At 55.7% G+C, this 111233-nt stretch carries 125 protein-coding genes and 1 rRNA gene (1 of these 126 running past the window's edge); 36 read left to right on the plus strand and 90 right to left on the minus strand.

Annotated features, from left to right (window positions below; all coding sequences use genetic code 11):
* A 16S ribosomal RNA gene (locus ACMWJS_RS15800) occupies positions 1–1133 on the minus strand; the annotation flags it as partial.
* Between the two features lie 471 nt (positions 1134–1604).
* On the opposite strand from ACMWJS_RS15800, the gene ACMWJS_RS15805 reads away from it, so the two are divergent.
* Positions 1605–2159 (plus strand): gamma carbonic anhydrase family protein, encoded by a 555-nt coding sequence (locus ACMWJS_RS15805; protein WP_262790820.1) that lies wholly within the window; start codon positions 1605–1607, stop codon positions 2157–2159.
* Here the strand turns inward: ACMWJS_RS15805 and ACMWJS_RS15810 are convergent.
* Genes ACMWJS_RS15810 through dprA form a run of 6 tightly spaced genes read right to left on the minus strand, consistent with a single transcriptional unit; the run spans position 2135 to position 5918 of the window.
* On the minus strand, positions 2135–2383 hold the full coding sequence (locus tag ACMWJS_RS15810; protein ID WP_023345007.1) for a DUF1488 domain-containing protein: 249 nt from the start codon (positions 2381–2383) through the stop codon (positions 2135–2137). The two genes, ACMWJS_RS15805 and ACMWJS_RS15810, sit on opposite strands and share 25 nt — an antisense overlap.
* The gene (aroE, locus tag ACMWJS_RS15815) at positions 2380–3198 is read right to left on the minus strand and encodes a shikimate dehydrogenase (protein WP_262805745.1); all 819 of its coding nucleotides are present in this window, start codon (positions 3196–3198) and stop codon (positions 2380–2382) included. The genes ACMWJS_RS15810 and aroE overlap by 4 nt, the downstream gene beginning before the upstream one ends.
* 4 nt (positions 3199–3202) lie before the next feature.
* Positions 3203–3775, minus strand: a complete 573-nt coding sequence (gene tsaC, locus ACMWJS_RS15820; RefSeq protein WP_008503475.1) for an L-threonylcarbamoyladenylate synthase type 1 TsaC — start codon at positions 3773–3775, stop codon at positions 3203–3205.
* Positions 3768–4322, minus strand: a complete 555-nt coding sequence (locus ACMWJS_RS15825) for a type I DNA topoisomerase (RefSeq protein ID WP_045909528.1) — start codon at positions 4320–4322, stop codon at positions 3768–3770. The genes tsaC and ACMWJS_RS15825 overlap by 8 nt, the downstream gene beginning before the upstream one ends.
* 26 nt (positions 4323–4348) lie before the next feature.
* Complete coding sequence (smg, locus tag ACMWJS_RS15830) at positions 4349–4822, minus strand: DUF494 family protein Smg (RefSeq protein WP_008503477.1); 474 nt, start codon at positions 4820–4822, stop codon at positions 4349–4351.
* Positions 4794–5918: a DNA-protecting protein DprA gene (dprA, locus tag ACMWJS_RS15835; RefSeq protein WP_414747293.1), complete on the minus strand. Its 1125-nt coding sequence runs from the start codon at positions 5916–5918 to the stop codon at positions 4794–4796. The genes smg and dprA overlap by 29 nt, the downstream gene beginning before the upstream one ends.
* Positions 5919–6045: 127 nt before the next feature.
* Between dprA and def the strand changes: the two genes are divergently transcribed.
* From def to mscL, 5 genes are all read left to right on the plus strand, one after another.
* The gene (def, locus tag ACMWJS_RS15840) at positions 6046–6555 is read left to right on the plus strand and encodes a peptide deformylase (protein ID WP_008503479.1); all 510 of its coding nucleotides are present in this window, start codon (positions 6046–6048) and stop codon (positions 6553–6555) included.
* A 25-nt stretch (positions 6556–6580) separates the two neighbouring features.
* On the plus strand, positions 6581–7528 hold the full coding sequence (gene fmt / locus ACMWJS_RS15845; RefSeq protein WP_262781615.1) for a methionyl-tRNA formyltransferase: 948 nt from the start codon (positions 6581–6583) through the stop codon (positions 7526–7528).
* Between the two features lie 52 nt (positions 7529–7580).
* Positions 7581–8867, plus strand: coding sequence for a 16S rRNA (cytosine(967)-C(5))-methyltransferase RsmB (gene rsmB, locus ACMWJS_RS15850; RefSeq protein ID WP_334763521.1), 1287 nt, complete (start codon positions 7581–7583; stop codon positions 8865–8867).
* A gap of 22 nt (positions 8868–8889) precedes the next feature.
* Complete coding sequence (trkA, locus tag ACMWJS_RS15855; protein WP_025759209.1) at positions 8890–10266, plus strand: Trk system potassium transporter TrkA; 1377 nt, start codon at positions 8890–8892, stop codon at positions 10264–10266.
* Between the two features lie 147 nt (positions 10267–10413).
* The gene (gene mscL / locus ACMWJS_RS15860; RefSeq protein WP_025759210.1) at positions 10414–10824 is read left to right on the plus strand and encodes a large-conductance mechanosensitive channel protein MscL; all 411 of its coding nucleotides are present in this window, start codon (positions 10414–10416) and stop codon (positions 10822–10824) included.
* Here mscL and ACMWJS_RS15865 read toward each other — a convergent pair.
* From ACMWJS_RS15865 to rpsJ, 31 genes are all read right to left on the minus strand, one after another.
* Positions 10798–11040 (minus strand): alternative ribosome-rescue factor A, encoded by a 243-nt coding sequence (locus ACMWJS_RS15865; RefSeq protein WP_045909530.1) that lies wholly within the window; start codon positions 11038–11040, stop codon positions 10798–10800. The two genes, mscL and ACMWJS_RS15865, sit on opposite strands and share 27 nt — an antisense overlap.
* Positions 11041–11097: 57 nt before the next feature.
* Positions 11098–11523 carry a Zn(2+)-responsive transcriptional regulator gene (gene zntR, locus ACMWJS_RS15870; protein WP_021242972.1) on the minus strand — a complete coding sequence of 142 codons (426 nt, stop codon included), beginning with the start codon at positions 11521–11523 and terminating at the stop codon, positions 11098–11100.
* Positions 11524–11525: 2 nt separating this feature from the next.
* Positions 11526–11894, minus strand: a complete 369-nt coding sequence (locus ACMWJS_RS15875) for a DUF1992 domain-containing protein (protein ID WP_045909532.1) — start codon at positions 11892–11894, stop codon at positions 11526–11528.
* A 107-nt stretch (positions 11895–12001) separates the two neighbouring features.
* Positions 12002–12385: a 50S ribosomal protein L17 gene (rplQ, locus tag ACMWJS_RS15880; RefSeq protein ID WP_001216368.1), complete on the minus strand. Its 384-nt coding sequence runs from the start codon at positions 12383–12385 to the stop codon at positions 12002–12004.
* 40 nt (positions 12386–12425) lie between these two features.
* Positions 12426–13415, minus strand: coding sequence for a DNA-directed RNA polymerase subunit alpha (locus ACMWJS_RS15885; protein WP_002919219.1), 990 nt, complete (start codon positions 13413–13415; stop codon positions 12426–12428).
* A gap of 25 nt (positions 13416–13440) precedes the next feature.
* Positions 13441–14061 carry a 30S ribosomal protein S4 gene (gene rpsD / locus ACMWJS_RS15890; RefSeq protein WP_004868345.1) on the minus strand — a complete coding sequence of 207 codons (621 nt, stop codon included), beginning with the start codon at positions 14059–14061 and terminating at the stop codon, positions 13441–13443.
* 33 nt (positions 14062–14094) lie between these two features.
* The gene (rpsK, locus tag ACMWJS_RS15895; RefSeq protein ID WP_003863312.1) at positions 14095–14484 is read right to left on the minus strand and encodes a 30S ribosomal protein S11; all 390 of its coding nucleotides are present in this window, start codon (positions 14482–14484) and stop codon (positions 14095–14097) included.
* A gap of 16 nt (positions 14485–14500) precedes the next feature.
* Complete coding sequence (gene rpsM / locus ACMWJS_RS15900) at positions 14501–14857, minus strand: 30S ribosomal protein S13 (RefSeq protein WP_003863308.1); 357 nt, start codon at positions 14855–14857, stop codon at positions 14501–14503.
* Positions 14858–15003: 146 nt separating this feature from the next.
* Positions 15004–15120, minus strand: a complete 117-nt coding sequence (gene rpmJ, locus ACMWJS_RS15905) for a 50S ribosomal protein L36 (RefSeq protein ID WP_000868187.1) — start codon at positions 15118–15120, stop codon at positions 15004–15006.
* A 31-nt stretch (positions 15121–15151) separates the two neighbouring features.
* Positions 15152–16483, minus strand: coding sequence for a preprotein translocase subunit SecY (gene secY, locus ACMWJS_RS15910; protein WP_003863305.1), 1332 nt, complete (start codon positions 16481–16483; stop codon positions 15152–15154).
* 7 nt (positions 16484–16490) lie between these two features.
* Positions 16491–16925: a 50S ribosomal protein L15 gene (rplO, locus tag ACMWJS_RS15915; protein ID WP_003863304.1), complete on the minus strand. Its 435-nt coding sequence runs from the start codon at positions 16923–16925 to the stop codon at positions 16491–16493.
* 3 nt (positions 16926–16928) lie between these two features.
* Positions 16929–17108: a 50S ribosomal protein L30 gene (rpmD, locus tag ACMWJS_RS15920; protein WP_003863301.1), complete on the minus strand. Its 180-nt coding sequence runs from the start codon at positions 17106–17108 to the stop codon at positions 16929–16931.
* Between the two features lie 6 nt (positions 17109–17114).
* The gene (rpsE, locus tag ACMWJS_RS15925; RefSeq protein WP_003863299.1) at positions 17115–17615 is read right to left on the minus strand and encodes a 30S ribosomal protein S5; all 501 of its coding nucleotides are present in this window, start codon (positions 17613–17615) and stop codon (positions 17115–17117) included.
* A gap of 14 nt (positions 17616–17629) precedes the next feature.
* Positions 17630–17983 (minus strand): 50S ribosomal protein L18, encoded by a 354-nt coding sequence (gene rplR, locus ACMWJS_RS15930; RefSeq protein WP_003863297.1) that lies wholly within the window; start codon positions 17981–17983, stop codon positions 17630–17632.
* A 9-nt stretch (positions 17984–17992) separates the two neighbouring features.
* Positions 17993–18526, minus strand: coding sequence for a 50S ribosomal protein L6 (gene rplF, locus ACMWJS_RS15935; RefSeq protein ID WP_003863296.1), 534 nt, complete (start codon positions 18524–18526; stop codon positions 17993–17995).
* Positions 18527–18538: 12 nt separating this feature from the next.
* Positions 18539–18931: a 30S ribosomal protein S8 gene (gene rpsH / locus ACMWJS_RS15940; RefSeq protein ID WP_006178918.1), complete on the minus strand. Its 393-nt coding sequence runs from the start codon at positions 18929–18931 to the stop codon at positions 18539–18541.
* Between the two features lie 30 nt (positions 18932–18961).
* Positions 18962–19267, minus strand: a complete 306-nt coding sequence (gene rpsN / locus ACMWJS_RS15945) for a 30S ribosomal protein S14 (protein WP_003863291.1) — start codon at positions 19265–19267, stop codon at positions 18962–18964.
* Between the two features lie 14 nt (positions 19268–19281).
* Positions 19282–19821, minus strand: coding sequence for a 50S ribosomal protein L5 (gene rplE, locus ACMWJS_RS15950; RefSeq protein ID WP_001096202.1), 540 nt, complete (start codon positions 19819–19821; stop codon positions 19282–19284).
* A 14-nt stretch (positions 19822–19835) separates the two neighbouring features.
* Positions 19836–20150, minus strand: coding sequence for a 50S ribosomal protein L24 (gene rplX / locus ACMWJS_RS15955; RefSeq protein ID WP_003863287.1), 315 nt, complete (start codon positions 20148–20150; stop codon positions 19836–19838).
* Positions 20151–20160: 10 nt separating this feature from the next.
* Positions 20161–20532, minus strand: coding sequence for a 50S ribosomal protein L14 (gene rplN, locus ACMWJS_RS15960; RefSeq protein ID WP_002919748.1), 372 nt, complete (start codon positions 20530–20532; stop codon positions 20161–20163).
* Between the two features lie 166 nt (positions 20533–20698).
* Positions 20699–20953: a 30S ribosomal protein S17 gene (gene rpsQ / locus ACMWJS_RS15965; RefSeq protein ID WP_008503489.1), complete on the minus strand. Its 255-nt coding sequence runs from the start codon at positions 20951–20953 to the stop codon at positions 20699–20701.
* On the minus strand, positions 20953–21144 hold the full coding sequence (gene rpmC, locus ACMWJS_RS15970) for a 50S ribosomal protein L29 (protein ID WP_003863282.1): 192 nt from the start codon (positions 21142–21144) through the stop codon (positions 20953–20955). The genes rpsQ and rpmC overlap by 1 nt, the downstream gene beginning before the upstream one ends.
* Entirely contained in the window at positions 21144–21554 is a 411-nt protein-coding gene (gene rplP / locus ACMWJS_RS15975; RefSeq protein WP_002919759.1) for a 50S ribosomal protein L16, read from the minus strand. The genes rpmC and rplP overlap by 1 nt, the downstream gene beginning before the upstream one ends.
* A gap of 12 nt (positions 21555–21566) precedes the next feature.
* The gene (gene rpsC / locus ACMWJS_RS15980; RefSeq protein WP_000529945.1) at positions 21567–22268 is read right to left on the minus strand and encodes a 30S ribosomal protein S3; all 702 of its coding nucleotides are present in this window, start codon (positions 22266–22268) and stop codon (positions 21567–21569) included.
* A gap of 17 nt (positions 22269–22285) precedes the next feature.
* Entirely contained in the window at positions 22286–22618 is a 333-nt protein-coding gene (gene rplV / locus ACMWJS_RS15985) for a 50S ribosomal protein L22 (RefSeq protein ID WP_002919773.1), read from the minus strand.
* A 14-nt stretch (positions 22619–22632) separates the two neighbouring features.
* The gene (gene rpsS, locus ACMWJS_RS15990; protein WP_001138117.1) at positions 22633–22911 is read right to left on the minus strand and encodes a 30S ribosomal protein S19; all 279 of its coding nucleotides are present in this window, start codon (positions 22909–22911) and stop codon (positions 22633–22635) included.
* 16 nt (positions 22912–22927) lie between these two features.
* Positions 22928–23749 (minus strand): 50S ribosomal protein L2, encoded by an 822-nt coding sequence (gene rplB / locus ACMWJS_RS15995; protein ID WP_008457150.1) that lies wholly within the window; start codon positions 23747–23749, stop codon positions 22928–22930.
* Positions 23750–23766: 17 nt separating this feature from the next.
* Complete coding sequence (gene rplW / locus ACMWJS_RS16000) at positions 23767–24069, minus strand: 50S ribosomal protein L23 (RefSeq protein WP_000617546.1); 303 nt, start codon at positions 24067–24069, stop codon at positions 23767–23769.
* Positions 24066–24671: a 50S ribosomal protein L4 gene (gene rplD / locus ACMWJS_RS16005; RefSeq protein WP_000424395.1), complete on the minus strand. Its 606-nt coding sequence runs from the start codon at positions 24669–24671 to the stop codon at positions 24066–24068. The genes rplW and rplD overlap by 4 nt, the downstream gene beginning before the upstream one ends.
* Before the next feature lie 10 nt (positions 24672–24681).
* Positions 24682–25311, minus strand: coding sequence for a 50S ribosomal protein L3 (rplC, locus tag ACMWJS_RS16010; RefSeq protein WP_003863274.1), 630 nt, complete (start codon positions 25309–25311; stop codon positions 24682–24684).
* 32 nt (positions 25312–25343) lie between these two features.
* Positions 25344–25655, minus strand: coding sequence for a 30S ribosomal protein S10 (gene rpsJ / locus ACMWJS_RS16015; protein WP_001181005.1), 312 nt, complete (start codon positions 25653–25655; stop codon positions 25344–25346).
* A gap of 380 nt (positions 25656–26035) precedes the next feature.
* On the opposite strand from rpsJ, the gene ACMWJS_RS16020 reads away from it, so the two are divergent.
* Positions 26036–26509 (plus strand): prepilin peptidase, encoded by a 474-nt coding sequence (locus ACMWJS_RS16020; RefSeq protein ID WP_196353012.1) that lies wholly within the window; start codon positions 26036–26038, stop codon positions 26507–26509.
* On the opposite strand, the gene bfr is transcribed toward ACMWJS_RS16020, so the two are convergent.
* The 11 genes from bfr to fkpA form a co-directional block, all read right to left on the minus strand.
* Positions 26493–26969 carry a bacterioferritin gene (gene bfr / locus ACMWJS_RS16025; RefSeq protein WP_008503492.1) on the minus strand — a complete coding sequence of 159 codons (477 nt, stop codon included), beginning with the start codon at positions 26967–26969 and terminating at the stop codon, positions 26493–26495. The genes ACMWJS_RS16020 and bfr overlap by 17 nt on opposite strands.
* Positions 26970–27041: 72 nt before the next feature.
* Positions 27042–27236 (minus strand): bacterioferritin-associated ferredoxin, encoded by a 195-nt coding sequence (gene bfd / locus ACMWJS_RS16030; RefSeq protein WP_196353013.1) that lies wholly within the window; start codon positions 27234–27236, stop codon positions 27042–27044.
* Between the two features lie 179 nt (positions 27237–27415).
* Positions 27416–28600 (minus strand): elongation factor Tu, encoded by a 1185-nt coding sequence (tuf, locus tag ACMWJS_RS16035; protein WP_014068448.1) that lies wholly within the window; start codon positions 28598–28600, stop codon positions 27416–27418.
* A 69-nt stretch (positions 28601–28669) separates the two neighbouring features.
* Entirely contained in the window at positions 28670–30784 is a 2115-nt protein-coding gene (fusA, locus tag ACMWJS_RS16040; protein WP_008503004.1) for an elongation factor G, read from the minus strand.
* A 96-nt stretch (positions 30785–30880) separates the two neighbouring features.
* The gene (rpsG, locus tag ACMWJS_RS16045) at positions 30881–31351 is read right to left on the minus strand and encodes a 30S ribosomal protein S7 (protein ID WP_004106370.1); all 471 of its coding nucleotides are present in this window, start codon (positions 31349–31351) and stop codon (positions 30881–30883) included.
* A 96-nt stretch (positions 31352–31447) separates the two neighbouring features.
* Positions 31448–31822, minus strand: coding sequence for a 30S ribosomal protein S12 (rpsL, locus tag ACMWJS_RS16050; protein WP_000246815.1), 375 nt, complete (start codon positions 31820–31822; stop codon positions 31448–31450).
* A gap of 124 nt (positions 31823–31946) precedes the next feature.
* On the minus strand, positions 31947–32234 hold the full coding sequence (gene tusB / locus ACMWJS_RS16055) for a sulfurtransferase complex subunit TusB (protein ID WP_045909310.1): 288 nt from the start codon (positions 32232–32234) through the stop codon (positions 31947–31949).
* Positions 32235–32241: 7 nt separating this feature from the next.
* Positions 32242–32601 (minus strand): sulfurtransferase complex subunit TusC, encoded by a 360-nt coding sequence (tusC, locus tag ACMWJS_RS16060; protein ID WP_414747294.1) that lies wholly within the window; start codon positions 32599–32601, stop codon positions 32242–32244.
* A complete protein-coding gene (gene tusD, locus ACMWJS_RS16065; protein ID WP_023294706.1) occupies positions 32601–32987 on the minus strand; it encodes a sulfurtransferase complex subunit TusD in 387 nt (128 codons plus the stop codon). Before tusD ends, tusC begins: the two co-directional genes overlap by 1 nt.
* Positions 32987–33709, minus strand: coding sequence for a transcriptional regulator (locus ACMWJS_RS16070; protein ID WP_045330517.1), 723 nt, complete (start codon positions 33707–33709; stop codon positions 32987–32989). The genes tusD and ACMWJS_RS16070 overlap by 1 nt, the downstream gene beginning before the upstream one ends.
* 166 nt (positions 33710–33875) lie before the next feature.
* Positions 33876–34694, minus strand: a complete 819-nt coding sequence (gene fkpA, locus ACMWJS_RS16075; RefSeq protein ID WP_008503008.1) for an FKBP-type peptidyl-prolyl cis-trans isomerase — start codon at positions 34692–34694, stop codon at positions 33876–33878.
* A 238-nt stretch (positions 34695–34932) separates the two neighbouring features.
* On the opposite strand from fkpA, the gene ACMWJS_RS16080 reads away from it, so the two are divergent.
* Positions 34933–35151, plus strand: coding sequence for a protein SlyX (locus ACMWJS_RS16080; protein ID WP_008503009.1), 219 nt, complete (start codon positions 34933–34935; stop codon positions 35149–35151).
* 52 nt (positions 35152–35203) lie between these two features.
* Here the strand turns inward: ACMWJS_RS16080 and slyD are convergent, their stop codons facing one another.
* From slyD to kefG, 4 genes are all read right to left on the minus strand, one after another.
* Positions 35204–35794, minus strand: coding sequence for a peptidylprolyl isomerase (slyD, locus tag ACMWJS_RS16085; protein WP_008503010.1), 591 nt, complete (start codon positions 35792–35794; stop codon positions 35204–35206).
* 94 nt (positions 35795–35888) lie between these two features.
* On the minus strand, positions 35889–36089 hold the full coding sequence (locus tag ACMWJS_RS16090) for a YheV family putative zinc ribbon protein (protein WP_010436300.1): 201 nt from the start codon (positions 36087–36089) through the stop codon (positions 35889–35891).
* A gap of 13 nt (positions 36090–36102) precedes the next feature.
* Positions 36103–37908: a glutathione-regulated potassium-efflux system protein KefB gene (gene kefB / locus ACMWJS_RS16095; RefSeq protein WP_262823591.1), complete on the minus strand. Its 1806-nt coding sequence runs from the start codon at positions 37906–37908 to the stop codon at positions 36103–36105.
* A complete protein-coding gene (kefG, locus tag ACMWJS_RS16100) occupies positions 37908–38462 on the minus strand; it encodes a glutathione-regulated potassium-efflux system ancillary protein KefG (protein ID WP_021242220.1) in 555 nt (184 codons plus the stop codon). Before kefG ends, kefB begins: the two co-directional genes overlap by 1 nt.
* A gap of 135 nt (positions 38463–38597) precedes the next feature.
* Here kefG and ACMWJS_RS16105 point away from each other — a divergent pair, with 135 nt between their 5' ends.
* Positions 38598–40502: an ABC transporter ATP-binding protein gene (locus ACMWJS_RS16105; RefSeq protein ID WP_136195929.1), complete on the plus strand. Its 1905-nt coding sequence runs from the start codon at positions 38598–38600 to the stop codon at positions 40500–40502.
* Between the two features lie 15 nt (positions 40503–40517).
* Positions 40518–41450: a LysR family transcriptional regulator gene (locus ACMWJS_RS16110; RefSeq protein ID WP_045909314.1), complete on the plus strand. Its 933-nt coding sequence runs from the start codon at positions 40518–40520 to the stop codon at positions 41448–41450.
* A gap of 93 nt (positions 41451–41543) precedes the next feature.
* On the opposite strand, the gene mdcH is transcribed toward ACMWJS_RS16110, so the two are convergent.
* The 8 genes from mdcH to mdcA all read right to left on the minus strand — a co-directional run bounded on the left by mdcH (position 41544) and on the right by mdcA (position 48589).
* A complete protein-coding gene (gene mdcH, locus ACMWJS_RS16115) occupies positions 41544–42440 on the minus strand; it encodes a malonate decarboxylase subunit epsilon (protein WP_414747295.1) in 897 nt (298 codons plus the stop codon).
* Positions 42440–43057: a malonate decarboxylase holo-ACP synthase gene (locus ACMWJS_RS16120; RefSeq protein ID WP_414747296.1), complete on the minus strand. Its 618-nt coding sequence runs from the start codon at positions 43055–43057 to the stop codon at positions 42440–42442. The genes mdcH and ACMWJS_RS16120 overlap by 1 nt, the downstream gene beginning before the upstream one ends.
* 2 nt (positions 43058–43059) lie before the next feature.
* The gene (locus ACMWJS_RS16125) at positions 43060–44019 is read right to left on the minus strand and encodes an AEC family transporter (RefSeq protein WP_021242215.1); all 960 of its coding nucleotides are present in this window, start codon (positions 44017–44019) and stop codon (positions 43060–43062) included.
* A 122-nt stretch (positions 44020–44141) separates the two neighbouring features.
* A complete protein-coding gene (gene mdcE, locus ACMWJS_RS16130; protein ID WP_414747329.1) occupies positions 44142–44942 on the minus strand; it encodes a biotin-independent malonate decarboxylase subunit gamma in 801 nt (266 codons plus the stop codon).
* Positions 44942–45775 carry a biotin-independent malonate decarboxylase subunit beta gene (locus ACMWJS_RS16135; RefSeq protein WP_021242213.1) on the minus strand — a complete coding sequence of 278 codons (834 nt, stop codon included), beginning with the start codon at positions 45773–45775 and terminating at the stop codon, positions 44942–44944. Before ACMWJS_RS16135 ends, mdcE begins: the two co-directional genes overlap by 1 nt.
* The gene (mdcC, locus tag ACMWJS_RS16140) at positions 45768–46067 is read right to left on the minus strand and encodes a malonate decarboxylase acyl carrier protein (RefSeq protein ID WP_023294711.1); all 300 of its coding nucleotides are present in this window, start codon (positions 46065–46067) and stop codon (positions 45768–45770) included. The genes ACMWJS_RS16135 and mdcC overlap by 8 nt, the downstream gene beginning before the upstream one ends.
* A gap of 9 nt (positions 46068–46076) precedes the next feature.
* Positions 46077–46934 carry a triphosphoribosyl-dephospho-CoA synthase gene (locus ACMWJS_RS16145; protein WP_414747297.1) on the minus strand — a complete coding sequence of 286 codons (858 nt, stop codon included), beginning with the start codon at positions 46932–46934 and terminating at the stop codon, positions 46077–46079.
* A complete protein-coding gene (gene mdcA, locus ACMWJS_RS16150) occupies positions 46934–48589 on the minus strand; it encodes a malonate decarboxylase subunit alpha (protein ID WP_039024078.1) in 1656 nt (551 codons plus the stop codon). The genes ACMWJS_RS16145 and mdcA overlap by 1 nt, the downstream gene beginning before the upstream one ends.
* 228 nt (positions 48590–48817) lie before the next feature.
* Here mdcA and ACMWJS_RS16155 point away from each other — a divergent pair, with 228 nt between their 5' ends.
* From ACMWJS_RS16155 to ACMWJS_RS16165, 3 genes are read left to right on the plus strand one after another with little or no spacing between them, the layout of a single operon-like run.
* Positions 48818–49840 carry a hydrolase gene (locus ACMWJS_RS16155; protein WP_048027667.1) on the plus strand — a complete coding sequence of 341 codons (1023 nt, stop codon included), beginning with the start codon at positions 48818–48820 and terminating at the stop codon, positions 49838–49840.
* A complete protein-coding gene (locus tag ACMWJS_RS16160; RefSeq protein WP_008503016.1) occupies positions 49837–50055 on the plus strand; it encodes a YheU family protein in 219 nt (72 codons plus the stop codon). The genes ACMWJS_RS16155 and ACMWJS_RS16160 overlap by 4 nt, the downstream gene beginning before the upstream one ends.
* A 30-nt stretch (positions 50056–50085) precedes the next feature.
* Positions 50086–50955: a phosphoribulokinase gene (locus ACMWJS_RS16165; protein ID WP_008503017.1), complete on the plus strand. Its 870-nt coding sequence runs from the start codon at positions 50086–50088 to the stop codon at positions 50953–50955.
* A gap of 86 nt (positions 50956–51041) precedes the next feature.
* Here ACMWJS_RS16165 and ACMWJS_RS16170 read toward each other — a convergent pair whose 3' ends face one another.
* Positions 51042–51446 (minus strand): OsmC family protein, encoded by a 405-nt coding sequence (locus ACMWJS_RS16170; protein ID WP_414747298.1) that lies wholly within the window; start codon positions 51444–51446, stop codon positions 51042–51044.
* Between the two features lie 311 nt (positions 51447–51757).
* Here ACMWJS_RS16170 and crp point away from each other — a divergent pair, with 311 nt between their 5' ends.
* Both crp and ACMWJS_RS16180 read left to right on the plus strand, forming a co-directional pair.
* A complete protein-coding gene (gene crp / locus ACMWJS_RS16175; protein ID WP_000242758.1) occupies positions 51758–52390 on the plus strand; it encodes a cAMP-activated global transcriptional regulator CRP in 633 nt (210 codons plus the stop codon).
* Between the two features lie 57 nt (positions 52391–52447).
* Positions 52448–54535, plus strand: coding sequence for a YccS/YhfK family putative transporter (locus ACMWJS_RS16180; protein WP_045909322.1), 2088 nt, complete (start codon positions 52448–52450; stop codon positions 54533–54535).
* Here ACMWJS_RS16180 and argD read toward each other — a convergent pair.
* The 4 genes from argD to ppiA all read right to left on the minus strand — a co-directional run bounded on the left by argD (position 54532) and on the right by ppiA (position 57699).
* Entirely contained in the window at positions 54532–55755 is a 1224-nt protein-coding gene (gene argD, locus ACMWJS_RS16185; RefSeq protein WP_414747299.1) for a bifunctional acetylornithine/succinyldiaminopimelate transaminase, read from the minus strand. The two genes, ACMWJS_RS16180 and argD, sit on opposite strands and share 4 nt — an antisense overlap.
* An 86-nt stretch (positions 55756–55841) precedes the next feature.
* On the minus strand, positions 55842–56405 hold the full coding sequence (gene pabA, locus ACMWJS_RS16190; RefSeq protein WP_048226386.1) for an aminodeoxychorismate synthase component 2: 564 nt from the start codon (positions 56403–56405) through the stop codon (positions 55842–55844).
* A gap of 30 nt (positions 56406–56435) precedes the next feature.
* Positions 56436–57020: a putative adenosine monophosphate-protein transferase Fic gene (locus ACMWJS_RS16195; RefSeq protein ID WP_048027677.1), complete on the minus strand. Its 585-nt coding sequence runs from the start codon at positions 57018–57020 to the stop codon at positions 56436–56438.
* A 106-nt stretch (positions 57021–57126) separates the two neighbouring features.
* Complete coding sequence (ppiA, locus tag ACMWJS_RS16200) at positions 57127–57699, minus strand: peptidylprolyl isomerase A (RefSeq protein ID WP_014885514.1); 573 nt, start codon at positions 57697–57699, stop codon at positions 57127–57129.
* Positions 57700–57977: 278 nt separating this feature from the next.
* On the opposite strand from ppiA, the gene tsgA reads away from it, so the two are divergent.
* Positions 57978–59162 carry an MFS transporter TsgA gene (gene tsgA / locus ACMWJS_RS16205; protein WP_414747300.1) on the plus strand — a complete coding sequence of 395 codons (1185 nt, stop codon included), beginning with the start codon at positions 57978–57980 and terminating at the stop codon, positions 59160–59162.
* An 18-nt stretch (positions 59163–59180) separates the two neighbouring features.
* Here the strand turns inward: tsgA and ACMWJS_RS16210 are convergent, their stop codons facing one another.
* Complete coding sequence (locus tag ACMWJS_RS16210; protein ID WP_414747301.1) at positions 59181–60482, minus strand: cytosine deaminase; 1302 nt, start codon at positions 60480–60482, stop codon at positions 59181–59183.
* 239 nt (positions 60483–60721) lie between these two features.
* Here ACMWJS_RS16210 and nirB point away from each other — a divergent pair, with 239 nt between their 5' ends.
* From nirB to ACMWJS_RS16230, 4 genes are all read left to right on the plus strand, one after another.
* A complete protein-coding gene (gene nirB, locus ACMWJS_RS16215; protein WP_048027679.1) occupies positions 60722–63265 on the plus strand; it encodes a nitrite reductase large subunit NirB in 2544 nt (847 codons plus the stop codon).
* Positions 63262–63588: a nitrite reductase small subunit NirD gene (gene nirD / locus ACMWJS_RS16220; protein WP_008503027.1), complete on the plus strand. Its 327-nt coding sequence runs from the start codon at positions 63262–63264 to the stop codon at positions 63586–63588. Before nirB ends, nirD begins: the two co-directional genes overlap by 4 nt.
* Positions 63589–63722: 134 nt before the next feature.
* Entirely contained in the window at positions 63723–65096 is a 1374-nt protein-coding gene (gene cysG / locus ACMWJS_RS16225) for a siroheme synthase CysG (protein WP_414747302.1), read from the plus strand.
* Positions 65097–65233: 137 nt separating this feature from the next.
* Complete coding sequence (locus ACMWJS_RS16230; RefSeq protein ID WP_008503029.1) at positions 65234–65404, plus strand: YhfL family protein; 171 nt, start codon at positions 65234–65236, stop codon at positions 65402–65404.
* 144 nt (positions 65405–65548) lie between these two features.
* Here ACMWJS_RS16230 and trpS read toward each other — a convergent pair whose 3' ends face one another.
* From trpS to pilM, 12 genes are all read right to left on the minus strand, one after another.
* Positions 65549–66553: a tryptophan--tRNA ligase gene (gene trpS / locus ACMWJS_RS16235; RefSeq protein WP_024907925.1), complete on the minus strand. Its 1005-nt coding sequence runs from the start codon at positions 66551–66553 to the stop codon at positions 65549–65551.
* Positions 66546–67307, minus strand: coding sequence for a phosphoglycolate phosphatase (gene gph, locus ACMWJS_RS16240; RefSeq protein WP_414747303.1), 762 nt, complete (start codon positions 67305–67307; stop codon positions 66546–66548). Before gph ends, trpS begins: the two co-directional genes overlap by 8 nt.
* Positions 67300–67977 carry a ribulose-phosphate 3-epimerase gene (gene rpe / locus ACMWJS_RS16245; protein WP_008503032.1) on the minus strand — a complete coding sequence of 226 codons (678 nt, stop codon included), beginning with the start codon at positions 67975–67977 and terminating at the stop codon, positions 67300–67302. The genes gph and rpe overlap by 8 nt, the downstream gene beginning before the upstream one ends.
* Before the next feature lie 41 nt (positions 67978–68018).
* Positions 68019–68831, minus strand: a complete 813-nt coding sequence (gene dam, locus ACMWJS_RS16250) for an adenine-specific DNA-methyltransferase (RefSeq protein WP_045909331.1) — start codon at positions 68829–68831, stop codon at positions 68019–68021.
* A gap of 67 nt (positions 68832–68898) precedes the next feature.
* Positions 68899–70200, minus strand: a complete 1302-nt coding sequence (gene damX, locus ACMWJS_RS16255) for a cell division protein DamX (RefSeq protein WP_414747304.1) — start codon at positions 70198–70200, stop codon at positions 68899–68901.
* Positions 70201–70292: 92 nt separating this feature from the next.
* Positions 70293–71381 carry a 3-dehydroquinate synthase gene (gene aroB / locus ACMWJS_RS16260; protein ID WP_414747305.1) on the minus strand — a complete coding sequence of 363 codons (1089 nt, stop codon included), beginning with the start codon at positions 71379–71381 and terminating at the stop codon, positions 70293–70295.
* Between the two features lie 57 nt (positions 71382–71438).
* The gene (gene aroK / locus ACMWJS_RS16265) at positions 71439–71960 is read right to left on the minus strand and encodes a shikimate kinase AroK (RefSeq protein ID WP_003861630.1); all 522 of its coding nucleotides are present in this window, start codon (positions 71958–71960) and stop codon (positions 71439–71441) included.
* A gap of 286 nt (positions 71961–72246) precedes the next feature.
* Positions 72247–73485 (minus strand): DNA uptake porin HofQ, encoded by a 1239-nt coding sequence (gene hofQ / locus ACMWJS_RS16270; RefSeq protein WP_126534876.1) that lies wholly within the window; start codon positions 73483–73485, stop codon positions 72247–72249.
* A complete protein-coding gene (locus ACMWJS_RS16275) occupies positions 73397–73801 on the minus strand; it encodes a HofP DNA utilization family protein (protein WP_414747306.1) in 405 nt (134 codons plus the stop codon). The genes hofQ and ACMWJS_RS16275 overlap by 89 nt, the downstream gene beginning before the upstream one ends.
* Positions 73791–74246, minus strand: coding sequence for a HofO (locus tag ACMWJS_RS16280; protein ID WP_414747307.1), 456 nt, complete (start codon positions 74244–74246; stop codon positions 73791–73793). The genes ACMWJS_RS16275 and ACMWJS_RS16280 overlap by 11 nt, the downstream gene beginning before the upstream one ends.
* Before the next feature lie 3 nt (positions 74247–74249).
* Positions 74250–74744, minus strand: a complete 495-nt coding sequence (locus tag ACMWJS_RS16285; protein WP_262790591.1) for a PilN domain-containing protein — start codon at positions 74742–74744, stop codon at positions 74250–74252.
* Positions 74741–75517, minus strand: coding sequence for a pilus assembly protein PilM (pilM, locus tag ACMWJS_RS16290; RefSeq protein WP_414747308.1), 777 nt, complete (start codon positions 75515–75517; stop codon positions 74741–74743). Before pilM ends, ACMWJS_RS16285 begins: the two co-directional genes overlap by 4 nt.
* 120 nt (positions 75518–75637) lie before the next feature.
* Here pilM and mrcA point away from each other — a divergent pair, with 120 nt between their 5' ends.
* On the plus strand, positions 75638–78190 hold the full coding sequence (mrcA, locus tag ACMWJS_RS16295) for a peptidoglycan glycosyltransferase/peptidoglycan DD-transpeptidase MrcA (protein WP_196365617.1): 2553 nt from the start codon (positions 75638–75640) through the stop codon (positions 78188–78190).
* Positions 78191–78270: 80 nt separating this feature from the next.
* Here mrcA and nudE read toward each other — a convergent pair whose 3' ends face one another.
* Complete coding sequence (nudE, locus tag ACMWJS_RS16300) at positions 78271–78831, minus strand: ADP compounds hydrolase NudE (protein WP_008503041.1); 561 nt, start codon at positions 78829–78831, stop codon at positions 78271–78273.
* Positions 78832–79155: 324 nt separating this feature from the next.
* On the opposite strand from nudE, the gene ACMWJS_RS16305 reads away from it, so the two are divergent.
* From ACMWJS_RS16305 to pckA, 5 genes are all read left to right on the plus strand, one after another.
* Positions 79156–81291, plus strand: a complete 2136-nt coding sequence (locus ACMWJS_RS16305) for an intracellular growth attenuator family protein (protein WP_045909339.1) — start codon at positions 79156–79158, stop codon at positions 81289–81291.
* Between the two features lie 66 nt (positions 81292–81357).
* Positions 81358–82041, plus strand: a complete 684-nt coding sequence (gene yrfG / locus ACMWJS_RS16310) for a GMP/IMP nucleotidase (protein WP_048027692.1) — start codon at positions 81358–81360, stop codon at positions 82039–82041.
* A complete protein-coding gene (gene hslR / locus ACMWJS_RS16315; protein ID WP_414747309.1) occupies positions 82038–82439 on the plus strand; it encodes a ribosome-associated heat shock protein Hsp15 in 402 nt (133 codons plus the stop codon). Before yrfG ends, hslR begins: the two co-directional genes overlap by 4 nt.
* Before the next feature lie 24 nt (positions 82440–82463).
* Positions 82464–83342, plus strand: a complete 879-nt coding sequence (gene hslO, locus ACMWJS_RS16320; RefSeq protein WP_023309492.1) for an Hsp33 family molecular chaperone HslO — start codon at positions 82464–82466, stop codon at positions 83340–83342.
* 360 nt (positions 83343–83702) lie between these two features.
* Entirely contained in the window at positions 83703–85322 is a 1620-nt protein-coding gene (gene pckA / locus ACMWJS_RS16325) for a phosphoenolpyruvate carboxykinase (ATP) (protein ID WP_021242192.1), read from the plus strand.
* A gap of 66 nt (positions 85323–85388) precedes the next feature.
* Here pckA and envZ read toward each other — a convergent pair whose 3' ends face one another.
* A complete protein-coding gene (gene envZ, locus ACMWJS_RS16330; RefSeq protein ID WP_008503047.1) occupies positions 85389–86735 on the minus strand; it encodes a two-component system sensor histidine kinase EnvZ in 1347 nt (448 codons plus the stop codon).
* Positions 86732–87451, minus strand: coding sequence for a two-component system response regulator OmpR (gene ompR / locus ACMWJS_RS16335; RefSeq protein WP_001157751.1), 720 nt, complete (start codon positions 87449–87451; stop codon positions 86732–86734). Before ompR ends, envZ begins: the two co-directional genes overlap by 4 nt.
* Positions 87452–87679: 228 nt before the next feature.
* Here ompR and greB point away from each other — a divergent pair, with 228 nt between their 5' ends.
* The 5 genes from greB to feoC all read left to right on the plus strand — a co-directional run bounded on the left by greB (position 87680) and on the right by feoC (position 93717).
* Positions 87680–88153 carry a transcription elongation factor GreB gene (gene greB, locus ACMWJS_RS16340; RefSeq protein ID WP_008503048.1) on the plus strand — a complete coding sequence of 158 codons (474 nt, stop codon included), beginning with the start codon at positions 87680–87682 and terminating at the stop codon, positions 88151–88153.
* An 88-nt stretch (positions 88154–88241) separates the two neighbouring features.
* Positions 88242–90572, plus strand: a complete 2331-nt coding sequence (locus ACMWJS_RS16345; RefSeq protein WP_414747310.1) for a Tex family protein — start codon at positions 88242–88244, stop codon at positions 90570–90572.
* 319 nt (positions 90573–90891) lie between these two features.
* Positions 90892–91119: a ferrous iron transporter A gene (feoA, locus tag ACMWJS_RS16350; protein ID WP_008503050.1), complete on the plus strand. Its 228-nt coding sequence runs from the start codon at positions 90892–90894 to the stop codon at positions 91117–91119.
* Between the two features lie 30 nt (positions 91120–91149).
* Positions 91150–93468, plus strand: coding sequence for a Fe(2+) transporter permease subunit FeoB (gene feoB, locus ACMWJS_RS16355; RefSeq protein WP_414747311.1), 2319 nt, complete (start codon positions 91150–91152; stop codon positions 93466–93468).
* Positions 93469–93480: 12 nt separating this feature from the next.
* Positions 93481–93717 carry a [Fe-S]-dependent transcriptional repressor FeoC gene (gene feoC / locus ACMWJS_RS16360; protein WP_023309498.1) on the plus strand — a complete coding sequence of 79 codons (237 nt, stop codon included), beginning with the start codon at positions 93481–93483 and terminating at the stop codon, positions 93715–93717.
* A 33-nt stretch (positions 93718–93750) separates the two neighbouring features.
* On the opposite strand, the gene ACMWJS_RS16365 is transcribed toward feoC, so the two are convergent.
* Positions 93751–94020, minus strand: a complete 270-nt coding sequence (locus ACMWJS_RS16365) for a YdgH/BhsA/McbA-like domain containing protein (RefSeq protein ID WP_048226350.1) — start codon at positions 94018–94020, stop codon at positions 93751–93753.
* 111 nt (positions 94021–94131) lie between these two features.
* The gene (gene bioH, locus ACMWJS_RS16370; protein ID WP_111967804.1) at positions 94132–94905 is read right to left on the minus strand and encodes a pimeloyl-ACP methyl ester esterase BioH; all 774 of its coding nucleotides are present in this window, start codon (positions 94903–94905) and stop codon (positions 94132–94134) included.
* Between the two features lie 36 nt (positions 94906–94941).
* Here bioH and gntX point away from each other — a divergent pair, with 36 nt between their 5' ends.
* The 3 genes from gntX (at position 94942) to gntT (ending at position 97895) form a co-directional block, all read left to right on the plus strand.
* A complete protein-coding gene (gene gntX / locus ACMWJS_RS16375; protein WP_262802597.1) occupies positions 94942–95625 on the plus strand; it encodes a DNA utilization protein GntX in 684 nt (227 codons plus the stop codon).
* Between the two features lie 61 nt (positions 95626–95686).
* A complete protein-coding gene (gene nfuA / locus ACMWJS_RS16380; protein ID WP_008503055.1) occupies positions 95687–96262 on the plus strand; it encodes a Fe-S biogenesis protein NfuA in 576 nt (191 codons plus the stop codon).
* A gap of 316 nt (positions 96263–96578) precedes the next feature.
* Positions 96579–97895 (plus strand): gluconate transporter, encoded by a 1317-nt coding sequence (gene gntT / locus ACMWJS_RS16385; RefSeq protein ID WP_262810909.1) that lies wholly within the window; start codon positions 96579–96581, stop codon positions 97893–97895.
* Positions 97896–97983: 88 nt separating this feature from the next.
* On the opposite strand, the gene malQ is transcribed toward gntT, so the two are convergent.
* Together malQ and malP are read right to left on the minus strand one after the other, a co-directional pair.
* Positions 97984–100062: a 4-alpha-glucanotransferase gene (gene malQ / locus ACMWJS_RS16390; RefSeq protein WP_414747312.1), complete on the minus strand. Its 2079-nt coding sequence runs from the start codon at positions 100060–100062 to the stop codon at positions 97984–97986.
* A 9-nt stretch (positions 100063–100071) separates the two neighbouring features.
* A complete protein-coding gene (malP, locus tag ACMWJS_RS16395; RefSeq protein ID WP_414747313.1) occupies positions 100072–102465 on the minus strand; it encodes a maltodextrin phosphorylase in 2394 nt (797 codons plus the stop codon).
* 585 nt (positions 102466–103050) lie between these two features.
* Between malP and malT the strand changes: the two genes are divergently transcribed.
* Entirely contained in the window at positions 103051–105756 is a 2706-nt protein-coding gene (gene malT, locus ACMWJS_RS16400; RefSeq protein WP_045909015.1) for an HTH-type transcriptional regulator MalT, read from the plus strand.
* An 81-nt stretch (positions 105757–105837) separates the two neighbouring features.
* Here the strand turns inward: malT and ACMWJS_RS16405 are convergent, their stop codons facing one another.
* Genes ACMWJS_RS16405 through glpE form a run of 3 tightly spaced genes read right to left on the minus strand, consistent with a single transcriptional unit; the run spans position 105838 to position 107823 of the window.
* The gene (locus ACMWJS_RS16405) at positions 105838–106596 is read right to left on the minus strand and encodes a DeoR/GlpR family transcriptional regulator (RefSeq protein WP_008503060.1); all 759 of its coding nucleotides are present in this window, start codon (positions 106594–106596) and stop codon (positions 105838–105840) included.
* Between the two features lie 16 nt (positions 106597–106612).
* Positions 106613–107443, minus strand: coding sequence for a rhomboid family intramembrane serine protease GlpG (glpG, locus tag ACMWJS_RS16410; RefSeq protein ID WP_028015659.1), 831 nt, complete (start codon positions 107441–107443; stop codon positions 106613–106615).
* A 47-nt stretch (positions 107444–107490) separates the two neighbouring features.
* Positions 107491–107823, minus strand: coding sequence for a thiosulfate sulfurtransferase GlpE (glpE, locus tag ACMWJS_RS16415; RefSeq protein ID WP_008503062.1), 333 nt, complete (start codon positions 107821–107823; stop codon positions 107491–107493).
* Positions 107824–108011: 188 nt separating this feature from the next.
* Between glpE and glpD the strand changes: the two genes are divergently transcribed.
* Positions 108012–109520, plus strand: coding sequence for a glycerol-3-phosphate dehydrogenase (glpD, locus tag ACMWJS_RS16420; protein ID WP_234085105.1), 1509 nt, complete (start codon positions 108012–108014; stop codon positions 109518–109520).
* Positions 109521–109608: 88 nt separating this feature from the next.
* On the opposite strand, the gene glgP is transcribed toward glpD, so the two are convergent.
* Positions 109609–111233: the 3' portion of a glycogen phosphorylase gene (gene glgP / locus ACMWJS_RS16425; RefSeq protein WP_025910282.1), read on the minus strand. The gene runs 823 nt beyond the window's last position; 1625 of the gene's 2448 nt are visible here — the last part of the coding sequence; the start codon falls outside the window, past its right edge; its stop codon occupies positions 109609–109611.

Raw genomic sequence — 111233 nt, forward strand, 5'->3', positions numbered from 1 at the left:
ACCGCTGGCAACAAAGGATAAGGGTTGCGCTCGTTGCGGGACTTAACCCAACATTTCACAACACGAGCTGACGACAGCCATGCAGCACCTGTCTCAGAGTTCCCGAAGGCACCAATCCATCTCTGGAAAGTTCTCTGGATGTCAAGAGTAGGTAAGGTTCTTCGCGTTGCATCGAATTAAACCACATGCTCCACCGCTTGTGCGGGCCCCCGTCAATTCATTTGAGTTTTAACCTTGCGGCCGTACTCCCCAGGCGGTCGACTTAACGCGTTAGCTCCGGAAGCCACGCCTCAAGGGCACAACCTCCAAGTCGACATCGTTTACGGCGTGGACTACCAGGGTATCTAATCCTGTTTGCTCCCCACGCTTTCGCACCTGAGCGTCAGTCTTTGTCCAGGGGGCCGCCTTCGCCACCGGTATTCCTCCAGATCTCTACGCATTTCACCGCTACACCTGGAATTCTACCCCCCTCTACAAGACTCTAGCCTGCCAGTTTCGAATGCAGTTCCCAGGTTGAGCCCGGGGATTTCACATCCGACTTGACAGACCGCCTGCGTGCGCTTTACGCCCAGTAATTCCGATTAACGCTTGCACCCTCCGTATTACCGCGGCTGCTGGCACGGAGTTAGCCGGTGCTTCTTCTGCGGGTAACGTCAATTGCTGAGGTTATTAACCTCAACACCTTCCTCCCCGCTGAAAGTACTTTACAACCCGAAGGCCTTCTTCATACACGCGGCATGGCTGCATCAGGCTTGCGCCCATTGTGCAATATTCCCCACTGCTGCCTCCCGTAGGAGTCTGGACCGTGTCTCAGTTCCAGTGTGGCTGGTCATCCTCTCAGACCAGCTAGGGATCGTCGCCTAGGTGAGCCATTACCCCACCTACTAGCTAATCCCATCTGGGCACATCTGATGGCAAGAGGCCCGAAGGTCCCCCTCTTTGGTCTTGCGACGTTATGCGGTATTAGCTACCGTTTCCAGTAGTTATCCCCCTCCATCAGGCAGTTTCCCAGACATTACTCACCCGTCCGCCGCTCGTCACCCGGGAGCAAGCTCCCTGTGTTACCGCTCGACTTGCATGTGTTAGGCCTGCCGCCAGCGTTCAATCTGAGCCATGATCAAACTCTTCAATTTAAGTTTGATGCTCGTGAATTAAACTTCGTAATGAATTACGCATGTTCACTCAGAGACTTGGTATTCATTTATTGTCCGAAGACATTAAGAATCCATGTCACTTTGAGTGCCCACACAGATTGTCTGATAAATTGTTAAAGAGCAGTGCAACGCGGCTTTCGCTCACCGTTGCGAGGTGGCGTATATTACGCTTTCCTCTTTCAGAGTCAACCCGTTATTTCAGGATTTTTTCTCTTCAACCGAACCGCTTGTTGTGTGAAGTGATTCACATCCGCCGTGTCGATGGAGGCGCATTATAGGGGTCCCAATTTTTAGCACAAGTATTTTTTAGATCTTTTTTTCCGACTGCTGATTTTCCGCGCTTTTCGCTGAAATCCCGCCCGATCTGCTTAAATATTGACGTATTTTGCCTTGCCTCGATCCATTAATACGATCAAAGTCTTCTTATAGCGCTCATTCTTAGAGGTAGATATGCCAGCAGTATTACGCCCTTATAAAGATCTGTTCCCCCAAAAAGGCGATCGCGTGATGATCGATGCCAGCAGCGTGGTCGTTGGTGATGTGCGAATGGCCGAGGATGTCAGCATCTGGCCGCTCGTCGCCATCAGGGGAGATGTTAACTATGTGTCGATTGGTGCACGTACCAACATTCAGGACGGTAGCGTTCTGCATGTCACGCACAAATCCTCCTATAACCCCGAGGGTAATCCCCTCATCATTGGAGAGGATGTTACCGTCGGCCATAAAGTGATGCTCCACGGCTGCACGATCGGAAATCGCGTCCTTGTTGGCATGGGGTCGATTTTGCTGGATGGCGTCATAGTAGAAGATGACGTAATGATTGGTGCCGGTAGCCTGGTCCCGCAGAACAAACGGCTGGAGAGCGGTTATCTCTATCTGGGAAGTCCGGTAAAACAGATCCGCCCCCTTAAGGAGGCAGAGATCGAAGGATTAAAATACTCGGCGAACAACTACGTAAAATGGAAGAATGACTATCTGGATCAGGATAACCAAACCCAGCCCTGATCGTCTTCCTGCTGTTCGCGGATTAAATCGCTGGCTTCCTCTTCCAGATCCCAGCGATTTTCGCAAAATACCGCTAGCGGGTCTGTGCCGCCAAAACGATGCAACAGCGTTTCTCCATGGATGGCACAGGTAAGTTGCATGCCCTGCACCAGCACCGGAAAACAGACCGCTTGTTTATGCTCATCCCAGCTCTCTCTGTCCGGGAAATGAATAGCCTGATTCACGCCGAAAGCTCCTGCTTTAGCTTTTCAATGACCGGCTCGACCGCAGGCAACACGCCGTGCCAGAGCAGCACCGCATGCGCAGCCTGCCCCACCAGCATTCCCAGCCCATCGGCTAACTGTTTCGCGCCGTGTTGTTCACACCAGTTCAGGAAAGGCGTCTTCCCTTTCTGATAGAACATGTCATAGAAGTACATATGCGCACTGACCAGCGAAGCGGGGATCGCCGGGATCTCACCGTTGATGCCGCTGGATGTGGCATTAATGACAAGATCGAACTCACGTTCGGCAAGATCGTCAAGCGCTACCGCGCTCACGCTGCCGGTATGCGCAAACAACGCCGCCAGCGCTTCTGCCCGGGAAAAGGTTCTGTTCGTGATGGTCACCGAACAGTCCAGTGAAAGCAGAGGCAACAAAACGCCCCGCGATGCGCCACCCGCGCCAATCAGCAGGATTCGGAATCCGGGCTTGATAAAGGAGAGTCTTTCCAGATCGCTGAGTAAACCAATCCCGTCGGTGTTGTCCCCCAGAAGGCGTCCATCCTCAAGCCGTTTTAGGGTATTGACTGCACCAGCAAGTGAAGCGCGTTCGGTCAGCTCATCCGCACGTTCGAAGGCTTCTTCTTTAAACGGGACCGTCACATTCGCACCTTTGCCCCCCGCGGCGAAAAAGGCCTCAAGCGTAGGGATAAAAGCTTCCACTGGCGCCAGTACGCGACCATAAGGGTGATCTATCTGCAGCTGCTCCGCGAACTGCTGATGGATCAACGGTGACTTGCTGTGTGCAATGGGATTACCAAAAACAGCATAGGTTTCCATGAGATTACCCCTGGCGAAAACGTTCGCCGGTCAAAGCGTCGCGAATTTCAGATGGATTCAGGCGCCCTCCCGTTTCACCGACAGCGACAGGGAAGTCATTCCCGAACTGCGCCAGCACTTCTTCGGTTGTCCGACATGGCGGCTGCCCGGTCAGGTTGGCGCTGGTTGAGACCAGTGGTTTACCAAATGCCAGGCACAGCTCCACCACCAGCGGATGGTCAGTGACCCGAACGGCAAGGGAATCAAAGCGTCCGGTTAACCAGCGCGGTGTTGTCGGCTGCGCCGGGAAAACAAAGGTGACCGGTCCAGGCCACGCGGAGAAGATTGTCTCGCGCTGTGCTGGGGTTAGCATAGAGTCATCAATATAGGGCTTAAGCTGCTCGTAATTCGCAGCGATCAAAATCAGTCCTTTCTCGACGGGTCTTTGTTTCAGGGTAAGCAGACGGCTCACAGCCGTCTCGCTGTCAGGATCGCAACCGACCCCAAAAACAGCTTCAGTTGGATAGGCGATGACTTCTTCATTTTTCAGTACGTCCACTGCATGGGCAATGGAGCCTGATGGCAGGTTATTATTCACTATATTGATCCGCCGTTACCGGCTTTCCACATTGTTTACTGGCGCAGAAGCGTTTCATGCCTTGCGCGGTTTTCTTCTCTATCAGTAGCGGATAATTGCAATGAGGGCAGATTCCCGCTACCGGCTTAAAATTGATAACGAACTGGCAGTCAGGGTAGCGATCGCACGAATGGAAGGTCTTACCATAACGGGAACGGCGCTGTACCAGCTGACCGCGCTGACACTGAGGGCAGGCAATTGCCGTTTCATCAGGCTTATCAATTTGTTCCGTATGTTCACATTCCGGGTAGCGGCTACATCCAATAAACATGCCGAAACGCCCCTGGCGTAGCGCGAGTTCGCCACCGCAGAGAGGGCACAGCTGACCCTCCAGAATTTTAACGATATGTCCATCCGCCTGGCTTTTCAGAGGACGAACATAATCACATTCCGGATAGTGAGAACAACCGAGAAACGGGCCGTGTTTCCCGGACCGAATAACAAGTTCAGCCCCGCACTGCGGGCAGGGCTCGTTTTTGTGCACCGTGAACAGTGCTGATTTGGCCATAACAACTCTTGGTGCTGCACATTGAATTAGTGCAGCATACCTTCATTCACTTCAAAGAGTAATTCTTCCATTTGCTGATAGGCATTTTCACAGCCCGGGATATTAAACAGAACCATCAGGATCACCCACTTGAGATCTTCCAGTTCAAATTCTGCCGTATCCAGCGCCATGACGCGCTCTATCACCATTTCTCTCGTTTCGAGGTTTAGCACCTGAATCTGCTCAAGGAATAAAATGAATCCCCGGCAGCTGGCGTCCAGCCGTTCACACTCTTCAGCGGTATAAATGCGTACAGACAATGGGTCAGAAGCAAGCTGCATCGGTTCGGCAAGGCCTTCCTGATAATCAGCCAGTTTTTCCAGCCACATCAACGCATTGTAGATATCTTCCCGCTCAAATCCCGCATCGGTAAGATCCTGTGTCAACTTGTCCTGATCCACTCGCATTTCTGCTTCGTTATGGATGTAAGTCTCAAACAAATACATCAGTACGTCGAACATGGCATGCCCTCCTTAATCGGACATAGCCGCCGGGTACAGCTGCGATCCACCCTGCTAACTCCAGTTCGAGTAGCTGTGCTACCGTTACTGGCACAGGTTGGCCGGCACGTTCAGCGACAACGTCAACAGGTGTTACCTCATCTCCTACGTTAGCCAGGAGCTTGGGAAATGGCAATGCCACCTTTCCCTGATCTGATGAATATTGTCGCTTTTCGGGATCTTCCTGCAGCCATTGCAGCCCATATTGCAAATTTTCAAGAATGTCCCCGACTTCCGTTACTGGTATTGCCCCCTGCTTAATCAGCCAGTGCGGTCCCTCGCATCCGGGATTACCTATCGGGCCTGGCAAGGCGAAGACTTCTCGCCCCTGTTCGAGCGCGCACCGTGCCGTGACCAGCGAACCGCTTCGCCGCGCGGCTTCGACCACCAGCACGCCTTTGCTAAGGCCGCTGATGATGCGATTACGACGCGGAAAGTTTGCCGGTCGGGGCTGCGCGGAAAGCGGAAACTCAGACACTATCGCGCCGTCAGACTCAATAAGCCGCATCGCCAATGCCTGATGCCGGCGTGGGTAAATGCTAAAAAGACCGTTCCCCAGCACCGCGACACTTCGTCCTTTTACTGACAGCGCCGCGCTGTGGGCAACGCCGTCAATACCACAGGCCAGCCCGCTGGTAATCGTGAAACCACTATGTGAAAGTTGTTCGCACAGGATTTTCCCCCATCGCTCGCCGTACCATGACGGCGCACGACTCCCTACCACCGCCAGCTGAACGGTATTAAGCGTCTCAGGGTTACCTTTTATGAATAAAGCCCCGGGATAGTCAGGGATCGTGCGGAGTAGAGGGGGATAAAGGGAATGATTGGCCGTTAATAAATGATGTCCCGGCTGCTCAAGCCATATCAGGCTACGTTCCAGCTCACTCTCATCGAACGCAACGAACCGTTCAGCCTGCTTTGCTGTCAGTCCAGCATTTCTTAAGACAAGCGTATCGATGCCTTCCTGCCTCTGCAGCCGTGCAGCCGCTTCCACCATGACATCACCACACAGAGAACCTGTGTGCATGAGCCGTAGCCAAATCTCGGTAGACGTCATCCTTTCCCCTGCCATAAGCGCTCTCCGCAATCATTGCGATTGGTCACTGATGCTGTCAATCGAAGGGGGATTTGTCTAGAATAGAGGGAGTATTCTTATCAACTCCTGAACACGACTCTGGAAATTTATGGCAGTTTTGCAAGTGTTACATATTCCGGACGAGCGCCTTCGCATCGTCGCTGAACCGGTCAAAGAAGTGAATGCAGAAATCCAGCGTATCGTTGATGATATGTTCGATACCATGTACGCCGAAGAAGGCATTGGCCTGGCGGCGACGCAGGTGGACATTCACAAGCGTATTATCGTGATTGATGTTTCGGAAAATCGCGATGGCCGCCTGGTGCTGATCAACCCGGAGCTGCTCGAAAAGAGTGGCGAAACCGGTATTGAGGAAGGCTGTCTGTCTATTCCTGAACAGCGTGCGTTAGTGCCGCGTGCCGAAAAAGTGAAAATTCGCGCCCTGGATCGTGACGGTAATCCGTTCGAACTGGAGGCAGACGACCTGCTGGCAATTTGTATTCAGCATGAGATGGATCACCTGGTCGGTAAACTGTTTATCGATTATCTCTCGCCGCTGAAACAGCAGCGTATTCGTCAGAAAGTAGAGAAACTGGATCGTTTGCGTTCTCGCGCATAACGTCCCCCCGGATACAAGGATCATCGTGTCTAAAACACTACGTATTATCTTCGCGGGAACCCCTGATTTTGCAGCGCGTCATCTTGACGCGCTGTTATCGTCTGGTCACCAGGTTATTGGCGTCTTTACCCAACCGGACCGTCCTGCTGGTCGCGGCAAAAAACTGATGCCGAGCCCGGTCAAAGTGCTGGCAGAAGAGCATGGGCTTCCCGTTTTTCAGCCCGCATCGCTGCGCCCGCAGGAAAATCAGCAGCTGGTTGCTGACCTGAATGCCGACGTAATGGTGGTGGTGGCTTACGGTTTAATTCTGCCAAAAGCCGTGCTTGATATGCCGCGCCTGGGTTGTATCAACGTGCATGGGTCTCTGCTCCCACGCTGGCGTGGTGCAGCTCCTATCCAGCGCGCGCTGTGGGCGGGTGATGCCGAAACGGGCGTGACCATCATGAAGATGGACGTAGGTTTAGACACCGGCGACATGCTGTATAAACTGGCCTGCCCCATTACGCCAGACGATACCAGCGCCACGCTGTATGACAAACTGGCAGACCTTGGCCCACAAGGTCTTATCGAGACGCTTCAGCAGCTTGCTGACAATACGGCAAAACCGGAAGTTCAGGATGACGCGCTGGTAACCTACGCCGAAAAGCTGAGCAAAGAAGAAGCGCGTATCGACTGGTCCCTGTCCGCCGCTCAACTTGAACGCTGCATTCGCGCTTTTAATCCGTGGCCAATGAGCTGGATGGAAATTGATGAGCAGCCAGTAAAAGTCTGGAAGGCCTCCGTCATTAGCGGTGCGACGACGGCGGAACCCGGTACGATTATTGATGCCAGCAAGAACGGCATCCAGGTGGCGACCGCGCAAGGGATTTTGAATCTTGAATCGCTCCAACCGGCCGGTAAGAAAGCCATGAGCGCTCAGGATCTGTTAAATTCCCGTCGTGAATGGTTTATCCCGGGCAATCGCCTTGCCTGAGCAAATTTATTCTTAAGGCCCGGTGTTTCCGGGCATTTTTATTTTTACGGTTATGAAAAAACAAAATCTACGCAGTATGGCGGCCCAGGCCGTCGAGCAGGTTATCGAGCAGGGCCAGTCATTGAGTAACGTCCTGCCACCCCTGCAGCAAAAAGTTTCTGATAAAGATAAAGCCCTGCTTCAGGAGCTCTGCTTTGGCGTCCTGCGCACACTCTCTCAGCTTGAGTGGCTGATTAATAAGCTGATGTCCCGCCCAATGACGGGCAAGCAGCGCACCGTACATTATTTGATTATGGTGGGTTTTTATCAGCTTCTTCATACCCGCATCCCACCTCACGCCGCGCTGGCAGAGACGGTGGAAGGTGCCGTTGCGATTAAACGTCCTCAGTTGAAAGGGCTGATCAACGGCGTATTGCGCCAGTTCCAGCGACAGCAGGATGAGCTTCTGGCTGAATTTGCCCAAAACGAAGCGCGCTTCCTGCATCCGGACTGGCTGTTGAAGCGCCTGAAAAAAGCTTATCCGCAGCAGTGGCAGGACATTGCCGATGCCAACAACCAGCGTCCGCCAATGTGGTTACGCGTGAATCGTAATCACCACACCCGTGACGCATGGCTGGCATTACTCGAAGAAGCTGGAATGAGCGGTTTCACCCATGACGCATACCCTGATGCCGTGCGCTTAGCATCGCCTGCACCGGTACATGCATTACCCGGCTTTGAAGAGGGTTGGGTAACGGTACAGGATGCTTCTGCTCAGGGTTGCATGACCTGGCTTGAACCCCAAAACGGTGAGCAGATCCTCGATCTCTGCGCCGCACCAGGGGGCAAAACAACGCATATTCTTGAAGTGGCTCCGCAGGCCAGCGTGATGGCGGTGGACGTTGATGAGCAGCGTCTTTCACGCGTCTATGACAACCTCAAGCGCCTGGGCATGAAGGCGCAGGTTAAGCAAGGCGATGGACGCAAACCCGCAGAATGGTGTGGTGAAACACAATTCGATCGCATTTTGCTGGATGCCCCCTGCTCTGCAACCGGCGTGATTCGTCGTCATCCGGATATCAAGTGGCTGCGCCGCGATCGTGATATTAACGAACTTGCCCAGCTGCAATCCGACATCCTCGACGCCATCTGGCCGCATCTCAAGCCCGGCGGCACGCTGGTGTATGCGACCTGCTCGGTACTTCCTGAAGAAAACAGTCAGCAAATCGCGGCCTTCCTTAAACGTACCCCGGACGCGGCGCTGCGCGATACGGGAACGCCTGAATGCCCGGGTCAGCAGAATCTGCCGGGTGCAGAAGAGGGTGATGGCTTCTTTTACGCTAAGCTAATCAAAGAGTGATGTTGAGAACAGGTCACGAGATATGAAGATTATCATTCTGGGCGCAGGACAGGTTGGCGGAACGCTGGCGGAAAACCTGGTTGGCGAAAACAACGACATCACCATCGTGGATACCAACGGCGATCGCCTGCGTGTTTTGCAGGACAAATTTGACCTGCGCGTTGTGCAGGGCCATGGTTCGCACCCGCGCGTTCTTCGTGAGGCGGGCGCTGACGATGCCGATATGCTGGTTGCGGTGACCAGTTCTGACGAAACCAATATGGTGGCCTGTCAGGTGGCCTACTCGCTTTTCAACACGCCAAACCGAATCGCGCGCATCCGCTCTCCGGACTATGTCCGCGATGCTGAGAAGCTGTTTAACTCAGAAGCGGTCCCTATTGATCATCTCATCGCCCCAGAACAGCTGGTTATCGATAATATCTACCGTCTGATCGAATATCCGGGCGCCTTGCAGGTAGTGAACTTTGCCGAAGGTAAAGTGAGCCTGGCCGTCGTTAAAGCCTATTACGGCGGGCCATTGATCGGCAATGCGCTTTCCACCATGCGCGAGCACATGCCGCATATCGATACGCGCGTCGCAGCCATTTTCCGTCACGACAGGCCAATCCGCCCGCAGGGCTCCACGATTGTCGAAGCCGGTGACGAAGTCTTCTTTATTGCAGCTTCACAGCATATTCGTGCGGTGATGAGTGAACTTCAGCGTCTGGAAAAACCCTATAAACGCATTATGCTGGTCGGCGGCGGCAATATCGGTGCAGGCCTGGCACACCGGCTGGAAAAAGATTACAGCGTGAAGTTGATCGAGCGCGATCAGCAGCGTGCTGCTGAACTGGCGGAAAAACTGCAAAATACGATCGTATTTTATGGCGATGCGTCCGATCAGGAATTACTGGCTGAAGAGCATATTGATCAAGTTGATCTCTTTATTGCCGTCACCAACGACGATGAAGCGAATATAATGTCCGCCATGCTCGCCAAACGCATGGGGGCCAAAAAGGTCATGGTGCTTATCCAGCGTCGGGCATACGTTGATCTGGTGCAGGGCAGCGTCATTGATATTGCCATTTCACCTCAGCAGGCGACCATTTCCGCGCTCCTGAGCCATGTGCGTAAAGCGGATATTGTCGGGGTGTCATCGCTCCGCCGCGGTGTCGCGGAAGCCATTGAAGCCGTGGCGCACGGAGATGAAACCACGTCACGCGTCGTGGGCCGTTCGATAGACGAAATTAAGCTGCCACCGGGAACGATTATCGGTGCCGTCGTGCGCGGAAATGATGTCATGATTGCCAATGATAATTTACGTATTGAGCAAGGCGATCACGTTATTATGTTCCTTACCGATAAAAAGTTTATTACCGACGTCGAACGTTTATTCCAGCCAAGCCCATTCTTCCTTTAATGTGTCGGGTGCCTGAAAAAGTGCACCCGACCTTTATCCTTTTCATTTCTGTGCCTTTTATTTTTTCATAACGTTTAATTATCCCGAATGGCAATTAGCTAATCATTTGTTAAACTTATAGTCGTCAGCTGGCACAAGGAGAACAAAATGAGTTTTATTAAAGAATTTCGCGAATTTGCGATGCGCGGAAACGTGGTGGATTTGGCAGTGGGTGTCATTATTGGTGCGGCATTCGGCAAGATTGTTTCATCATTAGTGGCCGACATTATCATGCCACCTTTAGGGTTGCTGATCGGGGGCATTGATTTCAAACAATTCGCTTTCACGCTGCGTGAAGCACAAGGTGATGTTCCGGCAGTCGTGATGCACTACGGCGTATTTATTCAGAACGTATTTGATTTCGTGATTGTGGCGTTTGCCATTTTTATGGCTATCAAGCTGATCAACAAGCTGAACCGTAAAAAAGAAGAGCCGGCAGCGGCGCCTGCACCTACAAAAGAAGAAGTGCTGCTGAGTGAGATTCGCGATCTGTTAAAAGAGCAGAACAACCGCGTTTAATCGAAAGCTTAAAGCAGGAAGGCCAGTGGTAAATAAGCGATTCGCTTGTTTGCCACTGGCCTCCCAGTTACCCCGTTTTGCATGCTTGTCTTTACGCAGATAACTCCCTTTCCCTTTTTTGTTCTTCTCAACACGTTGTCTGAATAGCGGGTCGTGAAGTAGTGCCTCAATGGCATTGTCTTTTATCTGTCCTTTCGTGTGCTGATAGCGGCTCATAAATTCTCCTGAGCATGGTTTATGACGACGGGAGTCTAGATCCGGATGGACTAAAAATCAACAGTCCTCGGTTTCTCCACTGGCCCCCTGTTCAAGGGCTTCCAGTATGGAACAATAAATACTGCTGTGGGCCGTGCCGCAACAAGCATCATTCAGCCTTTGCAGAGAGCGCTGCATGGTCTGCAGTTCCTGAATGCGTGCTTCCACTTCATCCAGCCGGGCCTGCACAATGCTTTTAGACTCCTGGCAGGTGTGATGTGCCGGATCGATGCGGATCGATAATAGCTCGCGGATCGAGTCTAATGTGAAACCGAGCTGGCGCGCATAACGAATAAACCGCAGGCGCTGCAGATCGTTATCGGTATAAAGTCGAAAGCCACCTTCAGTACGGACTTCATGGTCGATCATCTGCTGCTTTTCGTAATATCGGATGGTATCCGGCGTGACGTTAGCGAGCTTCGCAAGTTCACCGATACGGTACATAACTACCCCTCGTTAATTTTCCGCAACAAGCTTTCACCGTATTCACCGTGCAGAAAGTCAGTGTTCATTCCTGCCTGGCGCAGCTTAAGTTCAAGCAGGGCCAGACGACGGCTCAGTTCAGAATGTCGCGGATCGTCCTGACGGATCCCTTTCAGCAGATCGGCCAGTTCAACAGCCTCTCTGCGCTGTTCAAGTTCCGGAGGGAGACAGCCTGCATTTTTCAGTAAACGGTAGCCCGCCCGTAGTTCAGGCGCAATGTGCGAGTCATCGTCAAGCACAAGGGGTTCGCCGCGTCCCGGAAGATCATCGAATTCACCTTTTTTCTGGGCATCGCGAATATGGCGTTCTGCCCACTGGTCGAGCAACCACATTACCAGCTCCAGAGGATGAACAAAATTGATACGGACATTGTAGAGAAGTGGGGATATCGCGGATATAAAAAAACCCGCCGGAGCGGGTTTTTTTACGTTACTGCAGATTACTCTGCAGCAGCTTCTGCTTTCTCTGAACGATCAACCAGCTCGATGTAAGCCATCGGCGCGTTGTCGCCTGCACGGAAACCACACTTCAGAATGCGAGTGTAACCACCGGCACGGCTCGCGAAACGCGGGCCCAGTTCGTTAAACAGTTTTGCCACGATCTCGTTATCACGAGTACGGGCGAATGCCAGACGACGATTAGCAACGCTGTCAGTCTTGGCAAGAGTAATCAGCGGCTCAACTACGCGACGCAGCTCTTTCGCTTTAGGCAGGGTCGTCTTGATGATCTCATGACGAACCAGTGAACCTGCCATGTTGCGGAACATAGCCTGGCGATGGCTGCTGTTGCGGTTCAGTTGACGACCACTCTTACGATGGCGCATGACCTTATCCTTCTCAGTAAAACCTTAACCTGTGATCCGGTTACTCGTCAGCAATGCTTGCCGGTGGCCAGTTTTCCAGGCGCATGCCCAGAGACAGACCACGTGAAGCCAGCACGTCTTTAATCTCAGTAAGAGATTTTTTACCCAGGTTCGGCGTTTTCAGCAACTCAACCTCGGTACGCTGTACCAGATCACCGATATAGTGGATAGCTTCTGCCTTGAGGCAGTTAGCAGAGCGGACAGTCAATTCGAGATCGTCAACAGGGCGCAGCAGGATCGGATCGAATTCTGGTTTCTCTTCTTTCACTTCCGGCTGACGTACATCACGTAAGTCAACGAAAGCTTCCAGTTGTTCTGCCAGGATGGTTGCCGCACGACGAATCGCCTCTTCAGGATCGATTGTGCCGTTGGTTTCCATTTCGATGACCAGCTTGTCCAGGTCGGTACGCTGTTCTACACGCGCTGCTTCAACATTGTAGGCAATACGCTCTACAGGGCTGTAGCATGCGTCGACCAGCAGACGGCCGATTGGGCGCTCATCTTCTTCCGAATGAATTCGGGCAGAAGCCGGCACATAACCACGACCGCGCTGAACTTTGATACGCATGCTAATTGCTGCGTTCTCATCGGTCAGGTGGCAGATCACGTGCTGCGGCTTGACGATTTCAACATCACCGTCGTGGGTGATGTCGGCTGCAGTCACAGGGCCAATGCCAGATTTATTCAGAGTAAGAATAACTTCATCTTTACCCTGAACTCTCACCGCCAGCCCTTTCAGGTTGAGCAGGATTTCAAGGATATCTTCCTGAACGCCTTCTTTGGTGCTGTACTCATGAAGTACACCATCAATCTCAACCTCGGTCACCGCGCAACCCGGCATCGATGAGAGCAGAATACGGCGCAGTGCGTTACCCAGAGTATGGCCAAAGCCACGCTCTAAAGGCTCAAGGGTCACCTTGGCGTGCGTCGAACTCACTTGCTCGATATCTACCAGGCGCGGTTTTAGAAACTCTGTCACAGAACCCTGCATTGTGTCCTCTCTTTGGTACTAAGCTTTACTTGGAGTAAAGCTCGACGATCAGGTGTTCGTTAATGTCCGCAGACAGATCAGAACGTTCTGGCTGACGCTTGAACGTACCTTCCATCTTGCCAGCATCAACTTCCAGCCAGGTTGGCTTTTCACGCTGCTCAGCCAGCTCCAGAGCGGCCTTCACGCGAGATTGCTTTTTCGCTTTCTCACGAATGCTAACAACGTCATTCGCTTTAACCTGATAAGAAGCGATGTTAACAACACGACCGTTTACCATGATTGCTTTGTGGCTAACCAGCTGACGTGATTCAGCACGAGTAGCGCCGAAGCCCATACGGTATACAACGTTGTCCAGACGACCTTCCAGCAGAGCCAGCAGGTTTTCACCTGTGTTGCCTTTCAGACGTGCTGCTTCTTTATAATAGTTACGGAACTGACGCTCCAGCACACCGTACATACGGCGAACTTTTTGCTTTTCACGCAACTGCACACCATAGTCAGACAGACGCGGTTTACGCGCACCGTGCTGGCCAGGAGCTTGTTCAATTTTACACTTGGTATCGATCGCGCGAACGCCAGACTTAAGGAATAAGTCGGTGCCCTCACGACGGCTCAGCTTGAGCTTAGGACCCAAATATCTTGCCATTTTCTATCTCCAACTAACCTAAAAAACGGAGCGTTATACGCGACGTTTTTTCGGCGGACGACAACCGTTATGAGGGATCGGAGTCACATCAGTAATATTCGTGATGCGGAAACCAGCGGCGTTCAGAGCGCGAACAGTAGATTCACGACCCGGACCCGGACCTTTAACCATAACTTCCAGATTCTTGATGCCGTATTCTTTTACGGCTTCAGCGCAACGCTCTGCTGCAACCTGAGCTGCGAACGGAGTGGATTTGCGAGAACCACGGAAACCGGAACCACCGGCTGTTGCCCAACCCAATGCGTTACCCTGACGATCAGTAATAGTAACGATGGTGTTGTTGAAAGAAGCATGGATATGAGCCACGCCGTCAGAGACTTGTTTTCTTACACGTTTACGTGCACGAACTGGTGCCTTTGCCATTATTCAATCACCCCGATTATTTCTTGATCGGTTTGCGCGGACCCTTACGGGTACGTGCGTTGGTCTTAGTACGCTGACCGCGCACTGGCAGACCACGACGATGACGCAAACCGCGATAGCAACCAAGATCCATCAGGCGCTTGATGCTCATGCTGATTTCACGGCGCAGATCACCTTCAACGACAAATTTGGCAACTTCGTCACGCAGCGTGTCGATTTGTTCTTCAGACAGCTCACTGATCTTAACATCTTCAGCGATACCCGCTGCAGCCAGAATGGCTTTAGAACGGGTCTTGCCGACGCCGTAGATCGAAGTTAATGCGATCACAGCATGTTTCTGATCAGGAATGTTAATGCCTGCTATACGGGCCACTATGCACTCCTACTATTTAATATGTACGCACCATGCTGAAAAGCCCGTTTTCAGGATACTCAAATGGAAACGTACAGACATACAAAAGATTGGCTGGCTAATCTAGCCAGCTCAACCCAACTTTGCAAGAAAAATATGCGAAATAATCAGCCTTGGCGCTGTTTATGCTTCGGCTCGGCACTGCAAATCACACGGATGACACCATCACGCTTAACGATTTTGCAGTTACGGCATAATTTCTTGACGGAAGCACGAACTTTCATTTTTACTCTCCGTAACTTCTCAGGCGACCAATTAGCGGCCGTAGCCTTTCAGGTTCGCCTTCTTCAATGCAGACTCATACTGACTGGACATCATCAGAGTTTGCACTTGAGCCATAAAGTCCATAATCACGACAACAACGATAAGCAGTGAGGTCCCACCGAAGTAGAACGGTACTTTCATTGCATCACGCATGAACTCCGGGATCAGGCAGATAAAAGTAATATAGAGCGCACCAACCAAAGTCAGGCGGGTCATTACTTTATCGATATACTTCGCCGTTTGCTCTCCCGGACGAATTCCTGGTACAAATGCACCGGACTTCTTCAGGTTATCTGCTGTTTCACGCGGGTTGAAGACCAACGCCGTGTAGAAGAAACAGAAGAAGATGATCGCAGACGCATAGAGTAACACATAAAGTGGTTGCCCAGGCTGCAAATACAGCGAAATTGTTGTCAGCCAGTTCCAACCAGTACCGCCCCCGAACCATGACGCGATGGTCGCCGGGAACAGAATAATACTGGAAGCGAAGATAGCCGGGATAACCCCCGCCATGTTCACTTTCAGCGGTAAATGTGTGCTCTGTGCAGCATAGACACGACGACCTTGCTGACGTTTAGCGTAGTTCACCACAATGCGGCGTTGACCACGTTCAACGAAGACAACAAAGAACGTCACTGCAAATACTAATACTGCAACCAACAGCAACAGGAGGAAGTGCAGGTCGCCTTGACGCGCTTGCTCGATAGTGTGGGCGATGGCTGGCGGGAGGCCCGCAACAATACCGGCGAAGATAATGATTGAGATACCGTTACCGATACCACGCTCAGTAATCTGTTCGCCGAGCCACATCAGGAACATTGTCCCTGTGACCAGACTTACAACAGCGGTGAAGTAGAATGCAAAGCCCGGGTTTAACACCAGGCCCTGCATACCAGGCATATTCGGCAGACCGGTAGCAATACCGATCGACTGGAATATTGCCAGCACCAGAGTACCGTAACGGGTGTACTGACTAATCTTACGACGTCCAGACTCCCCTTCTTTCTTCAACTCTGCCAGGGCCGGATGAACGACCGTCAGCAGCTGGATAATAATAGATGCCGAAATGTACGGCATAATACCCAATGCGAAGATAGAAGCACGGCTGAGAGCACCACCAGAGAACATGTTGAACATTTCAATGATGGTGCCTCGCTGTTGCTCAAGCAGTTTGGCAAGTACAGCGGCATCGATACCAGGGATCGGAATAAAAGAGCCAATACGGAACACAATCAGCGCGCCGATAACAAACAGCAGTCTGCGTTTCAGCTCGCCAAATCCACCTTTGGCACTTTGAAAATCTAATCCCGGTTGCTTAGCCATCTGCTACTTATTCCTCAATTTTACCGCCAGCAGCTTCGATAGCAGCACGAGCACCTTTAGTAACACGCAGGCCACGAACAGTTACCGGAGTAGAAACTTCACCAGCCAGGATCACTTTCGCGAACTCGATCTGGATACCGATAATGTTTGCTGCTTTCAGCGTGTTCAGGTCTACAACGCCGCCTTCAACTTTCGCCAGGTCAGACAGACGGATTTCCGCTGTGATCGCTGCTTTGCGAGAGGTGAAGCCGAACTTCGGCAGACGACGGTACAGTGGCATCTGGCCACCCTCGAAACCGCGACGTACGCCACCGCCAGAACGAGAGTTCTGACCTTTGTGACCACGACCACCGGTTTTGCCGAGGCCAGAACCGATACCACGACCCAGGCGTTTACCCGCCTTTTTAGAGCCTTCGGCCGGAGACAGAGTATTTAAACGCATCTCTTACTCCTCAACTTTAACCATGAAGTAAACCGCGTTGACCATACCACGAACAGCAGGAGTATCCTCGCGCTCAACGGTATGACCAATACGACGCAGACCCAGGCCAAGCAGCGTTGCCTTGTGTTTCGGCAGACGACCGATTGCACTGCGGGTTTGAGTGATTTTAATAGTCTTTGCCATGGTCAATTACCCCAGAATTTCTTCAACGGATTTACCACGCTTGGCAGCGACCATTTCTGGAGAATTCATATTTTCCAGGCCATCAATAGTTGCACGAACCACGTTGATCGGGTTGGTAGAACCATATGCTTTAGCCAGAACGTTATGAACCCCAGCAACTTCCAGAACGGCGCGCATTGCACCACCGGCGATGATACCGGTACCTTCTGAAGCTGGCTGCATGAATACACGAGAACCCGTGTGAACACCTTTAACTGGGTGCTGCAGGGTGCCGTTGTTCAGCGCGACGTTAATCATGTTGCGACGGGCTTTTTCCATCGCTTTCTGGATCGCTGCTGGAACTTCACGCGCTTTACCGTAACCAAAACCAACGCGACCGTTACCATCGCCTACTACAGTCAGAGCTGTGAAGGAGAAAATACGACCACCTTTAACGGTTTTAGATACGCGGTTTACCGCGATCAGCTTTTCCTGCAGTTCGCCAGCCTGTTTTTCGATGTGAGCCATCTTACACCTCTACCTTAGAACTGAAGGCCAGCTTCACGGGCAGCATCTGCCAGTGCCTGGACACGACCATGATATTGGAACCCGGAACGGTCAAAGGAAACATTGCTGATGCCTTTTTCCAGAGCGCGTTCAGCAACAGCTTTACCTACAGCTGCAGCGGCGTCTTTGTTACCGGTGTACTTCAATTGTTCTGAGATAGCTTTTTCTACAGTAGAAGCAGCTACCAGAACTTCAGAACCGTTCGGTGCAATTACCTGTGCGTAAATATGACGCGGGGTACGATGTACCACCAGGCGAGTTGCACCCAGCTCTTTGAGCTTGCGGCGTGCGCGGGTCGCACGACGGATACGAGCAGATTTCTTATCCATAGTGTTACCTTACTTCTTCTTAGCCTCTTTGGTACGCACGACTTCGTCGGCGTAACGAACACCCTTGCCTTTGTAAGGCTCAGGACGACGGTAGGCGCGCAGATCTGCTGCAACCTGACCGATCAGCTGTTTATCAGCGCCTTTCAGCACGATTTCAGTTTGAGTCGGGCATTCTGCAGTGATACCGGCCGGCAGCGGATGCTCAACAGGGTGTGAGAAGCCCAGAGACAGGCCTACTGCATTCCCTTTGATAGCTGCACGATAACCTACACCAACCAGCTGAAGCTTTTTAGTGAAGCCTTCGGTAACACCAACAACCATTGAGTTCAGCAGGGCACGCGCGGTACCAGCCTGAGCCCATCCATCCACGAAACCATCACGTGGACCGAAGGTCAGAGCGTTATCTGCATGTTTAACTTCAACAGCTTTGTTGAGGGTACGAGTCAGCTCGCCGTTTTTACCTTTGATCGTAATAACCTGACCGTCGATTTTTACATCAACGCCGGCAGGAATAACGACCGGTGCTTTAGCAACACGAGACATTCTTTCCTCCGATTAGGCTACGTAGCAGATAATTTCGCCACCAAGACCAGCCTGGCGCGCTGCACGATCAGTCATAACACCTTTAGAGGTAGAAACAACTGCGATACCAAGACCAGCCATAACTTTTGGCAGCTCATCTTTTTTCTTATAGATGCGCAGGCCTGGGCGGCTGACACGCTGAATGCTTTCTACAACAGCTTTACCCTGGAAATACTTGAGAGTAAGTTCCAGTTCCGGCTTGGTGTCGCCTTCAACTTTAAAATCTTCGATAAAACCTTCTTCCTTCAGCACGTTGGCAATTGCCACTTTCAGCTTGGCGGAAGGCATGGTGACCGCAACTTTGTTCGCGGCCTGACCGTTACGGATACGGGTCAGCATATCCGCGATCGGATCTTGCATGCTCATCTGTCTTTACTCCCGTGATTCAATTGGTAATTACCAGCTAGCCTTTTTCAAGCCTGGCACTTCACCGCGCATAGCGGCTTCACGCAGTTTGATACGGCTCAACCCAAACTTGCCCACATAACCATGTGGACGACCTGTTTGACGACAGCGGTTACGCTGACGAGACGGGCTGGAATCACGCGGCAGAGACTGCAGCTTGAGAACCGCATTCCAACGATCTTCGTCGGAAGCGTTCACATCAGAAATGATCGCTTTCAGTTCAGCGCGTTTAGCGAAGAATTTATCAGCTAAAGCTACGCGCTTTACTTCGCGTGCTTTCATTGATTGCTTAGCCATTCAGTAACCCTACCTTACTTGCGGAACGGGAAGTCAAAGGCAGCCAGCAGAGCACGGCCTTCTTCGTCAGATTTCGCAGTAGTGGTAATGGTAATATCCAAACCACGCACGCGGTCGACTTTATCGTAGTCGATTTCTGGGAAGATGATCTGCTCACGGACACCCATGCTGTAGTTACCACGACCGTCGAAAGACTTAGCGGACAAGCCACGGAAGTCACGGATACGTGGAACAGCAATAGTGATCAGGCGCTCAAAGAACTCCCACATGCGTTCGCCACGCAGAGTTACTTTACAGCCGATCGGATAGCCCTGACGGATTTTGAAGCCTGCAACAGATTTGCGTGCTTTGGTGATCAGCGGTTTTTGACCGGAGATTGCTGTCAGGTCAGCTGCTGCGTTATCCAGCAGTTTCTTGTCAGCGATCGCTTCACCAACACCCATGTTCAGGGTGATCTTCTCGACCCGAGGGACTTGCATGACAGAATTGTAGTTAAACTCGGTCATGAGTTTCTTAACTACTTCGTCTTTGTAGTAATCATGCAGTTTCGCCATCGTACTACTCCAAATTACTTGATAGTTTCGCTGTTAGACTTGAAGAAACGGACTTTTTTGCCGTCTTCGAATCTAAAGCCTACACGGTCAGCCTTGCCGGTAGCCGCATTGAAGATTGCAACGTTAGAAACCTGAATAGCAGCTTCTTTTTCAACGATGCCACCTGGTTGGTTCAGGGCCGGAACCGGCTTCTGATGTTTCTTAACCAGGTTGATACCTTCAACGACAAGTTTGCCGGAAGACAGAACATTTTTTACTTTACCGCGTTTACCTTTATCTTTACCGGTTAACACGATAACTTCGTCATCACGACGGATTTTCGCTGCCATGATTCGCTCCTTAGAGTACTTCTGGTGCCAGAGAGATAATTTTCATGAACTTCTCAGTACGAAGTTCACGAGTTACCGGCCCAAAGATACGCGTGCCGATAGGCTGCTCGCTGTTATTGTTTAAAATAACGCATGCATTACCATCGAAGCGAATGACAGAACCGTCAGGGCGACGAACACCCTTCTTGGTGCGCACCACTACCGCCTTCAGCACATCACCTTTTTTGACCTTACCACGTGGAATTGCTTCCTTGATGGTGATCTTGATGATGTCGCCTACGCCTGCGTAGCGACGGTGCGAGCCACCCAGAACCTTGATACACATTACGCGACGTGCACCGGAGTTGTCGGCGACGTTCAGCATAGTCTGTTCTTGGATCATTTTAGTGCTCCGCTAATGTCAACTACTACCTGAGACTCTAAAATCAGAGCCGTTAAAAAGCCCCATATCGAGGGCGCGGCATTATAACACCGCTTCTACAATATGGGTAGAAAAAATAAACGGCTCATCGCTGAGCCGTTTATTCGTATTGAGAAGGCGTACTGTATTACAGAACCGCTTTCTCTACAACGCGAACCAGCGTCCAGGACTTAGTCTTGGACAGTGGACGGCATTCACGGATTTCAACCTTGTCGCCGATACCACATTCGTTGTTCTCGTCATGTACGTGCAGTTTGGTCGTACGCTTGATGAATTTACCGTAGATCGGGTGTTTCACAATACGTTCGATAGCTACAACAATGGATTTCTCCATTTTGTCGCTAACAACACGACCTTGCAGAGTACGGATTTTATCGGTCATTACGCACCCGCCTTCTGAGTCAGTAAAGTCTTAACGCGTGCAACATTGCGACGCACTTGCTTCAGCAGGTGAGTCTGTTGCAGCTGGCCACTTGCAGCCTGCATACGCAGGTTGAACTGCTCACGCAGCAGGTTCAGCAGCTCAGCGTTCAGCTCTTCAACGCTTTTTTCACGCAGCTCTTTTGCTTTCATTACATCACCGTCTTAGTTACAAAGGTGGTTTTGATAGGCAGTTTCGCTGCTGCCAGGCCGAAGGCTTCACGGGCCAGCTCTTCCGGAACACCGTCCATTTCATAAAGGACTTTGCCCGGTTGGATCAAGGCAACCCAGTACTCCACGTTACCTTTACCTTTACCCATACGAACTTCCAGCGGCTTCTCGGTGATCGGTTTGTCCGGGAATACACGGATCCAGATCTTACCTTGACGCTTAACTGCACGGGTCATTGCACGACGTGCTGCTTCGATCTGACGTGCAGTCAGACGACCACGGCCAACAGCTTTCAGACCGAAAGTGCCGAAGCTAACATCCGTACCCTGCGCCAGACCACGGTTGCGGCCTTTGTGCACTTTACGGAATTTTGTACGCTTTGGTTGTAACATCAGCGACGCTCCTTATTTACGGCCTTTACGCTGCTGCTTTTTAGGTTGAGCAGCCGGTTTTTCCGGTTGTTCAACAGCAGCCATACCACCCAGGATCTCACCTTTGAAGATCCATACCTTAACGCCGATTACACCGTAAGTGGTGTGCGCTTCAGAGGTGTTGTAGTCGATGTCAGCACGCAGAGTGTGCAGCGGTACGCGACCTTCACGGTACCATTCGGTACGTGCGATTTCCGCGCCGCCCAGACGGCCGCTAACTTCAACTTTGATACCTTTAGCGCCCAGACGCATTGCGTTCTGTACAGCACGCTTCATAGCACGACGGAACATAACACGACGTTCCAGCTGAGAAGTGATGCTGTCAGCAACCAATTTAGCGTCCAGTTCAGGCTTACGAACTTCAGCGATATTGATCTGTGCAGGAACGCCAGCGATATCCGCTACGACCTTGCGCAGTTTTTCTACGTCTTCGCCTTTCTTACCGATAACGATGCCAGGACGAGCAGTGTGAATAGTCACACGGATGCTCTTCGCTGGACGCTCGATAACGATACGAGATACAGACGCTTTAGCCAGTTCCTTAGTCAGGTACTGACGTACTTTAAAATCGCTGTCCAGGTTGTCAGCGAATTCTTTGGTGTTCGCAAACCAGGTAGAGTTCCATGGTTTTACAATACCCAGGCGAATACCATTAGGATGTACTTTCTGACCCATTGCTAGTCTCCAGAGTCTCAGCGATCGGACACAACCACAGTAATGTGGCTGGTGCGCTTCAGGATGCGATCTGCACGACCTTTCGCACGCGGCATAATGCGCTTCATGCTTGGGCCTTCATCTACGAAAATTTTCGCGACTTTCAGATCGTCGATGTCAGCGCCATCGTTGTGTTCAGCGTTAGCAATGGCAGATTCCAGTACTTTCTTGACCAATACCGCAGCTTTCTTGTTGGTATAGGTCAGGATGTCCAGGGCCTGCGACACTTTCTTACCGCGAATCAGGTCAGCAACAAGGCGAACCTTCTGTGCAGAAGAACGAGCATGGCGATGTTGAGCTAAAGTTTCCATCTCTTCCTCCTACCTTATTTCTTCTTCGCTTTTTTATCAGCAGCGTGGCCGCGATAAGTACGAGTCGGTGCGAATTCACCCAGTTTGTGACCAACCATTTCGTCGGTAACAAAGACTGGAACGTGCTGACGACCATTATGGACAGCGATGGTCAAACCGATCATGTTAGGAAAGATCGTTGAACGACGGGACCAAGTGCGCAGGGGCTTCTTGTCTCCGCTTTCCACCGCTTTCTCTACCTTCTTCAGCAAGTGCAGGTCAATAAAAGGACCTTTCTTGAGAGAACGTGGCATGGCTTATCCTCTAAAATTATTTGCTACGGCGACGTACGATAAATTTATCAGTACGCTTGTTGCTGCGGGTCTTCTTACCTTTGGTCTGAACGCCCCACGGAGATACCGGGTGCTTACCAAAGTTACGACCTTCACCACCACCATGTGGGTGGTCGACTGGGTTCATCGCAGTACCGCGAACGGTAGGACGAACACCACGCCAGCGTGCAGCACCTGCTTTACCCAGAACGCGCAGCATATGCTCAGCATTGCCAACTTCGCCCAGAGTAGCGCGGCAGTCTGCTTCGACTTTACGCATTTCACCAGAACGCAGACGCAGGGTGACATAAGCACCATCACGCGCAACGATCTGAACGTAAGTACCCGCGGAACGCGCCAGCTGACCGCCTTTACCTGGTTTCATTTCTACGTTATGAACGGTAGAACCAACCGGGATATTGCGCATCGGCAGGGTGTTGCCTGCTTTGATTGCAGCATCAACGCCAGACTGAATCTGGTCGCCAGCTTTCAGGCCTTTAGGGGCCAGGATGTAACGGCGTTCGCCATCTTTGTACAGAACCAGCGCGATGTTCGCGGAACGGTTCGGATCGTACTCAAGACGTTCAACAACTGCTGGGATACCGTCTTTGTTGCGTTTGAAGTCAACAATACGATAAGCCTGCTTGTGGCCACCACCGATGTGACGAGTGGTGATACGGCCATTGTTGTTACGACCACCGGATTTGCTGTTTTTTTCCAGCAACGGAGCAAAAGGTTTGCCCTTGTGCAGCTCAGGGTTAACCACTTTAACTACGTGGCGACGACCCGGAGATGTCGGTTTACATTTAACAACTGCCATTGTATTACTCCTCCGACTTACTCAGCGCCGCCAACGAAGTCCAGATTCTGGCCTTCTTTCAGGGTGACGTAAGCTTTTTTCCAGTCGCTACGACGACCGATACGCTGTCCGTGACGTTTAACTTTCCCTTTAACTACCAGGGTGTTAACGACTTCGACTTCGACTTCAAACAGTTTCTGCACAGCAGCTTTGATCTCTGCTTTGGTCGCGTCTTTAGCAACTTTGAGAACGATGGTGTTTGTTTTTTCCATCGCAGTAGACGCTTTTTCAGAAACGTGCGGTGCGCGAAGCACCTTCAGCAGACGTTCTTCACGAATCATGCCAGCATCTCCTCAACTTGCTTAACAGCATCAGCAGTCATTACGACTTTGTCGAAGGCGATCAGGCTAACCGGGTCGATACCAGTCGCATCGCGTACGTCAACCTTGTGCAGGTTACGTGCGGCCAGGAACAGGTTCTCGTCCAGCTCACCGGTGATGATCAGCACATCTTCCAGAGCCATGTCTTTCAGTTTCTGTGCCAGCAGCTTAGTTTTAGGCGCTTCAACAGAGAACTTCTCGACAACGATCAGACGATCCTGACGTACCAGTTCGGACAGGATGCTTTTCAGCGCGCCGCGGTACATCTTTTTGTTAACTTTTTGACTGTGGTCCTGTGGACGCGCAGCGAAGGTCACGCCACCTGAACGCCAGATCGGGCTCTTGATAGAACCTGAACGCGCACGGCCGGTACCTTTCTGGCGCCATGGCTTTTTGCCAGAACCAGTTACTTCAGCACGAGTCTTCTGAGCACGAGTACCCTGACGAGCACCAGCTGCATAAGCAACAACAACCTGGTGAACCAGCGCTTCGTTGAAATCACGACCGAAGGTAGTTTCGGAAACAGTCAGCGCGCTCTGCGCGTCTTTCAATACTAATTCCATTGCTATCCCCTTACGCCTTCACAGCTGGTTTAACGATCAGGTCGCTACCGGTTGCACCCGGGACCGCACCTTTAACCAGCAGCAGGTTGCGCTCAGCGTCAACACGTACTACGTCCAGGCTCTGAACGGTTACACGTTCGTTGCCCAGCTGACCTGCCATTTTCTTGCCTTTGAACACTTTGCCCGGAGTCTGGTTCTGACCGATAGAACCCGGAACGCGGTGAGACAAGGAGTTACCGTGGGTAGCGTCCTGGGTACGGAAGTTCCAGCGCTTAACGGTACCAGCAAAACCTTTACCTTTAGAGGTACCGGTTACGTCAACTTTTTTAACGTCAGCAAACAGCTCAACGCTAATGTCCTGACCTACGGTGAACTCTTCGCCTTCAGCAAGACGGAATTCCCACAGACCACGGCCAGCTTCTACGCCAGCTTTAGCGAAGTGACCCGCTTCTGGTTTGGTTACACGGTTAGCTTTTTTAGCACCAGTGGTAACCTGAATAGCGCGGTAGCCATCGTTAGCCAGATCTTTAACCTGAGTAACGCGGTTTGCTTCAACTTCGATTACGGTTACTGGGATAGAAACGCCATCTTCAGTGAAGATGCGGGTCATACCCACTTTTTTACCGACTAAACCAATCATTGTTTCAACCTCTCAATCGCTCGATGACCTGATTAACCCAGGCTGATCTGCACGTCTACACCGGCAGCCAGATCCAGACGCATCAGAGCATCAACGGTTTTCTCAGTTGGCTCAACGATGTCAACCAGACGCTTGTGAGTGCGGATTTCGTACTGATCGCGCGCGTCTTTGTTAACGTGCGGAGAGATCAGAACGGTGAAGCGCTCTTTGCGGGTCGGCAGCGGGATCGGACCACGGACTTGCGCACCAGTGCGCTTAGCAGTCTCGACGATTTCCGCGGTTGATTGATCGATCAGACGATGATCAAACGCTTTAAGGCGGATACGGATTCTTTGGTTCTGCATGAGACCAGAGCTCCAATTATTTTATAAACGAAAATGATTACTCCTCAAACCCATTACGATTGATGGGAGAGTGTAACCGTTCTTACGTAGCTCCCCAATTGGGAGCATTGTTGAGTAACAAAATGAGCTACTCTGGTTCTGATTGAACCCGCCGTCAATTACGACAAGCCCGCGCATTATACGTAAATCTGGGCAAGACGCAAGTGCCGTTTAGAAATTAAGCGCCAATGTCGCAGGGTGCGTAAGAGCGCGCAACGTTTTATGCAATGTATTCTGCGGCGATGCTTTGTTTCGAGCCGCTACGCATCTCCGTTTTTTGTGCATTGCCGGACAGGCCGATTATAACGACTATGCGCTCAAACCCGTTTGAGGCCTTTTACATGCTAATCACCCTCCCCTTTCTGCTGATCTATCTTTCACTGACTGCCTTACTGGTACATGCCGATATTCGCTACGGTCTGCTTCCCGATAAATTTCTCTGCCCGCTGCTATGGGCGGGGCTGCTCTTCCAGCTCTGTATCCGACCTGATTTTCTGCCGAGCGCGGTGGCGGGTGCGATGGCTGGATATATTGGCTTTGCCGTTATTTACTGGGGCTACTGGTTTATCTGCCGGCGTGAAGGTATGGGATATGGCGATGTGAAATACCTGGCGGCGCTTGGTGCATGGCATGGCTGGTGCGTACTGCCAACGCTGGCGTTACTCGCGGCGCTGATGGCGCTTCTCTGCATTCTTGTCTTTTCGTTCATTCGCCCTGATAAGAAGGCAATAAAAAACCCGCTGCCTTTTGGGCCATTTCTGGCAGCAGCGGGTTTATGCGTAGGCTGGAAGACGTTGCTTATTCTTCCACTTTAATCTGTGACTGAAGATAGTTTTGCAGGCCAATTTTAGCAATGAGATCCAGCTCTGTTTCCAGCCAGTCAATATGCCCTTCTTCATCGGCCAGGATCTGGATCATCATATCGCGGCTGACGTAGTCATGTACGCTGTCAGCATAGGCAATGGCTTCACGGAGATCTTTAGCGCCTTCAAGTTCCAGCCTGAGGTCGGAACGCAGCATCTCTTCGACATCTTCTCCGATACCCAGCTTGCCGAGATCCTGCAGGTTTGGAATGCCTTCAAGGAATAAAATACGCTCGATATATTTATCAGCGTGTTTCATCTCATCTATAGATTCATGGTACTCAACGTCGTTTAAACGTTTGAGTCCCCAGTTTTTGAACATTCTCGCGTGAAGAAAATACTGGTTGATTGCGACAAGCTCATTTCCCAATAATTTATTGAGATAACTTATGATTTTAACATCACCTTTCATTATATAGTCCCTCCGCTTCCACTCATTGAAGCGTAGATCGGGCTACAGGGATGTCAAAAAAAAGATGGGCGCTTACGCGATCTCTTTGTATTCCGGGATCTGCATCAGTTCGTCCTGCATGATCTCTCGCACAGCACGTACACATTTACCGCATTGATTTCCCACCGGAACAAATTTGCGAAGCTGCTGGAATGACTGGGGCTGAAACTGGCGAACGGCCTGACGTATTTTTTTGTCGCTTACACCATTACATAAACAAACGTACATAGAAACTCCCGTTCAAATTATGCGCAAAGTGTAAGTGAGAATGGTTATGATTACAATAGCACAAACGCCAGAATGCGGGGCGGGAGCAGGCAAAAAATGCGAAATTTTGTGACAACGCCTGAGCGGCAGAAAACAAAAAAGGACGCCGAAGCGTCCTTTTTTTATTCGGGGATAATTAATTAGCCCAGAACTTTAGCAACAACGCCCGCGCCAACGGTACGGCCGCCTTCACGGATTGCGAAACGCAGACCGTCGTCCATCGCGATTGGGTGGATCAGAGTCACAACCATCTTGATGTTGTCGCCTGGCATTACCATCTCAACGCCTTCTGGCAGTTCGATGGTACCGGTCACGTCAGTAGTACGGAAGTAGAACTGTGGACGGTAGCCTTTGAAGAACGGAGTATGACGGCCGCCTTCGTCTTTGGACAGGATGTACACTTCAGATTCGAACTTGGTGTGTGGCTTGATTGAGCCTGGCTTAGCCAGAACCTGACCACGTTCGATTTCTTCACGTTTGATACCACGCAGCAGAACACCAACGTTCTCACCAGCACGGCCTTCGTCCAGCAGTTTGCGGAACATTTCAACGCCAGTACAGGTAGACTTCGCAGTCTCTTTGATACCAACGATTTCAACTTCTTCACCAACTTTGATGATACCGCGCTCTACACGACCGGTAACAACGGTACCACGACCGGAGATGGAGAATACGTCTTCGATTGGCAGCAGGAATGGCTTGTCAATCGCACGCTCTGGTTCTGGGATGTAAGAATCCAGGAAGCCAGCCAGTTCGATGATTTTCGCTTCCCACTCAGCTTCGCCTTCCAGCGCTTTCAGAGCAGAACCACGAACGATTGGGGTATCGTCGCCTGGGAAATCGTACTGAGACAGCAGTTCACGAACTTCCATCTCTACCAGTTCCAGCAGCTCTTCGTCATCAACCATGTCGCATTTATTCAGGAACACGATGATGAAAGGAACGCCTACCTGACGACCCAGCAGGATGTGCTCACGAGTCTGAGGCATTGGGCCGTCAGTCGCAGCAACAACCAGGATCGCGCCGTCCATCTGCGCAGCACCGGTGATCATGTTTTTAACATAGTCGGCGTGGCCTGGGCAGTCTACGTGTGCGTAGTGGCGAGTCGGGGTGTCATATTCAACGTGGGAAGTGTTGATGGTGATACCACGAGCTTTTTCTTCTGGTGCGTTATCGATCTGGTCGAATGCACGAGCAGAACCACCGTAGGTTTTTGCCAGAACGGTAGTGATTGCAGCAGTCAGGGTAGTTTTACCATGGTCAACGTGGCCGATAGTACCAACGTTGACGTGCGGTTTTGTACGTTCAAATTTTTCTTTAGACACGGCTATATTCCTTACTATAGTGCTCTCCCCTGTGGAGAGAGCACGGGACTTAGGTTTTAATCCTGTGGATTACTTACCACGGGCTTCAATAACGGCCTGAGCAACGTTGTTAGGCGCATCATCATACTTCAGGAATTCCATGGTGTATGATGCACGACCTTTGGTCAGAGAACGCAGCTGAGTTGCATATCCGAACATTTCAGACAGCGGAACTTCAGCGTGGATCTTAACGCCAGTTACTTCGGATTCCTGACCACGCAGCATACCGCGACGACGGCTCAAGTCACCGATAACGTCACCGGTGTTCTCTTCAGGAGTTTCTACTTCAACCTTCATGATTGGCTCAAGCAGAACTGGTTTTGCTTTCTTAAAGCCTTCTTTAAAGGCAATAGACGCAGCCAGTTTAAACGCCAGTTCAGAGGAGTCAACGTCGTGGTAAGAACCGAAGTGCAGACGAACACCCATGTCAACAACCGGATAGCCAGCCAGAGGGCCCGCTTTCAGCTGTTCCTGAATGCCTTTATCAACGGCTGGGATGTATTCGCCAGGAATTACACCACCTTTGATGTCGTTGATGAACTCGTAACCTTTCGGGTTAGAGCCCGGCTCCAGTGGGTACATGTCGATCACAACGTGACCGTACTGACCGCGACCACCAGACTGCTTAGCGTGTTTACCTTCAATGTCGGTAACTTTCGCGCGAATCGCTTCGCGGTAAGCAACCTGAGGTTTACCCACGTTCGCTTCAACGTTGAATTCACGCTTCATACGGTCAACGATGATGTCCAGGTGCAGTTCACCCATACCAGCGATGATGGTCTGGTTAGATTCTTCATCAGTCCATACGCGGAATGATGGGTCTTCTTTCGCCAGACGGCCCAGAGCCAGACCCATTTTTTCCTGGTCAGCTTTGGTTTTTGGTTCAACTGCGATGGAGATTACCGGCTCTGGGAATTCCATACGCTCCAGAATGATCGGGTGATCCGGGTCACACAGGGTGTCACCAGTGGTCACGTCTTTCAGACCGATAGCTGCAGCGATGTCGCCCGCACGAACTTCTTTGATCTCTTCACGTTTGTTAGCGTGCATCTGTACGATACGGCCAAAACGCTCACGCGCCGCTTTCACGGAGTTCAGGATGGTGTCACCGGAGTTAACCACACCAGAGTAAACGCGGAAGAAGGTCAGGTTACCCACGAATGGGTCGGTAGCAATTTTGAACGCCAGTGCAGAGAATGGCTCTTCGTCGCTTGCGTGACGCTCAGCCGGGGTATCTTTACCGTCGTCCAGGATGCCGTTGATCGCAGGAACGTCAACTGGGGATGGCAGGTAGTCAACTACCGCATCCAGCATCGCCTGAACACCTTTGTTCTTGAACGCAGAACCACAGGTTACCAGGATGATTTCGTTGTTCAGAACGCGCTGACGCAGAGCTTTTTTGATCTCTTCTTCAGTCAGTTCTTCACCACCCAGGTATTTCTCCATCAGCTCTTCAGAAGCTTCAGCAGCGGATTCGATCAGGTTCTGGTGCCATTCGTCAGCCAGGTCCTGCATTGCAGCTGGGATATCTTCGTATTCGAAGGTAACGCCCTGGTCTGCATCGTTCCAGTTGATGGCTTTCATTTTCACCAGGTCGATAACGCCGGTGAAGCCTTCTTCAGCACCAATTGCCAGCTGCAGCGGAACAGGGTTCGCGCCCAGACGGGTTTTGATCTGACCAACAACTTTCAGGAAGTTAGCACCCATACGGTCCATTTTGTTAACGAACGCGATGCGTGGAACTTTATATTTGTTCGCCTGACGCCATACGGTTTCAGACTGTGGCTGAACACCACCAACTGCGCAATAAACCATTACCGCGCCGTCAAGCACACGCATGGAACGTTCTACTTCGATGGTGAAGTCAACGTGCCCTGGGGTGTCGATGATGTTTACGCGATGCGGTTCGTACTGCTTAGCCATACCTGACCAGAATGCAGTAGTCGCTGCGGAGGTGATAGTGATACCACGCTCCTGCTCCTGTTCCATCCAGTCCATGGTGGCTGCGCCGTCATGAACTTCACCGATTTTGTGGTTTACACCGGTGTAGAACAGAATACGTTCGGTAGTAGTGGTTTTACCGGCGTCGATGTGCGCACTGATACCGATGTTACGGTAGCGTGCGATGGGTGTTGTACGAGCCATTTGATTCCTCGTTTATATCTTTAGGCGTTCAGTTAAGTTACCCAGAGCGGGCGGCTTCTCTGAAGCGCCCGCCTGGTGACTAAGACTCCGAAGGGATTACCAACGGTAGTGTGCGAACGCCTTGTTGGCTTCTGCCATACGGTGAACGTCTTCACGTTTCTTAACTGCAGTACCTTTGTTGTCTGCAGCATCAGAAAGTTCGTTCGCCAGACGCAGAGCCATGGATTTATCACCGCGTTTACGAGCAGCTTCAACGATCCAACGCATTGCCAGGGCATTACGACGAACCGGACGAACTTCAACTGGAACCTGATAAGTAGAACCACCAACGCGGCGGGACTTAACTTCTACAGTTGGGCGAACGTTGTCGAGAGCGACTTCGAAAGCTTCCAGTTCATTTTTACCAGAACGCTGAGCCAGGGTCTCAAGCGCGCTGTATACGATTGCTTCTGCAGTAGATTTTTTACCATCTACCATCAGGATATTGACAAATTTTGCCAGCAGTTCTGATCCGAATTTCGGATCTGGAAGAATTTTACGCTGACCAATGACGCGACGACGTGGCATGGGAATACTCCGTTGTTAATTCAGGATTGTCCAAAACTCAAAGAGTTTAGTGTGACATTAAGATAAATCAGTTTGGCCTTACTTAACGGAGAACCATTAAGCCTTAGGACGCTTCACGCCGTACTTGGAGCGAGCCTGCTTACGGTCTTTAACACCTGAGCAGTCCAGCGCACCACGAACGGTGTGGTAACGAACACCCGGAAGGTCTTTAACACGACCGCCACGGATCAGGATCACGGAGTGCTCCTGCAGGTTGTGACCTTCACCACCGATGTAGGAAGTCACTTCGAAACCGTTAGTCAAACGCACACGGCATACTTTACGCAGTGCGGAGTTTGGTTTTTTAGGAGTGGTGGTATATACACGAGTACATACGCCACGTTTCTGCGGGCAGGCTTCCAGCGCAGGCACGTTGCTTTTCGCAACTTTGCGTGCACGTGGTTTGCGTACCAGCTGGTTAACTGTTGCCATTAAATAGCTCCTGGTTTTAGCTTTTGCTTCGTAAACACGTAATAAAACGACCTCATACAATATGAGGACGCGAAATTTTAGGGCTACGTCGAAAAGGTGTCAAGAAATATACAGCGATCTCAAATCACCAGTTCATTTGACTGGCGTGCGTCACAGTAAGATTGACGAAATCAGTATAGCCAACCACGTCAATCTTGGCTGAAATTTGACCAGAAAGACCCCGCGCATCCAGATCGTCTTTCAGCGCAGAGACTGTTATGGGGGCATTCGTGAGAATTTCAACGAAACGACTGCCTTCAAGTGCGGCAAGCACGCCGTCCTGAATCAGCAGCAGGTCATCACCGTCGCGCAGCATACTCAGTAACGCGTCGATGTCACATTGCCATGGTGAATGGCTCAGAGTATGGAGCATGGCAGCCTCAGAAAGTCAGAACGGTGTCGTAGTGGGAAAGGTGTTCGCGCAATGCCGCAGAAGGCACGACGGTCACATCCAGCACGAAAGGCGTCTTCTCATCCAAACCACGAGCGGCCAGCGAATCGGCGCAGACATACAGGATTTCAATGTCGTACAGCGGCAGCACTTTGAAGGTCGCGATGTAATCCCGCGCCAGAATGGCCTGTGGCTGCTGACCCGCCAGAAGCTGAAACACCCCGTCCCCCAAAAAGAAGACGCCGATATCTTCGGTCAGCGCGGACGTCGCAAGTAACGCATCGAGCCCTTCGCGGCCGGAAGCGCTGCCGTGCGGCGCAGACGTAAAAACAAATGCCACGCGCTTCATCAGAATTGCACCACTCTGTCGCAGGTTAACGCCGCCTGTGCCAGCGCGCCCAGGCCACTTAACGAAAAACCGGGCTGCAGGTTAGAACCCGATAAACCAAGACGCGCGGCTTCGGTTGCATCGGTCACGCCGCGGCGCAGTGCCGCCGCGACGCAGATATGCAGTTCTACGCCCTGCTTTTCGTTTAGTGCCTGCCAGCCGCGCACCACGTCAAACTCATCGCTCGCCGGAGACGTAAACTGGTTCGCGTTATACACCCCTTCCCGATAGAAGAAGACGCTCGCCAGCTCATGTCCGGCTGCCAGCAGCGCATGCGCAAACTGCAGCGCGCTGCTGGCCTGCTGAGTCCCGTACGCCGGGCCGGTCACCATTAACGCAAAACGCATTACTTGTCTTGTCCCAGGAAATCACCGCTTTTGAACTGGCGAATATAGAGATAGACCGTGTGCTTGGAGATGTTCAGACGATCGGCCACCTGGTTGATGGCGTCTTTAATATCAAAAATCCCTTTTTCATAGAGATTGAGCACAATCTGACGATTCTTGGCGTTGTTCGAGACGTTGCGGTCGGCATTCACCTCTTCAATGGTGAACTCCAGCGTCTGCGTCACAAGATCTTCGACGGAAGAGGCAAAGTTAACAGAAGAGCCAACATCCGGCGTTTCGGGTGGAACAAAGGTGCTCATGATCTGCGAGAATGGCACATCAAGGTTCATGTTGATGCACAGCAGCCCAATCACGCGATGCTCGCGGTTTCGAATCGCGATGGTTTCTGACTTCATCAGCACGCCGCTTTTGGCGCGGGTGAAATAGCATTTGGAGACGCTGCTGTCCGCGCCGGTCATATCATGCAACATACGCAATGCAAGGTCGGTAATTGGCGAACCAATTTTACGGCCAGTATGCTCACCATTCGCAATGCGGATGGCGGAACACTTCAGATCTTGCAGGGAGTGCAATACGATTTCGCAGTGGGAGCCAATGAGCATCGCTAACCCGTCCACTACCGCTTCATAGGATTTCAGAATATCGAAGTCGGTCTGATCGAAAGGACGTTGATCCAGTAAATCAAGTTCACTGGTTTCGTTGGTTAAAAGCGACCTGGACATGAAAAAAACACTCCTTTTCAGGAGCCTGTCGTTAGGTTTTCAGGGCAGGCTCATTATCTACACGGACAACTAAATTAATACAGCGTGCCTAACGCTTTCCAGTGTTAATTATACCTGCCCCACAATAAAAAACCGCCGCCTTAAAGGCGGCGGTTTTTTTTCAGCATTACTTCTTAGCGGCCGCGGCTTTATCGTCAGCCGGTGCGTCTGCCTTGGCATCCGCTTTCGGTGCCGGTTTGATGTCCAGCAGCTCTACGTCAAAGACCAGCGTAGAGTTGGCAGGGATACCCGGAACGCCGGTTTTGCCATAGGCCAGATCCGGTGGGATAACCATCTTGATCTTGCCGCCTTTCTTGATGTTTTTCAGGCCTTCAGTCCAGCCCGGGATCACACCATCCAGACGGAAGGAGAGCGGCTCACCACGGGTGTAAGAGTTATCAAACTCTTTACCGTCGATCAGCGTACCTTTGTAGTTCACGACAACGGTGTCGCTGTCTTTAGGCGCATCGCCGGTGCCTTCTTTCTCAACTTTGTACACCAGGCCAGTCGAAGAGGTTTTCACACCCTTCTCTTTAGCAAAGGCATCGCGGTAGGCTTTGCCTTTCGCTTCGTTGTCTTTAGCGTCCGCGTCCATCTTGGTCTGCGCGGCGCCCTTCACACGTGCTTCGAACGCCTGCAGAGTCTGTTCAATTTCCTGGTCAGACAGCTTGCTCTTATCGGCAAATGCGTCCTGAACGCCCGCGATCAGCTGAGCTTTATCCAGTTTGATGCCCAGTTTCTCTTGTTCTTTCAGAGAGTTTTCCATGTAACGACCCAGAGATGCGCCCAGTGCGTAGGCGGATTTCTGGTCGTCATTTTTGAACGCCGCTTTGCTGTCTGCAGTGGCAGCAGGCTTCGCAGCAGTATCAGCAGCGAATGACAGCGGCGCGTTCAGCGCAACAGCCATCGTCGTCGCCAGCAGCGTTACTTTAAACAGTGATTTCATCCATATCTCCAGGGCCTGGGGACTCTCACCCCAGCGTTAAACGTAAATGAGTGACGTACTATAAAACGTTGCAGAAGAAATCTACAGACAGACACGTCCAATTCTCGCCACTTTTCAGACTATTTTTGTTTAAATAAGTTTCTTGCCAGAGGGATGCGAACTGTACTTAAGGATAAACTCAGTTAAACTGCGCCGCCGCTGGGCCATTATGGCGAATCTGAAATAAACGAGGTGAATGATGAAGGATACAACGATAGAAGCGAGAATGGCTGAGCTGGAAAGCCGCCTGGCTTTTCAGGACATCACCATCGAAGAGCTAAACCAGACCGTGACCGCACATGAGCTCGAAATGGCGAAACTGCGGGATCATATGCGCCTGCTGACGGAAAAGCTGAAGGCTACGCAGCCGTCGAACATTGCTTCTCAGTCGGAAGAGACGCCACCTCCTCATTATTGAGGCGTAAAAAAAAGCGGGATTATCCCGCTTTTTTATTTTCCGCATGACGGAATTAGTGGCAGCCGCAACCGCCGTTACCGCAACCACCTTTACCGTGGCCGTGGTCATGACCATGGTCGTGGCCGTGACCACCGCAGCAGCCATCGTGGCCGTGATCGTGGTCATGGTCGTGACCGTGCGCACCGTGAACGTGGCCATGAGCCAGCTCTTCTTCGGTCGCTTCACGGATCGCAACAACTTCTACGTTGAACTTCAGGTTCTGGCCAGCCAGCATGTGGTTGCCGTCAACCACGACGTGGTCATCTTCCACTTCGGTGATTTCAACTGGAACCGGGCCCTGGTCGGTTTCTGCCAGGAAGCGCATGCCAACCTGCAGTTCGTCAACGCCCATGAACACGTCTTTAGGAACGCGCTGAACCAGGTTGTCGTCATACTGACCGTAAGCGTCGTTCGCGCCTACAGCAACGTCAAATTTGTCGCCAACTTCATGACCTTCCAGCGCGTTTTCCAGGCCGGAAATCAGGGAACCGTGACCATGCAGGTAGTCAAGCGGCGCACTCACCGGAGACTCATCAACCAACACACCGTCTTCTGTACGTACCTGATAGGCCAGGCTGACCACCAGGTCTTTTGCTACTTTCATGATATCTCCTGAGCGTGGGAAAATTGCTGGCGCAGATTGTAGCGGAAATCTGCACCTGTGTACCCTTTAGCTTAAAAAAACTCAGGGCATATCGCTAGTCCGGATGAAAAATCCCGATAACTTGCTCTTCTTTGCGAACGTGATCGCGGGCCTCTTTGTCGGCCTCACGCATCTGGTGACCGCACTTAACACACTCAACAACATCAATATTATTTTCCCGCCACATCGCCAGGGTATCTTGCGCCTGGCAGGTCGGGCATTTTGCACCCGCGATAAAGCGTTTACGTACAGCCATCTTTCGTTACCCTTTATTCAAATTCATCCCAGCCATCGAGCTGGCGTCGTTCCTGCTGCATCTCGCGCTGGAAGATCTCCTCCAGCTCGCGACGCGCTTCCCGCACGCGGGAGATCTGCGCCGTATCGGTATGTACCGGCATCAGCTCGCGCAGCATCCGCATATCCAGCCGGCGGAAGTGCATCTGAGCACGCTGCGCCTGATGCGGATGCATGCCCAGCGAGATCAGCGCCTTGCGCCCCAGCTCCAGCGCACTGGAAAACGTCTCACGGGAGAAGTGTTTCACACCCGCCTGCAATAATTCGTGAGCTTCAACACGTCCCCGCGCACGCGCCAGAATGTGCAGATGCGGGAAATGCTGCTGGCAGAGATCCACCAGCTTCATCGTGTCTTCCGGGTCGTTACAGGTAATGACGATGGACTCTGCCGCCTCTGCCCCCGCCGAGCGCAGTAACTCGAGCTGGGTCGCATCGCCGTAGTAAACCTTGTAGCCGTATTTGCGCATCAGGTTGACCGCGCTGATATCCCGCTCCAGCACCGTAATGCGCATTTTGTTCGCCATCAGCAAACGCCCGATCACCTGTCCAAAGCGGCCAAAACCCACCACGATCACCTGGGGCTTATCATCCTCCACCCACGGCGCTTCGTCTTCATCGTCTGTCGGATTCAGGCGGCGCGACAGCAGTTTATCCACCAACTTCATCAACAGCGGCGTGGTCATCATTGACAGCGTGACCGTCACCAGCAAAAGCGCCATCTGATCGTCTTTAAACAGCTTCTGGGACGAGGCGGTAGAGAACAGCACAAACGCGAACTCGCCTCCCTGGCTCAACACGCTCGCAAACTGCATGCGTTCCGAACTGCGCAAGCCGTAAATGCGCGCCATGACGTACAGCACCAGCGTTTTCACCGCCACCAGGATGGCCACGCTCACCACAACCCACAGCAGATGGGTATAGAGCACGCCAAGGTTGAGCGCCATCCCCACCGAAATAAAGAACAGGCCTAACAGCAGCCCTTTAAAGGGATCGATGGCAATTTCCAGTTCGTGCCGGTATTCACTTTCCGCCAGCAGCACCCCGGCGATAAAGGTCCCGAGCGCCATCGACAGCCCCAGCGCATCCATAAACAATGCCGACCCCAGCACCAGCAGCAGCGTCGCGGCGGTAAACACCTCGCGCACGCCGGACGCGGCAATAAAGCGGAACACCGGACGTAACAGGAAACGTCCGCCAATCAGCATCCCCGCGAAGGCCAGCACCTTCATCGCGATTTTCGCCCAGTCGAAGTGGTCGTCGCCGGAGCCCGCCAGCAGCGGCACCAGCGCCAGCGCCGGGATGACCGCCAAATCCTGGAACAGCAGCACCGAAAAACCCAGCTGACCGGCTTCGTTGCGGTTCATCCCCTTGTCGCGCATCAGCTGCAGGGCCATCGCCGTCGACGACATCGCAAGGCCTATCCCGCCTATCACCGCCGCCTGCCAGGAGAAATTCGTCAGCATTAACAGGCCACCCAGAATCGCGGCGCTGAACACCACCTGCGCGGCACCCACGCCAAAGATGGAGCGTCGGAGCTGCCACAATTTAGCAGGGTTGAGCTCAAGGCCGATGATGAACATCAGGAAGACCACGCCCAGTTCGGAGAAGTGAAGAATTTCATCTACATCGCTGATGAATCCCAGTCCCCAGGGGCCAATCGCGATCCCTGCCAGCAGATACCCCAGTACTGCACCGATACCAATACGCGCAGCAAGCGGCACCGCGACGACGGCCGCAAATAAAAACAGCACCCCGGCGAGGAGCAAATTCGATCCTTCCATTAACGACCTCCTGCCGGAATCGGTGACGCCAGCCATTCACCATAGGCTCTGGCGTGGCTGGCCAGTTCTTTCGGATCCTGACGTCGGGCCCAGTAGACAATAATCGGGCTCATCCAGTGCATACGGCACATCGCCGCCGTCAGCTCGAAAGGCCGCAGAATGTCGCTCATCGGATAACGGTTCAGCCCGTCGTGGCGGTAAGCGCTTTCGGGTTCACCGGTCGTAATCACGCTACGCCAGTACTTTCCCGCCAGCTGGTTGCCCCCCACCCCGCTGGAGAAACCCCGGCTCAGCACGCGGTCCAGCCACTCTTTGAGCAGCGCCGGACAGCTGTAGGTATAAAGCGGATGCTGGAACACAATCACGTCATGCTGACGCAGCAGTTCCTGCTCGTAAGGAATATCAATAAAGAAATCAGGATAGTGCGCGTAGAGATCGTGCACCGTCACGTTACTGAGCTGTGTGGCCGGCTTAAGCAGCACCCGGTTTGCCACCGAGTCCTGAGATTCCGGATGGGCATACAGCAGCAGCACTTTTGCTGTCTGAGACATCATTCCCCTCCCGGTCTTGTTTCTGTTTTTGTGTATCGTTGTTGTTTTGGGCTACCATGGCGGCCCGGTGCGGAAAATGGCCCACACCTTACATTATCATAATGACAAATTAACATAGTCGGAACATACGGCGCTTCTATGATTGTTTTCTCCTCGTTACAAATTCGTCGCGGCGTGCGCGTCCTGCTGGATAACGCCACTGCTACCATCAACCCAGGCCAAAAAGTGGGTCTGGTCGGCAAAAACGGCTGTGGTAAATCCACGCTGCTGGCGTTGCTGAAAAACGAGATTAGCGCGGATGGCGGTAACTTCACCTTCCCGGGGAACTGGCAGCTCGCCTGGGTGAACCAGGAGACACCAGCCCTGAGCGAACCGGCACTCGACTATGTTATCGACGGCGACCGGGAATACCGTAAGCTCGAGGCGGAACTTAACGCCGCTAACGAGCGCAACGACGGTCACGCCATCGCCACCGTTCACGGCAAGCTGGACGCCATTGACGCGTGGACCATTCGCTCCCGCGCCTCCAGCCTGCTTCACGGCCTGGGCTTCAGCAATGAACAGCTGGAACGCCCGGTCAGCGACTTCTCCGGTGGCTGGCGCATGCGCCTCAATCTGGCGCAGGCGCTGATCTGCCGCTCTGACCTGCTGCTGCTCGATGAACCGACTAACCACCTCGATCTCGATGCGGTTATTTGGCTGGAGAAGTGGCTCAAGAGCTATCAGGGCACTCTGATTCTGATCTCCCACGACCGAGACTTCCTCGACCCGGTGGTGGATAAAATCATTCATATCGAACAGCAAACGATGTTCGAGTACACCGGCAACTACAGCTCCTTCGAGCGCCAGCGCGCGACGCGTCTTGCCCAGCAGCAGTCCATGTACGAAAGCCAGCAGCAGCGCGTGGCGCACCTGCAGAGCTTTGTGGATCGCTTCAAGGCCAAAGCGTCAAAAGCAAAGCAGGCCCAGAGCCGCATCAAGATGCTGGAGCGCATGGAGATGATCGCCCCGGCGCACGTCGACAACCCGTTCCACTTCAGCTTCCGCGCCCCGGAAAGCCTGCCAAATCCGCTGCTGAAAATGGAAAAAGTCAGCGCGGGCTATGCCGACCGCATTATTCTCGACTCCATCAAACTCAACCTGGTGCCGGGTTCACGTATTGGTTTGCTGGGACGCAACGGTGCCGGTAAATCGACGCTGATCAAACTGCTGGCGGGCGAGCTTAACCCGGTCAAGGGTGAAATCGGCCTGGCGAAGGGCATCAAGCTGGGTTACTTCGCCCAGCATCAGCTGGAATTTTTACGCGCGGATGAATCCCCGATTCAGCATCTCGCGCGTCTGGCGCCGCAGGAGATGGAGCAGAAGCTGCGCGACTACCTCGGCGGCTTCGGCTTCCAGGGCGATAAGGTCACCGAAAACACCGAGCGTTTCTCGGGCGGTGAAAAAGCCCGTCTGGTGCTGGCGCTGATTGTCTGGCAGCGCCCGAACCTGCTGCTGCTCGATGAACCGACCAACCACCTGGATCTCGATATGCGTCAGGCGCTGACCGAAGCGCTGATTGAGTTCGAAGGCGCACTGGTGGTGGTTTCGCACGACCGTCACCTGATCCGCTCCACCACGGACGATCTCTACTTAGTGCACGATGGCAAAGTCGAACCGTTCGACGGCGATCTGGAAGACTACCAGCAGTGGCTGACGGACGTGCAGAAGCAGGAGAACCAGCCGGAGGAGTCGGCGAAAGACAACGCCAACAGCGCGCAGGCACGTAAAGACCAGAAGCGCCGTGAAGCGGAGCTGCGCACTCAGACGCAGCCGCTGCGTAAAGAGATTGCCCGTCTCGAAAAAGAGATGGAAAAGCTCAACGCCACGCTTGCCGCTGTTGAAGAGAAGCTCGGCGACAGCGGGCTGTATGACCAGAGCCGTAAAGCCGAACTGACGGACTGCCTGCAAACCCAGGCGAAAACCAAATCCAGCCTTGAAGAGTGTGAGATGGCGTGGCTCGACGCGCAGGAACAGCTGGAAGCGATGCTGCAGGCTGACTGATCCACCGGGAGGGCTATGAGTTTCGATAACACGAGCGAGATTACATTCCGCAAGCTCAGCATCTTCATGACGTTTATGGAGAAGGGGAATATCGCGCGTACCGCCGAAACTTTGGGCCTGAGCGGCGTCAGCGTCCACCGTGCGCTGCACACGCTGGAAGAGAACGTGCGCTGCCCGCTCTTTACCCATAAGGGGCGCAACCTGATTGCTCTCCCTTCCGCCTGGACCTTGCTGGAATATTGCCAGGAAGTGATGCAGGTGATGGAGCGCGGGCTGGAAGCGTCGCGCAAAATTGCCGGGATCGGCCAGGGGCGGCTGCGCGTGGGCACGCTCTACTCGCTCACCCTGGAAACCGTGCCGCGCCTGATCATGGGCATGAAGCTGCGCCGTCCGGATCTGGAAATGGATCTGACGATGGGCTCCAACGAAACCCTGCTGCACATGCTGGATGAAGGCTCGCTGGACGCCATTCTTATCTCCATTTCCGAGAGCGATATCGACCGTAACAGCCTCGAAGTGTTGCCCCTGTTCCATGACGACATCTTCCTTGCCGCACCGGCCTCCGCGACACTCAATACCCGCGGTCCGGCCGATCTGCGCGACTATAAAGATCGGAAATTTGTCTCTCTTGCGGAAGGGTTCGCCACCTATGCAGGCTTCCAGGAGGCGTTTCATATCGCCGGGTTCGAGCCGGAGATTGTTACCCGGGTGAATGACATTTTCTCAATGCTCAGTCTGGTGCAGGCGGGAGTGGGCTTTACGCTGATGCCGGGCAGGATGAAAAAGGTCTATGAGAATTCCGTGCAGCTCCTGAAGCTTGCCGAGCCGTACCAGATGCAACAGCTGATCGCCATCGTCTTTGCCCGCAACCGCGAGCAGGATCCGAGCCTGCGGGCGCTGGCCGCCGAAGGGCGGATGTATGCCCGCAGTTTGCAGGACGGAGCCTGAGGTCGTGCCGGGTGACGACGCGTCGCGTCTTACCCGGCCTACGTTCGTGCAGTTGTAGGCCCGGTAAGGCGCAGCCGCCACCGGGCTAAGCCATCACGCACGGAGTCGCTTCGCCAGATGTACCGCCACATCAACCCCGCTGCGCTCCAGCGAAATGGTCTCTCCTTCCCACGGCGCCTGACGCGTCAGGCAGGTCAGTACGCCGCCGGGGGGCATCTCGATCGCCAGCCGGGCTTCGCGTTCATTCGCTGAAATCATCGCCTCCTGCCAGCGCACCGTACGCGCCATGTTCATCGCCAGATCGTCGGCGATCTTTTCCGGCTGCCACAGCACGCGCCCGGTGCTGCCGCTCAGGTAGGCGCTGCGTGGGCGTGAAAGCGTGACCGATTCAAACGCCGTTGCCAGCTTTTGCGCGGGTGCTGTCAGCAGTTCGCAGTGCGACGGCACGCTGACCGCCAGCCGTTTGGCCTTGCTCGCCCCTTTCGCCAGCGCGCGCGACGCCGCCTCCGCCATCCCTTCATCGGTTCCGGCAATCACGATCTGCGTTTCGGCATTCAGGTTGGCAATGTAGGTCCCGGTGCCCTGGATAAGGTCTTCCACCTGCGGCAGAGTGAGCCCCATAATTGCCGTCAGGCCGTAGCCGTGTGGATACGCCTGCTCCATCAGATCGCCACGCAGCGCCACCAGCTTCAGCGCATCCGTGAAGTCCAGCGCGCCTGCAATGACCGCCGCCGGATAAGCGCCGATGGACAGCCCGCTGACGATATCCGGCGCCACGCCGCGCCGTTCCAGCTCGCGCGCCCAGGCCACGCCTGCAATCAGCAGGCAAAGCTGAACCGCGCGGGTATGGCTTAACGCGTCTGCGCTATCCAGCGTATCCACTTCGGTGCCCAGCACCTCACGCGCCTGAGCCAGTTCCGTTCCCGGCAGGTTTTGCAGCATGCCTTCGTGCTGCGTGCCCTGCCCCGGAAAGGTAAACACTATTTTCATCACTCCTCCCTGCGCCACGGATCCGCCACCAGGCGCGGTCCATGGCGGGTTTTCAGCAGCGTTTTGCCGTCGCGCAGCCACTCCGCCAGCGCGAAACCGCCCTCGGGCGTATCCACCTGCGTATCGGCACGACACAGCGAACGGCTTAGCTGGGACTGCCACATCGTCAGGGCGTCCGGTGAGATCGGCAGCGGAGCGCGGATAAGCAGATCGAGATCGCTGTCGGCATGGATCACCGGGATACCGGTCGCCAGCGCGTAGCCGGTACTGCCGGTAATGCCCCACGTCCACGGCCACGCCTGCTGAGAAAGCTGAAGCGCCACCTGAACGGGTGGCTGAGTTACAAAGGGCGAGCGCAGCAGTTCGGCCGCAACGCTCAGGTCTTCCGGTGAAACCACGCGTAACACGTTTTCGGGCTTCACCCATCCGGCCGCCCGCTGGTCGCGACGTAAACCGCGTACGCCAACGGGGATCCGGCCTTCGCTATCCACATCACGCCGCACCACCACCGGCAGGCCGGTATGCCAGGCGGCCTCCACCCAGGATTCAGTGATGCCTTCCAGCGCATCGCGGGCAGTAAGCCAGATAAGGTCGTGCGGGCGTAATGGGGTGGTCATGGTTACATTCCTGAAGTTAGCGAGATAAACAGCGGCAGCGACAGGATACACAGGACGGAGCTTAACAGCAGCACGGCTTCTGCATCCGGCGACTGCACGCCAAAGCGGTTACCGAACACAACGCCGAAGAAGCCCGCAGACAGCGCAATCATCAGGATAGCGGTGATCGCCACGGAGCCGTGCAGACCAAAAATCAAGACGATACCCCAGGCAATGGCTGGCTGAATCAGCAGCTTAGCGATCGTGGAGGTGATGACCATGGTATTAATCTGCAGCTTACGGGCAGAAAGGATCACCCCGGTCAGGAACAGCGCCGCAGCGGTCGCGGACAGTCCCAGCGGTTTGATCGCCGCCAGCACCAGCTCCGGCATTTTGATGCCGATGGCGGACAAAATCACGCCCAGCAGCGGGCCCATCACGATCGGTTTTTTAATGGAGCGCCACATCAGCACCGGCAGCATTGAGAGCGTTGAGCCGGAGCTATTGCCCTCAGCACGCGCTTTTTCACGCTCCAGAATGAGCAGGCAGAAGGGGGTCATCAGCACCGAACCGCAGGCGATGGAGACCGCGACGGAGAGCGACGTAGAGGAACCTTCGCCCAGCACGCTGCCCAGAATCGGCAGACCCAGCGCTGCATAGTTGGGCAACGCGACGGTGAGCGTCAGCACGGCCGCATCCTGTGGCGATTTCTTAAAGACGCCGGTGGCGAGGAAGTAGATGACCGCATAGGTGATCCACATCGCCAGCGTCAACACCAGGATCAGCGGCGACTGGGCAACGATACCGGTCCACGGGGTTTGCACGGTGGCGCTGAACAGCGCGGCAGGGAGTGCAAAATCCATTACGAAGATATTAAGCAGGGAAACATTTTTGTTATCGACCATCTTTGCCTTGCCGGCCCAGAATCCCAGCAGCATGATGACGAAAATCGGTGCAAGAGCATGAACAATTACGTAAGTCATAAATCACCTGTAGTAAAAAAGTTTTAGCACTGGCGCGATGATTATTATTTTCAGGATGCAGGTTGCCGCGGGGGCGCTGTCACGCGCCCACGGGTTGATGCATCTGGCAGGTCTCTTTTTACTTACCAGCTGGCTCGCATACGTTCGCGTACGAGCGCCGAGCTGCGGCGATTGTCAGCACCCAGACGGTTTTTCAACGTGGTGTCCTGACGAGCGTCACTGATGGCCTGTTGCAGGGTGGATTTCACCAGCGTCAGATCGTTATCGGAGGGGGCATCCGGGTTGCTGATATCCAGCAGGTTAGAGAGCAGCCCCAGCGTGGCGTAGTTGCTGATGTCGTAGGCCATTGGCGGAATGGTCGCCGCCAGTTTTTCCAGCGCCTCGACGGTACGCAGCGTAATGCGCGCCGCAGACTCTTTGCCCATCGCATGGATCAGCACGCCTTTGTCGTTAAAGGCGATCAGGCGGTTGGCCTGGTAGCCGTGCGCCAGAAACGCGCCGGACATCGCCTTGCCGACGATAAGCCCAATCACCGGGTGACCGGCCAGGCGGGCATTCGCATAGGCTGCTGCCGCACCGGCCAGCGCCTGATGAATCCCAAACGCCTCTTCGCGTCGGCCATAGGCCTGGCTTGGGACGTCGATCACCGCCACAATCGGGCGCTTCACGGCTTTATCGGCATCAGCCGCTACGGTTTCGCTGACCACTTTCGCCAGGGTCCAGCCTTCCAGCAGCCCCACTTCTCCTTTCGCCGCGCGCGGGAAGTGGTTGTTGGCATCCGGCACCACGGCGACAAAGCGCACCGTTTCACCGTTCAGCTCGCCGTCTGCCGCCTGCACGGACGGGCATAGCCCTTCGATACGTTTGGCGTTCGGGGCGAGGATGTCCAGCCAGCGTTCGCCACGGCTTATTGCGTTACTCATCATTTCACCTCCCGGGCAAAAAGCGCGTTAATCTGTTCGGCATCAGCCTGTTTGCGGGTGTCGAAATTCGTCAGACGGTTCAGGTAATCGTCGTAGTTATCGGTGCGATGTTTCGCGGGAACGCCTTTAGCAATCGCGTCGTTCATCGCCTGTTTCACCGCGTTGATACCGTCGCCGACGAGCGCATCCACCAGCCCGCTTTGATAGCGCACTTCACCGCCGGTCATGCTCCAGATAAACGGACGATCGCGGGAGTCGTACTCCTCAATGCCCGCCTCCTGCTCGATAACCTGCGGGCCGTTGAGGCCAAGACGCGCTTCGCGGGTCACGATCAGGTAGCTGCAGAGCGCCGCCGCGATGGACATCCCACCGAAGCAGCCCACGGTTCCGGCCACAATGCCAATAACCGGCGTGTAGCGACGCAGGTCCACAATCGCCGCGTGAATATCGGCAATCGCCGCCAGGCCGAGGTTCGCCTCCTGCAGACGCACGCCGCCGGTTTCGAGGCACAGTACCGCCTGAGTCGGAATGCCGTTGCGGTTATCCTCCGCCGCCAGCTCCAGCGCCGCCGCCATTTTGGCGCCGGACACTTCGCCCATGCTGCCGCCCTGGAACGCGCCTTCAATCGCCACGACGACGGCAGGCTTGCCGTTGATGGTGCCCTTCGCCACCACCATGCCGTCGTCCGCCTGCGGCACAATGCCCTGTGGCCCAAGCCACGGAGAGATAATGCCTTCAAACGGATCCAGCAGTTCGCGGTAGCTGCCTTCATCGAGCAGGGCCTGCGCGCGCTGGCGCGCTTTCAGTTCGATAAAGCTGCTGTCATCACGCATGGCTCACCCCCTCAAAAACCTGTTCGATGCGAATGCGCGCCACGCCCGGCGTCGCGCCGAAGTCGTGGATGGTCAGCTTCCCTGCGGGCAGGCTGCTGACGGTTTGCAGACGGTTGAACAGCGCCTCCCAGCGCCCCCGGCTGTTGTCCACGGAGGTGGTGATATCAATGGTTAACGTCTGGCCCGGTTCGGCGGTGAAGAGCACCTCCATATCCCCGGAACCGACTACCCCTGCCAGCGCCCTGCCGCTTAACGTGCGGCTGGCTGGCACGGTCAATGTGATTTTTTCCATAACATCCTCTTAATGCTTTGAATTTGGCGTTTCGACGCGGTCGAGAAACAGCGTGGCGGCAAGCAGGTCGGCAGCGCCGCCCGGTGAGGCGTTGAGCGCCAGCATCTGACGGTCTAACCTCGCCAGCGCCTGCTGGCCCGCAGGCGTTGCGCTGCCGCCGACATTCAGCACCGCACGGGCGCCGTCCTGCATGGCATCAAGCCCTTCCATTCCGGCACGTGACAGCACGCAGGTGTCGGTGAGTGAAGTCATGATAGCCATCAGCGCGTCGAGCCTGGCGTGCGTTTCACTGCTACCGTTGAGGCGGCTCAGACGAAGCTGCGGCAGCGCGCGCTGCATAACGTGCGGGAACGCCTGCTGCGCTTCTTCACGCGCGCCCGGCACGCGGTAACGGTGCGTGGCGCGCAGGCCTTTACTGAACACCTTCGGCGCCGCGTCGTCCGGCAGTCTCGCCAGCTGCGCGGCGGTGCGGGCGACGTCTTGCGCCCTCGCATCACCGCCGAGCATCGCCACCGCGCTGACCAGCAGCCCCAGCGCCCAAATCGCGCCGCGATGGGTGTTTACGCCACCGGTTGCGGCCATCATCTGCTGCTCGCCTTCGCGACCGAGTCGCCCGACGGTTTGCCGAAGTGCGATATCTGCCGGGCGCTGCCAGCTTTGCAGCGCCAGCGCCTGAAACGTGGAGGTCAGGCTGTGCGCGGAGCGCTCCATCAGCGCAAGGGATAAATCGTGGTGCGCGCCGTTCCCCCGACTGTCCACCAGACCGGGTTTCGGGCTTAAACGTGCTTCGTCAATCAGACACTGCGTGGCGGTTCGCGCCAGCCATTCGGCACCGCCTTCAACCTGAATCTGGGGAAGAAGTTTCATTACCAGCTCCGGAATTTCGCAGGTGGGTTATAGAGACCGCCGGACCATTCCACGAGATCAGACACGCTGCCTGCCGCCAGCAGAGAGCGGGTGGCATCAGTGCGGCGGATCCCCATATCTTCCGGATAGACCACTTTGCCGCTCTGACGCAGTTCCGCCACGCGTTTGGCATCCACGCCCAGACCGATGTCGGTGATCCCCGCGACGGCGGCAACCATGGCACGACGCTCTTCCAGATCTTTCGCCCGATAGAGGTAGGCAATCCCCTCTTCCGTCAGCACGTGGGTGACGTCATCGCCGTAGATCATCACCGGCGCCAGCGGCATACCGGAGGCTTTCGCCACGTCAACGGCATCGAGTTTTTCCACGAAGGTCGGCTTCACGCCCGCCTGGAAGGTTTCCACCATCTGCACGACCAGTTTTTTACCGCGCTGCATTGGGTCAGGTTCGGTGATCATGTTCAGCCAGGCAGGCGTGGCGTGGCGACGACCGTGCGGGTCATGCCCCATGTTTGGCGCACCGCCGAAGCCGGACAGACGACCACGGGTCACGGTTGAGGAGTTGGCGTAGCCGTCAACCTGCAGGGTTGAGCCGATGAACATATCCACCGCGTACTGGCCTGCCAGCTGGCAGAACGCGCGGTTGGAGCGCATGGAGCCGTCGGCACCGGTAAAGAAGACGTCCGGACGCGCGCGGATGTACTCTTCCATCCCCAGCTCGCCGCCGAAGCAGTGCACGCTCTCGACCCAGCCGCTTTCAATGGCCGGGATCAGCGTTGGATGCGGGTTCAGCGTCCAGTGTTTACAGATTTTGCCTTTGAGCCCGAGCTGTTCACCGTAGGTAGGCAGCAGCAGCTCGATCGCCGCAGTGTTAAAGCCGATCCCGTGGTTCAGGGACTGCACCTGGTGTTCCGCATAAATACCCTTGATGGCCATCATCGCCATCAGGATGTGTTCCTGTTTAATCAGGCGCGGGTCGCGGGTAAACAGCGGTTCGATAAAGAACGGCTTATCGGCCACCACCACGAAGTCAATCCACGAGCCCGGAATATCCACGCGCGGCAGGTCACACTCGTCATCCACCAGCTCGTTCACCTGCGCGATGACGATGCCGTCGTGGAACGCGGCGGCTTCCACCAGCGCCGGGGTATCTTCGGTGCTCGCCCCGGTATAGAGGTTGCCTTTGCGGTCAGCTTTAAAGCCGGCAATCAGCGCCACGTTGGGCGACAGGTCGACGTAGAGACGAGAATAGAGTTCGATATAGGTATGAATCGCGCCGATTTCGAGCTGACCATCCTCCAGCAGTTGGGAGATGCGCAGGCTCTGCGTCCCGGAGAAGGAGAAATCCAGCTTGCGAGCGATGCCTTTCTCAAAGATATCCAGATGTTCGCTACGGCCAACACTCGGCATGATCATATGCAGGTCGTGGACGATCTGCGGGTTCACTTCGGCCAGCGAGCGGGAAAGGAAATCGGCCTGCTTCTGGTTGTTACCTTCCAGCACGACCTTGTCGCCTGGCGCGATCAGTTTTTCCAGCATGGCGACGAGATCGCCGGTTGGCAGTACCTTGCCCTGCACCGGTACGGAGGCCAGACGACGCGCTTTTTCGCTGCGTCGCGTGTTCCATTGCCGGGTGGGTGTTTGCCCAGATAACATTATTAACCTCCTGATTCAGCTAATCATTTTGATTTGCTTAACGTTGAGTAAAGTGTGCGCTCTGGTGAGAAAGGCATCAATTAAGCGTAGAGCTGAATCATTAGCCTGAGAGTAATAATCAAGGTAAATATTTGTGATCGGGATCAGTTCATGTTTCGGAAAACCAGGCTAAACGGGGTACAATTCGGAAAGTATCGTTAATTTCTAACAAGAATCAGCATCGCGCTTATGACCCAAATCATTCCATCAGGCTTCGGGATTGCAGCCGAAGACAGCACTGAGTTCGTGCCTATGCGCGGCGTCGCCAATCGCCATTTGCAGACCATGCTGCCGCGACTGATCCGCCGCAAGGTGCAATTCACCCCACACTGGCAGCGGCTAGACCTGCCAGACGGTGACTTTCTGGATCTCGCCTGGAGCGAAGCGCCGGATCAGGCTCGCCACAAGCCGCGGCTGGTGGTTTTTCACGGTCTGGAAGGCAGCCTGCACAGCCCGTATGCGCACGGGTTAATTGAGGCGGCCAAAGCGCGCGGCTGGCTCGGCGTGGTGATGCATTTTCGCGGGTGCAGCGGCGAACCGAATCGTCAGAAACGCATCTATCACTCGGGTGAAACCGAAGACGGCACGTGGTTTTTACACTGGCTGCGGGACAACTTCGGCACCGTGCCCACCGCGGCCGTAGGCTACTCGCTGGGCGGCAATATGCTGGCCTGCCTGCTGGCTAAAGAGGGGGAAAGCGTCCCGCTGGATGCCGCCGTCATCGTCTCCGCCCCGTTCATGCTGGAGCAGTGCAGCTACCACATGGATAAAGGCTTTTCCCGCGTCTATCAGCGCTACCTGCTCAACCTGCTGAAGGCCAACGCGGCGCGTAAGCTGAAGGCCTACCCGGACACCCTCCCGGTCAGCCTGCGCCAGCTGAAAAAGGTACGCCGTATTCGCGAGTTCGACGACCTGATCACCGCGAAAATTCACGGCTTCGCCGATGCGATTGACTATTATCGTCAGTGCAGCGCCATGCCGTTGCTCAGCAAGATCACGCAGCCGACGCTGATCATTCATGCCAAAGATGACCCATTTATGGATCATCACTCGATTCCCGCTCAGGAATTCCTGCCCGACAACGTTCACTATCAGTTGACCGAGCACGGCGGCCACGTCGGGTTTATCGGCGGCACGCTGCGCCGCCCGAAAATGTGGCTTGAGACGCGTATTCCTGACTGGCTAACCCCTTATCTGGACGGTGCAACATGATTATTCCCTGGCAGGATCTGGCTCCCGAAACGCTCGATAATCTGATTGAAAGCTTTGTATTACGCGAAGGCACCGATTATGGTGAACAGGAACGCTCGCTTGAGCAAAAGGTCAACGATGTAAAGCGCCAGCTGAAAAGCGGCGACGTGGTGCTGGTGTGGTCAGAACTGCATGAGACGGTCAATATCATGCCCCGCAACGCGTTTCACGGCTGATCTTCCACCCTTTTCAGTCAGGGAGTTGCTATGTCTGCCAGACATCCGGTTATTGCCGTTACGGGGTCGAGTGGTGCGGGAACCACCACCACCAGCCTCGCATTTCGCAAGATTTTCGCCCAGCTGAATCTCCGTGCGGCGGAGGTCGAAGGCGACAGCTTTCACCGCTACACGCGTCCGGAGATGGACATGGCCATCCGTAAGGCGCGCGATCTGGGAAAACACATCAGCTACTTCGGTCCGGAAGCCAATGACTTCGGCCTGCTGGAACAAACCTTTATTGAGTACGGTCAGAGCGGCAAAGGGCAGTCCCGCAAGTATCTGCATACCTATGATGAAGCCGTTCCCTGGAATCAGGTGCCGGGCACCTTTACCCCCTGGCAGCCCCTGCCGGAACCCACCGACGTGCTGTTTTACGAAGGATTACACGGCGGCGTGGTCACGCCGCAGCACGACGTGGCGCGCCACGTGGATCTGCTGGTTGGCGTGGTGCCTATCGTTAACCTGGAGTGGATCCAGAAGCTGACGCGTGACATGAGCGAGCGCGGCCATTCGCGAGAGGCGGTGATGGACTCGGTAGTGCGCTCCATGGAAGATTACATCAACTTCCTGACGCCGCAGTTCTCCCGCACCCATATCAACTTCCAGCGCGTGCCGACGGTGGATACCTCCAACCCGTTCGCGGCCAAAAGTATCCCATCCCTGGATGAAAGCTTTGTGGTGATCCATTTCCGCAATCTCGAAGGCATTGATTACCCCTGGCTGCTGGCGATGCTGCAGGGCTCGTTTATTTCTCACATGAATACATTGGTCGTGCCGGGCGGAAAAATGGGGCTGGCGATGGAGCTCATCATGACGCCGCTGGTGGAGCGGTTGATGGAAGGAAAGCAGATTGCGTGACGTCTGTTGCCGGATGGCGCTTCGCTTATCCGGCCTACGTTCGTGCAGTTGTAGGGCGGGTTAGCGAAGCGCCACCCGCCAAAAGATTAAGCCTCGATCACTTCATACGAATGGGTGATTTTTACCGCTTTCTCAAGCATTAACGCCACAGAACAGTACTTCTCGGCAGACAGGTCCACCGCACGTGACACCGCTGCGTCTTTCAGCGCCTTACCGGTAACCATAAAGTGCAGATTAATGTGGGTGAACAGGCGTGGCGCCTCTTCGCGACGTTCTGACGTGAGTTTCACCTCACAATCCGTCACGTCATGACGACCTTTTTGCAGAATCGACACCACGTCAATGGCGCTGCATCCCCCTGCCGCCATCAGTACCATTTCCATTGGGCTGGGCGCTTTATCGCCGGAGTTACCGTCCATCAAAATCTGGTGCCCTGACGCGGATTCGCCCAGGAACGTTAAACCTTCAACCCACTTCACGCGCGCTTGCATATTCTTAAACTCCAACGTTGCATTTTTGGTGACAGATTACGCGTGCGTTACATTTCTCGCAATGGAAGGCGACCTGCATCATGCTGAAGCGAGACACCAGGAGACACGCGGCGAAAGCTATGCTAAAACACTCAGGATGCTACAGTAATACATTGACGTTACACATGTATGCAGAGGACATCAAACTTTACTGGCTGCGAAACGTTACGGTAGCCGACTTCCCAGGGTATGGGTAAGAATTCGATTGCAACCCCAGAGTCCGGATGCATCTGATGACTCTGGTGACAGCTTATAACAGAGGATAACAGCGCATGGTGCTTGGCAAACCGCAAACAGACCCGACTCTCGAATGGTTCTTGTCTCATTGCCACATTCATAAGTACCCATCGAAGAGCACGCTGATTCACCAGGGTGAAAAAGCGGAAACGTTGTATTACATCGTTAAAGGCTCGGTGGCAGTGCTGATCAAAGATGAAGAAGGGAAAGAGATGATCCTTTCTTATCTGAACCAGGGCGATTTCATCGGTGAACTGGGCCTGTTTGAAGAGGGCCAGGAACGTAGCGCCTGGGTTCGTGCAAAGACAGCATGTGAAGTGGCTGAAATTTCTTACAAGAAGTTCCGTCAGCTTATTCAGGTTAACCCTGACATCCTGATGCGTCTTTCTTCCCAGATGGCGCGCCGCCTGCAGGTCACCTCAGAGAAAGTGGGCAACCTCGCCTTCCTGGACGTGACGGGCCGTATCGCACAAACTCTGCTGAACCTGGCGAAACAGCCGGACGCCATGACCCACCCGGACGGCATGCAAATTAAAATTACCCGTCAGGAAATTGGTCAGATCGTTGGTTGCTCCCGTGAAACAGTGGGCCGTATCCTGAAAATGCTGGAAGATCAAAACCTGATTTCCGCCCACGGTAAAACCATCGTGGTCTACGGAACGCGTTAATTCCGCTCAAACGGCGTGCCATCGCAAGGTGTCACGCCGTTTTTGTCTCTACTCCCCATGTGGCGCAGGCTGATCTATCACCCGGAAGTTAACTACGCACTGCGACAAACGCTGGTGTTGTGTCTTCCCGTGGCCATAGGTCTGATCCTCGGACATCTTCAGCAAGGTCTGCTGTTTTCCCTCGTGCCCGCCTGCTGCAACATCGCCGGTCTGGACACGCCGCATAAGCGCTTTTTCAAACGCCTGATTATTGGTGGCTGCCTGTTTGCCGGCTGTAGCCTCGCCGTACAGCTTTTACTGGCTCGTGATATCCCGCTGCCGCTGATCCTGACCGTGCTGGCGATGACGCTCGGCGTCACGGCGGAAATCAGTTCGCTGCACGCTCGCCTGCTTCCCGCGTCGCTGATTGCGGCCATCTTCACGCTAAGCCTCGCCGGGAATATGCCGGTGTGGGAGCCGCTGCTGATCTACGCCCTGGGGACACTGTGGTACGGGCTGTTCAACTGGTTCTGGTTCTGGCTGTGGCGGGAACAGCCGCTGCGCGAATCCCTGAGCCTGCTCTATGTGCAGCTAGCGGAGTACTGCGAAGCCAAATACACCCTGCTGACCCAGCATACCGATCCGGAAAAAGCCTTACCGCCGCTGCTGACGCGCCAGCAGAAGGTGGTGGATCTGATAAGCCAGTGCTATCAGCAGCTGCATATGCTCGCCGCCAACAAGAACCACGAGTACAAACGGCTGCTGCGCACCTTCCAGGTCGGGCTGGACCTGCAGGAGCATATCTCCGTGAGCCTGCACCATCCGCAGGAGGTGCAAAAGCTGGTCGAGCGCAGCCACGCCGAAGCGGTGATCCGCTGGAACGCGCAGACCGTCTCGGCACGACTGCGGGTGCTGGCAGACGACATTCTTTACCACCGCTACCCCACGCGCTTTAACATGGAAAAACAGCTCGGCGCGCTGGAGAAAATCGCCCGTCAGCATCCGGATAACCCGGTCGGCCAGTTTGCCGCCTGGCACTTCAGCCGCATCGCCCGCGTGCTGCGCACCCAGCGCCCGCTTTATCCGCGCGATCTGATGGCGGATAAGCAAAAACGGCTGCCGCTATTGCCCGCGCTCAGGAGCTATCTGTCGCTTAAATCGTCCGCCCTGCGCAACGCCGCACGTATTAGCGTGATGCTCAGTACCGCCAGCCTGATGGGCATGGCGCTGCATCTGCCGAAACCCTACTGGATCTTAATGACCGTGCTGTTTGTCACCCAGAACGGCTACGGCGCCACGCGGGTGCGTATTCTGCATCGGGCGGGCGGCACCATGGCCGGGCTGATCATTGCGGGCGTGACGCTGCACTTCCACGTGCCGGAAGGCTACACCCTGGCAGGGATGCTGGCGATCACGCTGGTGAGTTACCTGATTATCCGCAAAAACTACGGCTGGGCGATGGTGGGCTTCACGGTGACGGCGGTATACACCCTGCAGCTACTCACGCTCAATGGCGAACAGTTTATTGTCGCCAGGCTGATCGATACCCTGATCGGCTGCCTGATTGCCTTCGGCGGTATGGTCTGGCTCTGGCCGCAGTGGCAAAGCGGACTGCTCAGGCAGAACGCCCACGACGCGCTGGAAGCCGACCAGCAGGCCATTCGCCTCATCCTGAGCGACGACCCGCAGCCCTCCCCGCTGGCGTATCAGCGCATGAAGGTCAACCAGGCGCACAACGCCCTGTTTAACTCGCTTAATCAGGCGATGCAGGAGCCGGGCTTTAACTCGCACTATCTGGCCGATATGAAGCTCTGGGTGACGCACAGCCAGTTTATCGTCGAGCACATTAACGCCATGACCACGCTGGCGCGCGAGCACACGATGCTCACGCCGGATCTGGCGCAGCGCTATTTGCAGTCGTGTGAAATTGCGTTGCAGCGGTGTCAGCAGCGTCTGGAGTATGACTCGCCGGGTGAGTCGGGGGATTCAAATATTCTGGAAGCGCCGGAAACGCTGACCCACGGCCCAATGAGCACCCTGGAACAGCATTTACAGCGCGTGCTGGGGCATCTGAACACCATGCACACCATTTCGTCGGTGGCATGGCGTCAGCGTCCGCATCATGGGGTTTGGTTAACGCGCGTGCTGAAACGAACGCCGTACTAATTCTGCTGGACGATCTTCGCAACCGCCGCGGCAAAGCGGGTTAATCCGTCTTCAATATCCTTATCTTCCACCACCAGCGACGGCGCAAAGCGCATGACGTCCGGCCCGGCGTTGAGCACCATCACCCCTTCGCGAGCGGCGGCGTGCAGGAAATCACGCGCGCGGCCCTTGTACTGCGGCTTCAGCTCAGCGCCAATCAGCAGCCCCATCCCACGGATCTCGCTGAACACGTCGTACTGCTCGTCAATCTGCTTCAGGTGTTTGACAAACAGCTCGCGCTTCGCGCTAACGCCGTTCAACACCTCTGGCGTGTTGATGATGTCGAACGCGGCACCCGCCACGGCGCTCGCCAGCGGGTTACCGCCGTAGGTTGAGCCGTGAGAACCGACGTGGAACGCGGAGGCGATCTCCTGCGTCGTCAGGACCGCACTTACCGGGAATCCACCGCCGAGCGCTTTCGCGCTGGTCAGAATATCCGGCGTCACGCCGTAGTGCATATAAGCAAACAGGTCCCCGGTACGTCCCATCCCGCACTGCACTTCATCAAAGACCAGTAGCGCCTGATGTTCGTCGCACAGCGCGCGCAGCCCTTTCAGGAATTCCGGGGTTGCCGCGGTCACGCCACCTTCCCCCTGAATAGGTTCCACCACCACCGCGCAGGTGTGGTCGTCCATCACCGCTTTTACCGCGTGCAGATCGTTAAACGGCACGTGGACGATGTCGGCCGGTTTCGGGCCAAACCCGTCGGAATACTTCGGCTGGCCGCCAACGGAGACGGTAAAGAAGGAGCGCCCGTGGAAAGCATTATGGAAGGCGATGATTTTGGTTTTATACGGGCTGTGGCGCGTAGTCGCGTAGTAGCGCGCCAGCTTAAAGGCGGTTTCGTTGGCTTCGGTGCCGGAGTTCATAAACAGCACGCGCTCGGCAAAGGTCGCCTCAATGATCTTGCGGCCCAGGCGCAGCGCCGGTTCGTTGGTGAACACGTTGCTGGTGTGCCACAGGGTTTCGCCCTGGGTTTTCAGCGCCTCCACCAGCGCGGGATGGCAATGACCCAGCGCCGTGACCGCAATTCCGCCCGCGAAATCCACATACTCTTTACCCTGCTGATCCCAGACGCGGCTGCCTTTCCCCTTCACCGGGATAAATTCAGCCGGTGCATAAATCGGCAGGATCACTTCATCAAATGTTGCGCGGGTAATTGCTGGTTGTTCAGTTGCCATGTCATGCCCATCCATTTTATGTCACATTGATTGTGAAAATATAATCACAAAATATGCATAAAAAATCACAGCAAGGCAACAGATATTCAGCGATGGAGGAAATTTGCCAGCAGCGCGTGCCCCTGCTCGCTGAGGATACTTTCCGGATGGAACTGCACGCCTTCGAGATCCCATTCGCGGTGGCGAATCCCCATGATCTCCTGCGTATCGCTCCAGGCGGTCACCTCAAAGCCGTCAGGCAGCGTCGGCGGGTCAATCACCAGCGAGTGGTAGCGCGTCACGGTTAACGGATTATTGAGCCCCGTGAACACCCCGGTGCCCGCGTGCGTAACCGGCGAGGTTTTACCGTGCATCACGTTGGCGGCCCGCACGATGGTAGCACCAAACGCCTGGGCAATCGCCTGATGACCCAGGCAGACGCCCAGGATCGGCAGCCTGCCGGCATAGTGCTGGATAACCTCCAGCGAAATACCCGATTCCGACGGGGTGCAGGGGCCGGGTGAAATCACGATTTTCTGCGGAGCCAGCGTCTCGATATCGGCGAGCTCGATCTCGTCGTTGCGACGAACAACCACCTCTGCACCCAGTTCGCAAAAATACTGGTAAAGGTTCCAGGTGAAGGAATCGTAGTTATCAATCAGCAGAATCATGGCGGCTCCCGAAAAAAATGCCGCCCTATTCTACTCAGATTCCCGCGCTTCGCTCACTACTTTGGCAAAGATAGCGTTTAGCGCGGTTAAATCCCCCGTTGCGCCGCTGCGGTTAGCGGTCACCCACTGCTCAGGATCGATATCGCGCCAGTCCAGCGCGTAACCCGCGTGAAGCGCCAGTTGCTCGAAGAACACCCGTTGGGCAATGCCATTGCCGCGCATAAACGGGTGCAGCATGTTGATTTCGCAGTAATAGTGGCTAACCCGGTCAACAAACGCCGCTTTCTCAAGGCCCACAAGATACTTTTCGCTTTCCAGCGCCGCCATCAGTTCATTCCCCATCTTCTCGATGTATTCGAAATGGCAGAAGGGAATATCCCCCTTGAAAATATCGTCGGTACGGAACTCACCTGCCCGCTTCATCTCTCTGCGGTAGAGATGGCGGTGAATAAGGCACAGATGGGGTAACCCGGGCGCGGAAGGCCCAAGCTCCAGGGTCTCAATGTCGGGCTCCGATGGACCATTACCTTTCTCAAGGAGACAACTGGCCTGAAAGTTGACGCTACGCTGCTGCTCCCAGAGACGGGATTTTTGCTTGTCGGTGAGTTTTTTCACTTAACGCCTCCCTGAATAGTCCGTTTGCCACAAGTATAAGCAGCAAAACGCGCTTTCGCAGGGAGGGCGACATCACGCGGGCAGGAGAAGCCCGCGTTCAGAAGAATTACGGCAGAACTTTTGCGGAGAGGATCACGACAGGTTTTGACGGCACATTCTGGTACGGACCGACGTCGTGAGTAGGCACCTGAGAAATCTTGTCGGCGACGTCCATCCCTTTCACAATTTTACCGAAAACGGCATAGCCGAAGTCGCGCTGACCGTGGTCAAGGAAGGCGTTATCCGCCACGTTGAGGAAGAACTGGCTGGTCGCGCTGTCTTTGTCCGCGGTACGCGCCATAGAGATCGTGCCGCGCTTATTCAGCAGGCCGTTATCCGCTTCGTTTTTGATTGGCGGGTTCGGCTGTTTCTGCTGCATCTGCTCGTTGAAGCCGCCGCCCTGAATCATGAAGCCCGGGATCACGCGGTGGAAGGTGGTGTTGTTGTAGAAGCCGCTGTTCACATAGTCGAGGAAGTTTTTCACAGAAACCGGAGCTTTCTGGCTATTCAGTTCCAGCTCAATATTCCCGGCGGAGGTGGTCAGCAGAACGTGAGGGTCCCCTTTTGCTGCCAGCGCAGCAGGGGAAACGGCAGAAAGAGCAAACACAGCTGCGACAGCCGCCAGTGTTGATTTGAGCATGAGAATTCCTTAACAAAGCGCAGTATAAAAAGCGAATGGCTTGATTCTAAAGAGCAGTATGAACGGAGACCAGCCTTTTACCTAATTTTACGAAATTGAAACAGTTGTAACCACGCAAACGATTGGTTTTATCGCCTTTTTATGTGATCGCGATCACATAAAAACCTGCAATGAACTTCTAATTTCTCTTAAAAGATATGAATAGATCACTTTAATGTCTAAAATCTGCCCGCTCTCAGCGCCCGATGGGCGCTTTTCTTTTTCTGAACAGGCCAGACATGACTAACAGCAATCGCATCAAGCTCACATGGATCAGCTTCTTCTCCTACGCCCTGACCGGTGCGTTGGTGATCGTCACCGGGATGGTGATGGGAAATATCGCAGACTACTTCCAGCTGCCGGTTTCCAGCATGAGTAACACCTTCACCTTCCTCAACGCGGGGATCCTGATCTCTATCTTCCTGAATGCCTGGCTGATGGAAATCGTGCCGCTGAAAACCCAGCTTCGCTTCGGCTTTGTGCTGATGGTCGCCGCCGTGGCGGGGCTGATGCTGAGCCACAGCATCGCCCTGTTCTCTGCCGCCATGTTCGTGCTCGGCCTGGTTAGCGGGATCACCATGTCGATCGGTACGTTCCTGATTACCCATATGTATGAAGGCCGCCAGCGCGGCGCGCGCCTGCTGTTTACCGACTCCTTCTTCAGCATGGCCGGCATGATCTTCCCGATGGTCGCGGCCGTTCTGCTGGCGCGCAGCATTGAGTGGTACTGGGTCTATGCCTGCATTGGGCTGGTCTACGTGGCGATCTTTATTCTGACCTTCGGCTGCGAGTTTCCGGTACTGGGCAAGAAAGCGCAAACCACGGCAGAGCCTGTGGCGAAAGAGAAATGGGGTATCGGCGTGCTATTCCTCTCCATCGCCGCCCTGTGCTACATCCTGGGCCAGCTGGGCTTTATCTCCTGGGTACCGGAATATGCCAAAGGTCTGGGCATGAGCCTGAACGATGCGGGTAAACTGGTGAGCGATTTCTGGATGTCTTACATGTTCGGCATGTGGGCGTTTAGCTTCATCCTGCGCTTCTTCGACCTGCAGCGCATTCTGACCGTGCTGGCAGGTCTGGCGACCGTGCTGATGTATCTGTTCATCAACGGTTCCCCGGAACATATGCCGTGGTTCATTCTGACCCTGGGCTTCTTCTCCAGCGCGATCTACACCTCGATCATCACCCTGGGCTCTCTGCAGACCAAAGTGGCCTCGCCGAAGCTGGTTAACTTCGTTCTGACCTGCGGCACCATCGGCACCATGCTGACCTTCGTGGTGACGGGCCCGATCGTTGCCCACAGCGGCCCGCTGGCCGCGCTGCACACCGCGAACGGTCTGTACGCCGTGGTGTTCATCATGTGCTTCATCCTGGGCTTTGTGACCCGCCACCGCCAGTACAACGCGGCAGCGGCATCGCACTAAACCCTGCGCCCCTTTGCATTATGCAGAGGGGCTGTTTCTGGCGAAACTGACCTCTTCTCCTCCGGTATCCATCTGGATCCAGGTCTGCGCCAGCTGCGTGGTGGCGATAATCCGCCCCTGACGAATCGACCAGCGCACCGGCACCTGACAGCGCACCGCTTCAAACCCGCTCTCCGCAGGCAAAATAATCAGGTTTGCCGGATTTTCCGTTTCAATACCGTAATCGCTCAGGCCGAAGGTACGGGCGCTGTTATGGGTGATCAGGTTCAGGCCGCTGTCGATTTGCGGATAGCCCATCATCTGGCAGACGTGTAGCCCCATATGCAGCACCTGCAGCATATTGCCGGTGCCGAGCGGGTACCACGGGTCGAAGACGTCGTCGTGACCGAAGCAGACGTTAATGCCCGCCTCCTGCAGCTCTTTGACCCGGGTGATACCGCGACGCTTCGGATAGTCATCAAAGCGCCCCTGCAGGTGGATGTTGACCAGCGGGTTAGCAACGAAGTTAATCCCCGACATCTTCAGCAGGCGGAAAAGCCGCGAGGTGTAAGCGCCGTTGTACGAGTGCATGGCGGTGGTGTGGCTGGCCGTCACGCGCGGGCCAATGCCAGCCTCATAAGCCAGCGTGGCCACCGTCTCGACAAACCGCGACTGTTCGTCGTCAATTTCATCGCAGTGGATATCCAGCGGTCGGTCATACTTCTTCGCCAGTTCAAAAGCGATGTGCAGCGACTGGACGCCATATTCCCGGGTAAATTCGAAGTGAGGGATCGCCCCGACCACGTCGGCCCCCAGTTTTAACGCCTCTTCCAGCAGCGCCGCGCCGTTCGGGTAAGAGAGAATACCTTCCTGCGGAAACGCGACGATTTGCAGCGTTACCCATGGCGCCACCTCCTGCTTGACCTCCAGCATCGCCTTCAGGGCGGTGAGCGTCGGGTCAGAGACATCCACATGGGTGCGGACAAACTGGATGCCGTTAGCGATTTGCCATTTCAGCGTTTTCCAGGCGCGTGCTTTCACATCCTCATGGCTGAGCAGCGCCTTGCGCTCCGCCCAGCGTTCAATGCCTTCGAACAGCGTGCCGGACTGGTTCCAGTTCGGCTCCCCCGCCGTCTGGGTGGTATCAAGATGAATATGCGGCTCGATGAACGGCGGGAGAGCAAGCCCACCGCGCGCGTTCAGTACCTCATAACTTTCGGCGTGGGTATCGTCCATGGGGGTGATGTCACAAAATCGCCCGTTCTCGATGGCAAGTTGCCACAGCCCATCCCGACCCGGTAAACGTACATTCTGAACAAGCCATAACGGTGATGTAGACATACCTTTCCCCTCATAAACGCAGCTGATATTCAGGCGTATCGATTTTTGCAAAACCGCCCCTGAGTTGTACACAAATTCAACGAACACGAAAAGCCTGCGATTTCCGCTACTTATAAAAATCCTGACAAATCAGTCATATACCACCTAAGGAGTAGGTGAAGACGTATTTGATTTGCATCAATAAGCGCCCCTGCTGAATCGTTAAGGTAGGCAATAATAGAAAAGAAATCGAGGCAATAATGAGCAAAGTCAGACTCGCTATCATCGGTAACGGTATGGTCGGCCACCGCTTTATTGAGGATCTTCTCGATAAGGCCGATGCTGAGCAGTTCGATATTACCGTGTTCTGTGAAGAACCCCGCAAGGCGTACGATCGTGTGCACTTGTCTTCCTACTTCTCCCATCATACCGCCGAAGAGCTCTCTCTGGTGCGCGAAGGTTTCTACGAGAAGCATGGCGTAAAAGTGCTGGTGGGCGAACGCGCTATCACCATCAACCGTCAGGAAAAAGTGATCCACTCCAGTGCTGGCCGTACGGTTTTTTACGACAAGCTGATCATGGCGACAGGCTCGTACCCGTGGATCCCGCCGATTAAAGGCTCGGAAACACAGGATTGCTTCGTTTACCGTACCATTGAAGATCTCAACGCTATCGAATCCTGTGCGCGTCGAAGCAAACGCGGCGCGGTTGTCGGCGGCGGCCTGCTGGGTCTGGAAGCGGCAGGCGCGCTGAAAAACCTCGGTGTGGAAACCCACGTCATCGAATTTGCCCCGATGCTGATGGCCGAACAGCTCGACCACATGGGTGGTGACCAGCTGCGTCGTAAAATCGAAAGCATGGGCGTGAAGGTTCACACCAGCAAGAACACCAAAGAGATCGTTCAGGAAGGGACTGAAGCGCGCAAAACCATGCGCTTTGCCGACGGCAGCGAGCTGGAGGTGGACTTCATCGTCTTCTCCACCGGTATTCGTCCGCGCGACAAGCTGGCGACCCAGTGCGGTCTGGCCGTCGCGCAGCGCGGCGGGATCATGATTAACGACACCTGCCAGACCTCCGATCCGGATATCTACGCCATCGGCGAATGCGCCAGCTGGAACAACCGCGTATACGGCCTGGTGGCGCCGGGCTACAAAATGGCGCAGGTCGCCGTGGATCATATCCTCGGTAACGAAAACGCCTTCACCGGCGCAGACATGAGCGCCAAGCTGAAGCTGCTGGGCGTGGACGTAGGCGGTATTGGCGATGCGCACGGCCGCACCCCGAATTCCCGCAGCTACGTCTATCTGGACGAAAGCAAAGAGGTCTACAAACGACTCATCGTCAGCCAGGACAACAAAACCCTGCTCGGCGCGGTGCTGGTGGGCGACACCAGCGACTTCGGTAACCTGCTCCAGCTGGTGCTCAACGCCATCGAGCTGCCGGAAAACCCGGACGCGCTGATCCTCCCGGCGCACGCCTCCAGCGGCAAGCCGTCCATCGGCGTGGATAAACTGCCGGACAGCGCGCAGATTTGCTCCTGCTTCGACGTGACCAAAGGCATGCTGATCTCCGCGATCAACAAAGGGTGTCACACCGTTGCGGCGCTGAAAGCGGAAACCAAAGCCGGTACCGGCTGCGGCGGCTGTATTCCGCTGGTCACTCAGGTGCTGAACGCCGAACTGGCGAAACAGGGCATCGAAGTGAACAACAACCTGTGCGAGCACTTCGCGTATTCTCGCCAGGAGCTGTACCACCTGATCCGCGTGGAAGGCATTAAGTCCTTCGACGAACTGCTGGCGAAGCACGGCCAGGGCTACGGCTGTGAAGTGTGTAAACCGACCGTCGGCTCCCTGCTGGCCTCCTGCTGGAACGAGTACGTGCTCAAGCCCGAGCATACGCCGCTGCAGGATACCAACGACAACTTCCTGGCCAACATCCAGAAAGACGGCACCTACTCCGTGATTCCACGCTCGGCGGGTGGTGAAATTACGCCGGAAGGGCTGGTCGCGGTGGGCCGTATCGCACGTGAATTTAACCTCTACACCAAAATTACCGGCTCCCAGCGTATCGGCCTGTTTGGCGCGCAGAAGGACGACCTGCCGGAAATCTGGCGTCAGCTGATTGAAGCGGGCTTCGAAACCGGCCACGCGTACGCTAAAGCGCTGCGCATGGCGAAAACCTGCGTGGGCAGCACCTGGTGCCGCTACGGCGTCGGCGACAGCGTGGGCTTCGGCGTTGAGCTGGAAAACCGCTACAAAGGCATCCGTACCCCGCACAAAATGAAGTTCGGCGTCTCCGGCTGCACCCGCGAATGTGCGGAAGCGCAGGGTAAAGACGTGGGTATTATTGCCACCGAGAAAGGCTGGAACCTGTATGTGTGCGGCAACGGCGGGATGAAACCGCGCCATGCGGACCTGCTGGCGGCGGATCTCGATCGTGACACGCTGATTCAGTATCTCGACCGCTTCATGATGTTCTACATCCGTACCGCCGATAAGCTGACCCGTACCGCCTCCTGGCTCGATAACCTCGAGGGCGGCATCGATTACCTGAAATCGGTCATCATCGACGACAAGCTGGGCCTGAACGAACATCTGGAAGCGGAGATGGCGCGCCTGCGCGAGGCGGTGATCTGCGAATGGACGGAAACCGTCAACACCCCGGCGGCGCAGACGCGCTTCAAACACTTTATCAACAGCACCCAGCGCGACCCGAACGTACAGGTTGTGCCGGAGCGCGAACAGCATCGTCCGGCGACGCCGTATGAACGTATTCCGGTCACGCTGGTGGAGGAAAACGCATGAGCCAGTGGGTAAACATCTGCAATATTAACGACATTCTCCCCGCCACCGGCGTCTGTGCGCTGCTGGGCAACGAGCAGGTGGCGATTTTCCGCCCTCGCCACGATGAACAGGTTTTTGCCATCAGCAATATCGACCCGTTCTTTGAGGCCAGCGTGCTCTCCCGCGGCCTGATTGCCGAGCACCAGGGTGAACTGTGGGTCGCCAGCCCGTTGAAAAAGCAGCGTTTCCGCTTAACCGACGGACTCTGCATGGAAGATGAAAGCTTCTCGGTCAAACACTACGACGTCCGCGTGAAGGACGGCGAGGTGCAGCTGAAAGCGTAACCCCTCGCCTTTTCAACAGGAAAGGCTTATGACCCCTTATGGGTAACGGCAGGAAAAACCGTATGTTCTGTACGATTCCTGCTGTTATCCTGACGTCAATTCTTCCCCCGCCATGAATGCTGTGAGGTAACGTCGTGGATCACCTGCCGATTTTTTGTCAATTACGCAACCGCGACTGCCTGCTCGTGGGCGGCGGCGACGTGGCCGAGCGCAAAGCGCGCCTGCTGTTAGAGGCTGGCGCCCGCCTGACCGTGAATGCCCTTTCCTTCGCCCCCCAGTTTGAGGTTTGGGCTCAGGAAGGGATGCTCACGCTGGAACAGGGCGCGTTTAATGAATCCCTGCTGGGTACCTGCTGGCTGACCATTGCCGCGACGGATGACGATGAAGTGAACCAGCGCGTGAGCGACGCTTGCGAAGCGCGCCGTATCTTCTGCAACGTGGTGGATGCGCCGAAAGAGGCCAGCTTTATCATGCCGTCGATTATCGACCGCTCGCCGCTGATGATTGCGGTCTCGTCCGGGGGACGTTCGCCGGTTCTCGCGCGTCTGCTGCGGGAAAAACTGGAAGCCCTGTTGCCCCAGCATCTTGGCCAGATTGCGCATTATGCCGGGCAGCTGCGTTCACGCGTGAAGCAAACCTTCGCGACCGTGGGCGAGCGCCGTCGCTTCTGGGAAAAATTCTTTGTGAACGACAGGCTGGCGCAGTCGCTGGCGAATCAGGACACCAAAGCCGTTGAAGAGACGACCGAACAGCTGCTGAGCGAACCGCTGGACCATCGCGGCGAAGTGGTGCTGGTGGGCGCAGGCCCCGGTGATGCGGGTTTGCTGACGCTGAAAGGGCTACAGCAGATCCAGCAGGCCGATATTGTGGTGTACGACCGTCTGGTCTCCGATGACATCATGAATCTGGTCCGTCGCGACGCCGACCGCGTGTTCGTCGGTAAACGCGCGGGCTACCACTGCGTGCCCCAGGAGGAGATCAACCAGATCCTGCTGCGCGAGGCGCAGAAAGGTAAACGCGTAGTGCGCCTTAAGGGCGGCGATCCGTTTATTTTTGGTCGCGGCGGCGAGGAGCTGGAAACCCTGTGCGACGCGGGCATTCCGTTCTCTGTCGTGCCCGGCATTACGGCGGCGTCCGGTTGTTCAGCGTACTCTGGCATTCCGCTGACCCACCGGGATTACGCCCAGAGCGTGCGTCTGGTGACGGGCCACCTGAAGACCGGCAGCGAGCTGGACTGGCATAACCTGGCCGCTGAAAAGCAGACGCTGGTGTTCTACATGGGGCTCAATCAGGCCGCCACGATTCAGGCGAAGCTGCTGGAGCACGGTATGAATGCGGATATGCCCGTCGCGCTGGTCGAAAACGGCACCGCCATTACGCAGCGCGTGGTGGATGGTGTACTGACGCAGTTAGGCGAACTGGCGCAGCAGGTTGAAAGCCCGGCGCTGATTGTGGTGGGCCGCGTGGTTGAACTGCGCGACAAACTGAACTGGTTCTCGAATCACTAACGCATATTCTCCCTTCCTGGAGTAGTCCTTAAGCGGACTACTCCCCTCTTACGCCTACCGATAACATACCGCCCGCATAGTGGAACTTTTCCATTTATTCCCTCGTATTACATCCATTTTTTAGACAAGGAATGCATATGTTCAAACTGGCAAAAGCCGCCGTTCTGGTTGGCCTGTTATCGACGCTGACGGCCTGCACCGGTCACGTACAGAACACCAAAAATAACTGCAGCTACGATTATCTGCTGCACCCGGCGATCTCCATTTCGAAAATCATCGGTGGTTGCGGCCCGGCAGCGCAGCAGTAAGCGTTTTACAGGCGTAAAAAAACCGGGATGTCCCGGTTTTTTTGTTGGCGTAGAGCGGTTTTTTTGTCGGGTGGCGGCTCCGCCTTACCCGACCTACACGATCCCGTAGGCCGGGTAAGCGTTAGCGCCACCCGGCAAGCAGACTCAAGGCTTCGCCACAAACCCAATCGCTTCATACACCGCTTTCAGGGTTTCGGACGCGCGCGCGCTGGCTTTTTCCGCGCCCTCTTTCATCACTTTCTGCAGGAAAGCTTCGTCGTTACGGTAGCGGTGATAACGCTCCTGCAGCTCGGTCAGCATGCCGGAAACAGCATCTGCCACTTCGCCTTTCAGGTGGCCGTACATCTTGCCTTCGAAGTGTTTTTCCAGCTCAGGGATGCTCTGACCGGTGACGCCGGAGAGGATATCCAGCAGGTTTGAGACGCCCGCTTTGTTCTGCACGTCGTAGCGCACTACAGGCGGCTCGTCGGAATCGGTCACCGCGCGCTTGAGTTTTTTCACCACCGATTTCGGATCTTCCAGCAGGCCGATAACGTTGTTGCGGTTATCGTCAGACTTGGACATCTTCTTGGTCGGCTCCAGCAGCGACATCACGCGCGCGCCGGACTTCGGAATGAAAGGCTCAGGCACTTTAAACACATCGCCGTAGATCGCATTAAAGCGCTGGGCGATATCGCGGCTCAGCTCCAGGTGCTGCTTCTGGTCTTCACCCACCGGGACCTGGTTAGTCTGGTACAGCAGAATGTCTGCCGCCATCAGCACCGGATAGTCAAACAGACCGGCGTTGATGTTTTCAGAGTAGCGCGCGGATTTATCCTTGAACTGGGTCATGCGGCTCAGCTCGCCGAAATAGGTGTAGCAGTTCAGCGCCCAGCCCAGCTGCGCATGCTCCGGCACGTGAGACTGAACGAAGATGGTGCTCTTCTCTGGATCAATACCGCAGGCCAGATACAGCGCCAGGGTGTCCAGCGTGGCTTTGCGCAGCTTCTCAGGATCCTGACGCGCGGTAATCGCATGGAGATCGACGATGCAGTAAATGCAATGGTAGTCATCCTGCATGCTGACCCACTGACGTAACGCACCCATGTAGTTACCAATGGTCAATTCACCTGAAGGCTGTGCGCCACTAAAAACGATGGGCTTAGTCATTATTCAATTCCTGATGTTCACTGTGCGAAAGCCCGAGTGCGGGCAACAAATCTTTGAAGTGGTCGAAAACGACGTCCGGCTCACTCAGCATGATGGCTTCACCGTAGTTGTAGCCATAGGTTAACCCCACGGAAGGACACCCGGCCGCGCGGGCAGCCAGAATATCATTGCGGGAATCGCCGACAAAGAGCAGCTCCGCAGGCGTTAAGGATAATTTTCCTGCCACCAGCAGCAGCGGTTCCGGATGAGGCTTTTTGTTTTGCACATCGTCGCCGCCCACAATCACGGAGAAAAACTTCGCGATATCGAGCGCGTCGAGCAGCGGTGCGACAAACGGCGTGGGTTTGTTGGTCACCAGACCCAGCGGGATGCCCTTCGCGTGCAGCGCACTCAGCGTTTCCTGAACGTCCGGGAACAGGAAGCTGCCCTCCTCGACGGTCTCTTCATAGAAACGATCGAACAGTTTGCGCAGAATACGCAGCTGCTCTTCCTGCGGGATGTCCGCGTGATCGACGCTCGGTTTCCCCTGGGCGGAACGCTGTGACGCACGCTCCTGACGCGCCCACGTCAACGCGCGCGCCATCAGAACATCGGCGCCGTTGCCAATCCACGTGACGACACGCTCTTCACCCGCAACGGGGAGTTCAAGTGCATACAGCGCCTGGTCAACGGCGCTCGTTAAGCCCGGCGCGCTGTCAACCAGCGTGCCGTCGAGGTCGAATGCCACACCCCGAATAGCCTGTAATTTATCCATGACTTACCTTCGCCAGCTCGCGGCGCATTTCATCGATGACTTTTTTGTAATCCGGTTGGTCGAAAATGGCTGAACCGGCAACGAACATATCCGCGCCTGCCGCCGCAATTTCACCAATGTTATTCACTTTCACGCCGCCGTCCACTTCCAGACGAATATCGTAGCCTGACTCGTCAATACGACGGCGGACTTCACGCAGCTTATCCAGCGTGTGAGGGATGAATGACTGGCCGCCAAAGCCCGGGTTAACGGACATCAGCAGGATCACGTCCAGCTTGTCCATGACATAGTCGAGATAGCTCAGCGGCGTGGCCGGGTTAAACACCAGACCCGCTTTACAGCCGTTCTCTTTGATCAGCTGCAGCGTGCGATCCACATGTTCAGAGGCTTCCGGATGGAAGGTGATGATGCTGGCACCCGCCGCGGCGAAGTCAGGCACGATGCGATCAACCGGTTTCACCATCAGGTGAACGTCGATCGGGGCGGTAATGCCATAGTTACGCAGCGCCTTGAGCACCATCGGACCGATGGTCAGGTTTGGAACGTAGTGGTTATCCATCACGTCGAAATGGACGACATCCGCGCCAGCCGCCAGTGCGTTGGCAGTGTCTTCACCCAGGCGGGCAAAATCGGCCGACAGAATTGAGGGAGCAATCAAAAACTGTTTCATCCGCTTCTCCTTGAAATGTGTTTACCGGCGGGCAAAACGGCTCAGGGGCGATAAAGAGCCAGGAGTTCGTCCACCTTTTTACGTGTGCCGCCGTTGCTGCTAATGCTACGCCGCACCTTAACCTGAAAATGCTTCGCGGCTTTGTACCATTCGCGCGTATCAGGCGTGTCGTGATTCGAAATTAACACCGGAATTCTTTTGCTGACCAGCTTTTCCGCCATCTCCGCCAGGCGCGCCTGCTCGGCAGGGCTGAAGCTGTTAGTGTGATAGGCGGTGAAGTTCGCCGTCGCAGACAGCGGCGCGTATGGCGGGTCGCAGTAAACCACCGAATTTACGCCAGCCAGCTCCATACACTCTTCATAGGAGAGGCAATGGAACTCCGCGTTCTGCGCTTTTTCGGCAAAGTGATACAGCTCGTCCTGTGGGAAATACGGGCGCTTATAGCGGCCAAACGGCACGTTAAATTCCCCACGAAGATTATACCGGCACAGGCCGTTGTAACCATGCCGGTTGAGATAGAGGAACAGCAGGGCTCTGCGGAACGGATCCTGACTCTGGTTAAACTCCGCGCGGAACTGGTAGTAAACGTCCGGGTTATTGTTCTCGGGGGTAAACAGTTTGCGCGCCTCGGCGACATACTCATCGGTACGCAGCTTAACGATGTTATAGAGGCTGATAAGGTCGCTGTTGATATCCGCCAGGATATAACGAGAAAAATCGGTGTTGAGGAACACCGATCCCGCACCCACGAAAGGTTCGATAAGGCACTCGCCTTTAGGCAGGTGCTTTTTAATATCATCGAGCAGGGGGTATTTCCCCCCTGCCCATTTCAGAAAAGCGCGATTTTTTTTCATGCTGACTAACTGATTACACCTTCTCCGGCTGTGGAGAAAGCTCCGACAGCATCCTGCGCTTTAAACATTACTTCAGATCGGCCTGAACCTGATGAATCGGCTTCGCCCATGGGTTCTTCGCCTGAACGTCAGCTGGCAGCGCCGCTACGGCACGTTTTGCTTCATCTTTGGACGAATAAACACCGCTCACCAGCACATACCACGGCTGACCGTTACGGGTCGTCTGATAAACAACGTAGTTTTTCAGATTTGATTTCTTCGCCCAACTGTTGAGGTTGTCATAGTTGGACGAACTGCTCAGCTGCAGCGTGTAGTTGCTGGATGGCGCAGACTTCAGCGATCCAACGTTGCCTGCCGTTTTACCTGCCGCGCTGCTGGAGGCTGTTGCCGTCGCTGCTGGCGCCGCTGTGGCAGCAGGTGCCGTGGTGGTCGCCGTGGCTTTCGGCGCAGTCTGCGTGACGGGCGCTTTAGCAGGCTCGCTCACCGCAGCCGTTTCAGTGTGTTTCGGCTGCGCCGGAACAGCTTTCACTTCAGGCGCCTTCACCACTGCCTGAGGTTTGGTTTCACGCTTAGGCTCAATCACCGCCTGCTTACGTTCAGGACGTGTCGCAGTCTGCGTCTGGCGCGGTTTGGTTTCCGTCGCAGCCGTTTGCGGCTGAGCGTTACCACCGCGAACCGGGGCAACGGTTGCAGGTTCAGTTGGCAGCGTAGAGTTAACCACGACGTTATCAACCTGCTGCTGGTTCTGCGGCTGCGTCAGCGCATTGTTCAGGTCTCCCTGAACTTCCACACGCTGCTGACCTTCAGGCGCAGCAGGTGCCTGACCCTGAGCAGGGGTTGAAGAAACAGGCGGCAGAGAAACATCCTGCGGCGCTGTGGTGTTCCCTGCGGTCTGCTCAGCAGAAGTGGCACCCGGCGCTGGCTGTGCACCATTCGCCTGGTCAGACGCATCGTTACCGGAAAGGTTGATGCTCTTCTCAGCGGAAGCCGTTTGCTCGGTTGTGTTCGTTGACGGTGCTTTAAGCGCGGAGCCAATGCCGACAATCAGCAGCACAAGCACCAGAATGCCAAGGCCCATCATAATATACTGGCGGGAAGCCGGTTTTGGCGCAGCGGCTTTTTTACGTTTACGCGGGCGACGCTCTACAGGCTGTTCGTCCATTGAATCTTCTTCGGACTCATAATCCTCTTCTGCTCGCTCTTCGTGCACGTTGCGGCTGCGCGAAGGACGACGATCGTCTGCATCCAGATCAACATCGTCAAAGTTGATCTGCGGCTCGTTATCACGTTCTGAAGATTGACGAGAACGACCAGTACGACGATCGCTGGGATCGGGTTTCAGCTCGTCTTCTGGTTTGAATTCATCCATTTAACACCCCACTCAAAGGCTTATGCCAACGACTTTGCATTTCACCTGAAGCTAAACGACCACCTGCGACAGTGGCCTGACCTTTCTAGTTGTTACGCCTGCTGACAGTCAGCGATAGCGCCAAGAACGACATCGTGCGGCACTCCGCCGCGTACTTCACTCTTCCCTATTGCAAGCGGGAGTACAAGACGCATCTCACCTGCCAATACTTTTTTATCGCGCATCATGTGGGGTAAATACGCTTGCGCCGACATCTCCTGCGGCCCGGTCACCGGCAAACCAGCACGCTCAAGCAGCGCAATGATACGTGCCGTCTCTTCCGGTTTGAACTGTCCGAGACGTTCAGAGGTGCGGGCAGCCATCACCATGCCGGCCGCGACGGCTTCACCGTGCAGCCAGTTGCCGTAGCCCATTTCGGCTTCAATCGCGTGACCAAACGTATGCCCAAGATTCAGTAAAGCACGTAAGCCCGTTTCACGCTCGTCTGCGGCAACAACTTCTGCTTTCAGCTCACAGCAACGACGAATACAGTATGCCAGTTTAGCCTCATCGAGACCCAGCAACGCATCCATATTCTCTTCAAGCCAGCTAAAGAACTCGCCGTCCAGAATAATGCCGTATTTGATCACTTCCGCCAGACCCGAAGCCAGTTCGCGCTTCGGCAGCGTTTTCAGACAGTCGAGATCCACCACCACCGATGCGGGCTGGTAGAACGCGCCAATCATGTTTTTACCGAGCGGATGGTTCACTGCCGTTTTGCCACCGACAGAGGAGTCGACCTGGGACAGCAACGTGGTTGGGATTTGAATAAAACGGACGCCACGCTGATAGCTTGCGGCCGCAAAGCCGGTCAGATCGCCCACAACACCGCCGCCCAGGGCAAGCAGTGTTGTATCGCGACCATGCGGTTTTTGCAGCAATGCGGTAAAGACGGTATCCAGTACCGTCAGGCTTTTATACTGCTCGCCATCGGGGAGAATCACACTGTCGACTTTTACGCCCGCCTGCTCAAGCAGGTGGCGCACACGGTCGAGATAAAGCGGAGCCAGCGTCTCATTGGTGACCAGCATCGCCTGATCACCCGCTTTCAGTGGTAAAAAGGAAGCTGGGTCGTTAAACAAACCAGCCGCGATGCTGATAGGGTAACTACGTTCCCCGAGAGTAACTGTAATCCTCTCCATGACGCGACATCCACCTTTAATGCTTTTACCCGCAGGCGAGTGTATATAAAGCCAGAATCAGTTGCTTTCCAGCATATGAATAATCTGGTTTGCAACCACTTTAGCGCTCTGGTCGTCAGTACGAATGGTCACATCAGCAATCTCTTCATACAGCGGATTGCGTTCATCGGCCAACGCTTCCAGAACTTCGCGTGGTGGCGTTTCAACCTGCAGCAGCGGGCGCTTTTTATCGCGCTGCGTACGTGCCAGCTGTTTCTCAATGGTCGTCTCAAGATAGACCACTACGCCACGGGCGGAGAGACGGTTGCGGGTTTCGCGAGATTTCACAGAGCCGCCGCCTGTTGCCAGTACGATGCCCTGTTTTTCCGTGAGTTCGTTGATCACTTTTTCTTCTCGGTCACGGAAACCTTCTTCGCCTTCTACGTCGAAAACCCAGCCCACATCAGCTCCGGTTCGTTTCTCAATCTCTTGATCAGAATCGTAAAATTCCATATTGAGTTGTTGAGCTAACTGACGCCCAATAGTGCTTTTGCCGGCACCCATAGGCCCAACCAGAAAGATATTGCGTTTCTCTGCCATTTTATCGGTACTACTAAGACTATTCGTTAATGGTAATCCCCGCTTCGCAGACACCCGGCGTAGCAGGACATGAACTGAAACCTCATATGCAATAGAGCGAGAGTCAGACTAAAAATTATCTCAATACTCCGGCTTGTTTGGCAACTGATTAAATCACCGCGCCGGGCGCATAAGGTAATAAGACGTAAGTCCAACTCAAATCGGTACTCCTTGTATGCTAATTCATGCCCCACGTCAAACATCTGCAACAAACTGAATGCAAAATCATTGCGGGGATCGTTACCCGTCAGCGAATACCGACCAGACGTGGTGTAATAAACACCACTAATTCACGCCGTTCATTGTCTTTCCCGTCATGACGAAAAAGCGACCCAATCCAGGGGATGCTTCCCAGACCGGGTACGCTGTCACTGCCGGTTTTGTTCTTCTGGGAAAAAATTCCGCCCAACGCCAGCGTTTCTCCACTTTTTACCTCCACCTGGGTTTCTATCTCCTGCTTGTCGATAGCCAGCGTTTCGCCATCGGCCTGCTGCAGAACCTGTCCCGGCATATTTTCGCTGATGTGTAGTTTCAGGCGCACGCGTCCCCCCGGTAAGACCACCGGTGTGACCTCCATTCCGAGTACCGCCTCTTTAAACTCAACGGAGGTGGCGCCGCTTTCCCCGCTTGAGACCTGATACGGAATTTCGCTGCCCTGCTTGATACTGGCCGGTTGCCCGTGCGAGGCCAGCAGCCGCGGGCTGGCGATGATATCGACCTGCTGTTTTTGCTCCAGCGCTGAGAGCTCCAGATCCAGCAGCCGACCATTGATCCTCCCGATATTAAAACCCACGTGGCTGGTGGCGCTGGCGACGGAAAGATCGCTGCCCAGCGTCGTGAGCTGTCCAACCTTGCCCGCGTCGGTCGCGTCGGCGAGATTCCACTTCACCCCAAGCTCACGCAGGCTTTTTTCGTTAATGGTCACAATATGCGCCGCCAGTTCGACCTGCTCGATAGGAATATCCATCTGGGCGGCCCAGCGCTGCAGCGTTTCCACCACCGTCTGGTTATCGCGGATCAGCAGACGGTTGGTACGCGTGTCGACAGACAAACTCCCCTTTGGGCTCAGGAGTTTTTCCGCGGCTTTTTGCAGCTCCCCGGCGTCGGCATAGGAAAAGGGAATGCCCTGAGTGACCAGCGGGGCATCAAGCTGTCGACGCGCCTGTTCCTGCTCTGAACGCTCCCGCTGCTCACGCTGCCAGGCCGCGGTATGCACATAAAAAATGCCGCCTTCCTCGCGCAAGACGAGTCCGGCACTGGTGACAACCGTCCGTAACGCCTGCCGCCAGGGGACGCGCGTCAGGTTTAGCGAAAGCGTGCCGCTGACATCAGGCGATACCACCAGATTACGGTTCTCCTGTGCGACCAGGGCCTGTAACACCTGAACCACAGGAACGTCATCCACCACCAGCGTGACCGGTTTTGGCTCGGCGGCCCACAGGGGATGGCTGAACGCCAGCAGCCACAGCATTATCCGTAAATTCATTTTTGTCCGTTCCTTCTCGTTGCCACGTCCATTTTCCCGAGTCACAGGTGTCACCCACATCAACTGCCAGCTCCGCTGCATTGATGGCTGTTATCCTCCAGCCTGACGGGAAGCGCTCATGCGTTTTCAGCCGGTACCAGCGCTTTTGCCCATCCTGTAAAATGCCGATAGTCTCCTGCCCTTCCACCATGCCGCGAAAGTGCCACTGCGCCAGCTCGCCAATGGCGCAAGGATCGTCCGGGGGACGAAACGGATCGCGCATACCGGTTAATAGCAGCACTGAGCAAACCAGCAAAAATCGCGCGCTATTCCGCATGTTCCAGCTCCAGCTGCAGGCGTAACGCCGAACCTTGTGGCGAAATCGTGAAAGCCGCGATCTGCACATCCTGCTGTGCCAGCCGGGAAAAAAGCTCCGGAATGGCCTGCCACTCCGCATCCAGCGCCAGCTCCCCTCCATTTTGCAGCGGCTTCCAGTGAACCAGCGTCGTCTCATCGCCCTGAAAATTGAGCGGGGAGAACGGCGTCAGCGCCCGTGCTTTTACAGCGTCCGGACGAAACGGCATCTTTCTGACGGCAGGCCATAACGCCGCGTTCGTCCTCACATCTTCAATCAGCTGGCGTTGTTGTTCAGCACACTGCTTGTCTACCGGTCTGAGCAACGCCCCCCACGCGACCAGTCCTGCCAGGAGACTCCCCAGGCACCAGCAGAGTACCCGATGCCGGGGACGGCTTTCGCACCAGCGTTCTACCAGGGTATTCACGCCTTACTCCTCGCTTTTGAGATGCAGCGTAAACAGCCAGTGCCCCCGGCTATCCTGCCGAAGCTCACCCGCCGTCCCGGACGTAAAGCCCGCGAGTTGTCCCAGCCCATCGCGCAGGGCAGAGAGGGCCGGCAGGGTGAGGGCATAACCGGTCAATATCAGCGCAGGCGGCTGATAGCGCAGCTCTGTCAGCCAGACCTGTGCCGGAATGGCGCTGGAAAGGGATTCCAGCACCGGTTGCCATGCGCGTCGTTGCAGGGTCTGCACGGGCATTTGCGCCTGTGCGGTCAGTCTTTGACGGGCGACAAGCGCGTGCTGCACGGACTGCATTCCCGTCAGATCCGTTTGCAGCGCATGCAGCCTCACGAGCTGGTTCATCCGCAGACAGAAAAAGACCACGAACAGCAACAGCACTGTGCCGACACACATTGCGCCCCAGAAACGCAGGCATCGCGTACGCCGCTGCTGTCGCCAGGGCAGAAAGTTCAGGATGCTCATTCGGGCACCTCGCTCATGGCCAACGCCAGCGCAACGGTATAATCAGCGCCGCATTCCGGCAGCGGAGCATGACAGCGCGCCAGGATTTCCCACGGGTCACGTTGGCGATCAAACAGCGCGATGTCATTTGGCCCCAGAGCCAGCAGCGCCGCCAGTTCGGCCACGTTTTCTGCTTCGGTAGTTAAGCGGCGTCCCCACTGGTGGCGCATCGCCCAGAGCCACTGCCGATCGTCCCGCCAGGCGACGCACTGCGCCGGTGCCAGCGCAGGAAGAAGATTCGTCAGCGCGCTGGCATCCGGGGTAATGGTCACCAGCCGCAAACGCAGCGTTTTCGCCAGCGCCAGAAGGGTGTCGACCTCCTTGTTTTGTGCGGCCGTCACGTGAAAGGTATTGCTGAAAGTATCCTGCGCGTAATCGAAACAGAGCGTATCGACAGACATCTCCAGTTCGCGGGCGAGCGCGGCGCCAAGCCATGAGAGCTGCTCGCTGTCGCGCAGCGCAACGGTTGGACGGGGAAGTGAGCGCTGCAGGGTGCGTGCTGCCGGAAAAGAGAGGAACACCCGATGGGCGTGCGGCAGCGTTTTTCGCCAGTCGCGTAACGCATCAACCAGCTGTTCTGGCTGACAAATTTTGCCGTCACGAATGATGTCTTTGGCCAGTGGGATTACCCACCAGCGCCGCAGGCGCCAGCCGGACTTCTCCCGGGCCAGCGCCACGATCAGCACCCTATCCTGTTGAATATGAACGCCCGTTTGCCATGTTTTGAAGGCCATGCTTCACGATCTCCTTATCGCCCGTCGCCCTGACGGCTATATCAATGAATCAGGCTTGCCTTTATACTACCGCGCGATTGTTTAGAAACTGCCCAAGTGAAACCAAATGGGAAATCTCCGGTGAAGTTCGTAAAGTATTTATTCATCCTTGCAGTCTGTTGCATTCTGCTGGGAGCAGGCTCGATTTACGGTTTGTACAAATATATTGAGCCACAGCTACCTGATGTCGCCACGCTTCGCGATGTGCGACTCCAGATCCCGATGCAGGTCTATAGCGCCGATGGCGAGCTCATGGCGCAGTATGGCGAGAAGCGTCGTATTCCGTTGACCTTAAACCAAATCCCCCCCGTGATGGTGAAAGCCTTTATCGCCACGGAGGACAGCCGTTTTTACGAGCACCACGGTGTCGATCCGGTGGGGATTTTCCGTGCCGCGAGCATTGCGCTGTTCTCAGGTCACGCCTCTCAGGGGGCGAGCACCATTACGCAGCAGCTGGCGCGTAACTTCTTCCTCAGCCCTGAAAAGACGCTGACCCGTAAGATCAAAGAGGTGTTCCTTGCGATCCGTATTGAGCAGCTGTTGAGCAAAGACGAGATCCTTGAGCTGTACCTCAATAAAATCTACCTGGGCTACCGTGCCTATGGCGTGGGGGCGGCCGCGCAGGTGTACTTCGGTAAGCCTGTTGAGCAGCTCACCCTAAGCGAAATGGCCACCATCGCCGGTTTGCCAAAAGCGCCGTCCACGTTTAACCCGCTCTACTCGCTCGACCGCGCCACTGCCCGTCGTAACGTCGTTCTGTCACGTATGCTGAGCGAAGGCTATATCAGCCAGAGCGAGTATGACCAGGCGCGCAACGACGTCATTGACGCTAACTACCACGCCCCGGAGATCGCCTTCTCAGCACCTTACCTGACCGAAATGGTTCGCCAGGAGATGGTGAATCGCTATGGCGACAAGGCCTATGAAGATGGCTATCGCGTGTACACCACCGTCACCCGTAAAGTGCAGCAGGCGGCGCAGGAAGCGGTACGCAACAACGTGATGGACTACGATATGCGTCACGGCTATCGCGGCCCGTCAAACGTGCTCTGGAAGGTGGGCGAAAGCGCGTGGGACAGCAAAAAAATCACCAGTACGCTGAGAGCGCTGCCTACCTACGGTCCGCTCCTTCCTGCGGTGGTGACGCAGGCCGATCCTCAGGAAGCCGTTGCAACGCTCGCGGACGGTACGTCCGTCTCCCTGCGCATGGACGGTATCCGTTGGGCGCGTCCGTACCGCTCGGATACCCTGCAGGGCGCCACGCCGCGTAAAGTGACCGATGCGGTACAGACCGGGCAGCAAATCTGGGTGCGCAAGGTCGGCGAATCCTGGTGGCTGGCGCAGGTGCCGGACGTCAACTCGGCCCTGGTTTCTATCAATCCGCAGAACGGCGCTGTACTGGCCCTGGTCGGCGGGTTCGATTTCAACCAGAGCAAATTTAACCGCGCCACCCAGGCGCTGCGTCAGGTCGGTTCCAATATCAAACCGTTCCTCTACACGGCCGCGATGGATAAGGGGCTGACCCTCGCCAGCATCCTCAACGACGTGCCGATCTCCCGCTGGGATGCGGGTGCGGGTTCCGACTGGCAGCCGAAGAACTCCCCTGCGGAGTATGCCGGCCCGATTCGCCTTCGTCAGGGTCTGGGACAGTCGAAAAACGTGGTGATGGTGCGTGCCATGCGCGCGATGGGCGTCGACTATGCCGCAGAGTATCTGCAGCGCTTCGGTTTCCCGGCGCAGAACATCGTTCGCACCGAGTCGCTGGCGTTAGGCTCAGCCTCCTTTACGCCGCTTCAGGTCGCGCGCGGATACTCGGTGATGGCCAACGGCGGCTTCCTGATTGACCCGTACTTCATCAGCAAGATCGAGAACGATCAGGGCGGCGTGCTGTTCGAGGCGAAGCCGAAAATTGCCTGCCCTGACTGCGATATTCCGGTCATTTATGGCAATACGCCGAAATCCGAGGTGCTTGAGAATAAGGACATGGAAGACCCTGCCGTGTCGCAGGAGCAGCAGAGCGGCGTGGTGCCGCAGCCGCAGCTCGAGCAGGCGAACCAGGCGCTGGTCGCGCAGACCGGCGCGCAGGAGTACGCCCCGCATGTGATCAACACGCCGCTGTCGTTCCTGATCAAGAGTGCGCTGAACACCAATATCTTCGGTGAGCCAGGCTGGCAGGGTACCGGCTGGCGCGCAGGGCGCGATCTGCAGCGCCATGATATCGGCGGTAAAACGGGGACAACCAACAGCTCGAAAGACGCGTGGTTCTCCGGTTACGGTCCCGGCGTGGTGACCTCGGTCTGGATCGGCTTCGACGATCACCGCCGCGATTTAGGGCGTACCACGGCATCCGGCGCGATTAAAGATCAGATTTCCGGCTACGAAGGCGGTGCGAAGAGCGCGCAACCGGCCTGGGACGCCTACATGAAGTCCGTTCTTGAAGGCGTGCCGGAGCAGCCGCTGACGCCACCGCCGGGCGTGGTGACGGTCAATATCGACCGCAGCACGGGCCAGCTCGCCAACGGCGGTAACAGTCGCGAAGAGTATTTCATTGAGGGCACGCAGCCAACCACACAGGCGGTGCACGAGGTGGGTACAGAGATCATCGATAACGGCGAAACGCACGAGCTGTTCTAAAAATAAAAATGCCCGGTAAAAACCGGGCAAAGCATCGTAAGCCGGGTAAGGCGAAGCCGCCACCCGGCTTTTTTTATGGCCTACAGTCGCCCCTGCCCCTTCAACCACTCCCGTACCAGGAACAGTGCGCTCACGTTGCGAGCCTCATTAAAGTCAGGGTCTTCCAGCAGATCCATCAGGTGCGCCAGCGGCCAGCGAACCTGCGGCAGCGGCTCCGGCTCATCCCCTTCCAGCGATTCAGGATAGAGATCTTCCGCCACCACGATATTCATTTTGCTGGAAAAATAGGACGGCGCCATGCTCAGTTTTTTCAGGAATGAAAGCTCATTCGCCCCGAAGCCCACCTCTTCTTTCAGCTCGCGGTTGGCCGCTTCAAAGACGGTTTCACCCGGGTCGATGAGCCCTTTCGAGAACCCAAGCTCGTAAGATTCCGTTCCCACCGCGTATTCGCGGATCAAAATCAGATGATCGTCGACAATCGGCACAATCATCACCGCTTCGCGCGACGAGGGGCGCATACGTTCATAAACGCGACGCACACCGTTGCTGAACTCCAGATCCACACTTTCGACATTAAACAGGCGCGATTTGGCGACAGTTTCAACATTCAGAATGGTGGGTTTTTGTAGTGGTTTGCTCATCTTGATGGGTCTTAGCAGTGAGAACTGGGGTTATTGTGCGATACGCCGCACGGTTTCGGCAATGTCAATTGTTCTTTATTTACATTTATGCAACGTATTTGGGATCAATCCTCAATTCAAAACAAATGTCAAGAGGTTGAAATGTTTCCAGGAATTTGCTGATATCGCGCCATAACAGGCTTTGCTATCATCACCGGTCACTGGGATGCGCTTCAGAATGCTCAAGTTCGACTCCATACTTGCCGATAGCCAACCACAGACACTCATTCAATGTAAAGGTGCTACTGACTACACCTGTAAGAAGATAAGTAAGATGGGGAAAGCATGAGCACCATTTTGATTGTTCTCGCTGCTATGCTGGCCGGCGCATTGGTTGCAGGGTGGTTGTACAGGCGTCGCGTACAGCGACGTTATCGTCTGCCCTTTTTAAATGCATTTGCGGGCGCGACCACGCGTAAACTCACGCAAGAAGAGCGCGATGCAGTTGAAAACTATCTCGAAATCCTGAACCGTTCTCAGCTCACGCCTGGGCCAACGGGAGCCACCACTGCGCCCGTCGCGCTAAAGCTTAATGCGCAAAGCGACACCGTGCTCTGCGTGACGCGTTCCATCACGCGCTACGGCATTACCACTGATGACCCCAACAAATGGCGCTATTACCTGGATTCCGTCGAAGTGCATCTGCCTCCGTCATGGGAGCAATACATTAATGACGAAAACAGCGTTGAGCTGATTCACACCGATTCGTTGCCTCTGGTTATCTCGCTTAACGGCCACACGCTGAATGAATATCTTCAGGAAGCCCCACGTTTTGCGCTGGAACGCGCCAGTTCAACGCAGGCCTCCATTCGTGGCGAAGAGACAGAGCAGATCGAACTGCTGAACATTCGCCAGGAAACCCATGAAGAATACGCCCTGAGCCGCCCGGACGGCATTCGTGAAGCTCTGCTGATCGTCGCCGCTTTCCTGCTCTTTTTTATCTGCCTGCTGACGCCGGATGTGTTTGTCCCCTGGCTGGCGGGCGGTGCGGTGCTGCTGCTGGCGGGCGGACTGTGGGGGCTCTTTGCTCCACCGGCCAAAACCTCGTTGCGCGAGATCCACTGCCTGCGCGGTACGCCAAAGCGCTGGGGTCTGTTCGGTGAAAACGATCAGGAACATCTCAACAATATTTCGCTCGGAATTATTGACCTGATCTACCCGCGCCACTGGCAACCGTGGATTGCGCAGGACCTGGGCCAGAAAACCGATATTGATATCTACCTTGACCGCCACGTTGTGCGTCAGGGGCGCTTCTTATCCCTGCATGATGAAGTGAAAAATTTCCCGCTTCAGCACTGGCTTCGCAGCACGGTCATTGCCGGAGGCGCGGCGCTGGTCTTAGTCATGCTGCTGCTTTTCGTGCCGCTGGATATGCCCATCAAATTCACCCTGTCGTGGATCAAAGGGGCGCAAACCATTGAAGCGACCAGCGTCAACAAGCTGGATGAAGCCGGTGTCCGCGTGGGAGACACGCTGCGCCTGAAGGGAACCGGGATGTGTAATATTCACACGCCGGGGGCGTGGAACACGCGCCAGAACTCACCGTTCATGCCGTTCGATTGCTCGCAAATTATCTGGAACGACGCACCGCCGCTGCCGCTGCCGGAATCCGAAGTGGTGAATAAAGCCACGGCCCTTACCCAGACGGTTAACCGCCAGCTGCACCCGAAACCGGACGATGATTCGCGCGTCAGCCCCGCGCTGCGCTCGGCCATTCAAAAGTCAGGCATGGTTCTGCTGGATGATTTTGGTGACATCGTTCTGAAAACGCAGGATCTCTGTTCTTCGCAGGATGAGTGCATACGTCTTAAAAATGCCCTGGTAAACCTGGGGAACAGTAAAGACTGGGACTCGCTGGTGAAACGCGCCGAAGCGGGACGGCTGGATGGCGTCAACGTGCTGCTGCGTCCGGTGAGCGCTGAATCGCTGGATAACCTGGTCGCCACCTCCACGTCGCCGTTCATGATGCGCGAGACCACCCGAGCGGCTCAAGCGCTGAACAGCCCGGCACCGGGCGGGTTTGTGATTGTCAGCGATGAGGGCAGCGACCTGGTCGATCAGCCTTACCCGCAGGTTGCGCTTTACGACTACCCGGCGCAGGAGCAGTGGAGCCAATTCCAGCGCCTGGCGCAGATGCTGATGCAAACGCCGTTCAGTGCCGAAGGGATCGTCACAAGCCTCTACACCGACGCCAACGGTACTCGCCATATCGGCCTGCACCGGATGCCGGATAGCGCAGGGCTATGGCGTTACATCGGCACCTCTCTGCTGATGACCGCAATGCTGATCGCCATTTTCTGGAACGGCTTTATGGCCCTGCGCCGCTACCAGCGCTCGCGCACCCGGCTTGCCGAGATCCAGCAATATTACGAAAACTGCCTCAATCCTAAGCTGATCCCCTCCTCTGAGAGCCTGATCTGATAACGTCGTTGCGCGACAAGATGTGCTACCCTGTCGCGCACGTTTCTTCTGGCTGGAGTTCCCCTTATGCATCTTGATATCGCCTGGCAGGAGGTTGATACCGTTCTGCTGGATATGGACGGCACGCTGCTCGATCTCGCCTTTGATAACTATTTCTGGCAAACGCTGGTTCCAGAAACCTATGGCGAGCAGCAGGGGATCTCCCCGGCAGAAGCGCAGGCATTCATTCGTTCGCAATATAGTGCCGTGCAACATACGCTAAACTGGTACTGTCTTGACTACTGGAGCGAGCGCCTCGGTCTGGATATTTGTGCCATGACCACCGCCCAGGGTCCACGCGCCGTGCTGCGCGAGGATACGGTTCCGTTCCTGGACGCGCTGAAAGCAAGCGGCAAGCGCCGCATTTTGCTGACCAACGCGCATCCCCATAACCTGGCCGTGAAGCTGGAGCATACGGGTCTGGCATCACACCTTGATTTATTACTTTCCACCCACACATTTGGTTATCCGAAAGAGGATCAGCGGTTGTGGCATGCGGTGAAGGAAGAGACGGGTTTGCAGCCGGAACGCACGCTGTTCATTGATGACAGCGAACCCATTCTGGATTCCGCGGCTAAGTTTGGCATTCGCTATTGTCTGGGCGTCACCAATCCTGACTCTGGCCTGGCTGAAAAAAGCTATCTGCGCCATCCGGGACTGAACGACTATCGCCAGATGATCCCCTCACTGACCGTGAAGGAGAGGCCATGAAAGAAAAACCCTCTGACGGGGTAAGACTGGATAAATGGCTGTGGGCGGCGCGTTTTTATAAGACGCGCGCCCTTGCCCGCGAGATGATTGACGGCGGAAAAGTGCATTACAACGGCCAGCGCAGCAAACCAAGCAAGCTGGTTGAGCTGAATGCCACCTTAACGCTGCGTCAGGGCAACGATGAACGTACGGTAGTGATTAAAGCCATTACCGAACAACGACGGCCGGCAGCCGAAGCCGTACTGCTTTATGAAGAGACGGCGGAAAGCATAAAAAAGCGCGAGAAGACCGCGCTGGCGCGCAAAATGAATGCGCTGACCATGCCCCACCCGGACCGGCGACCGGACAAAAAAGAGCGCCGCGATCTGATGAAATTTAAACACGGTGAGACCGAGTAACCCTCACCTGCACGAGAGACTATTATGGCCCAACACGACCAATTACACCGCTATCTGTTTGAACAATTCGCCGTGCGCGGCGAGCTGGTCACCGTATCCGAAACCTGGAAACAGATTCTGGAAAACCACAACTACCCGCTGCCGGTGAAGACCCTGTTGGGCGAACTGCTGGTTGCCACCAGCCTGCTGACGGCGACGCTGAAATTTGCCGGTGATATCACCGTGCAGCTGCAGGGTGACGGCCCGATGACGCTGGCGGTCATCAACGGCAATAACCAGCAGCAGATGCGCGGCGTGGCGCGCGTTCAGGGCGACGTGCCTGAGAATGCTGACCTCAAAACGCTGGTGGGTAATGGCTACCTGGTGATCACCATCTCCCCAGAGGAAGGTGAGCGCTATCAGGGCGTGGTGGGTCTGGAAGGCGATACCCTCGCAGCCTGCCTGGAAGATTACTTCATGCGTTCTGAACAGTTGCCGACGCGCCTGTTCATCCGCACCGGTGAAGTGGACGGCCAGCCTGCTGCGGGCGGGATGCTGCTGCAGGTTCTGCCTGCGCAGGACGCGCAGACCAATGATTTTGAGCACCTGGCGACGCTGACCGAAACCATCAAAGCGGAAGAGCTGTTCAACCTGTCGGCGACCGACGTGCTGTGGCGTCTGTACCACGAAGAAGAAGTGACCGTCTACGACCCGCAGTCTGTGGAGTTTAAGTGCACCTGCTCCCGCGAGCGCTGCGCTGGCGCACTGAAAACCCTGCCGGATGAAGAGATCGACAGCATCATGGCGGAAGACGGCGAAATTGATATGCACTGTGACTACTGCGGTACGCACTATGTGTTCAATTCGATGGATATCGCTGAGATCCGCAATAACGCCTCCCCAGCGGATCCGCAGGTTCACTAAACCTCTCTTCCCCTCACCTTAACCTTCTCCCCAAAGGGGAGAGGGCTGGGCTGAGGGGCAAAAAACTCCACCCAAGCTGAATCGTTTTCCCAATGTAACTCTTACGTAATTTTCTTACGTGTATGCGATTACATTCACATTCTTTCCGATAAAATCACCAGCCTTTAACCTTTTCGGAACATTTTCCCCAACCAAAAAGCGATTCCTGCGATAATCCGCCTGCGCTGTGACTGGAGTCGCAGCGTTTTCCGTTAGTAAGGGTTTTGTCCAGATGCGTGAATCTATGAGCCCCGTCGCGGTAAACAACCTCAGAAAAACCCTACAATTTCAGGCAGTACATATTGGCTAAGGAGCAGTGATATGCGTGTTACTGGTTTAACCCCGCAAGATCTCAAGGCTTATGGTATTCACGACGTCCAGGAAGTCGTCTACAACCCCGACTACGATACGCTGTATCAGGAAGAGCTCAATCCAGCACTGGAAGGATACGAGCGCGGTGTGTTGACGAATCTTGGTGCTATCGCCGTCGATACCGGTATCTTTACCGGTCGTTCGCCGAAAGATAAGTATATCGTCCGAGACGAAACCACCCGCGATACGCTGTGGTGGGCTGACAAGGGCAAAGGGAAGAACGACAACAAACCGCTCTCTCCGGAAACCTGGCAGCACCTGAAAGGGCTCGTCACCCATCAACTTTCCGGCAAGCGTTTGTTTATTGTCGACGCTTTCTGCGGCGCTAACGCCGATACCCGTCTCTCCGTACGTTTTATCACCGAAGTGGCCTGGCAGGCGCATTTCGTGAAAAACATGTTCATTCGTCCAACAGACGAAGAGCTGCAGGACTTCACCCCTGATTTCATCGTGATGAACGGCGCGAAATGCACCAACCCACAGTGGAAAGAGCAGGGTCTGAACTCCGAAAACTTTGTTGCCTTCAACCTGACCGAGCGTATCCAGCTGATCGGCGGTACCTGGTACGGCGGCGAAATGAAGAAAGGGATGTTCTCGGTCATGAACTACCTGCTGCCGCTGCGGGGCATCGCCTCTATGCACTGCTCGGCTAACGTCGGTGAAAAAGGCGACGTGGCGGTCTTCTTCGGCCTTTCCGGCACCGGGAAAACCACCCTGTCTACCGATCCAAAACGTCGTCTGATTGGTGATGACGAACACGGCTGGGATGACGACGGCGTATTCAACTTTGAAGGCGGCTGCTACGCGAAGACCATTCGCCTGTCTGAAGAGGCCGAGCCGGATATCTTCCACGCGATCCGTCGCGATGCGCTGCTGGAAAACGTCACCGTGCGTGCCGACGGCTCCATTGACTTCGACGATGCGTCGAAAACGGAAAACACCCGCGTCTCTTATCCGATCTACCACATCGACAATATCGTGAAGCCGGTGTCTAAAGCGGGTCATGCCACGAAGGTTATTTTCCTGACGGCGGATGCGTTCGGCGTACTGCCTCCGGTGTCTCGCCTGACGGCCAGCCAGACGCAGTACCACTTCCTCTCCGGTTTCACCGCCAAGCTGGCGGGTACCGAGCGCGGTGTAACGGAGCCAACCCCAACCTTCTCCGCCTGCTTCGGCGCAGCCTTCCTGTCGCTGCACCCGACGCAGTATGCTGAAGTGCTGGTGAAACGCATGCAGGCATCCGGCGCGCAGGCATACCTGGTGAACACCGGCTGGAACGGCACCGGCAAACGTATCTCCATCAAAGATACCCGCGCCATTATCGACGCCATTCTGGATGGTTCTCTGGACGACGCCGAAACCTTCACGCTGCCGATGTTTGACCTGGCGATCCCAACATCGCTGCCGGGTGTGGATACGCATATCCTCGACCCGCGCAATACGTACGGTTCGCCGGAGCAGTGGCGTGAGAAAGCGGAATCGCTGGCGAAGCTGTTTATCGAGAACTTCGAGAAGTACACCGATACCCCGGCGGGTGCTGCGCTGGTGAGTGCGGGTCCAAAACTGTAGTCCATGTCGGGTGGCGGCTTCGCCTTACCCGACATGCAAAAAAGGGTGGCTCGTGCCACCCTTTTTTCAACTCTCTTTCACCTGCCCCCGCGTCACCGGAACCGGCAACCAGGCGCGAATGCTCAACCCACCCCGCTCGCTGGTACCAATCTCCAGCAACCCGTTATGGTTATCCACAATACGCTGCACAATCGCCAGGCCTAAGCCCGTACCGCTGGTGCTGCGCGCGCTGTCGCCGCGCACAAACGGCTGGAACAGATGCTTACGCTGCTCGGGCTTGATGCCCGGACCGTCGTCTTCCACCTGGAACCAGGCGCGGTTGAGCTCAGAGCCGCTGCTGACCTTAATCCAGCCGTTGCCGTAGCGCGCCGCGTTAACCACCATGTTGGCCACCGCGCGCTTAATGGAGAGCGGGTGCATGCGTACCTGGATCTCGCCCGCCTGAAGGTCGGTATCAATCTCGCGCTCGTAGCCGCTTTCCGCTGCCACCACTTCGCCCAGCACCGCGTTCAGATCCGCCATCTCCATCGGCATCTCCTGACCGGTGCGCAGGTAGTCGATGAACTGCTCGATGATGGCGTTGCACTCTTCGATATCCTTGTTGATGGACTCGGCGAGATAACCGTCCTCTTCTCCCATCATCTCCGTCGCCAGACGGATACGCGTCAGGGGGGTGCGCAGGTCATGGCTCACGCCCGCCATCAGCAGCGTACGGTCATCCGCCAGCTGCTTCACGCCTGCCGCCATATGGTTAAACGCACGCGTCACCGAGCGGACTTCCGAGGCGCCATACTCGCGCAGCGGAGGAGGAATAATGCCTTTACCGACCTGCAGCGCAGCGTGCTCCAGGTCGACCAGCGGTCGGTTCTGTATACGGATAAACAGCCAGGCCCCGCCTATCGCCAGCAGCATGATCGCCAGGGTATAGCGGAACAGCGGCGAGAAATCGCCCTGATGAATTTCGGTCAGCGGGACGCGCACCCAGATGTTGGGTGACAGCCAGGTTTTCAGCCAGACGACGGGCGAGCTTTTGTTGACCTCAACGCGCACTTCCGTCGGGCCACCCAGCTGTTGCGCCATCTGCTGGCTGAGGAATTCATAGTGCTGCGCCCAGCGCAGGCCCGCGTCTTCCGCTGCTTCATTCGAGTAGAGCGAGATGCCCAGTTCACGGTAGATTTCACGACGAAATGCCGGGGGAACGACGAGCTGCGTGCCATCCTCCAGTTGCAGCTTATCGGTCATCAGCATACGCACTTCGTAGGCCAGGACCTTATTGAACTGCTGGAGGCTCGGCAGGATCGCAAAGTTCAACACCACCAGGTAGGTCGTCACCAAGCTGACGAACAGCAGGGTGACGATCAGTAACAGGGTGCGGGCAAACGAGCTTCGCGGCGAGAAGCGCATTCGCCTCATGCTTTAGAGCCGTCCGGGACGAACACGTAGCCCAGACCCCATACGGTCTGAATATAACGAGGATGCGCCGGATCTTCTTCCACCATGCGGCGCAGGCGGGAGATCTGCACGTCGATAGAGCGTTCCATTGCGGAGTATTCGCGACCGCGCGCCAGGTTCATCAGCTTGTCACGGGAAAGCGGTTCACGCGGGTGGCTGACCAGCGCTTTCAGGACCGCAAACTCGCCGCTGGTGAGCGGCATTGGCTCGTCTTCACGGAACATTTCGCGCGTGCCAAGGTTCAGCTTGAATTTGCCGAAGGCAATAACGGCTTCTTCCTGCGACGGCGCGCCCGGCAGTTCGTTCGCCTGACGACGCAGCACGGCGCGAATACGTGCCAGCAGTTCACGCGGGTTAAACGGTTTTGGAATATAGTCGTCGGCGCCGATTTCGAGGCCCACGATACGGTCAACTTCTTCGCCCTTCGCCGTCACCATGATGATCGGCATCGGATTGCTCTGGCTGCGCAGACGGCGGCAGATAGAAAGTCCATCTTCGCCAGGCAGCATCAGGTCGAGAACCATCAAATGGAAAGATTCACGGGTCAGCAGACGGTCCATCTGCTCAGCGTTCGCGACGCTACGAACCTGGAAGCCCTGCTCGGTCAGATAACGTTCCAGCAGCGCACGCAGGCGCATGTCGTCATCCACGACCAGAATTTTGTAGTTTTCTTGCATTGTGTGTACTCCCAAAGGTTCGGATAGTCTTTGTAACAGCGTATTCTAAAAAAGTGCACGTATTCGACCAGTTAATTCTGGTATAAATTCTAGTCGAAATTGTTACAAAGCATATTTAACAGCAGCTTATCTGTTCATTTCATCACATAAATCATTATTAATCCTGTCTGTTACACTGTGTGGTACGTATTGTGCGCAAAACAGAGAACCGGCAGCAAAGGCAGCACCATGAAAACGCCCCTGATCACCCGCGAAGGGTACGAGAAACTCAAAAAAGAGATGGATTTCCTCTGGCGCGAAGAGCGTCCTGAGGTGACCAAAAAGGTGACCTGGGCCGCGAGCCTGGGCGATCGCAGCGAAAACGCTGACTACCAGTACAACAAGAAGCGGCTGCGCGAAATTGACCGCCGGGTACGCTATCTGACGAAATGCCTCGAAAATCTAAAAATTGTCGATTACTCCCCGCAGCAGGAGGGCAAAGTGTTCTTCGGCGCATGGGTGGAGATTGAAAACGACGACGGTGACACCCTGCGCTTTCGCATTGTCGGCTACGATGAAATTTTTGGTCGTAAGGATTACATCTCCATCGACTCGCCGATGGCCCGCGCGCTGCTGAAAAAGGAAGTGGGCGATCTGGCCGTCGTGCAGACCCCAGCCGGTGAAGCCAGCTGGTACGTTAATGAGATCGTCTACGTAAAATAGTCCGAGAGCGCCCTCCCCGGCTGGCATTTTGCCGTGTCAGCCCGTATAACTATCCCCTGATTTTTTCGACTCAACAGATGATAAAGCCATGATGAAAGATTCGCTCTGCCGCATTATTGCGGGTGAACTTCAGGCCAGAGCCGAACAGGTAGAAGCTGCCGTTCGCCTGCTTGATGAAGGGAACACCGTGCCGTTTATTGCACGCTATCGTAAGGAAGTCACCGGCGGTCTGGATGACACGCAGCTGCGTAACCTGGAAACCCGTCTCGGTTATCTGCGCGAACTGGAAGAACGTCGTCAGGCGATCCTCAAGTCCATCGGCGAACAGGGCAAGCTGACCAGCGAACTGGAAAGCGCCATCAATGGCACCCTGAGCAAAACCGAACTCGAAGACCTCTATCTTCCGTACAAACCGAAGCGCCGCACGCGCGGACAGATTGCGATTGAAGCGGGTCTTGAGCCGCTGGCCGACCTGCTGTGGAACGAACCGTCCCACGATCCGGATACCGAAGCGGCGAAATTCATCGACGCCGACACAGGCGTAGCGGACACCAAGGCTGCCCTCGACGGCGCGCGCTATATTCTGATGGAGCGCTTCGCCGAAGACGCTGCCCTGCTCGCCAAAGTGCGTGATTACCTGTGGAAGAACGCCCACATCGTCTCTACCGTCGTCGCGGGTAAAGAGGAAGAAGGCGCGAAATTCCGCGACTACTTCGATCACCACGAACCGATTTCCACCACCCCTTCCCACCGCGCGCTGGCAATGTTCCGCGGCCGCAACGAAGGCGTGCTGCAGCTCTCCCTGAACGCCGACCCGCAGTTTGACGAGCCGCCGAAAGAGAGCCACTGCGAGCAGATCATCATCGACCATCTCGGCCTGCGCCTGAACAACGCCCCGGCTGATAGCTGGCGTAAAGGCGTGGTGAGCTGGACCTGGCGCATCAAGGTGCTGATGCACCTCGAAACCGAGCTGATGGGCACCGTGCGCGAACGTGCTGAAGATGAAGCGATTAACGTCTTCGCCCGCAACCTGCACGACCTGCTGATGGCCGCCCCTGCTGGCCTGCGCGCGACCATGGGTCTCGATCCGGGTCTGCGTACCGGTGTAAAAGTCGCTGTCGTTGACGGAACCGGCAAGCTGGTCGCCACCGACACCATCTATCCGCACACCGGCCAGGCAGCGAAAGCGGCCGTCGTGGTGGCGGCGCTGTGCGAAAAATACAACGTCGAGCTGGTCGCCATCGGCAACGGTACGGCGTCCCGCGAAACCGAGCGTTTCTATCTCGACGTGCAGAAGCAGTTCCCGAAAGTGACGGCACAGAAAGTGATCGTCAGCGAGGCCGGGGCATCCGTCTACTCCGCGTCCGAGCTGGCGGCACAGGAGTTCCCGGACCTGGATGTTTCCCTGCGCGGCGCGGTCTCGATCGCTCGCCGTCTGCAGGATCCGCTGGCGGAACTGGTGAAGATCGATCCGAAATCGATCGGCGTGGGCCAGTATCAGCACGACGTGAGCCAGACTCAGCTGGCGCGCAAGCTGGATGCGGTCGTGGAAGACTGCGTAAACGCCGTTGGCGTTGACCTGAATACCGCCTCCGTTCCTCTGCTGACCCGCGTGGCGGGCTTAACCCGCATGATGGCGCAGAACATCGTCGCCTGGCGCGACGAGAACGGCCAGTTCCAGAACCGTCAGCAGTTGCTGAAGGTAAGCCGTCTGGGGCCAAAAGCGTTTGAGCAGTGCGCGGGCTTCCTGCGCATCAACCACGGCGATAACCCGCTTGATGCCTCCACCGTTCACCCGGAAGCGTATCCGGTGGTGGAACGCATCCTGGCCGCTACTCAGCAGGCGCTGAAAGATCTCATGGGCGACAGCAGCGCCCTGCGCAACCTGAAAGCCGTCGATTTCACCGACGACAAATTTGGTGTGCCAACCGTTACCGACATTATCAAAGAGCTGGAAAAACCGGGCCGCGATCCGCGTCCTGAGTTCAAAACCGCGACCTTTGCTGACGGTATCGAGACCATGAACGACCTGCTGCCAGGCATGGTGCTGGAAGGTGCGGTGACTAACGTCACCAACTTTGGCGCGTTCGTGGATATCGGCGTGCATCAGGATGGCCTGGTCCATATCTCATCCCTTGCCGACAAGTTCGTTGAAGACCCGCACACCGTGGTCAAAGCGGGCGACATCGTGAAGGTCAAAGTGCTGGAAGTGGACCTGCAGCGCAAGCGTATCGCGCTCACCATGCGTCTGGACGAGCAGCCGGGTGACACCAACGCGCGCCGCGGCGGCAACGGTGGGGGCCGCGAGCAGCAGCGTCCGGCCGCGAAAGCGGCAAAACCGCGTGGACGTGATGCCCAGCCTGCAGGCAACAGCGCGATGATGGATGCGCTGGCGGCCGCGATGGGTAAAAAACGCTAAGGTCATAAATGCCCGGTGGCGCTGCGCTTACCGGGCCTACGGTTTTGTAGGCCGGGCAAACGCAGTGCCGCCCGGCAAGCAGGCCGCAGGGAATTAAAATAAATAGTGTGTAGCCATATTTAAACCGCGAATTATCACCCCGTTAACAAATACTCCGCTTTTCGTTTTCCCGGCATTTCAGCAAATATTGAGCAAGGTCAAAAAGGCCGTAAATTAATATCGCAAACAACATTCCGTCACAGTTTTAATATTGCTGATAAAAACTATTCTCATTATCATCGCATAGTAGATAATTTAACCTTTCGTGGAATCAGGCGTTATGCAATTCACTCCAGACAGTGCATGGAAGATTACCGGTTTTACCCGCGAAATTAGCCCGGCCTATCGGCAGAAGCTGCTGTCGCTGGGCATGCTGCCCGGCTCGTCATTCCAGGTCGTACGCGTGGCGCCGTTAGGCGATCCGGTTCATATCGAAACCCGACGCGTGAATCTGGTCCTGCGTAAAAAAGACCTCGCGTTAATAGAAGTCGAAGCCTTATCCCGATAACAAGCCAGCGGTTTCAGTGAGTCTAAAAAAATGAAAAAGTTAACTATTGGCTTAATTGGCAATCCTAATTCCGGCAAGACCACGCTTTTTAACCAGCTGACCGGGGCTCGCCAGCGCGTGGGCAACTGGGCGGGCGTGACGGTTGAACGTAAAGAGGGCCAGTTCACGACGACAGACAACCAGGTGACGCTGGTTGACCTTCCCGGCACCTACTCCTTAACCACCATTTCGTCACAAACCTCGCTCGATGAGCAAATCGCCTGTCACTATATTCTTGGCGGCGACGCGGATCTGCTTATCAATGTGGTCGACGCCTCAAACCTCGAGCGTAACCTTTATCTGACGCTGCAGTTGCTGGAGCTGGGTATCCCCTGCATCGTGGCGCTCAACATGCTCGATATCGCAGAGAAACAAAAGCTGCGCATCGACGTCGATGCCCTCTCCGCGCGCCTGGGGTGCCCGGTCGTTCCGCTGGTCTCGACGCGCGCGCGCGGTATTGATGCGCTGAAGCTGGCCATTGACCGTCACGCGGGAAATCGCGACGTTGAACTGGTGCATTACGCGCAGCCTCTCCTGCGTGAAGCCAACGTGCTGGCGCAGGAGATGGATAACGCTATGCCTGCGAAACAGCGTCTGTGGCTTGGCCTGCAGATGCTGGAAGGGGATATCTACAGCCGCGCTTACGCCGGGCATGCGGCCGATAAGCTGGACGTGACGGTGGCCCGTCTTAGCGACGAGCTGGACGACCCGGCGCTGCACATCGCCGATGCCCGTTACCAGGCCATCGCCTCGATCTGCGACGTGGTCAGTAACGCGCTGACGGCGGAACCCAGCCGCTTTACGGCGGCAGTGGATAAGATTGTGCTTAACCGCTTCCTCGGTTTGCCCATCTTCCTGCTGGTGATGTACGTGATGTTCCTGCTTGCCATTAACATCGGTGGCGCACTGCAGCCGATTTTTGACGCCGGTTCCGTCGCGGTCTTCGTCCACGGCATTCAGTGGGTAGGTTACACCCTGCACTTCCCGGAATGGCTCACCATCTTCCTCGCGCAGGGGATCGGCGGCGGTATCAATACCGTTCTGCCGCTGGTGCCGCAGATCGGCATGATGTACCTGTTCCTCTCGTTCCTGGAAGATTCCGGCTACATGGCGCGCGCCGCGTTCGTGATGGATCGTCTGATGCAGGCGCTGGGCCTGCCGGGTAAATCCTTCGTCCCGCTGATCGTCGGCTTCGGCTGTAACGTGCCGTCGGTGATGGGCGCGCGCACGCTGGATGCCCCGCGTGAACGTCTGATGACCATTATGATGGCGCCGTTTATGTCCTGCGGTGCCCGACTGGCGATCTTTGCGGTCTTTGCGGCAGCCTTCTTTGGTCAGCAGGGCGCGCTGGCGGTCTTCTCGCTGTATGTCCTGGGCATCGTGATGGCGATCCTGACCGGTCTAATGCTCAAGCACACCATTATGCGCGGTGAGGCGTCACCGTTCGTGATGGAGCTGCCGGTGTACCACGTCCCCCATCTGAAAAGCCTGGCGATCCAGACCTGGCAGCGCCTGAAAGGCTTCGTCCTGCGCGCCGGTAAGGTGATTGTCATCGTCAGCGTTTTCCTGAGCGCCCTGAACAGCTTCACCCTGAGTGGACAGGCAGCGGATAACATTAACGACTCTGCCCTCGCCTCCGTCAGCCGCGTCATCACGCCGGTCTTCAAACCGATTGGCGTGCATGAGGATAACTGGCAGGCAACCGTCGGCCTGTTTACCGGCGCGATGGCAAAAGAGGTGGTTGTCGGTACCCTGAATACGCTCTACACCGCCGAGAACATTCAGGAGCAGGAATTTAACCCGGCTGAGTTTCATCTCGGTGATGAGCTGCTGGGTGCCGTAGAGGAAACCTGGCAGAGCCTGAAGGACACCTTCAGCCTGAGCGTGCTGGCGAACCCGATTGAGGCCAGCAAAGGCGACGGCGAAATGGCGACGGGTGCCATGGGCGTGATGGGCGAGAAATTTGGCAGCGCGTCCGCGGCCTACAGCTATCTTATCTTCGTTCTGCTCTATATTCCGTGCATCTCCGTGATGGGGGCAATTGCCCGCGAGTCCAGCCGCGGCTGGATGGGTTTCTCCATCCTGTGGGGGTTAAACATTGCCTACTCGCTGGCGACGCTGTTTTATCAAACCGTTAACTTCAACCAGCACCCGCGCTACAGCCTGGTCTGCATTCTTGCGGTTGTGCTGTTCAACGTGGTCGTTCTCGGTCTGCTGCGGCGGGCACGCAGCCGCGTCGACATCGACCTGCTGGCAAACCGTAAAACCGCCGCAACCTGCTGCAACAGCCCAGCGGGCGACTGTCACTAAGGAGCACACATCATGGCATCGTTGATTCAGGTTCGTGATCTGCTGGCGCTGCAGGGGCGAATGGAGGCGAAACAGCTGAGCCTCAGCCTGCATACGCCGCAGCCGATGATCGATGCCATGCTGGAAAGACTGGAAGCCATGGGGAAAGCGGTGCGGATTCAGGAAGAGCCGGACGGTTGTCTCTCCGGCAGTTGTAAAAGCTGTCCGGAAGGAAAGGCCTGTCTCAGGGAATGGTGGGCACTGCGTTAATAAAGCCGGGCATCGCTGCCCGGCTTTATCGTGTTACTTGTAGACGTCCGCCGTTGCGCGTACGTTTTTGGTCTGCTTTTCAGCGCTGGTGACGACGTAATACGTTCCGCCCAGCTCATCCGCTTTCTTCGACAGCTCTTTTCTCGCGTCCATCGGCGCAGTGGTGTCAGACGTAGTAATCTCACCAATTTTCGTCAGATTCATGCCGGCAACTTTATCTTTTTCCAGCTCTTTTGCCGCAAAGACGCCAAATGACAGTGACCCAATAACCAGAGAAGTGACAATACCTGTAACAAGTTTCATAGCCTGACTCTCCATAGGATTGTTGTTTTGATTATCGTAGGCAGAACAACCGCAACGACATCTGGAGTATGGTTGCGGTGTGTTACTTTTTCCAGGCAGGATAGAAAATAATCAGTCGAAACGTTGACTTAACGCAATGAGCGCTGAACAAAACTCCGCCGGATGAGAGATGAACGGGGCATGTGCGGCTTTGGCAATGATCTGCGATTCGCTGTTCGGCCACAGATCATCCAGCAGCGGAGCCACTTTGCGCGGCACAATTCCGTCAAGGTAACCATAAATACGCAGATGCGGTATCGTCAGGGAGGCCAGCGGCGCGCGCAGGTCAACCGTTTTCAGCAGCTCAAGACCGCCATTAAGCACCTCAACCTCCGGCATCGGCAGCGACAGCACGGTTTGCTTCAGCGTGCGGGCATCCTTACGGGCGGTTTCAGTTCCCATCGTCTGCAGGGCGAGGAACCGCTCTACGGTCCGCTGGAAATCTTCGCTCAGCTGCTGCTGGAAGCCCGCCAGTACCTCGGGTTTTATCCCCGGCCACGCGTCCTGCGCGCTAAAACAGGGCGACGACGCCACCGTCACCAGCGCTTTTACGCGGTCAGGCCGCGACAGCGCAATCTGGCTTGCCACCAGCCCGCCCAGGCTCCAGCCCAGCCAGACAGCGTTTTGCGGCGCAGCGTCCAGAACCTGCTGTGCCATCTCATCAAGCGACATGGCCCCAAAACCGCGGCTGCGGCCAAAGCCGGGTAAGTCCACCAGATGCAGCGTGAAATGCGAGGCAAGTTCCTCACGTATGCAATGCCATATCTCTGCATTCAGGCCCCATCCGTGCAGCAGCACAAGATGGCAATTTCCTGTCCCTACGGTCTGCCACCACAGCGTCTTCATCAGTTACTGTTCTCTTTTTTCACATGGAGGTTGCACATGCTAACAGTACCTGGGTTGTGCTGGCTATGCAGAATGCCGCTGGCACTCAGCGGGTGGGGCATCTGCTCCGTTTGCACGCGATCGCTGCAATGGCGTATCGGGACCTGTCCACAATGCGGTTTACCGGCCGCCAATCCCTCTTTGCCCTGCGGCCGCTGCCTGAAAAAATCCCCGCCGTGGAGTGCGCTGGTGGCAGTGGATGATTATGTTCCGCCGCTGAGCAGGCTGATTCACGCGCTGAAGTTTTCCGGCCAGAGTGCGCTGGCTCAGCCCCTTGCCCGACTGCTACTGCTGGCGGTTTTGCAGGCGCGGCGCCACCGCGCATTGCCGAAAATCGACAAGGTGGTAAATGTCCCCCTGTACCGACGTCGGCACTGGCGGCGGGGTTATAACCAGAGTGACCTGATCTGCCGTCCCCTTGCCCGGTGGCTTGGCTGTCAGTATGATGCCCGCGCGCTGACACGTGTTCATGCCACCGCCATCCAGCATCAGCTCAGCGCCCGGCTTCGCAAAAGAAACCTCAAAAATGCCTTTCGCCTTGAATTGCCGGTCGACGGTCTCCATATCGCGATTGTGGATGATGTCGTCACCACAGGCAGTACCGTTGCTGAACTTTCCCGACTGCTTTTGCAAAGCGGCGCCGCGTCGGTTCAGGTATGGTGTCTGTGCCGTACCTTGTAGCCCTTCTTCAATGGGCGTATGATTATACCCAGGTAATTTAGTCAACTATTAGGCCAAAGCTATGATCCGTATTTCCGATTCTGCACAAGCGCACTTTGCCAAACTGCTGGCAAATCAGGAAGAAGGGACGCAGATCCGCGTGTTTGTGATTAATCCAGGCACTCCGAATGCAGAATGTGGTGTTTCTTATTGTCCTCCGGACGCTGTGGAAGCCACCGACACTGCCCTTAAATTTGAACAGCTCACCGCCTATGTTGATGAGCTGAGCGCACCGTATCTTGAAGATGCGGAGATCGACTTCGTCACCGATCAGCTGGGTTCTCAGCTGACCCTGAAAGCGCCGAACGCGAAAATGCGTAAAGTGTCTGACGATGCCCCGCTGATGGAGCGCGTTGAGTATCTGCTGCAATCCCAGATCAACCCACAGCTGGCTGGCCACGGCGGCCGTGTTTCCCTGATGGAAATCACCGACGAAGGTTTTGCCATTCTGCAGTTTGGCGGCGGTTGTAACGGTTGTTCAATGGTCGATGTCACCCTGAAAGAAGGGATCGAGAAGCAGCTGCTGAACGAGTTCCCGGAACTGAAAGGCGTGCGTGACCTGACCGAACACCAGCGCGGCGAGCACTCCTACTACTGATTCAGTGCCCGTCTGTATTGCCCGGTGGCGCGACGCTTACCGGGCCTACAAAACCCTGTCCCCCCTCTTCGTTCCCCTCTATATGTTGACCTGCGTCTCATAATTCACATTTTGCCTTCCAGGGTGATTCTCAATCACGCCATGTTACCCGTATCATTCTCATGGGCACTAAACACACTCATAACAGCCGACTAAACTTAATCGTTTAAAAGGCATCAGTATTAGTGCCGTTACTTCTCTGTTCCCAGTTGGGACAATCGGAATTTGTCGTTGAAACAATGACGTTACCCATAACAATTCAAAGGCCAGGTAAATCATGCCATTAGTCATCGTTGCTATCGGTGTTGTGTTATTACTGCTCTTGATGATCCGCTTCAAAATGAACGGATTTATCGCTCTGGTTCTGGTGGCGCTTGCAGTCGGTCTGATGCAGGGGATGCCGCTGGTGAAAGTTATCAGCTCGATTAAAGCCGGTGTCGGCGGCACGCTCGGCAGCCTGGCGTTGATCATGGGCTTCGGCGCCATGCTCGGTAAAATGCTGGCGGACTGCGGTGGCGCCCAGCGTATTGCCACCACGCTTATCGACAAATTTGGTAAGAAGAACATTCAGTGGGCAGTGGTGTTAACCGGCTTTACCGTCGGTTTCGCGCTGTTCTATGAAGTGGGCTTCGTATTGATGCTGCCGCTGGTGTTCACCATTGCGGCTGCCGCGAGCATCCCGCTGCTGTATGTCGGTGTGCCTATGGCCGCGGCGCTGTCCGTGACCCACGGCTTCCTGCCGCCGCACCCGGGTCCAACCGCTATCGCGACTATCTTCCACGCGGATATGGGTAAAACCCTGCTGTTCGGTACGATTCTGGCGATCCCGACGGTGATTCTGGCAGGTCCGGTTTATGCCCGCTTCCTGAAAGGCATTGATAAGCCTATCCCGGAAGGTCTGTACAGCGCCAAAACCTTCGCCGAAGAAGAGATGCCTGGCTTTGGCGTCAGCGTCTGGACCTCTCTGGTACCGGTGATCCTGATGGCGATGCGCGCCGTGGCAGAGATGATCCTGCCGAAAGGTCATGCGTTCCTGTCCGTGGCGGAATTCCTGGGTGACCCGGTGATGGCAACGCTGATTGCCGTGCTGATCGCGATGTTCACCTTCGGTCTGAACCGTGGCCGCTCCATGGATCAGATCAACGACACGCTGACCTCTTCCATCAAAATCATTGCCATGATGCTCCTGATCATCGGCGGTGGCGGTGCCTTCAAGCAGGTTCTGGTCGACAGCGGCGTGGACAAATACATCGCCGCGATGATGCATGAAACCAACGTGTCGCCGCTTCTGATGGCCTGGTCTATTGCCGCAGTTCTGCGTATTGCGCTGGGCTCCGCGACCGTTGCGGCGATCACCGCCGGCGGCATCGTTGCGCCGTTGATTGCCACCACGGGCGTGAGCCCTGAGCTGATGGTTATCGCCGTCGGTTCCGGTAGCGTGATTTTCTCTCACGTTAACGACCCGGGCTTCTGGCTGTTCAAGGAGTACTTCAACCTGACGATCGGTGAAACCATCAAGTCCTGGTCCGCGCTGGAAACCATTATTTCGGTGTGCGGTCTGGTCGGGGTGCTGCTGCTGAATATGGTGGTCTGATGCCCTAAGTCGGGTGGCGGCTACGCCTTACCCGACCTACATGAGCACTACCGGATAATAAAAAACCCGCCACTGGCGGGTTTTTTTATTACTTCTTCCCGGCAGCTTTTCGCCGCTTATCCAAATCCTTAATCAGCCTGTTCACCCCGTCATCGGCAAACATCGCCTCAAGCGTGGTGGACAGCTTGCGACGCCAGTTCTTGTACTGATAGCTGGTGCCCGGGATGTTCACCGGCTCCGCCATATCAATCCAGTCTTCCGGCTGCAGGCCCAGCAGGGCGCTATTGCTGTCGGCAATGTAACGCTGCAAACCACGGTTGAGCGTGGAGGTCATGGACATCAGCGACGCCTTATGCCCGGCACGTTTTGGCAGACAGCCCTGCTTGTGCAGCGCATCCAGCAGCCCCTGTTTGGAGAGTTCGCGATCCTGATACAGGCCGCGTAACACCTCTTCATCAGGATACAGGCCCAGCGTTTTGCCAAGGGTCAGATCGCCGCTTTCCCAATAGCCACGAAGCGTAGGAAGGTCATGCGTCGTCGCGACTGCCATTGACTGTTCAGGGTACGCTTGCGGCGCGCGGAAGGTTTTCTCATGGTCGTTTTCAAAATAGAGCACTTTATAGGAGTAGACGCCGCTGTCGCGGAGCTTGCTGACAATTTCCACCGGCACGGTACCGAGATCTTCGCCGATCACCATGCACTGATGACGCTTGCTTTCCAGAGCCAGGATCGACAGCAGATCGTCAACCGGATACTGCACGTACGCCCCATGATCCGCCGTTTCACCGTACGGGATCCACCACAGGCGCAGCACGGACATCACGTGGTCGATACGCAGCGCGCCGCAGTTCTGCATGTTCGCGCGCAGCAGGTCGATGAACGGCTCGTAGGCGCGCGCCGCCATGACGTGCGGATCCATCGGCGGTAATCCCCAGTTCTGGCCGAGCGGCCCCAGGATATCCGGTGGTGCCCCCACGGAGGCCTTCAGGCAGTAAAGCTCACGGTCACACCAGGTTTCCGCGCCGCCTTCCGCCACGCCCACGGCCAGGTCACGGTACAGGCCAATCGGCATTTTATAGCCCTGGCTCACCTGCCAGCAGGCGGCAAACTGGCTGTACGCCAGCCACTGCAGCCACAGGTAGAAGTCCACTTCATCGGCATATTTTTTACAGAACGCTTTCACTTCCGGCGTGTCGACGGATTGATACGCTTCAGGCCAGACCGGCCAGCCCCAGCGCATTTCGTCCTCTTTCACCTGATACGCATGCAGCGCATCAAACGCCGCCTGCCAGTACAGGCTCTCGCCCTCCTGCGTCACGAACTGGCGGAACGCCGCCATCTGCTCGTCATCGCGCTGCGAAAAGCCTTTCCACGCCAGGCGCAGCGCGGCCATTTTCAGCGCCGTGACGGTGGAGTAATCCACCCAGTCGGCTTCGCGCGCCTGCTTCAGCGCCTGCTGCGTGGTGCTGAGTTTCCACCAGGCCTGCGCCTCCTGGCTGTTTTTGAAATCATCTAAGGCGTTAACGTCAATATAAATCACGTTCAGCCAGCGACGGGAAGACGGGCTGTACGGGCTGGCGCTCTCCGGGTTGGCCGGATAGAGCGCGTGGATCGGGTTGAGGCCGATAAACGCGCCGCCGCGCTCGCCCACGGATGCCAGCATGTTCTTCAGATCGCCAAAATCACCGATGCCCCAGTTGCTGTCGGAACGCAGCGTATAGAGCTGCACGCAGGCACCCCACAGCTTTTTGCCTTCAAGCAGCGCCTGCGGCTCGTAGCAGCGTTTTGGCGCGACGATCACCCGGCAGTGGAAACGCCGATCGTCCTGGGTGAGCGTCAGGGTGTGATAGCCCTCCGGCAGCTTCGCCGGAAGGTTTAACGTTTTGCCGCCGGTGACGTGGCCTTTATGCTGATGCCCCTCTTCGGTCGTGAGCAGCCAGCTAAACTCGCCACGTCCCTCCACCGCGAGCGGCATCTTTTTGCCTGCAGTGAATACCTTCACGTTCGGCACCGGCGCAGCCGACGCTTTCGCGTCGGTTTTGTGCATAGCGTCCAGCAAACGTCTTTTGGTGTCGGCGCCAATAGACTGTGGTTTGCCGTGAGCATTAATGTAACTGAGGCTAATTCCCGCCGCCTGCGCGGCACTGTCCAGACGTTTACTCTCCATCGCGCTTCCTTAGCGTTTTGCCTGCCAGATACGGGCCTGATAATCACGGATTGAGCGGTCAGAGCTGAACATACCGCAGCGCGCGGTGTTCAGGATGCACGCGCGGGTCCACGCTTCCTGGTCGCGATACAGCACATCGACCTGTTTTTGCGCTTCAACGTAGGCCGTGAAGTCCGCCATCACCAGATACGGGTCACCGCCGTGTTTGTCCATGCTGTGCAGCATCTGGTCAAACGCGTGCTTGTCGCCGTCGCTGTATTTGCCGCTCTCCAGCTCCTTCAGCACCGCGTCCAGCACTTTGTCTTTCTTACGCCACTTCACCGGGTCGTAGCCTTTGGCCTTGATGGCTTTCACCTCTTCCACGGTGTGGCCGAAGATAAAGATATTCTCTTCGCCCACCTTCTCGGCGATTTCGACATTGGCCCCGTCGAGCGTGCCGACGGTCAGCGCGCCGTTCAGCGCCAGCTTCATGTTGCCGGTACCGGAGGCTTCTTTCCCTGCGGTTGAGATCTGCTCGGAGATATCTGCCGCCGGGATCAGCATTTCAGCCGCCGAGACGCAGTAATCCGGCAGGAACACCACCTTCAGCTTGTCGCCCACTTTCGGATCGCTGTTGATCGCCGCCGCCACTTTATTGATGGCGAGGATGATGTTTTTCGCCAGATAGTAGCCCGGGGCCGCTTTCGCACCGAACAGGAACACGCGCGGGACGCGATCGGCCTGCGGGTTCTCGCGGATCTCTTTGTACAGCGCCAGAATGTGCAGCAGGTTCAGGTGCTGGCGTTTGTACTCGTGCAGACGTTTGATCTGAATATCGAAAATCGCATTCGGGTTGATCTCAATCCCGGTACGCACTTTCACAAACTCCGCCAGGCGAACCTTGTTCTCCAGCTTGATCGCCCGGTACTGCTCGCGGAATGTCGCGTCATCAGCGTATTTTTCCAGGTTGATGAGCTGGTCCAGATCGTTGGCCCACTCTTTCTTCAGGGTCTTGTCCAGCAGGCCCGCCAGCAGTGGGTTGCACTGCTTGATCCAGCGACGCGGCGTGATGCCATTGGTCACGTTGTGGAATTTGGTTGGCCACAGCTGGTGGTATTCCGGGAACAGATCTTTGACCACCAGATCCGAGTGCAGCGCCGCCACGCCGTTGACCGCAAAGCCGCTCACCACGCACATGTTCGCCATGCGTACCTGCTTATCATGAACCACCGCCAGCTTCGCCCAGACCGCCTTGTTGCCCGGCCAGGTCTTGTCCACGAGCTTTTTAAACTGGTCGTTAATCTTGTTGATGATCTGCATGTGGCGCGGCAGCAGCGTTTTCACCAGCTTCTCATCCCAGCACTCCAGCGCTTCTGGCATCAGCGTGTGGTTGGTGTAGGCAAAGGTACGGCTGGTAATGGCCCAGGCGTCGTCCCAGCTCAGCTGATGCTCGTCGATCAGCACGCGCAGCAGTTCCGGGATGGCAATGGTCGGGTGCGTGTCGTTGAGCTGAATCACTTCGAAGTCCGGCAGCTGCGCCAGCTTGCGGCCCGCCAGGTGATGGCGACGCAGAATGTCCGCCACGGAGCAGGCGCACTGGAAGTACTGCTGCATCAGGCGCAGCTTTTTACCGGCCAGGTGGTTGTCGTTCGGATAGAGGACTTTGGTCAGCTTCTCGGCGTCGATGCCCTGCTGCTCGGCCCGCAGGAAATCGCCGTCGTTGAATTTAGTCAGGTTAAACGGGTGGGCGTGTTTCGCCTGCCACAGACGCAGCGGCTGCGCCACGCCGTTACGGTAGCCAAGCACCGGCAGATCCCAGGCTTCGCCGGTGATGGTGAACGCCGGTTCCCAGAGACCTTGTTTCGTCACTTTCCCGCCAATGCCAACCTGCACGTCAAGCTGCGCGTTATGGCGGAACCACGGATAGGTATTGCGATGCCAGTCGTCCGGCGCTTCCATCTGGTGGCCGTCAGCAAACGACTGACGGAACAGGCCGTACTGGTAGTTCAGGCCGTAGCCAATCGCCGACTGGCCGACGGTCGCCATGGAGTCAAGGAAGCAGGCCGCCAGGCGTCCCAGGCCGCCGTTGCCCAGCGCCGGGTCAATCTCTTCTTCCAGCAGGTCGGTCAGGTTAATGTCGTGTTCTTTAAGGACGTCACCGACCTCCTGATACCAGCCGAGGTTCAACAGGTTGTTGCCCGTCAGACGGCCAATCAGGAATTCCATTGAAATGTAGTTTACATGGCGCTGGCCTTTTACCGGTTTTGCCAGGGGTCGAGCATCCAGCTGCTCTGCGAGCGCACCGCTCACTGCCTGCCACCACTGGTGAGGCGTCATCTCGTTTGCAGCATGAAGGCCAAAACGCTGCCACTGACGCGTCAGGGCAGCCTGGAATTGAGCTTTGTTGAAGGTAGGCTGTGACATAGGGGATCGGCATCCTTTAGAAAGAAAACACAAGTTGGCGCTAGTGTGCCTGGCTCATTTCCCCTCTTCCTCCTCCCGAGGGGGATTAGACAGGGAGGAGTAGCGGGGATGAGCAGAAAAGTGTGATCAAGGCCACTCTCAGAGCATAGTTCGAGTGTGCCCGGAAGATAAAAAAGTAACCGAGGAGAATGTCAAAGAAATGAAATGCGGTTTCGGGTGAAATTAAACCCCGCCGAAATAATTACTTACGTAGAATAATATTTCGGCAATCGGGAAATCGCTAAGGAGATTATTAATCTCCCTTAACTTTACCAGAAGTATATTAAATTCGACGTCACTATCCCTTTCTGAAACCAGTTTCAGCGCAGCCACAGCACAGCCATACAAGCCAGCATTGACGGGGCATCAAAGACCTTTTCAGAAAGTTCCCTCCTTTGCCTGAATGTTTTGTGACAGAGTGCAAATTCACAGCCACCAAATCCAGACATAACTTGCAATAGTTAACTTATTGGCCGACCTTATAACCATTAATTACGAAGCGCAAAAAAAATAAAATCTCTCGTTCCCCACAGTGAAGTGAAACCTATGTTGATTCCGTCTAAATTAAGTCGCCCGGTTCGTCTTGACCACACAGTGGTCCGCGAGCGTCTGTTGGCTAAACTTTCCGGCGCGCATAATTTCCGACTGGCGCTGGTTACGAGCCCTGCAGGTTATGGAAAAACAACGCTCATTTCGCAATGGGCCGCAGGTAAGAGCGATCTTGGCTGGTACTCTCTTGATGAGGGCGATAACCAGCAGGAGCGTTTTGCCAGCTATCTGATTGCCGCGATACAGCAAGCCACCCATGGACACTGCGTTGCCAGTGAGGTGATGGTGCAAAAGCGCCAGTACGCCAGCCTGTCCTCCCTTTTCTCTCAGCTGTTTATCGAACTGGCTGAATGGCATCGCCCGCTTTACGTGGTGATTGATGATTACCATCTCATCACTAACCCGGTGATTCATGAATCAATGCGTTTCTTCCTGCGCCATCAGCCGGAAAACCTGACGTTAGTGGTGCTGTCACGCAACCTGCCGCAGTTGGGTATTGCCAACCTGCGCGTGCGCGATCAGCTTCTGGAAGTGGGTAGCCAGCAGCTGGCCTTTACCCACCAGGAAGCAAAACAGTTCTTTGACTGCCGCCTGACCTCACCCATTGAGGCCGCTGAAAGCAGCCGCCTGTGTGATGACGTCGCGGGCTGGGCCACGGCGCTGCAGCTCATCGCCCTCTCTGCCCGGCAAAACAACAGTCCAGCCCATCAGTCAGCGCGGCGTCTGGCTGGCATCAACGCCAGCCACCTCTCTGATTACCTGGTGGACGAGGTGCTGAACAGTGTCGATCCCTCGACGCGTAATTTCCTGCTGAAAAGCTCGCTGCTGCGCTCCATGAACGATGCCCTCATCGTGCGGGTGACGGGCTGTGAAAACGGTCAGCTGCAGCTCGAAGAAATTGAACGTCAGGGCCTTTTCCTGACGCGCATGGACGATCCCGGCGAGTGGTTTAGCTATCATCCGCTGTTTGGTAGCTTCCTGCGCCAGCGCTGTCAGTGGGAGCTGGCGGTTGAACTGCCGGAGATCCACCGCGCCGCTGCCGAAAGCTGGATGGCACAGGGCTTCCCGAGCGAGGCCATCCACCACGCGCTCGCTGCCGGGGATGCCAGCATGCTGCGCGATATCCTCCTCAATCATGCGTGGGGCCTGTTTAACCACAGCGAGCTGACGCTGCTGGAAGAGTCCCTCAAAGCCCTGCCGTGGGAAAGCCTGCTGGAGAATCCGCGTCTGGTGCTGCTGCAGGCCTGGCTGATGCAGAGCCAGCATCGCTACAGCGAAGTGAACACCCTGCTGGCGCGTGCCGAGCAGGAGATGGAAAGCGAGATGGATACCACCCTGCACGGCGAGTTCAACGCGCTGCGCGCTCAGGTGGCCATTAACGATGGCGACCCGGACGAAGCGGAACGGCTGGCGATGGTCGCGCTGGATGAACTGCCGCTGGCCAACTTCTACAGCCGCATCGTGGCGACCTCCGTACACGGCGAAGTGCTGCACTGCAAAGGTGACCTCACGCGTTCGCTTTCACTGATGCAACAAACCGAACAGATGGCGCGTCGTCATGATGTCTGGCACTACGCGCTGTGGAGCCTGATCCAGCAGAGCGAGATTTTATTCGCGCAGGGGTTCCTGCAGGCTGCCTGGGAAAACCAGGAAAAAGCGTTCCAGCTGATTCGTGAACAGCACCTGGAACAGTTGCCGATGCACGAGTTCCTGTTGCGTATTCGCGCTCAGCTGCTGTGGGCATGGTCGCGTCTGGATGAAGCAGAAAGCTGCGCCCGCCAGGGTGTGGATGTTCTTTCCAGCTTCCAGCCTCAGCAGCAGCTGCAGTGTCTGGCGCTGCTGGTGCAGTGCTCGCTGGCGCGCGGCGATCTCGATAACGCCCGCAACCATCTTAACCGCCTGGAAAACCTGCTCGGCAACGGTCAGTATCATAGTGACTGGGTGTCAAACGCCGATAAGGTCCGGGTGATTTACTGGCAGATGACCGGCGATAAAAAATCCGCCGCCAACTGGCTGCGTCAGACGCCAAAACCGGAATTTGCCAACAACCACTTCCTGCAGAGCCAGTGGCGCAACATTGCCCGCGCGCAGATCCTGCTCGGTGAATTAGAGCCTGCTGAGATTGTGCTGGAAGAGCTGAACGAGAACGCGCGCAGCCTGCGCCTGATGAGCGATCTGAACCGCAACCTGCTGCTGCAGAACCAGCTCTACTGGCAGGCGGGTCGTAAAAACGATGCCCAGCGCGTGCTGCTGGAGGCGCTACAGCTGGCAAACCGCACCGGGTTTATCAGCCACTTTGTTATTGAAGGTGAAGTGATGGCCCAGCAGCTGCGTCAGCTTATTCAGCTCAACACGCTGCCGGAGCTGGATCAACATCGCGCCCAGCGCATTCTGCGCGAGATTAACCAGCATCATCGGCACAAGTTCGCGCATTTTGATGAGAACTTCGTTGAACGTCTGCTGAACCACCCGGAAGTGCCGGAGCTTATCCGCACCAGCCCGCTCACCCAGCGCGAATGGCAGGTTCTGGGGCTGATCTATTCAGGCTACAGCAACGAGCAGATTGCCGGCGAGCTGGCGGTGGCGGCGACCACCATCAAAACGCATATCCGCAACCTGTACCAGAAGCTGGGCGTGGCGCATCGTCAGGATGCGGTACAGCATGCACAGCAGCTGTTGAAGATGATGGGGTACGGAGTGTAATTCATTGCCCGGCGGCGCTACGCTTGCACGGGCCTACGGGTGTTGTAGGTCGGGTAAGCGCAGCGCCACCCGACACAACCGTTAGCACAATTCCAGCTGCAAATTATTATCTTTAATTACCTGCATCACGCCCGCCGGCGGCATCACGTCGGTATAGACTGCATCCACCATGCTGATGCTGCCCATGTTCACCATCGCGTTTCGGCCAAACTTCGAATGATCCACCACCAGCATCACGTGGCGCGAGTTTTCAATGATCGCGCGCTTGGTGCGCACCTCGTGGTAATCAAATTCCAGCAGCGAGCCGTCGCTGTCGATGCCGCTGATCCCCAGAATGCCGAAGTCGAGGCGGAACTGAGAGATAAAATCGAGGGTGGCTTCGCCAATAATTCCGCCGTCGCGGCTGCGCAGCTCCCCACCCGCGAGGATGATGCGGAAATCGTCTTTCTGCATCAGGGTGTTAGCCACGTTCAGGTTGTTGGTGACCACACGCAGGTTCTCATGATCCAGCAGCGCATGGGCGACCGCTTCCGGCGTGGTGCCGATATCAATAAACAGCGTCGCCCCGTTTGGGATCTGGCTGGCGACCTTGCGGGCAATACGCTCTTTCTCCGCCGTCTGCGTGGCTTTACGGTCGTGCCAGGAGGTGTTAACCGAGCTGGACGGCAGCGCCGCGCCACCGTGGTGGCGAAGAATACGGTTCTGATCGGCCAGGTCGTTCAGGTCACGACGGATGGTTTGTGGGCTGACGGCAAACTGCTCCACCAGCTCTTCGGTGCTGACGTATCCCTGTTTTTTTACCAGTTCGATAATGGCGTCATGACGTTGTGTTTGTTTCATCAATTATCCCTGAGAATTATGTTCGTTTTCGCGCATGGAGCGTGTCGGCAAAGGCCATCGCCAGCCCCACGGCCAGCCCGGCGACGTGCGCACCGTTGGCGATAGACATACCAAACAGATCAAACCATCCGGCAATTAGCCATATTAACGCAAAGGTTATTAATCCGCGTTGCAGATAGATGCCACTTTCCGGGTCGCGCTCCCCGCGAAGCCAGACGTAGCCCATCAGGGCATACACGACACCCGACAGCCCGCCGAACCACGGCCCGCTGAACTTGTGCTGCACGTAGCCGCTTAACAGGGCGCTGATGATGGTGATAACGATCAGCTTGCCGCTGCCCAGACGCTTTTCAACGGCACCGCCGAGATACCACCACCAGAGCAGGTTAAAGAGGATATGCATCACCGAGAAGTGCATCAGCGCGTGGCTAAAGTAGCGCCAGACGTCAAACTCAAGAGACGGGTCATAGGGCCACGCCAGGGCAATCATTACGCTCTGGTCGCCGACCACGTTCATGATAATGAAGACAATGATGCAGGCCGCCATCAGCAGCAGCGTAAACGGGCCCGCGCGCTCGCGAATGGTGGCGAGGAAGGGAAAGCGGCTGTAGTGCAATCCGCTGCCGGTCTGGCCGGATTGCCAGCTGGCCGCGAGATAGCGCGGGTCGCCAGGGTTCTCAAGAAAACGCGCCAGCTCCTCGTTTACCCGCCCGGCCTGGCTCTCATCGGCCAGCCAGACGTCGGTCTGCGTATGTTGCTGAATAGTCAGAATAACGCCCTGCGTCGCCATATAGTCGACAAACGCCTGGGCGACGCGCGGGTTGGTAAAAGAGGTGATCATCAACATGGGCAGCGGTCGCTTATTTCCACACAAAAGGGGACAGTATAGCGGGATCAGCGCTCAAAAGCGTATTCCACTTCCGCCGGGAAATGACGATGCCAGGCATCGAAACCGCCGTCGACGCTGTAAACCGCGTCGTAACCCTGCTGAAGCAGGTACTGCGCCGCGCCTTTGCTGCTGTTGCCGTGATAGCACATGACCATCACCGGCGTGTCGAAGTCGTTATCGCGCATAAACGCGCCCAGCGTGTCGTTGGTGAGATGGAAAGCGCCCGGCGTATGACCCATCGCAAAACTCTGCGGATCGCGGATGTCCACCAGCACCGCTTTTCCCTGGTGCATCTTCTGGTGGGCTTCTTCTACGTTAATACATTCAAACTGATCCATGGTGTTCTCTTTACAGTGGTCAACGACAAGATTTTACCCCGTAGTGTACGTCCTGGCGGCGGGTAAACGCCATTATGTTATCCATATCACTCTAAATTGTTTTTTTGATGTTACCAAAAGCGCGTTCCTTTGCTATTATGAGCGATATCGAACATTTCTGAGCTTTAACGAAAGTGCATGAGGGTGTTATGGAAACCAAAGATCTGATTGTGATAGGCGGTGGCATCAACGGTGCCGGTATTGCGGTCGATGCCGCAGGACGCGGTTTATCCGTACTGATGCTGGAAGCTAACGATCTCGCCTGCGCGACGTCGTCCGCCAGCTCCAAACTGATTCACGGTGGCCTGCGCTACCTGGAACACTACGAATTCCGCCTGGTCAGTGAAGCGCTGGCCGAACGTGAAGTGCTGCTGAAAATGGCCCCGCATCTGGCGATTCCGATGCGCTTCCGCCTGCCCCATCGCCCGCATCTGCGTCCGGCGTGGATGATCCGAATTGGTCTGTTTATGTACGATCATCTGGGTAAACGCACCAGCCTCCCGGGTTCGAAAGGTTTGCGTTTTGGCTCAGAATCGGTCCTTAAGCCTGAAATCGTGCGCGGATTCGAATATTCCGACTGCTGGGTGGACGATGCCCGCCTGGTGCTGGCGAACGCGCAGATGGTTGAGAAGAAAGGCGGCGAGGTGAAAACCCGCACCCGCGCAACCGCTGCCCGTCGTGAAAACGGCCTGTGGATTGTCGAGGCGGAAGATATCGATACCGGCGAGAAATTCAGCTGGAAAGCGCGCGGCCTGGTGAACGCCACCGGCCCGTGGGTGAAACAGTTCTTTGACGAGGGCATGCATCTGCCTTCCCCGTACGGCATCCGCCTGATCAAAGGCAGCCACATTGTGGTGCCGCGCGTGCATACCCAGAAGCAGGCGTACATTCTACAGAACGAAGACAAGCGCATCGTGTTTGTGATCCCGTGGATGGACGAATTCTCGATCATCGGCACCACCGACGTGGAGTACAAAGGCGATCCGAAGAACGTTGAGATTGATGAGAGCGAAGTGAACTACCTGCTTAAAGTGTATAACGCGCACTTTAAGAAACAGCTGTCGCGCGACGACGTGGTCTGGACTTACTCCGGCGTGCGTCCGCTGTGCGATGACGAATCTGATTCACCGCAGGCCATCACCCGCGACTATACGCTCGATATTCACGACGTTGACGGTCAGGCGCCGCTGCTGTCCGTGTTTGGCGGCAAGCTCACCACCTACCGCAAGCTGGCCGAGCACGCGCTGGAAAAACTGGCGCCGTACTACAAAGGCATTGGCCCGGCATGGACCAAGGGCGCGGTACTGCCCGGCGGTGATATCGGCGATAACCGCGATGATTACGCCGCGAAGCTGCGCCGTCGCTTCCCGTTCATCACCGAAGGGATGGCGCGCCACTATGCCCGCACCTACGGCAGCAATACCGAGCTGTTCCTGGGCGATGCGAAGGACATTGCGGATCTGGGCGAGCATTTCGGCCACGAGCTGTACGAAGCCGAGCTGCGTTACCTGGTTGAGCACGAGTGGGTGCGTCGTCTGGACGATGCTATCTGGCGCCGTACCAAAGAAGGGATGTGGCTCAACGCCGAACAGCAGTCTCGCGTGGCGCAGTGGTTACTGCAACATGCGGGAAAGCGTGAGCTGTCGCTGGCGTCCTGATGTGAAAAAATGCCCGGTGGCGCTACGCTTACCGGGCCTACGGGATCAACCAGGCCGGGTAAGGCGAAGCCGCCACCCGGGTTTGGTTTTACAACCTCACCGGATCAATATGCCAGATCGTCTCGGCATACTCCTTGATGGTCCTGTCTGACGAGAAATAGCCCATATTGGCGATGTTGTACATCGCGGCGCTGGTCCATTTCTCCGGCTGGCGATACAGCTCGTCCACCTTGTCCTGACAGTCCACGTAGCTACGGTAATCCGCCAGCACCTGGTAGTGATCGCCAAAGTTAATCAGCGAATCCACCAGATCGCGGTAGCGGCTCGGTTCATCAGGGCTAAACACGCCGGTCGCGATCTGCGTCAGCACCTGACGCAACTCTTCATCCTCTTCGTAATATTGACGCGGCGAGTAGCCTTTCCTGCGCAGCGCCTCCACCTCTTCCGTCGTATTACCGAAGATAAAGATATTGTCTTCGCCCACGTGCTCCAGCATCTCGACGTTCGCCCCATCCAGCGTGCCGATGGTCAGCGCGCCGTTGAGGGCAAACTTCATGTTACTGGTGCCGGATGCCTCCGTCCCCGCCGTGGAAATCTGTTCAGAGAGATCCGCCGCCGGGATGATCAGCTGCGCCAGGCTGACGCTGTAGTTCGGAATGAACACCACCTTCAACTTGTCGCCAATATCCGGATCCTGGTTAACCACCTTCGCCACGTCGTTGATGAGATGAATAATGTGCTTCGCCATGTAGTAGGCCGACGCCGCCTTACCGGCGAAGATCTTCACGCGCGGCACCCATTCGGCCGTCGGATCGGCCTTGATGCGGTTGTAATGGGTGATTACGTGTAGCACGTTCATCAGCTGACGCTTGTATTCATGGATGCGTTTGATCTGAACGTCGAACAGCGCTTTCGGGTTTGCCACCACGTTGAGGTGCATCGCCAGCCAGACCGCCAGACGTTTTTTGTTCAGCAGCTTGGCTTCGCGCACGGCTTTGTTCACCGTCGGGAAATCAATATGCTGTTCCAGCTCGCTCAGCTGGCTCAAATCGGTACGCCAGGTGCGGCCGATATTCTCGTCCAGTACCTCAGAGAGCGGCTGGTTGGCCAGCGCCAGCCAGCGGCGCGGGGTGACGCCGTTGGTCACGTTGCAGAACCGCGTCGGGAAGATCTTCGCGAAGTCCGCAAACAGCGACTGCACCATCAGGTTCGAGTGGAGCTCTGACACGCCGTTGACCTTATGGCTGATGACAACCGCCAGCCAGGCCATGCGCACGCGACGACCGTTCGACTCATCAATGATGGACGCGCGGCTCAGCAGGCCGGTATCGTTCGGATACTGCTCCTGCAGCGTCTTGAGGAAGTAGTCGTTAATCTCAAAGATAATCTGCAGATGGCGCGGCAGGATTTTGCCGAGCATGTCCACCGGCCACGTCTCCAGCGCTTCGCTCATCAGCGTGTGGTTGGTGTAGGAGAACACCTGACAAGTCACCTCAAAGGCGTCATCCCAGCTGAACTTATGCTCGTCGATCAGCAGGCGCATCAGCTCCGGAATAGAGAGCACCGGGTGGGTGTCATTAAGGTGGATCGCGGTTTTCTCCGCCAGGTTGGCGTAGGTTTTGTGCAGCTGATGGTGACGGCTAAGGATGTCCTGAATGGTCGCCGAAACGAGGAAGTACTCCTGACGCAGACGCAGCTCGCGGCCTGAGTAGG

The organism is Enterobacter sp. HK-058-C-ECC (assembly GCF_047531125.1).
Classification (GTDB): Bacteria; Pseudomonadota; Gammaproteobacteria; order Enterobacterales; family Enterobacteriaceae; genus Enterobacter; species Enterobacter quasiroggenkampii.

Coding starts and splice junctions, on each gene's coding strand:
- ACMWJS_RS15865 (WP_045909530.1), bottom strand. CDS start 11,040: ATGAGCCGCTATCAGCACACGAAAGGACAGATAAAAGACAATGCCATT.
- feoB (WP_414747311.1), top strand. CDS start 91,150: ATGAAAAAGTTAACTATTGGCTTAATTGGCAATCCTAATTCCGGCAAG.
- rpsG (WP_004106370.1), bottom strand. CDS start 31,351: ATGCCACGTCGTCGCGTCATTGGTCAGCGTAAAATTCTTCCAGATCCG.
- malT (WP_045909015.1), top strand. CDS start 103,051: ATGTTGATTCCGTCTAAATTAAGTCGCCCGGTTCGTCTTGACCACACA.
- fkpA (WP_008503008.1), bottom strand. CDS start 34,694: ATGAAATCACTGTTTAAAGTAACGCTGCTGGCGACGACGATGGCTGTT.
- rpsQ (WP_008503489.1), bottom strand. CDS start 20,953: ATGACCGATAAAATCCGTACTCTGCAAGGTCGTGTTGTTAGCGACAAA.
- rplB (WP_008457150.1), bottom strand. CDS start 23,749: ATGGCAGTTGTTAAATGTAAACCGACATCTCCGGGTCGTCGCCACGTA.
- ACMWJS_RS16230 (WP_008503029.1), top strand. CDS start 65,234: ATGTTCAAACTGGCAAAAGCCGCCGTTCTGGTTGGCCTGTTATCGACG.
- nudE (WP_008503041.1), bottom strand. CDS start 78,831: ATGAGCAAACCACTACAAAAACCCACCATTCTGAATGTTGAAACTGTC.
- ACMWJS_RS16120 (WP_414747296.1), bottom strand. CDS start 43,057: ATGACCACCCCATTACGCCCGCACGACCTTATCTGGCTTACTGCCCGC.
- rpsN (WP_003863291.1), bottom strand. CDS start 19,267: ATGGCTAAGCAATCAATGAAAGCACGCGAAGTAAAGCGCGTAGCTTTA.
- rpmC (WP_003863282.1), bottom strand. CDS start 21,144: ATGAAAGCAAAAGAGCTGCGTGAAAAAAGCGTTGAAGAGCTGAACGCT.
- ACMWJS_RS16090 (WP_010436300.1), bottom strand. CDS start 36,089: ATGGCTGTACGTAAACGCTTTATCGCGGGTGCAAAATGCCCGACCTGC.
- ACMWJS_RS16155 (WP_048027667.1), top strand. CDS start 48,818: ATGACCCAAATCATTCCATCAGGCTTCGGGATTGCAGCCGAAGACAGC.
- tsgA (WP_414747300.1), top strand. CDS start 57,978: ATGACTAACAGCAATCGCATCAAGCTCACATGGATCAGCTTCTTCTCC.
- rsmB (WP_334763521.1), top strand. CDS start 7,581: ATGAAAAAACAAAATCTACGCAGTATGGCGGCCCAGGCCGTCGAGCAG.
- pilM (WP_414747308.1), bottom strand. CDS start 75,517: ATGGCCTTCAAAACATGGCAAACGGGCGTTCATATTCAACAGGATAGG.
- mdcH (WP_414747295.1), bottom strand. CDS start 42,440: ATGAAAATAGTGTTTACCTTTCCGGGGCAGGGCACGCAGCACGAAGGC.
- def (WP_008503479.1), top strand. CDS start 6,046: ATGGCAGTTTTGCAAGTGTTACATATTCCGGACGAGCGCCTTCGCATC.
- bfr (WP_008503492.1), bottom strand. CDS start 26,969: ATGAAAGGTGATGTTAAAATCATAAGTTATCTCAATAAATTATTGGGA.
- feoC (WP_023309498.1), top strand. CDS start 93,481: ATGGCATCGTTGATTCAGGTTCGTGATCTGCTGGCGCTGCAGGGGCGA.
- hslR (WP_414747309.1), top strand. CDS start 82,038: ATGAAAGAAAAACCCTCTGACGGGGTAAGACTGGATAAATGGCTGTGG.
- feoA (WP_008503050.1), top strand. CDS start 90,892: ATGCAATTCACTCCAGACAGTGCATGGAAGATTACCGGTTTTACCCGC.
- ACMWJS_RS16275 (WP_414747306.1), bottom strand. CDS start 73,801: ATGCGGAATAGCGCGCGATTTTTGCTGGTTTGCTCAGTGCTGCTATTA.
- gntX (WP_262802597.1), top strand. CDS start 94,942: ATGCTAACAGTACCTGGGTTGTGCTGGCTATGCAGAATGCCGCTGGCA.
- fusA (WP_008503004.1), bottom strand. CDS start 30,784: ATGGCTCGTACAACACCCATCGCACGCTACCGTAACATCGGTATCAGT.
- ACMWJS_RS16160 (WP_008503016.1), top strand. CDS start 49,837: ATGATTATTCCCTGGCAGGATCTGGCTCCCGAAACGCTCGATAATCTG.
- nfuA (WP_008503055.1), top strand. CDS start 95,687: ATGATCCGTATTTCCGATTCTGCACAAGCGCACTTTGCCAAACTGCTG.
- rplP (WP_002919759.1), bottom strand. CDS start 21,554: ATGTTACAACCAAAGCGTACAAAATTCCGTAAAGTGCACAAAGGCCGC.
- ACMWJS_RS16305 (WP_045909339.1), top strand. CDS start 79,156: ATGAGCACCATTTTGATTGTTCTCGCTGCTATGCTGGCCGGCGCATTG.
- rpmD (WP_003863301.1), bottom strand. CDS start 17,108: ATGGCAAAGACTATTAAAATCACTCAAACCCGCAGTGCAATCGGTCGT.
- dprA (WP_414747293.1), bottom strand. CDS start 5,918: ATGACGTCTACCGAGATTTGGCTACGGCTCATGCACACAGGTTCTCTG.
- tusB (WP_045909310.1), bottom strand. CDS start 32,234: ATGCTCCATACTCTGAGCCATTCACCATGGCAATGTGACATCGACGCG.
- kefB (WP_262823591.1), bottom strand. CDS start 37,908: ATGGAAGGATCGAATTTGCTCCTCGCCGGGGTGCTGTTTTTATTTGCG.
- hslO (WP_023309492.1), top strand. CDS start 82,464: ATGGCCCAACACGACCAATTACACCGCTATCTGTTTGAACAATTCGCC.
- ACMWJS_RS16125 (WP_021242215.1), bottom strand. CDS start 44,019: ATGACTTACGTAATTGTTCATGCTCTTGCACCGATTTTCGTCATCATG.
- rplW (WP_000617546.1), bottom strand. CDS start 24,069: ATGATTCGTGAAGAACGTCTGCTGAAGGTGCTTCGCGCACCGCACGTT.
- tusC (WP_414747294.1), bottom strand. CDS start 32,601: ATGAAGCGCGTGGCATTTGTTTTTACGTCTGCGCCGCACGGCAGCGCT.
- rpsJ (WP_001181005.1), bottom strand. CDS start 25,655: ATGCAGAACCAAAGAATCCGTATCCGCCTTAAAGCGTTTGATCATCGT.
- ACMWJS_RS16210 (WP_414747301.1), bottom strand. CDS start 60,482: ATGTCTACATCACCGTTATGGCTTGTTCAGAATGTACGTTTACCGGGT.
- glpD (WP_234085105.1), top strand. CDS start 108,012: ATGGAAACCAAAGATCTGATTGTGATAGGCGGTGGCATCAACGGTGCC.
- rpsL (WP_000246815.1), bottom strand. CDS start 31,822: ATGGCAACAGTTAACCAGCTGGTACGCAAACCACGTGCACGCAAAGTT.
- malP (WP_414747313.1), bottom strand. CDS start 102,465: ATGTCACAGCCTACCTTCAACAAAGCTCAATTCCAGGCTGCCCTGACG.
- ACMWJS_RS16405 (WP_008503060.1), bottom strand. CDS start 106,596: ATGAAACAAACACAACGTCATGACGCCATTATCGAACTGGTAAAAAAA.
- trpS (WP_024907925.1), bottom strand. CDS start 66,553: ATGACTAAGCCCATCGTTTTTAGTGGCGCACAGCCTTCAGGTGAATTG.
- rpsS (WP_001138117.1), bottom strand. CDS start 22,911: ATGCCACGTTCTCTCAAGAAAGGTCCTTTTATTGACCTGCACTTGCTG.
- rpmJ (WP_000868187.1), bottom strand. CDS start 15,120: ATGAAAGTTCGTGCTTCCGTCAAGAAATTATGCCGTAACTGCAAAATC.
- rpe (WP_008503032.1), bottom strand. CDS start 67,977: ATGAAACAGTTTTTGATTGCTCCCTCAATTCTGTCGGCCGATTTTGCC.
- rplD (WP_000424395.1), bottom strand. CDS start 24,671: ATGGAATTAGTATTGAAAGACGCGCAGAGCGCGCTGACTGTTTCCGAA.
- rpsH (WP_006178918.1), bottom strand. CDS start 18,931: ATGAGCATGCAAGATCCGATCGCGGATATGCTGACCCGTATCCGTAAC.
- pabA (WP_048226386.1), bottom strand. CDS start 56,405: ATGATTCTGCTGATTGATAACTACGATTCCTTCACCTGGAACCTTTAC.
- glpG (WP_028015659.1), bottom strand. CDS start 107,443: ATGTTGATGATCACCTCTTTTACCAACCCGCGCGTCGCCCAGGCGTTT.
- nirD (WP_008503027.1), top strand. CDS start 63,262: ATGAGCCAGTGGGTAAACATCTGCAATATTAACGACATTCTCCCCGCC.
- ACMWJS_RS16020 (WP_196353012.1), top strand. CDS start 26,036: ATGCTAATCACCCTCCCCTTTCTGCTGATCTATCTTTCACTGACTGCC.
- ACMWJS_RS15885 (WP_002919219.1), bottom strand. CDS start 13,415: ATGCAGGGTTCTGTGACAGAGTTTCTAAAACCGCGCCTGGTAGATATC.
- secY (WP_003863305.1), bottom strand. CDS start 16,483: ATGGCTAAGCAACCGGGATTAGATTTTCAAAGTGCCAAAGGTGGATTT.
- ACMWJS_RS16365 (WP_048226350.1), bottom strand. CDS start 94,020: ATGAAACTTGTTACAGGTATTGTCACTTCTCTGGTTATTGGGTCACTG.
- hofQ (WP_126534876.1), bottom strand. CDS start 73,485: ATGAATTTACGGATAATGCTGTGGCTGCTGGCGTTCAGCCATCCCCTG.
- ACMWJS_RS15825 (WP_045909528.1), bottom strand. CDS start 4,322: ATGGCCAAATCAGCACTGTTCACGGTGCACAAAAACGAGCCCTGCCCG.
- mdcC (WP_023294711.1), bottom strand. CDS start 46,067: ATGGAAAAAATCACATTGACCGTGCCAGCCAGCCGCACGTTAAGCGGC.
- ppiA (WP_014885514.1), bottom strand. CDS start 57,699: ATGCTCAAATCAACACTGGCGGCTGTCGCAGCTGTGTTTGCTCTTTCT.
- ompR (WP_001157751.1), bottom strand. CDS start 87,451: ATGCAAGAAAACTACAAAATTCTGGTCGTGGATGACGACATGCGCCTG.
- ACMWJS_RS16110 (WP_045909314.1), top strand. CDS start 40,518: ATGAGTTTCGATAACACGAGCGAGATTACATTCCGCAAGCTCAGCATC.
- ACMWJS_RS15875 (WP_045909532.1), bottom strand. CDS start 11,894: ATGTGGTTGCTCGACCAGTGGGCAGAACGCCATATTCGCGATGCCCAG.
- rplE (WP_001096202.1), bottom strand. CDS start 19,821: ATGGCGAAACTGCATGATTACTACAAAGACGAAGTAGTTAAGAAACTC.
- gntT (WP_262810909.1), top strand. CDS start 96,579: ATGCCATTAGTCATCGTTGCTATCGGTGTTGTGTTATTACTGCTCTTG.
- argD (WP_414747299.1), bottom strand. CDS start 55,755: ATGGCAACTGAACAACCAGCAATTACCCGCGCAACATTTGATGAAGTG.
- aroE (WP_262805745.1), bottom strand. CDS start 3,198: ATGGAAACCTATGCTGTTTTTGGTAATCCCATTGCACACAGCAAGTCA.
- trkA (WP_025759209.1), top strand. CDS start 8,890: ATGAAGATTATCATTCTGGGCGCAGGACAGGTTGGCGGAACGCTGGCG.
- ACMWJS_RS16080 (WP_008503009.1), top strand. CDS start 34,933: ATGAAGGATACAACGATAGAAGCGAGAATGGCTGAGCTGGAAAGCCGC.
- ACMWJS_RS15805 (WP_262790820.1), top strand. CDS start 1,605: ATGCCAGCAGTATTACGCCCTTATAAAGATCTGTTCCCCCAAAAAGGC.
- rplR (WP_003863297.1), bottom strand. CDS start 17,983: ATGGATAAGAAATCTGCTCGTATCCGTCGTGCGACCCGCGCACGCCGC.
- tusD (WP_023294706.1), bottom strand. CDS start 32,987: ATGCGTTTTGCGTTAATGGTGACCGGCCCGGCGTACGGGACTCAGCAG.
- ACMWJS_RS16070 (WP_045330517.1), bottom strand. CDS start 33,709: ATGTCCAGGTCGCTTTTAACCAACGAAACCAGTGAACTTGATTTACTG.
- yrfG (WP_048027692.1), top strand. CDS start 81,358: ATGCATCTTGATATCGCCTGGCAGGAGGTTGATACCGTTCTGCTGGAT.
- kefG (WP_021242220.1), bottom strand. CDS start 38,462: ATGATGTCTCAGACAGCAAAAGTGCTGCTGCTGTATGCCCATCCGGAA.
- glpE (WP_008503062.1), bottom strand. CDS start 107,823: ATGGATCAGTTTGAATGTATTAACGTAGAAGAAGCCCACCAGAAGATG.
- ACMWJS_RS16165 (WP_008503017.1), top strand. CDS start 50,086: ATGTCTGCCAGACATCCGGTTATTGCCGTTACGGGGTCGAGTGGTGCG.
- aroB (WP_414747305.1), bottom strand. CDS start 71,381: ATGGAGAGGATTACAGTTACTCTCGGGGAACGTAGTTACCCTATCAGC.
- rpsK (WP_003863312.1), bottom strand. CDS start 14,484: ATGGCAAAGGCACCAGTTCGTGCACGTAAACGTGTAAGAAAACAAGTC.
- ACMWJS_RS16180 (WP_045909322.1), top strand. CDS start 52,448: ATGTGGCGCAGGCTGATCTATCACCCGGAAGTTAACTACGCACTGCGA.
- ACMWJS_RS16170 (WP_414747298.1), bottom strand. CDS start 51,446: ATGCAAGCGCGCGTGAAGTGGGTTGAAGGTTTAACGTTCCTGGGCGAA.
- damX (WP_414747304.1), bottom strand. CDS start 70,200: ATGGATGAATTCAAACCAGAAGACGAGCTGAAACCCGATCCCAGCGAT.
- bioH (WP_111967804.1), bottom strand. CDS start 94,905: ATGAAGACGCTGTGGTGGCAGACCGTAGGGACAGGAAATTGCCATCTT.
- nirB (WP_048027679.1), top strand. CDS start 60,722: ATGAGCAAAGTCAGACTCGCTATCATCGGTAACGGTATGGTCGGCCAC.
- rplC (WP_003863274.1), bottom strand. CDS start 25,311: ATGATTGGTTTAGTCGGTAAAAAAGTGGGTATGACCCGCATCTTCACT.
- rplF (WP_003863296.1), bottom strand. CDS start 18,526: ATGTCTCGTGTTGCTAAAGCACCGGTCGTTATTCCTGCCGGCGTTGAT.
- greB (WP_008503048.1), top strand. CDS start 87,680: ATGAAAACGCCCCTGATCACCCGCGAAGGGTACGAGAAACTCAAAAAA.
- envZ (WP_008503047.1), bottom strand. CDS start 86,735: ATGAGGCGAATGCGCTTCTCGCCGCGAAGCTCGTTTGCCCGCACCCTG.
- dam (WP_045909331.1), bottom strand. CDS start 68,831: ATGAAAAAAAATCGCGCTTTTCTGAAATGGGCAGGGGGGAAATACCCC.
- malQ (WP_414747312.1), bottom strand. CDS start 100,062: ATGGAGAGTAAACGTCTGGACAGTGCCGCGCAGGCGGCGGGAATTAGC.
- ACMWJS_RS16145 (WP_414747297.1), bottom strand. CDS start 46,934: ATGAAACTTCTTCCCCAGATTCAGGTTGAAGGCGGTGCCGAATGGCTG.
- smg (WP_008503477.1), bottom strand. CDS start 4,822: ATGTTCGACGTACTGATGTATTTGTTTGAGACTTACATCCATAACGAA.
- ACMWJS_RS16135 (WP_021242213.1), bottom strand. CDS start 45,775: ATGCGTGATGACAGCAGCTTTATCGAACTGAAAGCGCGCCAGCGCGCG.
- ACMWJS_RS16345 (WP_414747310.1), top strand. CDS start 88,242: ATGATGAAAGATTCGCTCTGCCGCATTATTGCGGGTGAACTTCAGGCC.
- mdcA (WP_039024078.1), bottom strand. CDS start 48,589: ATGTTATCTGGGCAAACACCCACCCGGCAATGGAACACGCGACGCAGC.
- rpsE (WP_003863299.1), bottom strand. CDS start 17,615: ATGGCTCACATCGAAAAACAGGCTGGCGAACTGCAGGAAAAGCTGATC.
- rplQ (WP_001216368.1), bottom strand. CDS start 12,385: ATGCGCCATCGTAAGAGTGGTCGTCAACTGAACCGCAACAGCAGCCAT.
- rplV (WP_002919773.1), bottom strand. CDS start 22,618: ATGGAAACTTTAGCTCAACATCGCCATGCTCGTTCTTCTGCACAGAAG.
- mdcE (WP_414747329.1), bottom strand. CDS start 44,942: ATGAGTAACGCAATAAGCCGTGGCGAACGCTGGCTGGACATCCTCGCC.
- zntR (WP_021242972.1), bottom strand. CDS start 11,523: ATGTACCGTATCGGTGAACTTGCGAAGCTCGCTAACGTCACGCCGGAT.
- ACMWJS_RS16285 (WP_262790591.1), bottom strand. CDS start 74,744: ATGAGCATCCTGAACTTTCTGCCCTGGCGACAGCAGCGGCGTACGCGA.
- mscL (WP_025759210.1), top strand. CDS start 10,414: ATGAGTTTTATTAAAGAATTTCGCGAATTTGCGATGCGCGGAAACGTG.
- slyD (WP_008503010.1), bottom strand. CDS start 35,794: ATGAAAGTAGCAAAAGACCTGGTGGTCAGCCTGGCCTATCAGGTACGT.
- rplO (WP_003863304.1), bottom strand. CDS start 16,925: ATGCGTTTAAATACTCTGTCTCCGGCCGAAGGCTCTAAAAAGGCGGGT.
- aroK (WP_003861630.1), bottom strand. CDS start 71,960: ATGGCAGAGAAACGCAATATCTTTCTGGTTGGGCCTATGGGTGCCGGC.
- rpsC (WP_000529945.1), bottom strand. CDS start 22,268: ATGGGTCAGAAAGTACATCCTAATGGTATTCGCCTGGGTATTGTAAAA.
- rplN (WP_002919748.1), bottom strand. CDS start 20,532: ATGATCCAAGAACAGACTATGCTGAACGTCGCCGACAACTCCGGTGCA.
- bfd (WP_196353013.1), bottom strand. CDS start 27,236: ATGTACGTTTGTTTATGTAATGGTGTAAGCGACAAAAAAATACGTCAG.
- crp (WP_000242758.1), top strand. CDS start 51,758: ATGGTGCTTGGCAAACCGCAAACAGACCCGACTCTCGAATGGTTCTTG.
- rplX (WP_003863287.1), bottom strand. CDS start 20,150: ATGGCAGCGAAAATCCGTCGTGATGACGAAGTTATCGTGTTAACCGGT.
- pckA (WP_021242192.1), top strand. CDS start 83,703: ATGCGTGTTACTGGTTTAACCCCGCAAGATCTCAAGGCTTATGGTATT.
- gph (WP_414747303.1), bottom strand. CDS start 67,307: ATGGATAAATTACAGGCTATTCGGGGTGTGGCATTCGACCTCGACGGC.
- ACMWJS_RS16105 (WP_136195929.1), top strand. CDS start 38,598: ATGATTGTTTTCTCCTCGTTACAAATTCGTCGCGGCGTGCGCGTCCTG.
- rpsD (WP_004868345.1), bottom strand. CDS start 14,061: ATGGCAAGATATTTGGGTCCTAAGCTCAAGCTGAGCCGTCGTGAGGGC.